General features: G+C 67.2%; 84 protein-coding genes. 55 read left to right on the forward strand and 29 right to left on the reverse strand.

From position 1 onward, the window contains the following. Window positions 1-271: 271 nt before the first annotated feature. Window positions 272-958 carry an adenylyl-sulfate kinase gene (gene cysC / locus ACS5PK_RS19600; protein WP_439441952.1) on the forward strand — a complete coding sequence of 229 codons (687 nt, stop codon included), beginning with the start codon at window positions 272-274 and terminating at the stop codon, window positions 956-958. 42 nt (window positions 959-1000) lie between these two features. Here the strand turns inward: cysC and ACS5PK_RS19605 are convergent, their stop codons facing one another. From ACS5PK_RS19605 to ACS5PK_RS19645, 9 genes are read right to left on the reverse strand one after another with little or no spacing between them, the layout of a single operon-like run. Next, window positions 1001-1798 (reverse strand): class I SAM-dependent methyltransferase, encoded by a 798-nt coding sequence (locus ACS5PK_RS19605; RefSeq protein WP_439441953.1) that lies wholly within the window; start codon window positions 1796-1798, stop codon window positions 1001-1003. Between the two features lie 18 nt (window positions 1799-1816). Further along, complete coding sequence (locus ACS5PK_RS19610) at window positions 1817-3199, reverse strand: FAD/NAD(P)-binding protein (protein WP_439441954.1); 1383 nt, start codon at window positions 3197-3199, stop codon at window positions 1817-1819. Between the two features lie 7 nt (window positions 3200-3206). Beyond that, window positions 3207-3950 (reverse strand): class I SAM-dependent methyltransferase, encoded by a 744-nt coding sequence (locus tag ACS5PK_RS19615; protein WP_439441955.1) that lies wholly within the window; start codon window positions 3948-3950, stop codon window positions 3207-3209. A 9-nt stretch (window positions 3951-3959) separates the two neighbouring features. Next, the gene (locus ACS5PK_RS19620; RefSeq protein WP_439441956.1) at window positions 3960-4406 is read right to left on the reverse strand and encodes a GNAT family N-acetyltransferase; all 447 of its coding nucleotides are present in this window, start codon (window positions 4404-4406) and stop codon (window positions 3960-3962) included. Continuing rightward, a complete protein-coding gene (locus ACS5PK_RS19625) occupies window positions 4403-5362 on the reverse strand; it encodes a hypothetical protein (RefSeq protein WP_439441957.1) in 960 nt (319 codons plus the stop codon). The genes ACS5PK_RS19620 and ACS5PK_RS19625 overlap by 4 nt, the downstream gene beginning before the upstream one ends. A gap of 31 nt (window positions 5363-5393) precedes the next feature. After that, the gene (locus tag ACS5PK_RS19630; protein WP_439441958.1) at window positions 5394-6353 is read right to left on the reverse strand and encodes a hypothetical protein; all 960 of its coding nucleotides are present in this window, start codon (window positions 6351-6353) and stop codon (window positions 5394-5396) included. Between the two features lie 6 nt (window positions 6354-6359). Beyond that, complete coding sequence (locus ACS5PK_RS19635; protein ID WP_439441959.1) at window positions 6360-7079, reverse strand: WbqC family protein; 720 nt, start codon at window positions 7077-7079, stop codon at window positions 6360-6362. 1 nt (window position 7080) lies between these two features. Beyond that, on the reverse strand, window positions 7081-8190 hold the full coding sequence (locus ACS5PK_RS19640; RefSeq protein ID WP_439441960.1) for a DegT/DnrJ/EryC1/StrS family aminotransferase: 1110 nt from the start codon (window positions 8188-8190) through the stop codon (window positions 7081-7083). A gap of 27 nt (window positions 8191-8217) precedes the next feature. Further along, window positions 8218-10110, reverse strand: coding sequence for a hypothetical protein (locus ACS5PK_RS19645; protein ID WP_439441961.1), 1893 nt, complete (start codon window positions 10108-10110; stop codon window positions 8218-8220). 511 nt (window positions 10111-10621) lie between these two features. Between ACS5PK_RS19645 and ACS5PK_RS19650 the strand changes: the two genes are divergently transcribed. From ACS5PK_RS19650 to ACS5PK_RS19705, 12 genes are all read left to right on the forward strand, one after another. Beyond that, the gene (locus ACS5PK_RS19650) at window positions 10622-12007 is read left to right on the forward strand and encodes a hypothetical protein (RefSeq protein ID WP_439441962.1); all 1386 of its coding nucleotides are present in this window, start codon (window positions 10622-10624) and stop codon (window positions 12005-12007) included. Window positions 12008-12174: 167 nt separating this feature from the next. Continuing rightward, entirely contained in the window at window positions 12175-12636 is a 462-nt protein-coding gene (gene gspG, locus ACS5PK_RS19655; protein WP_439441963.1) for a type II secretion system major pseudopilin GspG, read from the forward strand. A gap of 11 nt (window positions 12637-12647) precedes the next feature. Then, the gene (locus tag ACS5PK_RS19660) at window positions 12648-13037 is read left to right on the forward strand and encodes a prepilin-type N-terminal cleavage/methylation domain-containing protein (RefSeq protein ID WP_439441964.1); all 390 of its coding nucleotides are present in this window, start codon (window positions 12648-12650) and stop codon (window positions 13035-13037) included. After that, on the forward strand, window positions 13034-13483 hold the full coding sequence (locus ACS5PK_RS19665; protein ID WP_439441965.1) for a type II secretion system protein: 450 nt from the start codon (window positions 13034-13036) through the stop codon (window positions 13481-13483). The genes ACS5PK_RS19660 and ACS5PK_RS19665 overlap by 4 nt, the downstream gene beginning before the upstream one ends. After that, window positions 13480-14106: a type II secretion system protein gene (locus ACS5PK_RS19670; RefSeq protein ID WP_439441966.1), complete on the forward strand. Its 627-nt coding sequence runs from the start codon at window positions 13480-13482 to the stop codon at window positions 14104-14106. Before ACS5PK_RS19665 ends, ACS5PK_RS19670 begins: the two co-directional genes overlap by 4 nt. Next, window positions 14103-15074 carry a general secretion pathway protein GspK gene (locus ACS5PK_RS19675; RefSeq protein ID WP_439441967.1) on the forward strand — a complete coding sequence of 324 codons (972 nt, stop codon included), beginning with the start codon at window positions 14103-14105 and terminating at the stop codon, window positions 15072-15074. Before ACS5PK_RS19670 ends, ACS5PK_RS19675 begins: the two co-directional genes overlap by 4 nt. Before the next feature lie 103 nt (window positions 15075-15177). After that, window positions 15178-16380, forward strand: coding sequence for a hypothetical protein (locus tag ACS5PK_RS19680; protein ID WP_439441968.1), 1203 nt, complete (start codon window positions 15178-15180; stop codon window positions 16378-16380). Then, window positions 16377-16991 (forward strand): hypothetical protein, encoded by a 615-nt coding sequence (locus ACS5PK_RS19685; protein WP_439441969.1) that lies wholly within the window; start codon window positions 16377-16379, stop codon window positions 16989-16991. Before ACS5PK_RS19680 ends, ACS5PK_RS19685 begins: the two co-directional genes overlap by 4 nt. An 11-nt stretch (window positions 16992-17002) precedes the next feature. Continuing rightward, the gene (locus tag ACS5PK_RS19690) at window positions 17003-17428 is read left to right on the forward strand and encodes a hypothetical protein (protein WP_439441970.1); all 426 of its coding nucleotides are present in this window, start codon (window positions 17003-17005) and stop codon (window positions 17426-17428) included. Then, window positions 17421-19622, forward strand: coding sequence for a secretin N-terminal domain-containing protein (locus ACS5PK_RS19695; protein ID WP_439441971.1), 2202 nt, complete (start codon window positions 17421-17423; stop codon window positions 19620-19622). Before ACS5PK_RS19690 ends, ACS5PK_RS19695 begins: the two co-directional genes overlap by 8 nt. Before the next feature lie 2 nt (window positions 19623-19624). Continuing rightward, window positions 19625-21364 (forward strand): GspE/PulE family protein, encoded by a 1740-nt coding sequence (locus ACS5PK_RS19700; RefSeq protein WP_439441972.1) that lies wholly within the window; start codon window positions 19625-19627, stop codon window positions 21362-21364. Next, window positions 21364-22560, forward strand: a complete 1197-nt coding sequence (locus tag ACS5PK_RS19705) for a type II secretion system F family protein (RefSeq protein ID WP_439441973.1) — start codon at window positions 21364-21366, stop codon at window positions 22558-22560. The genes ACS5PK_RS19700 and ACS5PK_RS19705 overlap by 1 nt, the downstream gene beginning before the upstream one ends. Window positions 22561-22598: 38 nt before the next feature. On the opposite strand, the gene ACS5PK_RS19710 is transcribed toward ACS5PK_RS19705, so the two are convergent. The 3 genes from ACS5PK_RS19710 to ACS5PK_RS19720 are packed head-to-tail and all read right to left on the reverse strand — an operon-like array spanning window position 22599 to window position 25889. Further along, the gene (locus ACS5PK_RS19710; protein WP_439441974.1) at window positions 22599-23699 is read right to left on the reverse strand and encodes a sulfotransferase; all 1101 of its coding nucleotides are present in this window, start codon (window positions 23697-23699) and stop codon (window positions 22599-22601) included. A gap of 10 nt (window positions 23700-23709) precedes the next feature. Next, window positions 23710-25662 carry a sulfatase gene (locus ACS5PK_RS19715; RefSeq protein WP_439441975.1) on the reverse strand — a complete coding sequence of 651 codons (1953 nt, stop codon included), beginning with the start codon at window positions 25660-25662 and terminating at the stop codon, window positions 23710-23712. Further along, on the reverse strand, window positions 25659-25889 hold the full coding sequence (locus ACS5PK_RS19720; protein WP_439441976.1) for a hypothetical protein: 231 nt from the start codon (window positions 25887-25889) through the stop codon (window positions 25659-25661). The genes ACS5PK_RS19715 and ACS5PK_RS19720 overlap by 4 nt, the downstream gene beginning before the upstream one ends. Window positions 25890-26011: 122 nt before the next feature. Here ACS5PK_RS19720 and ACS5PK_RS19725 point away from each other — a divergent pair, with 122 nt between their 5' ends. The 13 genes from ACS5PK_RS19725 (at window position 26012) to ACS5PK_RS19785 (ending at window position 41883) form a co-directional block, all read left to right on the forward strand. Next, window positions 26012-27439, forward strand: coding sequence for a flippase (locus ACS5PK_RS19725; protein WP_439441977.1), 1428 nt, complete (start codon window positions 26012-26014; stop codon window positions 27437-27439). A gap of 84 nt (window positions 27440-27523) precedes the next feature. Further along, window positions 27524-28444, forward strand: coding sequence for a glycosyltransferase family 2 protein (locus ACS5PK_RS19730; RefSeq protein ID WP_439441978.1), 921 nt, complete (start codon window positions 27524-27526; stop codon window positions 28442-28444). 2 nt (window positions 28445-28446) lie between these two features. Beyond that, on the forward strand, window positions 28447-29829 hold the full coding sequence (locus tag ACS5PK_RS19735; RefSeq protein ID WP_439441979.1) for a hypothetical protein: 1383 nt from the start codon (window positions 28447-28449) through the stop codon (window positions 29827-29829). Between the two features lie 36 nt (window positions 29830-29865). Then, window positions 29866-30711 (forward strand): 2OG-Fe(II) oxygenase, encoded by an 846-nt coding sequence (locus tag ACS5PK_RS19740; RefSeq protein WP_439441980.1) that lies wholly within the window; start codon window positions 29866-29868, stop codon window positions 30709-30711. Continuing rightward, window positions 30708-31772, forward strand: a complete 1065-nt coding sequence (locus ACS5PK_RS19745; RefSeq protein WP_439441981.1) for a glycosyltransferase — start codon at window positions 30708-30710, stop codon at window positions 31770-31772. The genes ACS5PK_RS19740 and ACS5PK_RS19745 overlap by 4 nt, the downstream gene beginning before the upstream one ends. Next, window positions 31769-33001 (forward strand): glycosyltransferase family 4 protein, encoded by a 1233-nt coding sequence (locus ACS5PK_RS19750; protein WP_439441982.1) that lies wholly within the window; start codon window positions 31769-31771, stop codon window positions 32999-33001. Before ACS5PK_RS19745 ends, ACS5PK_RS19750 begins: the two co-directional genes overlap by 4 nt. A 5-nt stretch (window positions 33002-33006) precedes the next feature. Beyond that, on the forward strand, window positions 33007-33891 hold the full coding sequence (locus ACS5PK_RS19755; RefSeq protein WP_439441983.1) for a dTDP-4-dehydrorhamnose reductase family protein: 885 nt from the start codon (window positions 33007-33009) through the stop codon (window positions 33889-33891). A gap of 26 nt (window positions 33892-33917) precedes the next feature. Further along, window positions 33918-34928 (forward strand): polysaccharide biosynthesis protein, encoded by a 1011-nt coding sequence (locus ACS5PK_RS19760; protein WP_439441984.1) that lies wholly within the window; start codon window positions 33918-33920, stop codon window positions 34926-34928. A gap of 4 nt (window positions 34929-34932) precedes the next feature. Continuing rightward, window positions 34933-36054, forward strand: coding sequence for a non-hydrolyzing UDP-N-acetylglucosamine 2-epimerase (wecB, locus tag ACS5PK_RS19765; protein ID WP_439442028.1), 1122 nt, complete (start codon window positions 34933-34935; stop codon window positions 36052-36054). Between the two features lie 131 nt (window positions 36055-36185). After that, entirely contained in the window at window positions 36186-38075 is a 1890-nt protein-coding gene (locus ACS5PK_RS19770) for an SLBB domain-containing protein (protein WP_439441985.1), read from the forward strand. Between the two features lie 8 nt (window positions 38076-38083). Beyond that, complete coding sequence (locus ACS5PK_RS19775) at window positions 38084-39250, forward strand: Wzz/FepE/Etk N-terminal domain-containing protein (RefSeq protein ID WP_439441986.1); 1167 nt, start codon at window positions 38084-38086, stop codon at window positions 39248-39250. A gap of 7 nt (window positions 39251-39257) precedes the next feature. Beyond that, on the forward strand, window positions 39258-40352 hold the full coding sequence (locus ACS5PK_RS19780) for an MraY family glycosyltransferase (protein WP_439441987.1): 1095 nt from the start codon (window positions 39258-39260) through the stop codon (window positions 40350-40352). Between the two features lie 73 nt (window positions 40353-40425). Next, complete coding sequence (locus ACS5PK_RS19785; protein ID WP_439441988.1) at window positions 40426-41883, forward strand: DEAD/DEAH box helicase; 1458 nt, start codon at window positions 40426-40428, stop codon at window positions 41881-41883. 67 nt (window positions 41884-41950) lie between these two features. Here the strand turns inward: ACS5PK_RS19785 and ACS5PK_RS19790 are convergent, their stop codons facing one another. Together ACS5PK_RS19790 and ACS5PK_RS19795 are read right to left on the reverse strand one after the other, a co-directional pair. Next, window positions 41951-42730 (reverse strand): SAM-dependent methyltransferase, encoded by a 780-nt coding sequence (locus tag ACS5PK_RS19790; protein ID WP_439441989.1) that lies wholly within the window; start codon window positions 42728-42730, stop codon window positions 41951-41953. After that, window positions 42727-43350 carry a Maf family nucleotide pyrophosphatase gene (locus ACS5PK_RS19795; RefSeq protein WP_439441990.1) on the reverse strand — a complete coding sequence of 208 codons (624 nt, stop codon included), beginning with the start codon at window positions 43348-43350 and terminating at the stop codon, window positions 42727-42729. Before ACS5PK_RS19795 ends, ACS5PK_RS19790 begins: the two co-directional genes overlap by 4 nt. A 60-nt stretch (window positions 43351-43410) precedes the next feature. On the opposite strand from ACS5PK_RS19795, the gene ACS5PK_RS19800 reads away from it, so the two are divergent. The 19 genes from ACS5PK_RS19800 (at window position 43411) to nagZ (ending at window position 61283) form a co-directional block, all read left to right on the forward strand. Next, a complete protein-coding gene (locus tag ACS5PK_RS19800) occupies window positions 43411-43968 on the forward strand; it encodes a YceD family protein (protein WP_439441991.1) in 558 nt (185 codons plus the stop codon). A 398-nt stretch (window positions 43969-44366) separates the two neighbouring features. Further along, complete coding sequence (gene rpmF / locus ACS5PK_RS19805; protein ID WP_183103007.1) at window positions 44367-44549, forward strand: 50S ribosomal protein L32; 183 nt, start codon at window positions 44367-44369, stop codon at window positions 44547-44549. A gap of 274 nt (window positions 44550-44823) precedes the next feature. Then, window positions 44824-45924: a phosphate acyltransferase PlsX gene (gene plsX / locus ACS5PK_RS19810; protein ID WP_439442029.1), complete on the forward strand. Its 1101-nt coding sequence runs from the start codon at window positions 44824-44826 to the stop codon at window positions 45922-45924. Further along, window positions 45921-46922, forward strand: coding sequence for a beta-ketoacyl-ACP synthase III (locus ACS5PK_RS19815; RefSeq protein ID WP_439441992.1), 1002 nt, complete (start codon window positions 45921-45923; stop codon window positions 46920-46922). Before plsX ends, ACS5PK_RS19815 begins: the two co-directional genes overlap by 4 nt. Window positions 46923-46957: 35 nt before the next feature. After that, window positions 46958-47899 (forward strand): ACP S-malonyltransferase, encoded by a 942-nt coding sequence (gene fabD, locus ACS5PK_RS19820; protein WP_439441993.1) that lies wholly within the window; start codon window positions 46958-46960, stop codon window positions 47897-47899. 29 nt (window positions 47900-47928) lie between these two features. Continuing rightward, window positions 47929-48672 carry a 3-oxoacyl-ACP reductase FabG gene (gene fabG, locus ACS5PK_RS19825; protein ID WP_439441994.1) on the forward strand — a complete coding sequence of 248 codons (744 nt, stop codon included), beginning with the start codon at window positions 47929-47931 and terminating at the stop codon, window positions 48670-48672. A gap of 206 nt (window positions 48673-48878) precedes the next feature. Further along, window positions 48879-49118, forward strand: coding sequence for an acyl carrier protein (acpP, locus tag ACS5PK_RS19830; RefSeq protein WP_183103012.1), 240 nt, complete (start codon window positions 48879-48881; stop codon window positions 49116-49118). Window positions 49119-49196: 78 nt separating this feature from the next. After that, window positions 49197-50441 (forward strand): beta-ketoacyl-ACP synthase II, encoded by a 1245-nt coding sequence (gene fabF, locus ACS5PK_RS19835; RefSeq protein ID WP_439441995.1) that lies wholly within the window; start codon window positions 49197-49199, stop codon window positions 50439-50441. Between the two features lie 147 nt (window positions 50442-50588). Continuing rightward, window positions 50589-50975, forward strand: coding sequence for a hypothetical protein (locus ACS5PK_RS19840; RefSeq protein WP_439441996.1), 387 nt, complete (start codon window positions 50589-50591; stop codon window positions 50973-50975). Window positions 50976-51154: 179 nt separating this feature from the next. Continuing rightward, the gene (locus ACS5PK_RS19845; RefSeq protein ID WP_439441997.1) at window positions 51155-52612 is read left to right on the forward strand and encodes a DegQ family serine endoprotease; all 1458 of its coding nucleotides are present in this window, start codon (window positions 51155-51157) and stop codon (window positions 52610-52612) included. A 549-nt stretch (window positions 52613-53161) separates the two neighbouring features. Next, window positions 53162-54970 (forward strand): translation elongation factor 4, encoded by a 1809-nt coding sequence (lepA, locus tag ACS5PK_RS19850; protein WP_439441998.1) that lies wholly within the window; start codon window positions 53162-53164, stop codon window positions 54968-54970. Between the two features lie 11 nt (window positions 54971-54981). Further along, the gene (lepB, locus tag ACS5PK_RS19855) at window positions 54982-55956 is read left to right on the forward strand and encodes a signal peptidase I (RefSeq protein ID WP_439441999.1); all 975 of its coding nucleotides are present in this window, start codon (window positions 54982-54984) and stop codon (window positions 55954-55956) included. A gap of 46 nt (window positions 55957-56002) precedes the next feature. Next, window positions 56003-56362 (forward strand): DUF4845 domain-containing protein, encoded by a 360-nt coding sequence (locus tag ACS5PK_RS19860; protein ID WP_439442000.1) that lies wholly within the window; start codon window positions 56003-56005, stop codon window positions 56360-56362. 28 nt (window positions 56363-56390) lie between these two features. After that, complete coding sequence (gene rnc / locus ACS5PK_RS19865; RefSeq protein WP_439442001.1) at window positions 56391-57083, forward strand: ribonuclease III; 693 nt, start codon at window positions 56391-56393, stop codon at window positions 57081-57083. A gap of 121 nt (window positions 57084-57204) precedes the next feature. Beyond that, on the forward strand, window positions 57205-58113 hold the full coding sequence (gene era, locus ACS5PK_RS19870; protein ID WP_439442002.1) for a GTPase Era: 909 nt from the start codon (window positions 57205-57207) through the stop codon (window positions 58111-58113). Between the two features lie 19 nt (window positions 58114-58132). Beyond that, the gene (gene recO / locus ACS5PK_RS19875) at window positions 58133-58912 is read left to right on the forward strand and encodes a DNA repair protein RecO (protein WP_439442003.1); all 780 of its coding nucleotides are present in this window, start codon (window positions 58133-58135) and stop codon (window positions 58910-58912) included. 4 nt (window positions 58913-58916) lie between these two features. After that, entirely contained in the window at window positions 58917-59699 is a 783-nt protein-coding gene (locus ACS5PK_RS19880; RefSeq protein ID WP_439442004.1) for a pyridoxine 5'-phosphate synthase, read from the forward strand. A gap of 95 nt (window positions 59700-59794) precedes the next feature. Then, window positions 59795-60208: a holo-ACP synthase gene (gene acpS / locus ACS5PK_RS19885; RefSeq protein WP_439442005.1), complete on the forward strand. Its 414-nt coding sequence runs from the start codon at window positions 59795-59797 to the stop codon at window positions 60206-60208. A gap of 10 nt (window positions 60209-60218) precedes the next feature. After that, entirely contained in the window at window positions 60219-61283 is a 1065-nt protein-coding gene (gene nagZ, locus ACS5PK_RS19890; RefSeq protein WP_439442030.1) for a beta-N-acetylhexosaminidase, read from the forward strand. A gap of 43 nt (window positions 61284-61326) precedes the next feature. Here the strand turns inward: nagZ and ACS5PK_RS19895 are convergent, their stop codons facing one another. The 3 genes from ACS5PK_RS19895 to ACS5PK_RS19905 all read right to left on the reverse strand — a co-directional run bounded on the left by ACS5PK_RS19895 (window position 61327) and on the right by ACS5PK_RS19905 (window position 67233). Beyond that, window positions 61327-62355, reverse strand: coding sequence for a hypothetical protein (locus tag ACS5PK_RS19895; RefSeq protein ID WP_439442006.1), 1029 nt, complete (start codon window positions 62353-62355; stop codon window positions 61327-61329). Between the two features lie 104 nt (window positions 62356-62459). Further along, on the reverse strand, window positions 62460-63962 hold the full coding sequence (locus ACS5PK_RS19900; RefSeq protein WP_439442031.1) for a POT-type proton-dependent oligopeptide transporter: 1503 nt from the start codon (window positions 63960-63962) through the stop codon (window positions 62460-62462). A gap of 310 nt (window positions 63963-64272) precedes the next feature. Then, complete coding sequence (locus ACS5PK_RS19905; protein WP_439442007.1) at window positions 64273-67233, reverse strand: Rne/Rng family ribonuclease; 2961 nt, start codon at window positions 67231-67233, stop codon at window positions 64273-64275. A gap of 917 nt (window positions 67234-68150) precedes the next feature. Here ACS5PK_RS19905 and ACS5PK_RS19910 point away from each other — a divergent pair. From ACS5PK_RS19910 to ACS5PK_RS19925, 4 genes are all read left to right on the forward strand, one after another. Next, window positions 68151-69128, forward strand: a complete 978-nt coding sequence (locus tag ACS5PK_RS19910) for an RluA family pseudouridine synthase (RefSeq protein ID WP_439442008.1) — start codon at window positions 68151-68153, stop codon at window positions 69126-69128. Beyond that, window positions 69128-69796 (forward strand): HAD family hydrolase, encoded by a 669-nt coding sequence (locus ACS5PK_RS19915; protein WP_439442009.1) that lies wholly within the window; start codon window positions 69128-69130, stop codon window positions 69794-69796. Before ACS5PK_RS19910 ends, ACS5PK_RS19915 begins: the two co-directional genes overlap by 1 nt. 17 nt (window positions 69797-69813) lie before the next feature. Then, entirely contained in the window at window positions 69814-70209 is a 396-nt protein-coding gene (locus ACS5PK_RS19920; RefSeq protein WP_439442010.1) for a Rieske (2Fe-2S) protein, read from the forward strand. Between the two features lie 140 nt (window positions 70210-70349). Then, window positions 70350-71417: a S49 family peptidase gene (locus tag ACS5PK_RS19925; protein ID WP_439442032.1), complete on the forward strand. Its 1068-nt coding sequence runs from the start codon at window positions 70350-70352 to the stop codon at window positions 71415-71417. Window positions 71418-71484: 67 nt separating this feature from the next. Here the strand turns inward: ACS5PK_RS19925 and ACS5PK_RS19930 are convergent, their stop codons facing one another. From ACS5PK_RS19930 to hemP, 4 genes are all read right to left on the reverse strand, one after another. Beyond that, window positions 71485-72501: a collagen-binding domain-containing protein gene (locus tag ACS5PK_RS19930; protein WP_439442011.1), complete on the reverse strand. Its 1017-nt coding sequence runs from the start codon at window positions 72499-72501 to the stop codon at window positions 71485-71487. Window positions 72502-72731: 230 nt separating this feature from the next. Beyond that, on the reverse strand, window positions 72732-74174 hold the full coding sequence (locus ACS5PK_RS19935) for an aldehyde dehydrogenase family protein (protein WP_439442012.1): 1443 nt from the start codon (window positions 74172-74174) through the stop codon (window positions 72732-72734). 155 nt (window positions 74175-74329) lie between these two features. Next, window positions 74330-75697: a DUF2325 domain-containing protein gene (locus tag ACS5PK_RS19940; protein WP_439442013.1), complete on the reverse strand. Its 1368-nt coding sequence runs from the start codon at window positions 75695-75697 to the stop codon at window positions 74330-74332. Between the two features lie 195 nt (window positions 75698-75892). Then, window positions 75893-76102 (reverse strand): hemin uptake protein HemP, encoded by a 210-nt coding sequence (gene hemP / locus ACS5PK_RS19945; protein ID WP_439442014.1) that lies wholly within the window; start codon window positions 76100-76102, stop codon window positions 75893-75895. A gap of 149 nt (window positions 76103-76251) precedes the next feature. Here hemP and bfr point away from each other — a divergent pair, with 149 nt between their 5' ends. Next, window positions 76252-76719 (forward strand): bacterioferritin, encoded by a 468-nt coding sequence (gene bfr / locus ACS5PK_RS19950; RefSeq protein ID WP_183103034.1) that lies wholly within the window; start codon window positions 76252-76254, stop codon window positions 76717-76719. 133 nt (window positions 76720-76852) lie between these two features. Then, entirely contained in the window at window positions 76853-77098 is a 246-nt protein-coding gene (locus ACS5PK_RS19955; RefSeq protein ID WP_439442015.1) for a (2Fe-2S)-binding protein, read from the forward strand. A gap of 107 nt (window positions 77099-77205) precedes the next feature. Here the strand turns inward: ACS5PK_RS19955 and ACS5PK_RS19960 are convergent, their stop codons facing one another. The 7 genes from ACS5PK_RS19960 to ACS5PK_RS19990 all read right to left on the reverse strand — a co-directional run bounded on the left by ACS5PK_RS19960 (window position 77206) and on the right by ACS5PK_RS19990 (window position 82843). Next, a complete protein-coding gene (locus ACS5PK_RS19960) occupies window positions 77206-78450 on the reverse strand; it encodes a hypothetical protein (protein ID WP_439442016.1) in 1245 nt (414 codons plus the stop codon). A 5-nt stretch (window positions 78451-78455) separates the two neighbouring features. Then, window positions 78456-79196, reverse strand: coding sequence for an outer membrane lipoprotein-sorting protein (locus ACS5PK_RS19965; protein ID WP_439442017.1), 741 nt, complete (start codon window positions 79194-79196; stop codon window positions 78456-78458). 22 nt (window positions 79197-79218) lie between these two features. Next, window positions 79219-80439 (reverse strand): ABC transporter permease, encoded by a 1221-nt coding sequence (locus tag ACS5PK_RS19970; protein WP_439442018.1) that lies wholly within the window; start codon window positions 80437-80439, stop codon window positions 79219-79221. Then, window positions 80436-81158, reverse strand: a complete 723-nt coding sequence (locus ACS5PK_RS19975; protein ID WP_439442019.1) for an ABC transporter ATP-binding protein — start codon at window positions 81156-81158, stop codon at window positions 80436-80438. The genes ACS5PK_RS19970 and ACS5PK_RS19975 overlap by 4 nt, the downstream gene beginning before the upstream one ends. Continuing rightward, entirely contained in the window at window positions 81155-81796 is a 642-nt protein-coding gene (locus ACS5PK_RS19980) for a hypothetical protein (RefSeq protein ID WP_439442020.1), read from the reverse strand. Before ACS5PK_RS19980 ends, ACS5PK_RS19975 begins: the two co-directional genes overlap by 4 nt. 202 nt (window positions 81797-81998) lie before the next feature. Continuing rightward, window positions 81999-82439: a hypothetical protein gene (locus ACS5PK_RS19985; protein ID WP_439442021.1), complete on the reverse strand. Its 441-nt coding sequence runs from the start codon at window positions 82437-82439 to the stop codon at window positions 81999-82001. Window positions 82440-82495: 56 nt separating this feature from the next. After that, on the reverse strand, window positions 82496-82843 hold the full coding sequence (locus tag ACS5PK_RS19990) for a hypothetical protein (RefSeq protein ID WP_439442022.1): 348 nt from the start codon (window positions 82841-82843) through the stop codon (window positions 82496-82498). Window positions 82844-83050: 207 nt separating this feature from the next. Between ACS5PK_RS19990 and ACS5PK_RS19995 the strand changes: the two genes are divergently transcribed. From ACS5PK_RS19995 to ACS5PK_RS20005, 3 genes are all read left to right on the forward strand, one after another. Beyond that, window positions 83051-84676 (forward strand): gamma-glutamyltransferase family protein, encoded by a 1626-nt coding sequence (locus tag ACS5PK_RS19995; protein ID WP_439442023.1) that lies wholly within the window; start codon window positions 83051-83053, stop codon window positions 84674-84676. 340 nt (window positions 84677-85016) lie between these two features. After that, window positions 85017-86387, forward strand: coding sequence for an MFS transporter (locus tag ACS5PK_RS20000; protein ID WP_439442024.1), 1371 nt, complete (start codon window positions 85017-85019; stop codon window positions 86385-86387). Further along, on the forward strand, window positions 86384-86980 hold the full coding sequence (locus tag ACS5PK_RS20005) for a GNAT family N-acetyltransferase (RefSeq protein WP_439442025.1): 597 nt from the start codon (window positions 86384-86386) through the stop codon (window positions 86978-86980). The genes ACS5PK_RS20000 and ACS5PK_RS20005 overlap by 4 nt, the downstream gene beginning before the upstream one ends. A gap of 3 nt (window positions 86981-86983) precedes the next feature. Here the strand turns inward: ACS5PK_RS20005 and ugpQ are convergent, their stop codons facing one another. Continuing rightward, window positions 86984-87733: a glycerophosphodiester phosphodiesterase gene (ugpQ, locus tag ACS5PK_RS20010; RefSeq protein ID WP_439442026.1), complete on the reverse strand. Its 750-nt coding sequence runs from the start codon at window positions 87731-87733 to the stop codon at window positions 86984-86986. A gap of 360 nt (window positions 87734-88093) precedes the next feature. On the opposite strand from ugpQ, the gene ACS5PK_RS20015 reads away from it, so the two are divergent. Next, entirely contained in the window at window positions 88094-92008 is a 3915-nt protein-coding gene (locus tag ACS5PK_RS20015; protein ID WP_439442027.1) for a DUF3683 domain-containing protein, read from the forward strand. The last annotated feature ends 247 nt before the right edge of the window (window positions 92009-92255 follow it).

Below are 92255 nucleotides of genomic sequence, written 5' to 3' on the forward strand. Positions count from 1 at the left end.
GTCGTGGTCGAGCTGCAGGCCCCGCTGCCCCTGGCGGCCTATGCCCAGAACCGCGTGGCCGGCGCGCTGATCGTCGTCGACCCCACCAGCAACCGCACCTCGGGTGCGCTGCTGGTGCGCTGAAGCCACTGATACAGGTGAAGATCAAGACCTGACCCCGAGGAGCAGGGCTGACCGCTGCTGGAACAGTGAGGCACCTGGGCTCGCAGAGGGCTCTTTTGGTGGGGGCCGGACTTGGCTATGCACACACCGGAGCCGGCGGCCGGCGCCCATGCCCGTCAGGGCGGCTTCCCCATCACAGCGATTACGATGTCGCCTGGGGGCTGCTCCAGTGCACAGGCATGCGTCTGCGCTCAAAGCCCTGCACGCCCACCCTGACAAACGCACGATGATCGATCAAGCCCTCTCTGGAGAACTGCCTGGCCAGCCCAAGCCGCTGCCGCTGACGATCTGGCTGACCGGTCTGTCCGGTGCTGGCAAGTCGACGCTGTCTCGGCTGTTGCACGAGGCCCTGCGCCTGCAGGGCCGGGCGAGCTGTGTGCTGGACGGTGATGCGCTGCGCAGCGGCTTGTGCCGTGATCTGGGATTCAGCGAGGCCGACCGGCACGAGAACATCCGGCGGGTGGCCGAGGTGGCGCGCCTGATGAATGGCGCCGGGGTCACTGTCATCGGTGCCCTGATCTCTCCGCTGGCCCGCGACCGGGCGATGGCGCGGGAGATCATCGGCGCCCATCAGTTCCTGGAGGTGCATGTGGCCACCTCGCTGGCTGTTTGCGAGGCGCGAGATCCCAAGGGGCTCTACCGCAAGGCCCGGGCGGGCCAATTGCCAGGCTTCACCGGCATTGACAGCAGCTACGAGGCGCCCGCGACCCCGGACCTGCGCCTGGACACCGGCCTGCTGGACGAGCCGTCCTGCCTGGCGCAATTGCTCGCGCTGGTGGACACGCGTGGCCTCTGAGGTGGCTGCGGCCGGCCGCTGAGGCGGGCCCCCGGGGGCTCCTCAGCGGGCCAGCTCGTTCCAGGCCTTTTGAAGCTCCGGCGGGAGCCGGTTGTCGTAGTACCCCTGACGAGGCGCCTGGAATGCACGTGGCGTGCCAGGCGTCCGGTAGAGGCAGATCAGGCCGGAATAGGACGACAGCTGCTTGCCCACGGCGAGCCGCACGTAGTCGGCCTGGCTTGCCAGCTGACGCATCTGGTGCGGAATCTGGCTGCAGTCCACATAGATCAGCGCCAGGATCTCGTAGCCATTGGCGACGGCCAGGTCGTAGAAGAAGGTCGGGTGGTAGTTGAAGAAGCCGTGATCAAAGCAGCCCTGGTTGGGCAGGGAATGCAGGATCAGGCCTCCGGGCTTGACGAGCTGGTGCAGGGACTTGAAGGCCTGGTACTGGTTGAACACGTGCTCGGTCGTGCCGATATTGGTCACGACATCCCAGGCATGCTCGGGCAAGCCCAGCGGCTCGTTCAGGTCCAGCTTCAAGGCGCTTTCGGAACCATGCAGGTCGATGGCGGTGTAGTCGCTGTAGTTGAACACCAGCTTGTAGAACACCTTGCTGAGGTCGAAAGGCTCCGTTGCTGGACGCGTCTGCAGCAGGGCGTTCATTTCGGCCAGCAGCGCGGCCCGTCGTTCCTCTGGGATGTCCTGGAACTGCCCGATCAGCACGGGAAGCTCTTCGGGCCTGACGTCGTAGAACCAGTTCTGCTCGCCGAACTCGAGCAGGCGTACGGCCGGACCGGCACCGATGAACTGCTGGCGGCGCAGCGAGAGCATGAACTGGATCAGGGAATGAGACAGGGCCATGGTCGGTGCGCGTCGAGATCAGACAGTGGAAAGTATGCCTTGCTGCAGCACATCGGCCAGCTGCTGCGCATGCACGCGCAACTCTGGCACGGCGGTGGCCTCCCAGTGCTGGGCGCGCAGCAGCGGGCCCAGGTAGTACAGCCCTTGCTGCGGATGACCTTCGGCATCCAGCAGCTGGTAGTCGGGCGCGGTATGGACCCCCAGCCCCAGCGGGCAGGGCTGCAGGCGTCCCTGCGATGCCAGTGCCTGGAAAAGGCCGCTGGGATCTCGCTCGATGCGGCTGCTGGGGCCGGTGCAGTTGAAGACACGTTGCACTTGAACGGCTTGCAGGGCCGCATGGCCTCGCGCTGTCCAATGCAGTGATACCCGCCCATCGGCCAGGATCTCGGCACCCGCCAGGCGTCCGGCATGCAAGGTCAGCCGGCCCTCACGGAGCAGTCGCTCCAGCAGGGCCACGACCGTGGGCGCTGCCCGGTGGCGGTGCACGTCCCAGTACACCTGCAGATGACGCAGGAACTGCCGGCGCTGGGCAAGGTCCAGTCCTTGCCACAGCGCGGGCGTCCGGGCTCGCAGGGCCACCCAGAGGTCCCGCCAGTCTTCGGGCGGGCGCAGCCGGCGCGCCGTGTCTCGCATCTGGCGCACACAGGCACGGAGTCGATGGCCGTCGATCCAGCCCTGCGGTGCCTGGAAGGCGGGCGGGGGCAGTTCGTTGTCCCTGTGGGCCAGCGGGGCGATGCCGCGGCGGGACAGGCACAGCACCGGCCCGCGATGCCCCGCATGGTCCAGGCTGGTCAGCAGGTCCAGCATGGTCAGCCCGGCGCCCACGATGGCCACTGGCGCATCGGGTGCCAGGTCTTGCGTGGCGCCGGGCTGCCAGGGATCACGGATGTAGCGAGGTGCCTCCAGCGCTTGCAGCGAGGGGTGTGGATCCTGGGGGGTGAAGTGCCCCAGCGCGAGGACCAGGCGGCGTGTCTGAAGTACGCCGCCTGCATCGTCCCTCAGCGCCCAGCCACCCTCGCAGGGGTGGCAGTCGCGGATGCGACGCACTTCATGCGTCCAGCGGATGTCCGGGCGACACCGCAGGGCCTCCTGCAGGCGGGCCGCCAGGTATTCGCCGTACCACGCGCGGGGCACGAAGGACTTGCCGCTGGCCGCACGGCCACGCTCGCCCAGCCAGGTGATGAAGTCATCCGGCCGGTCGGGGCGCCAGGCCATGCGCCCGGCCGGCACGTTCAGCAGGTGCAGCGGCGACTGCGTACCGTAGGCCAGGCCCCGGCCAAGCGGCGCTCCGGCGTTGATCAGCGTCAGCCGGCTTCCCGCGGGCATGCGCTCCAGGAGATGAAGGGCCAGGGCCGTCCCCGTGAAGCCTCCGCCAACAATGGCGCAATCCTGCATGTGCATGGTTCGTTCAGCGGCCGGGTTCGCAGACGAGGTAGATCGTCGAGCACAGGTCCGGGTACTGCTGGCCCAGTGCGTAGCAGCCATCGAGATAGGCCGGTGAAATGATGTCGGTCTGCAGCAGCCGGTCCCACTGGAAGTTGGCCAGGGCCTTGAAGAAGATGCCCGAGCGGTGCACCACCTTCAGGCCGGCGGCGACGGCATCACGCTCCAGCGTATCCAGGGCGTAGGTGCAACGATGGCCATGCTCGGCCTCGGCCGGGGTGACGGCGCTGTTGTGGCTGATCAAGCCCATCTTCACGGCGATCTGGCGCGAGGGCGCATTGGCATTCGGGCAGGCGAGGAAGAAGCGGCCGCCGGGTGCCAGCCACTCCTCGTTCACGCGGCGCAGCACCTGGACCGGGTCGTCGAGGTGTTCCAGTACGTGGGTCATGACGATGTTGTCGTAACGGCCCGGCAGTTGCGCCTGCTCGAACAGGGCGTTGTGGAACTGGACGCGGTCGCCCAGCCGGGCCTGCGCTTCGGCCATGGCCTGGTCGGAGGCCTCGACGCAGCTGACGTCGTCGAAATGTGCCAGCAGACGGCGGGTGAAGTCCCCCTTGAAACTGCCCAGTTCCAGCATGTTGCCTGGCCGGAAGAACGGCTGGAAGGACTGGATCATGTAGGGATGCATGACGTCGAAGTCGAAGCCGTAGGCGTACTTGCGTTCTTCGGAGTCGATGATCTCGGCGTTGTAGTTGCGCTTGTCGTTCATGGCGTGGTCTCAGAGGGGGCGACGCATCAGCAGGTTCTGCGCGTGTCGGTCGCCGGGAACGAAGTGGTGGCGTTCGTAGAGGCGGATGGCGGAGGCATTGTCGCAGTGCACCTCGAGGCTGACGCCGGCCAGGCCGGCGGCTCGGGCCTGCTCGCAGGCGGCGTCCAGCAGACGGTCGGCCCAGCCCTGGCCGCGCCAGGCAGGCTCCAGGCTGACGCTCGTCACGAAGGCCTCAGTGCCCGGTTCGCCATTGGCGTAGATGGCGACCAGGCCGACCAGCAGGGAGCCGTGCCAGAGTTCCGCGCGCTGGGCCCGCTGCACCAGCTTGGAGGCGTAGGCGTGCAGATCCAGCCGGCTGCTCAAGGGGGGCATGAAGTCCGCGTCGCAGCGCTGCAGATGCGTCAGCACGTCGGTGTCGCGGCTGGCGTTCAGGCTCTGCCGCAGGGCAGGGCTCATGGCTCGAGCACGGCCAGCCCGAAGCCCTCGCGCCCAAACTGGTTGCCGTTGTAGAGAAGATAGATGCGGCCGTCCACCTCGCAGACATGCGGGTAGCAGTTCATGTCGCTGTCCCACTGCCCTGGTGTCGTCTCCAGGAGGGGCTCGTCATCGCAGCGTTGCCAGGTCTTGAGGTCATCGGACCAGGCGTGGCCGATGCGGTAGCCGCGGGTCGGGTCGGTGCGAAAGCCGTAGGCATGCCGGTAGCAGAAGGCCATCAGCCAGCGCTCGCCGACACGGATGACGCTGGGCAGCGCCTGGCACTCATCGGCACCGAGCCGGTCGCCGATGATGCGCTGCCCTTCGTCCTTGGTCCAGTGAACGCCGTCCGGGGATTGCGCATGGCCGATCTTGTAGACGCGGTCCGGTGCCTCGCCCTCGGCATAACGCGTCCAGTGCGTGCCAAAGATGTACCACATGTGGAAGGTGCCGCCTACCTTCTGCACGAAGCCGTCGCCCACGAGAAAGGGCTCCTGCGGGGAGGGGCCGAGCACAGGGCCAGGGCCTGTGCGCTCGAAGCTCAGGCCGCCATCCCTGGAGATGGCGAGGCCGATGGCCGTCTCCACGGAGACGGAGGAGCGGCGGCTCCAGCCGCAGGTGTAGCCCCAGACTTCGTCACCGACCGGCAGCACCTGCATGGGGAAGATGCCGTGTTCGTCGAAGGTGCCGAGCTCGCCCAGCGGGATGACCGGCTCGGCGTTCACGCGAAGCACGCGCGAGAAGTCCCGGCTGAACTCCGCAAAGGCGATGTGGCTCAGGAACTTGCCCGTCGCCTCGTCACGTTCGCGGGTCGAGAAATACACGCGGATGGCGTCGGGCAGCACCAGCACCTGCGGGGATTGCGCGAACTCGACACAGCGGTTGGCGAGCTGATGGTCGCGGGGGTCGAAGATCTTGCCTAGCTTGCGCCACTTCATGGGAACGCTTTCGAAAGTATCCGGGGGTGAATCAGAGCTGGCCCTGCAGCTCGGCGATGCCGAAGCCGTGGCGCCCCACCTGGTTGCCCAGATAGGCCATGTAGACCTTGCCATCCAGCTCGAAGACATGGGGGTAGGCGACCATCTCGTTGTCGAAGCCGTCGTCGGAAATGGCCAGGCCCGCCTGCGCATCGTCCCGTGTCCAATGCAGGCCGTCTGCGCTGTGGGCGTAGCCGATGCGGTAGCCGCCGTCCTTGCCGCGGTAGTTCGCACTGTGGCGGTAGCAGAAGAACATGTGGTAGCGGCCGCCGCTGAAGATGACGTCCGGGCTGGCCTGGGCTTCATCTTCCTCGATGCGGCTTTCGATCAGGTCCCGGTGCTGGCGCTGCCAGTGGATGCCGTCTTCGGAGATGGCCATGCGGATCTTGTAGACCGGCTCGGCCCGACCGTCGACCATCTTCCACTTGCGGCCGGCGATGTAGTAGAGCCACCACTGCCCGTTGAAGCGGCGGATCTTCGGTCCGCTGATCACGAAGGGCTCATCGGGCGTGTAGGCCAGCACGGGGCCGGGGCCGGTCTTCTGAAAGGTGCGCCCGCCGTCAGTGCTCACGGCGCGCCCGATGGCGACGTTGAAGGGCACGGACTCGCACCGCGTCCAGCCGGCGTAATAAGCCACATGCGCAGCGCCTGCCTGCGTCACGCTCACCGGGTAGGTGCCGAACTCATCGAAGCAGCCGGTGTCACCGAGTGGGAGGATGGGCTGCTCGGCAAAGTCCAGCACGTTCAGCAGTTGGCCACGGTCCAGGTCCACGTAGGCCGAGAAGCTGGTGTACTGACCGCGTTCGTCGGGCTTGGGGCGGCAGGAGAAGTAGACACGGACGCGGTCATCCAGGATCAGAGTGGCCGGTGCCTGCGCGAACTCGGCCAGCCAGGGGCGGCCCTGCACCTCTTGTGGAATGAAGGGACGGCCGAGTTTTTTCCAGTGATACATGGTGAATCAGACGTAGTCGAACTGCGTGCGCACCCAGTCCTGGACGATTTCCAGAGGGTTGAAGGCCAGCAGATCAACGATGGACAGCCAGGGCACGAAGGGCGCGCCCCACTGCGGGTACTCGATGGGCCGCGCCTTGAGGAACTTCAGGGCGATGCCGTGGCGCGCGAAGGTTTCGGCATCGTAGAGTTCGGTGCCCCCGATGGGGTTGATGTAGGTGTGGGCCTGCACGGCCTGGCACAGGGCCAGCACCTTGTCTTGTGCACGCAGCTCATGGTGGATGGCCACCTCCGACGACGTGAGGATCCGCGTTGTCAGGCCCAGGTGCTGGCACACCGCGTCGACCGAATGCCGCACATGGCGATAGAGGTTCTGCTCGGGGCAGTTGATCACCGAGGCCAGCAGCGGCCGCAGGGCTTCGTAGTGCGGCGCCTTGGCGTAGGCGCCATCGAACTGGGCCAGCAGCTTGCGCCGGTCGTGGCCCGGCGCAAGCTCTCGTTGCACGACGTCCAGGCTGTCCGACCCGGCGGCCACCGGCAGCGAGAAGGTCACGGCCTCACCGTTGCGCAGCATCCGGTTGCGGTTGATCCAGCCCTTCTTCGTGTACTTGATGTTGTCGTAGATGATGAAGGTATCGACGGCGGCGATCAGCTGCCAGTACCCGATGTACGGCAGGAAATAGGGCTGCATGATCGCCAGCGTCGTGCCGCGCGTGCTCTCGTCCACGTCAGTCGGCCTGCATGATGGCCACGATGCGATCGATGATGTCCACGTCCAGGTCCGGATAGATGGGCAGGCACAGAACCTGCTCAGCCGCCATCGTGGCCACCGGCAGGTGGTCGCGGTGGGCGGAGGGGAGGCCGCGGTACATGGGGAAGCTGGAGACCAGCGGGTAGAAGTAGCGCCGCGGATGGATGCCCTGCGCCTTCAGCTTGGTGTACAGGCCGTCACGGCTGCACCGATGCTCCGGGCGCACGAGGATGGGGAAGTAGGAGAAGTTGGTCTGGGCGTCCGGGTCATGGGCCAGGCAGTGGATGCCAGGCACCGCCGCGAGCTTCTCTCGGTACAGCTGGTCCAGCTGACGCCGCCTGGCGATCGCCTCTTCCACATGCTGCAGCTGCAGCAGGCCCAGGGCTGCATTGAACTCGCTCATCTTGCCGTTGATGCCAGGGGCAATGACGGTGGTCTCGTCCACGAAGCCGAAATTCTTCAGGTGGTCGATGCGCTTCTTGGTCTTGGCATCCGGGCAGATGATGGCGCCGCCCTCGAAGGTGTTGAACACCTTGGTGGCATGGAAGCTGAGCACGGAGAGATCGCCGTGGTTGAGCACGCTCTGGCCCTGGTGGCGCACGCCGAAGGCATGGGCGGCGTCATAGATCACCCGGAGGTTGTAGGTGTCGGCGATGCGCTGGATCTCCGCCACGTTGCAGGGGCGGCCGTAACAGTGGATCGGCATGATGGCCGTCGTCTGTGGCGTGATGGCGGCCTCGATCTGAGCCGGGTCGAGGTTGAGGCTGTCCGGCTCCACGTCGACGAAGACGGGCTTGATGCCATTCCACAGCAGCGAATGGGCGGTGGCCACGAAGGTGTAGGGCGTGGTGATCACCTCGCCCGTGACCCGCAGCGCCTGCAGCGCTGACACCAGGGCAATGGTGGCATTGGTGAACAGCGAAATGTGGGGCACGCCCAGGTATTCGCACAGGGCCGCTTCCAGCCGCTGGTGAAAGGGGCCGCAGTTGGTGAGGGTCTTGCTGTCCCAGATCTGCTTGAGGAGGGGCATGAACTCTTCCAGCGGCGGCAGGAAGGGTTGGGTGACGTAGACGGGCTTGTTGCTCATGGGGATCGCTCTAGGAGAGTCCCGCCTTCAGGACGGGATGGCTTCGCCGACCTTCAGCAGGTGTGCACTGCTGCGCTGCAGGGCCTCGTGGTTCTCGTACATCCACCAGACGGCGTCCACAAACTCGGTCTTGTCCTCCGGACGGGGCGGGGCGAACAGCCGGCCTGCCACGTCGATGGTCCGCAGCTGCTCGGCCAGGCTGTGACGTGTGTCGTCCTCCTGGATCAGCTTCATCGCCACTTGGAAATAGCCGTCGTCCGTGGTGCTCACGAGCCAGTCCGGCATGCCCACCATGCGCAGCACGTCGCGGTCCCCGATGCTCAGCACCTCGTTGGCCACGTAAGCCACGGTGGGGATGCCCAGCAGGCAGGTGTCGACCGTGCTGTTGGTATTGCCAAAGGGGAAGGCCGCCAGCGCCAGATCGCAGCGCGCCAGTTGCTCCAGGAACTGGCCGTAGGGGCGCGGCGGGTGCAGGGTCATGTGGCGGAAGCGCGGCAGCAGCAGGGCTTCGACCTGGTCATAGGAGATGCCGCTGGCGCTGGCGAAGAAGTGGAAATGCAGAGGGCGTGGACTTTCCCTTTCCAGCCGCTCGACCAGGGCCAGGAAGCGCGGGGACAGCTTCATCTGCGAGCTGTTGATGGCGACGTGCAGCTTTCCGTCGTCCGGATGTCCGCGCTGGATCTTGCTCACGTCCAGTTCCTCATGGGCGACAAAGCTGCCCCATGCTTTGCGTTCCAGGACCTTCATGCCGAACTCATGGGCCGCTTCGCCATGGCCGGCCTGGACCAGGCTGTAGTCGATGGTGTCCATCATGGCCGGGGCTGGATGTCCCAGGGTCATGAACTGGATAGGCGCGAAGCGCAGGGCAGCCAGCGGGGGCGTCCATTCCGACATGCCGAGGCTTGGGTAGTAGATCAAGTCAGGCTGCAGGCGGACCAACTGCCCGGCCATGCTTGCCAGCGAATTGATGCCCTTGAAGGTCACCACATCGTCAAACAGGGAGGCGGTGTCAGGCGAGTAGTACTGCTCATGGACCACGCAGACCACGCGGAAGCGTGGCCGCAACTGCTCTATGCAGGCGGCATAGCTGCGGTGCATGGCGTGGCCGCTGCGCATGCGCTCGGCGACCACCACCAGCAGCGGCTGCTCCGTCTTCCGGTACGCCCGGCTGCGGGCTTTCACGCCATTGACCTCGTCGACGCGCCGCCAGACGCTGTTGAGCGAGGCCTTGAGTGCATGCTTGAGCGGACTGTCTGCGTAGCTGCAGTGCATCCAGGCCGAGGACAGCCCCAGCAGCGCCGTGGCATGCGGTGCCATGGTCGACTGGCGCAGCCGTTCGTGGGCCGCAAACAGGGCGCTGCGATTGGCCTCGCCCACGGCGGAGTGCACAAAGGGCGAGGTGAGCCAGCCCATGGTCAGCATCAGTTGCCAGTCCGGCGGCAGCTGGACAATGGCCTGCACGAGTTCCGGCGGCAACTGGTCCAGCGAATAGAACAGCGACAGGAAGAAAGCCTGCTGTCCGGTCATGGACAGCGAACCGTCGGCATTCTTCTTGGCGTGGAAGCGCATCAGGTGCGCCGGGCCGTCGAAGCCACTGAGATCGAAGATGGCTTCCAGGGTGGCCTTGCGGCCGCACAGGGCGGCGAACTGGGATTCGGTCAGCCGGAAGGCGGGCGCATTGACCAGGCAGGTGATGGCCGCGGCGATGCGTGTATAGAAAGCACGCAGGCCTGCAGGCGAAGGGCGAGGGGAGAGCACGCCGCTGCCACCCCGGATGCCGCCGAGGAAATCCACCAACCGCACAAACAGCTCTGCGCCTTCGGACCACTGCTGGGTGTAGGCAGCCCGCTCTAGGTGAGCGAGTAGTGTCAGGCCGTCGATGTGGGCTTGGGGCTGGTCCGAATCGGGCTGCGAAGACATGTGATGAGGGCGATGAGTACAGACAATCTGCGATCGGGTGATCGAGTCGAAGGTGCGGAGTTTGCCAGAGGCGCCGCCCTACTTTGGCCCGGAGACCGGCCAAGGAGACATGGATGTGGACGTGGGGATGGGGGCCCTAGTGACAGGATGCGAGACTTTAGGGAAACTCCGGGGCCTCGCAGCACAGGGCCGATGGCGGCTGGCTTCGCGTTGTTTTTGAGCGTCAGCGTCGATGGAAAGAGCAGGTGAGTCTTGCTCTGGTCTCAAGATTGACGCAGAGCGTCTGCTATGCTGCTCGCAACCTATCGAGTCTTGTCGCAATGACGACCAGCGCGGACAAGGTGGGGGACGCGATCGCCAGCATCGCAGTGGGAGTTTGAGGTTTGGCAACTGCCCCGGGCTTTCACTTCGTTGACGCACCCTTGTGTTTCGGCATAATGGCGCGGCGCTGATCTGCGCTAGTTCGCGAATCTAAGTTCGTGTTGCAATATTCTTCGGAGAAATCATCAATATGAAAAGCTTCACCATCAAGGCGCTGGCTGTTGCTGCTGCTTCGGTGTGCGGGTCGGCTGCATTCGCAGGTACGGCTACCGTGCCCGCTGGCGTGACCACTTACGCCGTTGAGGCCCTGACCAGCACCACCGCTGTCACCCTGCCCGCACTGTCGTACAAGATGGGCGTCGCTCGTACCAGCGCTCAAGACTTCACTGTGGTGATCAAGCCTGTCGGCGGCAGCACCTTTGATGGTACCGTCTGCAACAGCGCCAAGCCCGCTACCGTGGCTGCCGCTGCCGTGAACGACATCACCGTCAGCCTGAAGCGTGCCTCGTCTACCGAGTGCGCCTACGAGGTGGACATCACCAACGCCGCTGGTTCGGACACCAACCTGGTCATGAACTTCACCGGCCTGAAGCTGACGGCTCACAGCCTGGCTTCTGGCGGCACCGAGAAGGTGACCGTGGGTCTGTGGGACCTGGGCGAAACCGCTCGCATCGACAACAGCGCTGACCTGACCGTCACCGTTGCCAACGCTGGCCAAGCCGTGACCATCCTGTCGGGCACCGACACCGGCACCACCGCCAACGTTGATGACACCAACGGCCCGCTGTTCGGCTTCGTTGCTCAGAACAACGACAGCGCCACCACCGCGGCGGCTGCCTTCGTGGTGTCGAACAACCCGAACGGCTACAAGATCGCTGACGGCGTGACCGCCTACGATCTGGCTAACGTCAACCACGCCACCAAGGTGTCGGTGACCATGACGGGCGACTTCGACGGCGCTACCCTGACCAACGGTGCTGTGACCGGCGTGTCCGTGGCTCCGATGAACGGCGCTGCTGCCGTGACCGTGACCGGCACGACCTCTGCCAAGTTCGACCTGCTGCCTGCCAACTTCAACGCTTCCACGGTTAACCAAGTCGTGAACGTGAGCTTCGTGGCCTCTGGCGCCAAGTCGCTGGGCACCGCTCGTTTCTTCGGCGTCTCCGCCGTGGTGGACAGCGTGGTCGGCGCTGACGAAACCGTCGCCAACAGCAACTTCTGGACCTGGGATGCCAACGCAATCGAACTGCGTTCGGCCTTCTTCAACAACGCTGACGACTTCGTCCGCTTCTTCTTCCAGAACGTTGGCTCGGCTGCTGGTTACTCGGCAACCTGCCAAGCTGAAGCTGGCCAAACCGTGACCTACGGTACCGCCAAGACCGGCACCCTGATCAACGGCATGACCATGGTTCTGGCCAAGGACATCTGCTCGTTCTCCGGCGGCAAGCGCGGCGCGATCACCTTCGTGATCAACGCCCCCGCCAAGAACGTCAAGGGCGTGTTCCAGCAAGCCGTCAACGGCCTGTCTGCTGGCTACATCCCCCTGGAGCGTCCGTACGCTGGCAAGACCTACTAATCACAGGTCTTCAGACTCAGGTCTGGCAAAAGGGCACCTTCGGGTGCCCTTTTTTTTGCCCCGCCCTTTGATAGGGCAGGGGCGGCGTGGCTGGCCTAAGCGCCGCCTCAGGTGGTGGCTTGTAGGGGGGTGTCATAATGCGCGCGTCCTGAATCCCTGAGCCCGCCATGCCACGCCTTGCCGCCTTCTCCTGCCGTCCCCCCGCCCAACGCGGTTTCACCTTGCTTGAGATGCTGGTGGTGCTGGTGATCGTGGGCATGCTCATGGGTCTGGTGGGGCCGCGTGTCTACAAGATGCTGGACCGCGGCAGCTCGACGACGGCCAATGCCCAGATCCGGCTCCTGAGGGGGCAGGTGGAGAACCTGCGCATGGACATCGGACGCTATCCCACGGCCGAAGAGGGGCTGGCGGTGCTGCTGAAGGCGCCTGCCGACCCGGCGACCGCGGCCCGCTGGCGGGGGCCGTACCTGGACGACACGGCCGTGCCCCTGGATCCCTGGGGAACGCCTTATCAGTACAGCGTGCCGGGCCGCGATGGCCATCCTTACGCGCTTTATTCCTTTGGCGCTGACCGCAAGGCAGGGGGCAGTGGGGATGATGCAGACCTGGGTCTGCTGCCACCCCAATAACCGCCGAGGTCATGAGCCGCTCGGGGCGAGGCTTCACCCTTCTTGAGGTGCTGGTGGTTCTGGCCCTCCTGGGTCTGGCCGCTGGCGTGGCGGCGCCACGGGTCCTGCAGGCCTTGGCGTCGGCGCAGGAGCGGGGCTGGCGCAATGACATGAAGGCTCGCATCGAGGCCCTCCCTGCGCGGGCTTTCCTGTCCGGCGAAGCGCTCAGCCTCAGTGCGCCGCAGCTCTTGCGCGAGCAGCCGCCGCCACGTGAGGGCATTGAGTTGTCTTTGAAGGAGCCCTTGCGCTACACGCCGCTGGGTCTCGCCGCCGGCGGGGAGCTGATGCTGTCCTTCGACGCGCGCCCACCGGAGCGCTGGCGGGTCGAGCCAATGACCGGGCGGGTGACCGTGCTCCCATGAATCGCTCCACCACTCCCACCATCGCGGCCCAGCGCGGGTTCAGTCTGTTGGAGGCCATTGTGGCCCTGACGATTCTGGGCTCCAGCGCGGTGGCCCTCATGGCCTGGCTGCAGCAGAGTCGTGACACGCTGTTGCGCGTCGAGCGGGTACGGGCGGAGGCCCAACTGCAGCTGGACGCGCAGGCCTGGCTGGCGACCTTGAATCCCTCGCTGAACCGCGAGGGTGACGCCGACCTGGGCGGCCTGCAGGTGCGCTGGACCAGCGAACTGATCGGCGCGGAGCACGATGAAAACGACTTTGGCGGCGTGCTTCAGCCAGTCTGGCGTATCGGGCTGTACCGTGTGCAGGCCCAGGCACGTCGCGGCGACGTGAATGCCCAATGGACGCAGACACTGGCCGGCTGGCGCATGCGCGAAGGTGCGAGCCTGCCCGCGAGGTCGCCATGAGCAGGCGCCGAGCGCTCAGGGGTCTCACCCTGCTCGAGCTGATGGTGACGCTGCTGATCGTCTCCATGGCCGTGGGCCTGCTGGGGCAGCTGATGCACCAGATGGCACAGGTGGAGCGCCGGCTGGAGGAGGAGGGGATGGTGGCCTCCGTGCAGTGGGCGCCCCGGGCGGCCCTGCGCGGCCTGGTGGAGGCGACCCTGCCGGAGTATGTGGAGCGCCCGAACCTCTTCACCGGGGATGCCCGCCAGGTTCGTTTCTCCAGTGCCGAGGCCATGAGCCTGCCTGGCAGTGCCCATGGCCGCGTGCAACTGCGCTTTGAGGGATCGAGCCAGTCCTCCGGTGAGCAGCGCCTGGTCCTGCAGCTGGAGGACCCCTCCCTGGACGAAGCGCAGGCGGCCCGTCCTGCCGTGCTGCTGGCTTGGCACGGAGAGCCGGGCCGTATCGACTACCTGGACGAGCAGGGCCGCTGGCAGTCGCAGTGGCCTTATGACCGCGAGGTCCTGCGCCGTCCGCCGCGCATCTTGCGCTTGCATCTGCCGGCCTCGCAGGGGGGGGATCTCTTGTTGGGCATCGCGGCAACGCAGGGGCCTCGGCCTAGCCTGGCCTACTGGATGCTCCAATGAAGAATCGTCGAACTCAACAAGGCTATGTGCTGCTGCTGGTGATGGGCACGCTGGCCGTGGCGTCCTTCGTCGCCCTGCGTTTCGCCGAGCGCATGGACCTGCGCCGCCAGGAAGCCCTGGGCCTGCGCCAGTACGTGCAGGCGCGCACCCTGGCACTGGATGCGCAGGCAATGGCCCTGTACTGGATGGGAACACGCGGCCTCATGCCCATGGGGCACGGCCGTCCCGGCGAAGGGGTGCTGCGGGAAGATGGCAGCTGGCACGCCATGCCGGGCGGCGCCTTCCTCAATGTGCAGGACCATCGCGGTCTGCTTTCGGTGAATGCCTTGGACCGTCCGGCCGTCGGGCGGCTTCTGCGTGATGCGGGGATGAGCCCGCAACTGTCGGACGCCGCCCTGGATGTCCTCGAAGACTATGTGGACGTGGACAACCTCAAGCGGCTCAACGGCGCAGAGGCGGAGGACTATCGCCGCCTGGGCCTGCCGCCGCCGCGCAATGACTGGCTGATGAGCGTGGAGGAGTTGGGCAAGCTGCCTCACTGGGGCAGTGAGCCCGCCCGGCTGAAGGTGCTGCGCGAGCTGCTGCATACGGACGTCGATCGCCAGTTCAATCCGAACACCGCGCCGGTGGCGGTGCTGCGGGCCCGTTTCCCTCAGGCGGACGAGGCGCAGCTGGCGCGCCTGGAGGTGCTCCGACGCCAGGACGGCCTGCCCAACGGTCGCATGGCCACCGCCGCCATCGGGCTGCCCATGGACCAGGACGACTACATTTATGCGCCGGGATTCAGCTCCCGCATCCGCGCCTGGGCCCCCGGCTTGCCCAGGGCCCTTGAGTACAATGTCCGGCTTGTTCCGGCCGGGGCCGCGCCCTGGATCATTCTTGATCAGCAGACCGCCCCAGCCCCCCAAAGCCCTGATGAGCTCCGTGCCGTCCCGAACTTTCCTCTCTCGCTGGCGCAGCGCCCCTGAGGGGAATAATGCCCCTGCCGTACTGGCGCTGGGCGGCCTTCGCGGCTTGCCTCAGCGCCGTGTCGGGCGCATCCCCATTGTCATTGCGCGCAGTCGCTGCCGCTTGCGCTGGTTCAGGCTGTCGACCCTGCCCGCCCATGAGCGCCTTGCAGCCTTGCGCATGCAGGCCCTGGCCTGGCAACCCTTCGAGGACAAGGGCTGTGCCCTGGCCTTGCTCGGGGATCAGGGACTGGCGGTGTGCTGGGACCGCCGGGCTGCCCGTGAGGCACTGGAGGCGGCGGGCATCGAGGAGGGGCGTGTCCTGTGGCAGCCGGAACCGCTGTTCGTCACGCCCATGGATGAGGGCGTGCGCCTGGTCCAAGGCCTGGACGGGGTGGAGGCCCAGTGCTGGGAGTCGGGGCAACTGCGCAGCAGCCAGTGGTGGGCGAAGGCTCCCGACGCACAATCCTGGTCCCACTTCCTGCATGCCAGCGCCCAGTCTGCCCAGGACATGCCGGCGCTGGAAGCAGCCGCGGTCCGTGCCCGCTCCTGGATCCCGGTGATCGACCCCCAAGGCAATGCCGGGCAGAGGGACACCGAACGCCGCCTGGTGCTCGTCTGTGGCATGGCGCTGGCCCTGTGCTTTGGCCTGGCCGGACGGCAATGGATCGACCTGCACCTGGCAGAGCGGAAGCTGGACGAGCGCTTTGCCGGCCTCAGCCAGCGGGCCGACCAGCAAGCGCAGTCGAGGAGGCAGGCGCTGGACACCGCTCAGCAACTGCGGACCTACGAGCGCTGGCTGTCCAGCCCCCTGCCCATCGACGTGATGGAACACCTGAGAGACTCCCTGGCGGGCACGGGTGCCATCGTCAAGATGGTCGACCTGCATGACCAGCGTTTGCGGGTCGGGCTGCAGGCAGGCCCCACTGTGCAGCGCGCGGCCCTGATCCGTGCCCTGGGTGCCGGGGCCTGGTTCCGGGACGTGACCGAGGCGCGTGCCGAGGACGCCGTGGGTCTGGTGGTCCTGGACATCCGCCTGGACGGACTGCGCGCGCCGGTGGCCGCGAGTCTGGCCGATGCCGCGGCTGCGGCCGCCGCACCCGCACCCCTGCTTGGCGCCACGGGTGCGGCAGTGCCGCCCCCGGCCACGCCTTCGCCTTCCCCGGTGCAGCTCAACCCGCTGCCGGGCGGCGCGCAGTCTGTCGCCGCCCGGCCAGCCGCACTCCCCGCCAGCACGGCCGCCAGGCCGCCAGCCAAGCAGGCGCCGGGCACGCCGGCAGACTTCCCGCCCAGTTCCGTCTTCGACGCCATCCCGACTTCGAAATGAGTGCCTTCTCAACGACCCTACAGACGCAGTGGGCCCAGGCGCGCGCCGAGTGGGAGGCATCAGCCCGTCTGCGCGTCGGCCTGTGGGCCGTGCTGGGCATTGGCCTGCTCTGGTTGCTCCTGCTCCTGCTCGATGCCTGTGACGCGGGCGTGCAGCGCCTCCAGACTCGCGAGGCCGAACTGCAGCGCCTCACCAGTGCGGCCAAGGGCGACCTGTGGGGCCAGCGGCTGGCGCAGGGGCAAGACCATCTGGCCGCGGTCCAGGGCATGGTCTGGTCCGAGCCGGAGCTGGGCCTGAGTGAGGCGGCCTTCCAGGATTGGCTCCGCGAGGTGAGTTCCCGTCTCGGCCTGAAGGCCAGGGAGCTGCAGGTCTCCCGGATTGAGGCCGGCAAGCTGGACCAGAAGGATCCCTTGCCCACCGATACGACCTTGCTGCGTGCGCGCATGGTGGTCGATCTCCAGCGCGGCCCGCTGTTCAGCTTCCTGGCCGAGGTGGCGCGCAATGAGCGCAGCATCGTGGTCGAGCGCCTGGTGATGCGGGCCCAGTCCCAGCCCGCGACCGCAGAAATTGAACTGCGCGCCTTGGCGCGACGCCCGGGAGCCACGCCTTGAAGCTGCGAAACATGACCCCGGTCCTCCTGGTGTTGGGAGCAGGCGCTCTGGGTGCCTTGCTGTCGCCGGCCTACCGTCCTGAGCAAGGCCTGGTCGGCGGGCGCCGGGATGTCTGGGAGCTGCCCGACTTGCCACGCCATCCGGATGCCGTCGGGAAGGCGCTGGCCTTGAGCAGTGCCCCTATTTTTGACCCGGAAAAGCCCCTGACGACCCCGCCGCCTGCAGAGGATCCCGGCTGGCGCATCGCTGCCTTCTTCAAGCGTGGCAAGGCCAGCAGCGTGCTGATCCAGTTCAATGCAGCGGGCAAGGCGCCGGTGCAGCTGAAGGCGGGCGACAAGCTGCCCAATGGCGAGCGCATCGTGGCCATCGAGGACAGCGAGGTGCTGGTCCGCAAGGGCCGGCAGACAACGAGATATGGAGTGGAACGCCGTGAATGAACGCCTGATGACCCGGCCTGCCGGCATGAGTACCGCTGCCGGCATGGTGGCGGCAGCGTTGCTTGGGGCCTGCGCTCCGATCGCCCCCCGGGTTCCGAGCCCCATGGCCGCCGACACCTCGGTGAAGTCGCAGACCGCGCAGATGCTGGCGGACACGCGCTCGAGCAGCCTGAGCGTCAGTGATGCGCCGCGCCCCCCTGCTACTGCCGCCAGCGTGCCCCTGGGCCCGGTGGTGGAGACGCCGCGCCTGAACGACCCCGTGCTGGCGGCGGCCAACATCCAGCAACTGCCGCTGCCGTCCTTTGTCCAGCTGATCTACTCGGAGGTCTTGAAGAAGTCGGTGACCGTCCATCCGTCGGTGCTGCAGCGCCAGGACCTGGTGACCTTCCGCACCGGCGAAGGTCAGACGGCTTCGCAGATCGAGCAGGCGGTCCGTGTGCTGCTCAAGAACTACGGCCTGTCCGTGGTGGACATCGGCGGTCTCGTGCGCGTGCTGCCGGACAACGCTTCGCTGGGCGACCTGCCGGTGATCCAGTACGGCGGCGCGACGCCTGACGTGCCGCAACCGCTGCGCCCCGTCTTTCACCTGGTGACCCTGCAGGCCGTGCGCCAGGTGGATGTCGTCAGCTGGCTGCGCACCATGTTCGGCGATCGCGTCTCCGTCTCCGATGACGCTGGCCGCAATGCCGTGCTGCTCAAGGGCAATCCAGACAATGTGAAAGCCGCGCTCGAGGCCATCTCTGCGCTTGACCAGCCCGCCATGAAGGGGCGGTCCAGCCTGGCCCTGAACCCTGCCTACTGGTCGGCCGAGGAACTGGCACGGCGGCTTTCGGAAGTGCTGAGTGCCGAAGGCTATGCCGTGCATCCCGTCGGCACGGCGGTCACGCCGGGCGCGGCCCGCTATCCCATCATCCTGCTGCCCATCTCGGCGCTGAATGTGGTCTATGTGTTCGGCAACTCCGACGCGGTGGCCTCGCATGTGGCCGAATGGGCGCGGACACTGGACCGTCCGAACGAGCGCGGCATCGGCAAGTCCTTCTTCACCTATGCCGTGAAGCACAAGGATGCCGAACTGCTGGCGCAGACGCTGGACCGCATCCTCTCCGGGAGTGCCCGCAGCACATCGACGGGCTCTTCCGCCCAGGGCGGCAATGGCAGCACCGGCAGCGCCCCCGGGGCTTCGGCGGAATCCAACCGGCTGAGTTCGGTGGTCGTGGACAAGTCCACCAACGTCCTGATCTTCCAGGCGCGTCCGGAGGAATATGGACAGATCTCCACGCTGCTGCAGACCCTGGACCGGCCCACCAAGGCCGCGCTGATCGAGGTCACGGTGGCGGAGCTGTCGACGGACGATTCCAAGGACCTGGGCTTTGACTGGTTGTCCGACACCATCAGCCTCGGCGGCGGCGGCAAGGCCGTGATCAGCAACAACGCCTCGAGCCTGGCGCCCGGTGCGGGCCTGGCGGGCAGCGGCAATCTGCGCATCTTCAATGGTGCCGGGGCGATGCGTCTGGCCGTGACGGCCATGGCCTCCACCAACCGGGCCACCATCCTTTCCAGCCCGCGACTGATGGCACGCAATGGCGAGACGGCCACCATCCAGGTCGGGCAGGAGGTGCCCATCATCACTTCGCAGCAGTCCACGGCCGTCGGGGGCACCGCGCAGCCGGGCCTGCTGCAGACGGTGCAGTACCGCAGCACGGGGGTGATCCTCAAGATCAAGCCCGTCATCCATTCCGGTGACCAGGTCGATCTGGACGTGACACAGGAGGTCAGCGAGTCGGCCAAGACGGACAACGGCGTCACCACGACCCCCACCTTCAAGACGCGCAAGATCGACACCAAGCTCACCCTGCGCAATGGCGCCACGGTCCTGCTGGGCGGCCTGATCTCGGAGAATGGCTCGCAGACCTCCAGCGGCATCCCTTTCCTCAAGGACGTGCCGGTGCTGGGCAGCCTGTTCGGCAAGCAGTCCCGCGGCGGTGACCGCCGTGAGCTGATCGTGCTGATCACGCCTTACATCGCCAATGACGCGCACGACGCCGAAGTCATCACCGATGCCTTCCGCAAGTCGCTGGGCAGCTGGGCCAATCAGACCAAGCCGCTGGCGCCGCTGCCCCCTGGCGAGGAGAGCACGCCCCGCCCGCCGGCAGCCGCCTCGGCACCGGCCAGCGGTGCCGGCGCCGGACGTTGACCATGGCGCAAGACCTGACCCCACCGCAAGCGCAGATGCGCCTGGGCGAGCTGCTGCTGCGTGGCGAGGCCCTGCGGGAGCCTGAGCTGCAGGCGGCCCTGGCCTACCAGGCCTCGCATGGCGGCCGCCTGGGCGCCGTGCTGCTGCGCATGGGGGCGCTCACCACCGACAGCCTCATGCCTGTGCTGTCTGCCCAGCTCGGGCTGCCCTGGGTGCGCGGCGCGCAGTTGGTCGAGTCCGAACTGCGCGCTGGCATGGCTGAGCTCGGTAGCCAGGGCAGCCGCCTGCTGGCAGCCGGCCTGCTCGCCTGGCGGGATGCCGAAGGCGGCTGGCAGTTGGCCAGCGCCGATCCCCTGCGGGCCGACCTGCTGGAGGAGGTGGCGCAGATGCCGGCCCTCGAGACGGCCCGCTGGCAGTTGATGGCCGATGGCGAGTTCGAGCAGTGGGCCCAGCGTCTGCGCATGAATGCGCTGAGCCTCCATGCGCAGGACGAGCGCACCTTGCGCGAGCTCGCCGAGGACGCCCCTGTCATCGCCTTTGTCAACAACCTCGTGGCGCAGGCTGTGGAGGCGCGGGCGTCGGACATCCACCTCGAGCCCGGTGAGCGCGAGTTCGAGGTCCGGCTGCGCATTGACGGCGTCCTGCATCGCCGCCAGCAGGTGGACATGGGGCGCTATCCGGCCGTGGTGTCGCGCATCAAGCTGGTCGGCGGCCTGGACATTGCCGAGCGTCGGCTTCCGCAGGATGGCCGCATCTCCACCCGGGCGGCCGGTGTGGAGATCGATATCCGCGTCTCCACCATACCGGCGGTCCACGGCGAGTCCGTGGTGATGCGTCTGCTGCCCAAGCAGGTGGCGGACCTCTCTCTCGAACGCCTGGGCCTGCGCCCGACGCAGCTGCAGCTGTTCCGCCGCTGGCTCAACATCCCCAACGGCCTGGTGCTGGTCACGGGTCCGACGGGCTCAGGCAAGAGCACCACCCTCTATTCGGCACTGGCTGCGACCAATGACTTCACCCGCAAGATCGTGACGGTGGAGGATCCGGTGGAGTTCCGCCTGCCCCATGTGATCCAGGTGCAGGCGCAGCCCGAGATCGGCTACACCTTTGCCCGGGCCCTGCGTGCCTTCCTGCGCCATGATCCGGACGTCATCATGGTGGGCGAGATCCGTGATCGCGAGACCGCGGAAATCGCCATCCAGTCCGCATTGACGGGTCACCTGGTGCTCGCCACGCTGCACACGAATGACGCGCCCTCCGCCATCACGCGGCTGATCGACATGGGCGTGGAACCCTTTCTGGTCGGGGCTGCCCTGCGGGCCGTGATGGCTCAGCGCCTGGTGCGTCGCCTGTGCGCCCAGTGTGCGGTCGACGGCGAGCGGCCGGCCCTGCTCAGTGACGCTGACTGGGCCCACGCGCATGCCGACGCCCTTGCCGACGCTGCCGCGCTGGCCAGTGCCGGCGCGGGCCCCATGGCGGTGGAGGCCCGTTGGCGCCAGCCTGTGGGTTGCCCGGCCTGTGGCCATACCGGCTTCTCGGGCCGGATCGGCCTGTACGAGATGATGGATGTGGGGCCGGCAATGCAGCACGGCATCGCACAAGGTCTGGGCATGGGCGAGTTGGAGCGCATGGCCAATGAGGCTGGGCGCCGCAGCCTGGCCCAGGAAGGCGCACTGAAGGTCATGCAGGGTCTCAGCACCATGGACGAGGTCTACCGGTCCACCGGCGCAGGAGTGCCTGCCTGATGCAGTTCGATTACCGGGCCCGCGATGCCGACGGGCGCGAGACCCGTGGCCGCCTGGACGCGCCAGACGAGGCGGCGGCCGTGCGGGCGCTCGCGGAGCAGGGGCTCACGGTCGTCCAGTTGCAGGAGCGCCAGGAGACTCCCGTGGCGGCCCGGCGTCGCGGCTCCATCAGCCGGGCCGATCAGGTCATGTTGCTGCAGGAGCTGGCGACACTGCTCAAGGCTGGGGTCTCGCTCGGAGACACGCTGCCCAGCCTGACGCAAGCCTATGCCAGCCATCCGCTGGGGCCTGCGCTGGCCGAGATGCATGCCCATGTGCGCGGGGGCGGGCGCCTGTCCACGGCGCTGGAGATGCCGGCGCTGAAGCTGCCGGGATATGTGCATGCCTTGACGCAGGCGGGCGAGGCCAGCGGCCAGCTGGCGCGTGCTCTGTCGGATGCGGCAGCCCAGATGGAGCTGGACCGGAAGTCCAGCGAGGCGCTGCGCAGCGCCCTGGTCTATCCAAGTCTTCTTGTCACCGTGGGGATCGCCGCGGTGTTCTACATCTTCGTTTTCGTGGTTCCCAAGTTTGCGCCGATGCTGCGCAATGCGCGCGCAGAGGTGCCAGAGATCTCGCGCCTGATGATTGAGTCAGGGGTCTACGTCAAGACGCATCTGGAGGCCGTGCTGATCGCGGGTGCTGCGGGGCTCGCCCTGCTGGCTGCTCTCCTGGCCCAGCCGCGGGTGCGGCACTGGCTGTTCCAGCAGCTCTCTCGCCTGCCGGGGGTGGGGCCCTGGCTGCACCAGATGGAGATCGGGCGCTGGGCCACGGTGCTGGGCACGCTGCTGGACAACCGGGTGGCCATCGTGCCGGCCATGACCCTGGCCTTGGGTGCCTTGCGCATCGACGCCATGCGCGCCGGGCTGGAACGCACGGCGCGCGCGCTCCAGCAGGGGGATGCCCTGGCGGATGCCCTGTCGACGCAAACATGGTTTCCGGCGACCCGCATCAACCTGATCCGCGTCGGTGAGCGCTCGGGCGAACTGCCGCGCATGCTCCTGGCCCTGGGTGAATCGCAGACTGACAGCGCCCGCACCACGCAGACCCGGCTGCTGGGCTTGATCGAGCCGGCCGCCATCCTGGTGATCGGCGGGGTGATCGGCTTCATCATGACCGCGGTGATGCTGACGGTCACCAGCCTGAACTCGTCCATCTGAGCCAGGCAGCGGCGCTGCGGGCGCCGGCTGTGCGTCCTTCAGTCCTGGGTCACGTCCGGGGGCATCGGACCCCGCGCCTGCTGCCGCGCAGACTGAACGCGCCAGGCCTCCTCCTGTGCCGCTTGCAGCGCCAGGACGGCGTCATGGGCCACGGCGGGCACGGCGGCGTGGTACTGCTCCACCCGGCCGGTGCCGGTGCGAAGCAAGGCCTGCCTGAACTGGGTCTCATCAACAGCCAGCCCGGGCTCCAGCATCTGCAACTGCCGCAACACGGCCTGCCGGGGCTGGGCCAGCAGCTCTGCATGGGTGCAGAGGCTCCAGTCCTGATCGGGCTGCTGCAACAGCCAGCGCAACTGGTCGGCACAGGCATGGATGGCCTTGGCCAGGAAGGCGTCCAGAACGTCGTCGCTGACGGGGTCGGTGCCGGGAAGATGGTGGGCGTCAAACATCTGGCGCCACATCTTGCGGTTGGAATGGAAGACGGCGGCCGCGTCCCGCATCATCCAGACTACTTTGGCCTGCGGCCAGCGCCGCCGCAGGGCCTGCAGTCTGAAGGTGTGGTTGGGGGACTTGAGCAGCATAGGACGTCCGGTCGCGGACAGGCTCAGTCGGCACAGGGCAAGAAAGTCTGCCAGGCTGTCCAGCCAGTCGTTGCTGGCCAGCCAGTGCCGGGCCTCCAGGGTGTCGGTCAGCTCGGGCAGCCGCGCGGGTGCCAGGAAGGCCCGGTAGGCCGAGTCCACGCCCATGGAGAGCAGGGCGAACTCGTCCTCCTGCGGGGATCGTGGACCCACTTCCAGTCCATCCATGGGGCGGGCGATGGGGCTGCTCGGCGGCGGTGCGCCCAGCAAGGCAAAGCTGCAGGCACTCATGCACTGCCAGGTCTCGGGCGTGGGCAGTCCGGTGGCGGCAGCCAGCAGCTCGTGCATCACGGTCGTGCCGCTGCGCCAGCAGCCCAGGATGAGCCATGGCGCAGGTTCGGCCACCCGCGTTGCAGGCAGGCGCGCGCGGCTGAGCTTGAGATTCAGGCTGTTCCAGTGGCTGCTCCAGCGCAGGCGGGCGCGGGTGCGCAGCGGCATGGCCTGCCATTGCGCTGCGGGCTGCTGCAGCCACTTGAGGAGGTTCTGACTGAGGGGCAGCATGGGGAGGCTCTCAGCGCGGGAACAGGCGCTGACGGCGGGCTTCCGCTTCACGGAGACGTTCGTCCAGCACTTGCCCCAGGCGCGCGGTGTCCTGAGGGCGTGCGGCCGACAGGTCGTGAAGTTCGTCGGGGTCGCTGCCGAGTTCAAACAGCTGCGTGCTCCCCTTGCCCTTGTCCAGCACCAGTTTCAGCAGGCCGTCCACAACCACGTAACGACCGCGCTGCAGGGGCGCGAAACGGCTCTGGCGCTCCATCGCCATGGCAAACACAGGCTGGGGTGGGAAAGGTTCGCCGAACAGGGCCGGGCGCAGGCTGCGGCCGTCCTGGTAGGGCAGAGGCGGCGCCCCGCCCAGGTCGGCAATGGTCGGGGCGACGTCAGCGAGGCTGACGGGCTGGTCCACCACGCGGGCCTGGCGCTGTCTGGGCAGCTTGATGAGCAAGGGCACGCGCAGGACATCGTCCGTCAGGATGTCGCCCGCATGGCCCATGTAGCCGTGTGCAAAGGACTCGCCGTGGTCCGAGGTCACGATCACCAGGGCGTCATCCAGCCGCCCGGCCTGCTCCAGCTGGGTGAGGAACTGGCCCAGTGCTTCGTCGGCGCCCATGATGCCTTCGCGATACCGGAGCCGATGCTTGTTGACGAGGCCCTGTTGCGCCTCGGTGAATGCCGTCATGCCCAGTTGCTGGGACCATTTGCCCAGCTCGTCGCCGGGCAGCAGCCGGCCTTTGGTGGACGCTGGTGGCAGGAAGGGATCATGGGGCGGCAGCGTGTGCACCCAGGCAAAGCTGGAGCCGCGCTCGCCGATGGCAGCCAGTGCCGGCTCATAGGTGAGCTGAGGCGGGTAGGGGTGGGTGGCCCCGTGCAGGTAGACATCCAGGGTGTCCAGGAAGGGCACCAGGCTGGACAGCCAGAAGGGCAGGGTGGTGTCGGGGAAGCGCGTCAGCAGGACGCGCGGCTGGCTGCCCAGGGCGGTGCTGCCCAGGATGCGCTGGTCGTCGTAGCCCGGGTCCGTGCCGTGGTGGCGAGGACTGGCCAGGATGTTGGCGCTGAAGGACAGCGTCCGGTAGCCGGCCTGACGCAATGCCGGCGCCAGCGAGCCCTGCTGCAGCGGTGTCGCCGCCTTGGCCACGATCTGCACACCCCAGTGATGCCAGGGCAAGGCCCCCGTTTCCAGGGTGATGGTGCTGGGTGTGGTGAAGTTGGCGCTGCTGTAGGCACGGCTGAAGCAGGTGGCCTGCGCGGCGAACTTCCTGAGATGCGGCATCAGCGTGTCACCGCTTGCGCAGACCTGGGCATCCCGCTCGGCCAGCGTGTCTATCGTGATCAGGAAGATGTCCTTGACCGCCGTGGGCGTCGACGCGGGGCGCACAGGGCTGGCAGGCTGCAGCAGGCGCGGCGGGTGCCAGGCCGTCGCGCCCGCGGCCGTCACCAGCAGGATCAGAGCCAGGGAGCGAATGGACTGCAGCATGTTCAGCAGCGGCCCTGCGATGCGGTGCGCCATGCCCTTCCACATGCCCCAGCCCAGCACCAGCAGCAACAGCAGGGTGACGGTGATGCGGGCATGCGGGGTGAGGCTGACATCGGCACCGGCGGTCAGCTTGAACCAGGCCCAGCTGCTGCCACCGAGCTGCCACAGGCAGACCCATGCGCAGGGGATCAGTACCAGGGCCCAGGCGGCCGGATCGGCCCATCGCCGTCCGGCCGGGACGAGCGCCAGCAGCCCCCGCAGCGTCAGGCCCAGCACGGCGAGCAGCAGGCACTGCAGGCCGATGAGCACGGCAGCCAGCGCCAGGTCCGAACCGAGTTCAGACGCAGTCCTGAAGGCGATGAAGGCGTCGAGCTGGCGCAGCAAGGCAAAGGGCAGCCATAACAGCAGCAACGCGCTCAGCGCATGGCTGAAGAGCTGCCACAGCGAGGCCCGGGGCCATGCGATGCCGCGGTCGGTGTGAGGGCCGCGCCTCATTGAGAATCTTGCGGACCCTTGCGTCGCAGCAGGCGCCTGACCGTGTCGACCAGCCAGCGGCGCGCCACCATCCAGACGCCGACGATGGCCGCAATGACGGGCGCGAGCAACTGGAACAGCAGGCCGCCCGCATTGGGATCGATGTAGGCAAAGGCGCCGGAACTCGCAAAAAGGCAGACCAGCCCGACGAGCAATGGTCGGCAAATGGAAGGCAGCACCTTGGACATGGGCAGGCGGGTCAGATGAAAGTGCTGCATTTTAGCTGTGCACTATAGAATCCGCCGCCGATCAGGTGCGCGTTCATGGGCGCTGCGCCCCGGCGCCTTTGTCACCCAGTGTTTCCCGTACTTTGAAGCTCGCACGCGATACGCTGCTCAACCTCGTCGGTCTCGGCACTCCCCTGCTGCTGGCCCTGGTCCTCATGCCCCAGCTGGTGCTGGGCCTGGGCGCCGAGCGATTCGGTCTGCTGACCCTCGTCTGGGCGGTGACCAGCTATTTCGGCTTGTTCGACCTGGGCCTGTCGCGGGCGCTGACGCAACGCCTGGCCCAGGTGCTGGCGCTGAAGCAGCAAGAGGATGTCGGTCCGCTGGTGAGCACTGCCCTGGCGATGATGGGGCTGATGGGTTTGCTCGGCGGTCTGCTGATGCTGGTGATGGCGCCCTTTGCCACGCACTGGATTCGCCAGCTCACGCTGCCCGACGAGGCAGTCTCCGCCACGGTGGTGATGGGCCTCACGCTGCCCTTCATCGTGGTCACGGCCGGACTGCGAGGCATGCTGGAAGCCTGCCATGCCTTCCGGGCCTTGAATGCCATCCGCCTGCCCATGGGGCTCTGGACCTTTGCCGGACCCTGGCTGCTGATGCGCCTGAACGGCCCGGATCTGCTGGGTCTCACGCTGGCACTGGCCGCAGGCAGGCTCGTAGGCTTCGTCGCCCACCTGGTCTGTGCCTGGCACCTGCTCCCGGACTGGCGGGGGCGCCTGCGCTGGCAATGGCGCTGGGTTCGGCCCATGCTGGTGTCCGGCGGCTGGCTGACCCTGAGCAATGTGGTGAGCCCCTTCATGGGCTATGTGGACCGCTTCGTCATCGGGGCGACGGTCTCCGCGGCGGCTGTGGCGGCCTATGCCACGCCACAGGAGCTGATCACCAAGCTGTGGATCATCCCGGGCGCCCTGACCGCGGTCCTGTTCCCGGCCTTTGCAGCGCGCGCCCATGGGCGCGCTGCTGATGCCTGGCGCATGTTCCATGAGGCTGTGGGCCTTCTGTTCTGGGTGTTGTGGCCGATCACGCTGGGTTTGGCACTGTTCGCGCATGAGCTGCTGGCACGCTGGATCGACGCCGACTTTGCCGCGCGCAGCGGGCCTGTCCTGCAGGTGTTCTGCATCGGCATCCTGGTCAACTGTCTTGCCCACGTCCCGCTGACCTGGCTGCAGGGGCGGGGTGCCTTCAGGGCGCCGGCCCTGCTGCATCTGGCCGAGCTGCCGCTGTTCCTCGTCCTGCTGTGGGGCCTGTGCTCGCGCTGGGGGCTGATGGGCGCCGCGCTGGCCTGGCTCCTGCGCATGGTGGTCGACGCCGCGGGCATGTTCTGGCTGGCCTGCCGCGACGGGGGGACGTTGCCGGTCCGTCGCGTGGGCGGGCTGGCCCTGTCCTTGCTGCCCTTTGCTGCCTGCCTGGTCGCCAGCCTGCCTGCGCGGGGGGCGCTCTGGGTGCTGGTCGCGGCTGTGTCGGCCTGGGCTGCCCGGCGAAGCTTGCAGCGCTGGCGCCAGGATGTCGCCTGAGCGCTGGGCGCTGAAGGCGCCGCCAGGCCAGTGACTACAATGCCGGCGCCAAGCTTTCTGGCCCAAGGCCGCACACTGGGTTTCATGTCTCCCCTACTCGTCAGCATCGTCACTCCCGCCTTCAATCAGGGCGAGTTCCTCGAGGCGACCATGCTCAGCGTGCTGACGCAGGACTATCCGGCGCTCGAATACATCGTCATCAACGATGGCTCCACGGACCAGTCTCTGGCCGTTGCGCAGTCGGTGGCGGCGCGCTTTCCCGGGCGGGTCCGCGTCATTGACCAGCCCAATGCCGGCCAGGCCGCCACCCTCAACAGGGGATGGCAGGAATCCCGCGGTGACATCCTCGCCTACCTGAGCTCGGACGACTGTCTGGTGCCCGATGCGGTGAGCCGCATGGTCCAAGCCCTGGAGGCCCAGCCCCAGGCCGCCGTGGCCTATTGCGATTTCTGGCTGATTGACGCCGAGGGGCGCCGGTTGCGCGAGTCGTACACCGAAGCCTTTGACCATGATCGGCTGCGTGCCTCCCTGGTCTGTCAGCCCGGCCCGGGCGCCTTCTTCCGCCGACGGGTGTTCGAGCGCCAGGGCGGCTGGCGCCCTGAGCTCAGGCAGGTGCCGGACTTCGAGTTCTGGCTGCGCGCCTCGCGGGAAGGGGGCTTCGTGCGGGTGCCGCAACTGCTGGCGGAATACCGCATCCACGAGGGATCGGCCTCGTTTCGCGCCATGCCGCCGGAGCGCGCCGAGGAAATCGTGAAGGTCGTGCAGGCCTACTGGTCCGATCAGCCGGGCACGGCCCTGGCGCGGCGGGCGCTGGCCAGGGCCCATGCCATCGCAGCCAAGAATCACGGACAGTCGGGTCGCCCGGGCGAAGCCCTGCGCGCCTTCTTCAGGGCCTTGCGTCTCCAGCCCTCCATGGCGGGTGAGCTTGGCATCTGGCGTCAGCTGCTGGTGGGCATGCTGCGCCGTCGCTGGTATCAATGGCGCGCTGCCCTGGGAGGGTCCTGAGCATGCGCGGTCGTCTGTTCTGGTGGGGACTGATGCCCGCCATGCTGCTGCTGGCCTTGGCGGCCCAGTCCAGCGCGGGTCACGGCTGGCGGCTGTGGGCTCTCACGGCTGTCAGCATGGGCCTGCTGATCCTGATGCGGACGACCCTCGTGTCCTGGTTCTACAGCTTCATGTCCGTGTTCTACGTGCTGGGCTGCTGGTTCAAGGTCATGGCCCACAGCGCCTCCGATCTGCCCTACGTCGAGCCTGCTGGCAATTTCTCTGGCTCGCTCGCCGAGTGGGGCGAGTACTACGACTTCGCCATCGTCATCGGGCTGGCCCTGCTGATCGGCCGGGTGCTCAGCCTGATGGTCTGGGACCGCCGACCGCCTCATGAGCGGCGATGGGAGTTCCGCGCCGGAGGCGTCACGGGCGGACAGTGGGCCGTGCTGATCGGCGTGGCGGCGGTCTTCTATCTCATCAACAACGTGGCAGCCTTCTTCGTCACCGGGGTCAATGCGCGGGTGACGCTGCCCTTCGCGCTGAATGCGCCGCTGGCCTTCATGGCGCTGATCGGCTTCGCCATGGTGCTGGCCACCTTTGTGGCGCGTGACGTGGCGGCCCGGCAGCAGATGACGCCTGCGGCGGCCTTTGCCATCCTGATGGTGGCCTCCATGGCCTCGGTCTCCATGGCCAGCCGAGCAGCTGTCGTGATGCAGGCCATTCCCATCCTGCTGGCCGCTCACTACCTCCAGTCGCGCTGGGGCAAGCACCAGTTCGGCAAGCTGCCGGTGCTGATGCTGGGCGGCTTTGTTTCGCTGGTGCTGGTGGCGGTGTCCATCTACCGCGTGAAGGTCTTTTCGGGCGTCAGCGGAGGCGACGGCGAAATGCTGGGTTTCTTCCTCCTCGAGAGCGGCCTGCTGGTGGTGGACCGCTGGGTGGGTGCCGAGGCCATCATGGTCGCCGTGGCCGAGCCGGTGCGCTCCATGGACCTGTTCTGGCGCTTGATGGCGGAAGACCCGGCGATGGGCGTGGACTCGATCTATCAACAGCTCTCCGGCGGCAAGTACGAACTGCTCAAGGGGCTGACATTCCTGACGCTGCCGGGCTATTTCGGCGTTGTCAGCCTGTGCGGTGAGCTCTTCTGGGTGTTCGCCCTCGTGCTGGTCATGACGCTCATGGGTCTGGCCTTCGAGGCGCTGGTGAGGCGGCTTTTATGCCACCAGATGGTCCCGGTGGCCCTGATCTGCGGTGCCGTTGCCAATGCGTTGACGCAGCTGAGCTTCCCGCGCCTGCTGGGCCCTTTTCTGCTGCAGATGCTCGTGCTGGCCTTCATCCTCGGCCTGGTGCTGCGCGGCCCCTTCGGCCTGGTGGAGCAGCGCCGCCCCGTGCCGGACTCCGTCTGAGTGCCGGCCTTCCTTCGCACGGACCCTACTTTCCCCATGACACAACAGTACCAACACATGCCCAGCCGTGAGCAACTGGTGCAAGCCATCCTGGACCGCCTGGAAGCTGACGCCGACCGCGCCCAGGCTGCCTTCCAGGCCTCGGCGGGCGAGGTGGGCGTGCGCTACGTCGCCATTGACGACCTGCTGCCGCAGGAATGGGCACGGCAGGTTTCCGAGGCCTTTCCGGCGCCGCAGTCCATGCGCCTGATGGACAGCTTCCGGGAGAGGAAGTACACGACCAAGGACTTCGACCGATTCAGTCCGCTGATGGCCGACATCACCTTCGCGGTGCAGGACCCGCGTGTTGTCGCGGTGGTCGAGCGCATCACCGGCATCCAGGATCAGCAGCCCGATGCGCAGCTCTATGCCGGTGGGCTCAGCGCCATGGTCCAGGGGCATTTCCTGGGCCCGCACATCGACAACTCCCATGAAGCAAGCCGGCAGCGCTACCGCACGTTGAACCTGCTGTACTACGTGTCGCCGGATTGGTCGCACGAGAAGGGGGGCAACCTTGAGCTGTGGGACCGCCGTGTCCGCACGCGCACGACCATCGTCAGCCGCTTCAACCGCCTGGCGCTGATGGAGACGACACCGACCTCCTGGCATTCAGTGAGCCCTGTCGTCGCCAATGAGGTGCGGCGCTGTGTCTCGAACTACTACTTTTCGCCCACATCGCCCACGGGCACCCCCTATTTCAACGTGACCTCGTTCAGCGCTTGGCCGCACCAACCCTTCAAGCGCCTGCTGGCCAGCTTGGATGGGCATCTGCGTCAGGGGCTGCGCAAGCTCGTGCCGCAGGGTCTGGGCCGCAAGGACGTGTACGAAGGAACGCGCAAGTGAAGGCTGCAGGCGGGCGCTTGCTGCTGTATGCGCCCAATGTGCACACCGGCGGCGGGCTGGTGCTGCTGAAGTCGCTGTTGGCCGCCTGGCCTGCAGACAGGCCGCTGCGCGCCTGGCTGGACGCCCGTGCACGCGAGGCGCTGGCCCTGCCTGCGTCCGCGCAGGTGAGCTGGGTGATGCCCGCGCCGGTCTCGCGCCTGAAGGCGCAATGGAGCGCCGTTCGCGAGGGCCGGCCCGAGGACCGCCTGTTGTGTTTCCACGGTCTGCCGTTGCTGTGGCCCACGGCTGCTTGCGTCGAGGTCTTTCTGCAGAATCGCAACTACCTCGGCGAAGTGGATCTCGGCAGCTACCGCTTGCGTACCCGGCTGCGCCTGCATCTCGAGCAGGGGCTGTTCAGACGCGGACGCGGACGCGTGCATCGATACTGGGTGCAGACGCCATCCATGGCGGCGGCGCTGACCCGCTGGTGGGGCGGCGGCGGGGCGGGCATGCCGCCGGTGCAGGTGTTGCCCTTTCTTCCCCCCATGCCTGCATGCACGGCGCCCGCGGCGCACGACGCTCAGGCGCCCGAGCTCGACTTCCTCTACGTCGCTGACGGCGAGGCGCACAAGAACCACCGCCGCCTCATAGAGGCCTGGTGCCTGCTGGCGGCACAGGGATGGCGCCCGTCACTGGGCCTGACTCTGGGGGCCAAGGACCAGGCCTTGCGCGATTGGGTCGACCAACAGGCGCAGGCCAATGGCCTGCGGATCCGCCAGTTGGGCGTGCTGCAGCATGAGGAACTGCTGAGTTGGTACAGGCGCTGCCGGGCGCTGGTGTTCCCGTCCTTGAGCGAGTCCTTTGGGCTGCCACTGATGGAGGCGCGCCAGGCCGGCTGCCCGGTGCTGGCCAGCGAGCTGGACTATGTACGGGATGTCTGCGTGCCGGTTCAGACCTTCGACCCGCTGTCTGCGGTGTCCATGGCCCGCGCTGTGTGTCGCTTTGACGGCCGCCTGCAGTCGCCGCTGGAACCTGCGGGTGCTGAGGCCTTCCTGGCCGCGCTGATGACGGAGCCGCAGTGAAGGTGCTGGTGCTCAGCCAGCATTTCTGGCCTGAATCCTTCCGCATCAACGAGGTCGCGCAGTCCCTGGTCGAGCAGGGTTGCGAGGTGACTGTCTTGACGGGCAAGCCCAACTACCCGGAGGGCCGGCTGTACCCTGGCTATCGCGTGGGCGGCGTGCAGACCGAGCGCCACGAGGGCTACGAGATCGTGCGTGTGCCACTGTGCCCGCGCGGGTCGGGCGGGGCGTTTCGCCTGGTGCTGAACTATCTGTCCTTCATCTTCAGCACTGCGCTGCTGGGCCCCTGGGCCCTGCGCGGGCGGCGCTTCGATCTGATCTTTGTCTACGGCACCTCGCCCATTCTTCAGGCCATAGGCGCCATCGTGCTGAAGTGGATCAAGGGCGCCGCCCTGGTCACCTGGGTCCAGGACCAGTGGCCGCAGAGCCTGGAGGTGACGGGCTTTGTCCGCAACCGCAGCGCGCTGGCTGCCGTGGCCGTGGTGGTGCGCTGGATCTACCGGCGTTGCGACCTGCTGCTGGTGCAGTCCCAGGCTTTCTTGGCGCCGGTGAGCCGCATGGCAGGCTCTACGCCAGTGGCGGTGCACCTGAACCCGGGCGACCGTGAACAGCCGCAGCCGGCGCCGCTGCCGCCGGTCCTGGCGGCTCTGCCCTGGGGTCAGGTCTTTCACATCGTCTTCGCCGGCAACCTGGGCACGGCCCAGGCCCTGGACTGCGTGCTGGACGCGGCCGAACTCGTGGGTAAGGAGGTCGGGGTGCGCTGGGTGCTCGTGGGCAGCGGGGCGCGCAGCGCCTGGCTGCGGGAGCAGGTGCACGCCCGCAGCCTGGATCAAGTGCTGCTGCCCGGGCGCTTTGACCCGGTCTGCATGCCGGCGCTTTTCGAGCGTGCCGATGCCTTGCTGGTCAGCCTGAACCGCGGCGAGGCGCTGGCCCAGACCGTTCCGAGCAAAATACAGGCCTATCTGGCGGCAGGCCGGCCCATCCTGGCCAGCCTGGATGGTGAAGGGGCCCGAGTCCTGGCCGAAGCCGGGGCCGGCCTCAGCGCACCCGCCGAGGACGCCCAGGGCCTGGCCGACGCGGTGCGGGCGCTGCTGCAGCGCAGCCCGGCCGAGCGGGCGGAGATGGGCGAGGCCGGTCGCCGCTACTACCGTGCACATTTCGATCCTGCGCAGTTGGCGCGGGATCTTGTTGGACATTTCGAGCGCGCCTGTGCGCTGCTTCGAGGAAAGTGAGAGCGATGAACTTGCAAGATACCGCCGGCCGCTGCCGGGTGCTGGTCCTGGGTGCCAGCGGCATGCTGGGCAATGCCGTGCTGCGCTGGTTTGCGCAAGATCCGGCCTATGAGGTCATCGGGTCTGTTCGAGGCAGCGCCTCGGCCCAGCGCCTGCAGGCCATGGCGCCGGCGGCGCGGCTGATGGTCGGCGTGGATGTCGAGAACCTCGATGGCCTGACGCGGCTGTTCGCCGAGACGCGGCCCCAGGTGGTGATCAACTGCGTGGGCGTGGTCAAGCAACTGGCCGAAGCCGACGACCCCCTGACGGCCATCCCGCTGAATGCCCTGCTGCCCCACCGCCTGGCGCGGTTGGCGCAGGTGGCCGGGGCGCGACTGGTCCATGTCAGCACCGACTGCGTGTTCGACGGGCGCCGCGGGCTCTACAAGGAATCCGACGTGCCCGATGCCACGGACCTCTACGGGCGCAGCAAGCTCATGGGCGAGGTGGACTACCCCAATGCCGTGACCCTGCGCACCTCCATCATTGGCCACGAGCTCAACAGCCACCATGGCCTGGTGGGCTGGTTCCTGGCCCAGTCCGGCGCCGTGCGGGGCTTCACCAAGGCGGTGTTCTCGGGCCTGCCCACCGTGGAGCTGGCCCGCGTGATCCAGGCGCATGTGCTGCCGCGTCCGGAACTGCGCGGCACCTACCACGTGTCCGCCGCGCCTATCGACAAGCACGCGCTGCTGAGCCTGGTGGCCCAGGTCTATGGCCGGGAGACGCGCATCGATCCTGACGAGCGCCTGGTCATCGACCGGTCCCTGGACTCCAGCCGCTTCCGCGAACTCACCGGCTACCAGCCGCCGGCCTGGCCGGAACTGGTGCGTCGCATGCACGACTTCGCCTGAACCGCCATCGAATCCCGAGACCCGCCATGTTCAAAGACAAAGTCCTCCTCATCACCGGTGGCACCGGCAGCTTCGGCAATGCCGTGCTGAGCCGCTTTCTCAAGTCTGATTTCGCCGAGATCCGCATCTTCAGCCGCGACGAGAAGAAGCAGGAAGACATGCGCATTGCGCTGAAGAGCGACAAGGTGAAGTTCTACATCGGCGATGTGCGCGACTACGACAGCGTGCACGACGCCCTGAACGGCGTGGACTATGTCTTTCACGCCGCTGCGCTCAAGCAGGTGCCTTCCTGCGAGTTCTATCCCATGGAGGCTGTCAAGACCAATGTGGTCGGCGCCGAGAACGTGATGCGTGCCGCCATCGCCCAGGGCGTACGCCGCGTCGTGGTGCTGTCCACCGACAAGGCGGTGTACCCCATCAATGCCATGGGCATGTCCAAGGCCATGATGGAGAAGGTGATGGTGGCCAAGAGCCGCCTGTGCGACCCCAGCAAGACTGTGCTGTCAGCCACTCGCTATGGCAATGTGATGGCCTCGCGTGGTTCGGTGATCCCGCTGTTCCTGCAGCAGCTGCAGGAGGGCCGGCCGCTGACCATCACCGATCCCAGCATGACGCGCTTCCTGATGTCGCTTGAGGAGTCCGTGGACCTGGTGCTGTATGCCTTCGAGCACGCCAGGCCTGGCGACATCTTCGTGCAGAAGGCGCCAGCTTCCACCGTCGGTGACCTGGCCGAGGCCATGCGACAGCTGCTGAAGAAGGACAACGAGATCAAGATCATCGGCACCCGCCATGGCGAGAAGCTGTACGAGTCCCTGGTTTCGCGCGAGGAGATGGCGCGCTCCGAGGACCTGGGTGGCTACTACCGCATCCCGGCCGACTCGCGCGACCTCAACTACGCCAAATACTTCGTCGAGGGAGAGACTGCCATCTCCGAGATCGACGACTACACCTCGCACAACACCCAGCGTCTGAGCGTGGACGAAGTGAAGCAGGTGCTGATGCAACTCGAGCTGATCCAGGAGGCTGTCCGTGCTTAAGGTCATGACCGTGGTCGGGACACGACCGGAAATCATCCGCCTCTCGCGCGTGATGGCGCAGCTGGACCGCCACTGCCGCCATGTGATCGTGCACACGGGCCAGAACTACGACTACGAACTCAACGAAGTGTTCTTCAGCGACCTCGGCATCCGCAGGCCTGACCACTTTCTGGAGGCCGCCGGGAGCACGGCGGCAGAGACCATCGCCCAGGTGATCGCCCATGTCGACCGGGTGCTGGAGCAGGAACAGCCCGACGCGCTGCTGATCCTCGGAGACACCAACAGCTGCCTGGCCGCGATCGCGGCCAAGCGCCGCAAGGTGCCCATCTTCCACATGGAGGCGGGCAATCGCTGCTTCGACTTCCGCGTGCCCGAGGAGATCAACCGCCGCATCGTCGACCACACCTCGGACATCAACCTCACCTACAGCCAGATCGCGCGCGATTACCTGTTGCGCGAGAACCTGCCGCCCGACCAGATCATCTGCACCGGCAGCCCGATGCGCGAGGTGATCGAGCATTACAGGCCGGGCATCGAGGCCTCGGACGTGCTGGCGCGCCAGGGCCTGGCCGCTGGCCGCTACTTCGTCGTCTCCTCGCACCGCGAGGAGAACGTCGATTCGCCCGAGAACCTGCGCAAGCTGCTGGGCATCCTCAATGCCCTGGCCAGGGAGTACGGTGAGCCAGTGATCGTTTCGACGCACCCGCGGACCCGCAAGCGCCTGGAAACCCTGCTGGCTGAGCAGGCGATGGATCCCCTGGTGCAGTTCATGAAGCCCTTTGGCTTTCTCGACTACATCCAGCTGCAGCGCCATGCCCGCGCCGTGCTCTCGGACAGCGGCACCATCACCGAGGAGTCCTCCATCCTCAACTTCCCCGCCCTGAACCTGCGCGAGGTGCACGAGCGGCCGGAAGGCGTGGAGGAGGGCGCCGTGATGATGGTGGGCCTGGACCTGGACCGCGTGCGCGATGGCCTGGCCATCCTGGCCTCCCAGCCGCGTGGCGACGAACGGCTGCTGCGCCTGGTGCAGGACTATGCCCCCGCCAATGTGTCGGACAAGGTGCTGCGCATCATCATCAGCTACACCGGCTTCGTGAATCGCAAGGTCTGGCGCAAGCCGGCCTGATCGCGCCGCTAGAATCCCGCCGCATTCGGTCGCCTGGCTGCTTGCCGCTCGACCCTCCCACTTCTACTGGCCGCCGACCCATGATTCGATTCGCAGCCCTTCGCCATCTTTGCACCGCTGCCCTGGTGTCGATGGCATTCCTGAGCGCCGGTGCTGTCTGGGCTCAAGCCACGACGGGCAGTGGCGACAACGTGCAGTCCGTGGGCGGTCCGGTGAGGCTCAACCTGCCCACCAATACCAAGGACGAGCGCGAGCGCGAGCGCGAGCAGCTCATGCGACTGAAGCAGGCGCAGCAGGGGGTCGACAACTCCGACCTGTTCCTGACCCCACGCATGGCCTACCGGCCCAGCGACTTCGAACTCTTCGTGCGTCAGCAGGCCGGCATCACGCGGGCACAAGGCGACCGAGCCGACGCCGACTGGCTGGACACCCTGCGCCGCTTCGGTGCCGACCTGATGGTGCCCCAGGCCCGCACGCCCGAAGGCCTGAGCCTGGATCTGCCGACCTCGGTGCCGGACGACTACCAGCTCTCCGCAGGTGATGAAGTGCAGGTCAACCTCTGGGGCAGCGTGGATGCCAACCTCCGCCTGGTGGTGGACCGCAGCGGCCAACTGACCATCCCGCGCGTGGGCACGATCTCGGTCAATGGCGTGCGCTTCGGCGATCTGCGCAGCGCGATCCAGCGGCGAGCCTCGCAGCAGTTCAAGAACTTCGACGTGTCCGTGTCGATGGGCCGTGTGCGCACCATTCGCGTCTACATGACGGGCTTCGTCAGCTCGCCCGGTGCGCAGTCGCTCAGCGGGCTGTCTACCGTGCTGCAGGCCTTGGTCTCCGCTGGCGGGCCCAGCGCCGTCGGCAGTTTCCGCAACATCCAGTTGCGCCGCCAAGGACAGGCACCTGTGCTGCTGGATCTCTACGATCTGCTGCTCAAGGGTGACCGCAGCGGGGACCGCACCCTGCGCAATGAGGATGTGATCCACGTGATGCCCATCGGTCCGCAGGTCGGCGTGATAGGCAGTGTCAACCGCCAGGCCATCTACGAGCTCAAGGGCGGCGAAAGCCTGGCCGACGTGCTCGCCATGGCGGGCGGTCCCGCAGCGCTGGCCAACCGCCAGCAGGCGGTGATCCACCGCATCGACGCGCAGGGCCAGACCCAGATGCGCACCGTCGACCTCGTCAAGGAAGCCTCCCAGCCGGCCCAGAACGGCGACGTGCTGCGCCTGCAGGGCTTTGGCGACGTGGCCCAGCCCAGCGCGCGGCAGATGAAGCGCGTGCGGGTGGATGGCGAGGTCCAGCGCCCCGGTGACTACATCCTGCCGGCCGGAAGCACCCTGCGCGACGCGCTGCGGGCCGCTGGCGGTCTCACGACGGAGGCTTTCCTCTTCGGCGCAGAGCTGAGCCGCGAGTCGGTTCGTCTGTCCCAGGCCGAGAACTACGAGCGGGCCATGCGCGACCTCGAGGTCGAGCTGACCCGCGGCATGGTCAAGGGCAAGGAGAAGACCATTCCGCCCAATGACGAGGTCTATGCCCGCAACACGGCCCTGGCCCGTTACGTCGAGCGTCTGCGCAAGGCGCGTCCCAGCGGTCGCGTGGTGCTGGGCCTGGCCCTGGATGCCCGCGAACTGCCCGACATGACGCTCGAAGACGGTGACCGCCTCACGGTGCCCATCAGGCCCTCGTCGGTGAGCGTGTATGGCAGTGTGATGAACAGCGGCAGCTATGCCTTCGCCAATGGCCGCTCGCTGTCGCAGTATGTGGCCATGGCCGGCGGCGCGGCGCGCAGCGGTGATACCGGCAGCCTGTTCGTCATCCGCGCGGATGGCAGCGTGGTCAGCAATCGCAGCAGCAGTGGCTGGTTCGTCGGCGGTGGCGCTGTGGAAGCGCTGCAGGCCCAGCCGGGCGACACGGTCTTCGTCCCAGAGAACCTGTTCCACGCCGGCAACTCCGCGGAGCTGAAGGACTGGTCGACCATCCTGTACCAGTTCGGCCTGGGTGCCCTGGCGCTGAAGAACCTGAAATGAGCGAGCCGATGAGCATGACCGCAAGGCCCCCGGAGCAGGACCCCGTCGACACGCTGCTGGCTGTGGCGCGGCAGGGGCGCAGGATCGTTGGCGTTTCACTGCTGTGCGGCCTGCTGGCCCTGGGCGCCAGCTACCTGGTGGCGCCGACCTTCACGGCCGCCACGGTGGTGCTGCCTCCGCAACAGCAGCAGTCGCTGGCCGCCAGTGCCTTGTCCTCGCTGGGCGGCTTGGCCGGGCTGGCTGGCGCAGCGGCGGGCGGCATCAAGAGTCCGTTGGACCAGCATGTGGCGCTGCTCCAGAGCACTTCGGTGGCCGATCGCATGATGGACCGCTTCAAGCTGGCCGAGGTCTACGACAAGGAGCTGCGCTCCGATGTGCGCAAGAAGTTCTGGGCCAATCTGCGCGTGGCCGCCGGACGGCGCGACGGCCTGCTGACCATCGAGGTGGATGACCACGATCCCCAGCGTGCCGCCGCGATGGCCAACGCGATGGTCGACGAGTTCCGCCGTATCACGTCGGAGATCGCCACCACGGAGGCCCAGCAGCGCAAGGTGTTCTTCGAGAAGCATCTGCTGGACACGAAGGACAAGCTGACGCGAGCCCAGCTCGCGCTGCAGCAGGCCGGGCTGTCCAGCGGCGCCATCAAGGCCGAGCCCAAGGCCGCCGCCGAGGCCTACGCCAAGCTGCGCGCGGAATACACCGCCGCCGAGGTCCGCCTGCAGGCCATGTCCACCAACCTGACGGCCTCTGCGCCGGAGGTGATGCAGCAACGTGGCCTGGTCTCCGGGCTGAAATCGCAGCTGGACCGCGTGGAGCGGGACATGGGCCAGTCCGCCGATGGCAAGGACAAGGAGTCCGGGGCCAACTACATCAGCCGCTACCGTGAGTACAAGTACCAGGAGACCTTGTTCGAACTGTTTGCCAAGCAGTTCGAAATGGCCAAGGTGGACGAAGGACGGGAAGGCGGGCTGATCCAGGTGGTGGACGTCGCGCAGGTGCCGGATCGCAAGAGCAAACCCAAGCGGGCCTTCATCGCGGCGGGCGTGTCTGTGGCGGTCGGACTCTTCATGCTGCTCATGGCCTGGATGCAGGCCAGTGCACCGCGGGATCCCGCGAGCGTGGAGCGCCGACGCAAGCTCAAGGGTCTGCTGCCGGCGCTGCTGGGTCGCGGCTGAATCCATCATGCTGTCCACCCTGGCCCTGAGTTTCGGGCTGTCCCTGACCGTCACCCTCGTGCTGGTGAGGACCTTGCGCGCCAATGGCGGGGCGGCTGCAGACCATGACTTCAGCAGTCCCCAGAAGTTCCATGCCCGTGCCGTCCCCCGCATCGGCGGATTGGGCATCTTCGCCGGTGTGGCCCTGGCCCTGCTGGTGGGGGCCTGGCGCTATCCGTCCAGCCAAGAGGGCTCGCTGCTGCTGTTGGCCGCGTCCCTGCCCGCGTTCGCGGCGGGCCTGATGGAGGACGTCACCAAGCGCATCACGCCGTCCTGGCGCATGCTGGCCTTGGCCGTCTCGGGCGTGCTGGGGGCGGAGCTGCTCGGTGCCCGTATCAGCCACACGGCGATTCCTGGCCTGGACGAGCTGGCGCGCTTGCCCTTGGGTAGCCTGCTGCTGGCGGTCTTCGTGGTGGCCGGCGTTGGCAATTCCATCAACATCATTGACGGCTTCAACGGCCTGGCCTCCATGTGCAGCATCATCATGCTGACAGGGGTGGCGGCCGTGGCCTTTACCGTGGGGGATCCCTGGATCGGTGGCGTGGCCCTCACGGTGGTCGCTGCGGTGGTGGGCTTCTTCATCTGGAACTACCCGATGGGGCTGATCTTCCTCGGGGATGGGGGCGCCTATTTCCTGGGCTTCGTGCTGGCGGAGCTGAGCATCCTGCTGCTGGTCCGCAATCCTGCCGTCTCACCCCTGTTCCCCCTGTTGCTGTGCGGCTACCCCGTGGTGGAAACCGTGTTCTCCATGTATCGACGCAAGGTGGTGCGGGGCCGGCCCGTGGGCATGCCGGACGGCGTGCACTTGCACAGCCTGATCTACAGGCGGCTGATGCGCTGGGCCATCGGCAGTCGTGATGCCCAGGTGCTCACCCGGCGCAATTCCATGACCGCACCGTATCTGTGGGTGGTTTGCTCGCTGTCAGCCATCCCGGCCGTGGTCTGGTGGGATGACACCCGCATGCTCGCGTTGTGCCTGGCGCTTTTTGCGGCCGGCTATGTCAGCATGTACTGGCGCATCGTGAAGTTCCGCACCCCGCGCTGGATGGTGCTGCGACGCTGAGCTTGAGCAGGCGGCCGGGTCCCAATTCGATCCGGGAAGGGCTTGTCAGGCATTCCGGCGATAATGGCAGGCTATGACCGACACCACCGTGACTGCTGAAGCCGCACCGGCGCGCTTCGATACGCTGCCCCTGGACGCCAAGCTGCTGCGCGCCGTGGCCGACCAGGGCTATGCGACGATGACGCCCATCCAGGCCAAGGCCATCCCGGTCGTGCTGGCCGGGCGCGACGTGATGGGCGCAGCCCAGACGGGCACGGGCAAGACGGCCGCCTTCTCGATTCCACTGTTGCAGCGCATGCTGCGCCACGAGAACGCCAGCGCCTCCCCTGCCCGCCATCCTGTGCGTGCCCTGGTGCTGGCCCCCACCCGCGAGCTGGCCGACCAGGTGGCCAACAACGTCAAGGCCTATGCCAAGCACAGCCAGCTGCGCGTGGCCTGCGTCTTCGGTGGCATCGACATCAAGCCCCAGATGGAGGAACTGCGCCGCGGCGTCGAGGTGCTGATTGCCACGCCGGGTCGCCTGCTGGACCACATCGAGGCCAAGACGGCCGTGCTGAACCAGGTCGAGTACGTGGTGCTGGACGAGGCGGACCGCATGCTGGACATCGGCTTCCTGCCCGATCTGCAGCGCATCCTCAGCTACCTGCCCAAGCAGCGCCAGACCCTGCTGTTCTCGGCGACCTTCTCAACCGAGATCAAGCGCCTGGCTCAGAGCTATCTGCAGAGCCCGGAGCTGATCGAGGTGGCCCGACCCAATGCCACGGCCTCCACGGTGGAGCAGCGCTTCTACAGCGTCGAGGACGAGGACAAGCGGCGTACCGTCTGCCAGATCCTGCGTCAGCGCGAGATCAAGCAGGCCATCGTCTTCGTGAACTCCAAGCTGGGTGCTGCGCGACTGGCCCGCTCCTTCGAGCGTGACGGCCTGCGCACCGCGGCCCTGCACGGCGACAAGTCCCAGGACGAGCGCCTGAAGTCCCTGGATGCCTTCAAGCGTGGCGACGTGGACCTGCTGGTCGCCACCGACGTGGCCGCTCGCGGCCTGGACATCGCCGACCTCCCGGCGGTCTTCAATTTCGACGTGCCCTTCAATGCCGAGGACTATGTCCACCGCATCGGCCGCACCGGCCGCGCCGGCGCCTCGGGCATCGCCGTCACCCTGGTGGCCCGCTCGGATGCCCGCTTGGTGGCTGACATCGAGAAGCTCATCAAGCGCAAGCTGGACCTGGAACCCTACGAGCTGGAAGACGACCGCCCGCGCCGCCCGCGCCGCGAGTGGGAGGACCGCTCGGAGGCTGGTGCCAGCAGCGCTCCTGCTGCACCTCGCCATGCGCCGCGGTCGGCGCCCTCCGCGCCGCGCGACGCCTTCTTCGAGAAGCCCTATGAGCCCCAGTCCAACGAGGAACCGCCCGCCTGGGAGCGTGGGACCTCTGCCGCCACCCCAGTCAAGGGTCTGAGCAGCTACATCAAGCCCAAGAAGAAGGTGGCGGCGCTGTTCGGCGCCAAGCCGGCCACGGCGTCCAGCGAGTCCTGATCCTGGCTGCCAAGCCCGGGTGCCCCGCCAGCAAAGGCCCGCAGTTGCGGGCCTTTTTCATGGCCGTTCAGGCCAGCAGTCCGAACACGGCCGGCACCTTGTCCGGCAGGGCTGGCCGCTTCTTGCGCCACTGGGCCACCGTCCCGCTGCAGCTGAAGCCTCGGGCCAGGGTCAGGCCGCAACTGATCGTCAGGCGTGTGTCCGGGCGCAGCGTCGCCAGCAGGGCGTCCAGCAGGGCCTCGTTGCGGTAGGGTGTCTCGATCATCAGCTGGGTCTGCTGGAAGCGCTGCGAGAGCTGCTCCAGCTCCTTCAGGCGCGCACTGCGTGAGCTGCCATCCACCGGCAGATAGCCTACGAAGGCGAAGCTCTGGCCGTTGAGGCCGCTGGCTGCCAACGCCATCAGCAGGGAAGAAGGGCCGCTCAGCGGTAGGACCTCGATGCCGGCCTGGTGGGCCAGGGCGACCAACCGGGCGCCAGGATCGGCCACGGCAGGAAGGCCTGCCTCGGAGATCAGCCCCAGGTCGTGGCCGGCGAATGCCGGTGCCAGCAGCGCCTGCCAGGCGGCCTCGTCGCCAGCGGCGGGCTTGCCGCCCTTGGGTGGGCGGGGCAGTTCCTGGATCTGCATTTCCTGCAGCGGCCTGGCCAAGGGATGCAGGGCGTCGACCCGCTTGAGAAAAGCCCGTGTGGTCTTGGCGTTCTCGGCAGCCCAGTGCTGCAGGCCGGCGGCGCAGCGCAGGACTTCGTCGGGGATGAGTTGGCGCAGGTCCACGGCTTCGCCCTCGAGACCGAAGTCCAGCGTATTGGGCATCAGGATCAGTCGACCCTTGCGACCGGCAGTCGCCGTCATGCGGCCTCCAGCGGGTTCAGTCCGCCTTCGCGCAGCATGCGGGCCACGCGGATCAGCGGCAGGCCGATGAGCGCGGTGGGGTCGTCGGAGGCGATGGCGTCCAGCAAGGCAATGCCCAGGCCTTCGGATTTGGCGCTGCCCGCGCAGTCGTAGGGCTGCTCGGTGCGGAGGTAGTGCTCGATCTCTGCGTCGCCGAGATCCCTGAATCGCACCGAGACCGGGGCCAGGTCTTGCGCCTCGTAGCCGCTGGCCTGGCAGACCACTGCCAGCGCCGTCTGGAACACCACGGTCTTGCCGCGCATGGACCGCAGCTGTTCGACGGCGCGCTCATGCGTGCCGGGCTTGCCGATGGGCTGTCCATCGAGGTCGGCCACCTGATCAGAGCCGATCACCAGCGCCTGCGGGAAGCGGGCGGCCACCTCGCGTGCTTTGGCCAGGGCCAGGCGGCGTGCGAGCGCGGCCGGCGCCTCACCGGGCAGGGGGGTTTCGTCAACTGCCGGGGCGCAGACCGCAAAGGGCAGGTGAAGGCGCTGCAGCAGCTCGCGCCGGTAGCGGGAGGTGGATCCCAGGATCAGGCGGGCGTCGCGGGCATCCTGGAGGGGGGGCAGGGTGGTGCTCATGCGGCGGATTGTCCCATCGCTGCGGTGCCGCCCATGAGGGGCGCTCGTACACTTGCGGGCATGAAACAGCGTCAATTCGATCCCCTGAAGCTTGATGTCGAGGCCTTTGCGCGCGATGCGGGGCAGTTGGAAGGGGAGTGGTCCATGGTCGACCTGCCACGTCTGGCAGAGTCGGCTTCCGAGGAATCGCCGGCTGCCAGCTGGCCGCCATTGCGCTGGTCTGTGCACGGCGAGCGCCTGAACCCGCGAGCCGCCGAGCCGCAGACCTGGCTGCACCTTGAGGCTGAAGCGACCGTGTCGCTGGTCTGCCAGCGCTGTCTGCAGTCCTATGCCCAAGCGCTGGCGGTCCAGCGCAGCCTGCGCTTCGTGCGCGACGAGGACATGGCTGCGCAGTTGGACGCCGACAGTGACGAGGACGTGCTGGCCATGAGTCGATCGCTGAACCTGCGCGAGCTCATCGAGGACGAGCTCCTGCTCGAGATGCCTCTTGTGCCGCGCCATGAGGAATGCCCGCAGCCGCTGGCGCATGTCGATGAGGACTTGCCCGAGTCGGTCACGGAGGACAAACCCCATCCCTTTGCCGCCCTGGCGGCACTCAAAGGCAAGGGCCGGCCCTAGGAGGCCTCGCGCCCCTGGCCTGTCCAAGGCTGCAACGGGTCTCACGGGCCTGGCTGCATCCTGGCAGGTGCTGTGCGCAGGGGTGTTGCTCATGGAGGTTTCTGCGGCCGGCCCAGGCGTTTTGCATGGCACACATTTCCAATGCTGGCCAAGCCGTGCTAGAATCGCAGGCTTTCCCCGCTTTGCTATTGAGAAACGCTGACCCGTGAATGTGATTTTCGGGTGAGCTGGACCAGGAGCAGAGGACGGGATGCCGAGGCGTCGGTAGCGGGTACGCGCACGATTCACGCGATGGCAGCGCAGGGCAGCAGTGCCCTGGCAGATGCCGCGATTCGTGCTGGTGAGTGCCTGGACCCGCCGAGCAAGCCTCAATCACCGAAGCCCCAGGAGAATTCACCATGGCCGTTCAGCAAAACAAGAAGTCGCCTTCCAAGCGTGGTATGCACCGTTCGCACAATGCCCTGACCAATCCGGGCACCGCCGTCGAGCCCACCACCGGTGAAGTGCATCTGCGTCACCACATCAGCCCCAACGGCTTCTATCGTGGTCGCAAGGTCCTGAAGACCAAGGCAGACGCCTGATTGATCTGTCTGGCACCCGCCGCGGTGCCTCAGTCAATGACAAGTCTGTGAAAAAGCCCGGCTCGCTGCTTGATGCGTCGCCGGGCTTTTGTGCTTGAGCTCTCGCAATGAGGCTTGCTACAGGGTGTGTCCGCTTGCTCCCTCACGGGGGCTCGCGTAAGGTGCGCGGCTTGCGCAAGCAATGCCGACCGTGCGGTCGGCGATGTGCCCAGTTCCGGTCCGAATCCTGATGTCCTCTGCTGAATCGAATGCGCCCGTGTCCGCGGCTCCCGGCCTGATCCGCCTGGCGGTGGATTGCATGGGCGGGGACCATGGCCCCAGCATCACGCTGCCGGCCTGCCGTGCCTTCCTTGCGGCCCATCCCGAGGCCGGTCTGCTGCTTGTCGGGCAGCCCGAGGCCCTGAAGGAGGCGCAATCCTGGCCGCGCTGCGAGATCGTGCCCGCCAGTGAGATCGTCACCATGGACGACCCTGTCGAGGTGGCCTTGCGGCGCAAGAAGGATTCCTCCATGCGCGTGGCCATTCAGCAGCTCAAGGCGGCCGACGGCGAGCAGCCGCGGGCCCAGGCCTGCGTCTCAGCCGGCAACACCGGGGCGCTGATGGCGGTCTCGCGCTATCTGCTCAAGACGCTGGAAGGCATTGATCGCCCGGCCATTGCCAGTGTGATGCCCAACCAGACCGGTGGCTTCACCACCATGCTGGACCTGGGTGCCAATGTGGATTGCAGCGCCGAGCACCTGCTGCAGTTCGCCGTCATGGGCAGCGCCCTGGTGAGTGCCGTGGAAGGCAAGCCTGAGCCGCGCGTGGGCCTGCTGAACATCGGCGAGGAGATGATCAAGGGCAACGAGACCATCAAGCGCGCCGGCGAACTGCTGCGCGCCGCCCATGCGGCCGGTCAGATCAATTTCCACGGCAACGTGGAAGGCAATGACATCTTCAAGGCCACGGCGGACGTGGTCGTCTGCGACGGCTTCGTGGGCAATGTGGCGCTCAAGACCGCCGAAGGCCTGGCCTCGATGATCTCCACATTCATCCGCATCGAGTTCAGCCGCAATCTGTTGACCAAGCTGGTGGCATTGCTGGCTCTGCCCATTCTGCAGCGCTTCAAGAGCCGGGTGGATCATCGCCGGCTCAATGGCGCAGCACTGCTGGGGCTCAAGGGCCTGGTCTTCAAGAGCCACGGCTCGGCCGATGCTGTCGCCTTCGAGACAGCCCTGAACAGGGCGTATGATGCCGCCCGCAACCGGCTGCTCGACCGGGTTCACGACCGCATCATCGCCACGCTGCAGGCCATGCCCGCCACCGCGGACGGCAGCCTGCCGGGTGACTCAGGTGGTGCAGGAGACAAGGCGACTTCGGCCGCCCATGCTGCATGACTACAAGTTCCACTCTGACTGCGCCCCGTTACTCCCGCATCCTGGGAACCGGGAGCTACCTTCCCGCACAGCGCCTGACCAATGCCGAACTGGCCGCCCAACTGGCCCGTGACGGTGTCGAGACCTCCGACGACTGGATCGTCGAGCGCACCGGCATCCGCGCCCGTCATTTCGCTGCACCAGACCAGACCTCCAGTGACCTGGCTCTGCCGGCCGCCCGCGCGGCCCTGGAGGCGGCCGGCGTGGCTGCCGAGGAAATCGACCTGATCATCGTGGCCACGTCCACCCCGGACATGGTCTTCCCCTCCACCGCCTGCCTGCTGCAGCAGAAGCTGGGCATCGCCGGTTGCGCCGCCTTCGATTTGCAGGCGGTCTGCTCCGGTTTTGTCTACGGCCTGACCGTGGCGGATGCCATGATCAAGAGCGGTGCCGCAAGCAAGGCCTTGGTCATCGGTGCCGAGACCTTCTCGCGCATCCTCGATTTCAAGGACCGCACCACCTGCGTACTGTTTGGTGATGGTGCCGGTGCTGTGGTGCTGGGGGCCAGCGAAACTCCGGGCATCCTGGCCAGCCAGCTGCATGCTGACGGCCGGCATGTGGACATCCTCTGTACGCCTGGCACGGTCTCCGGCGGCCAGGTGCTGGGTCACCCGCTGCTGAAGATGGATGGCCAGGCCGTGTTCAAGCTGGCCGTGGGCGTGCTGGAGAAGGTGGCGCGCGCCGTGCTCGACAAAGCCGGCAAGACCGACGCCGACATCGACTGGCTGATCCCCCACCAAGCCAATATCCGCATCATGCAGGGGACTGCCAAGAAACTGAAACTGCCGCTTGAGAAACTGGTGGTGACAGTGGATCAGCATGGCAACACCTCGGCCGCGTCGATTCCGCTGGCCCTGGATGCCGCGGTCCGTTCGGGCCAGATCAAGAAGGGCGAGACCGTCATGCTGGAAGGCGTGGGCGGCGGCTTCACCTGGGGGGCGGTCCTGCTGGACCTCTGATCCCCCTTCCTGCTGCACAAGAAAGAGACGAGAAGATGAGCGCGAGCTTTGCATTCGTGTTTCCCGGCCAGGGTTCGCAGACCGTGGGCATGCTGGACGCCTGGGGCGATCACCCTGAGGTGCGCCGCACCCTGGAGGAAGCTTCCGTTGCCCTGGGTGAGGACGTGGGCGCCCTGATCAAGAACGGTCCCAAGGAACAGCTGGACCTGACCACCAACACCCAGCCCGTGATGCTGACCGCAGGCATTGCCTGCTACCGCGCCTGGCTGGCGGAGACCGGCCTGAAGCCCGCCGTGGCTGCAGGCCATTCACTGGGCGAGTACACCGCCCTGGTCGCCGCCGATGCTCTGAGTCTGGCTGAGGCCCTGCCCCTGGTGCGCTTCCGGGCTCAGGCCATGCAGGAAGCCGTGCCCGTGGGCGTGGGGGCCATGGCCGCCATCCTGGGGCTGGACGCCGCCGCAGTGCGCGAGGTGTGCGCCGCTGCTGCGCAGGCCGTGGGCGAGGCTGTCGAGGCCGTCAACTTCAATGATCCCAAGCAGACCGTCATCGCCGGCACCAAGGCCGGCGTGGACAAGGCCTGCGAAATGCTGAAGGCTGCCGGCGCCAAGCGCGCGTTGCCCCTGGCCGTGTCGGCACCTTTCCACTCCAGCCTGATGAAGCCGGCCGCCGAGCGTTTGCGCGAGCGCCTGGTCGCCGTGGACTTCAAGCCCATGGCCATTCCGGTCATCAACAACATCGACGTGGGCATCAGTGCTGATGCTGACGCCCTGCGCGATGCCCTGTACCGTCAGGCCTTCGGCCCTGTGCGCTGGGTGGAAATCGTGCAGGCCATCAAGGCCCGCGGCATCAGTCATGTGATTGAATGCGGTCCGGGCAAGGTGCTGGCCGGCCTGGCCAAGCGCGTCGATGCCGAGATCCAGAGCGCCACAGTGTTCGACCCGGCCAGCCTGGCCGAGGCTCGGACCCTGCTGGGCTGAACATAACAAGACTGACGAGACACACCACCATGAGCGACACCATCAAGGGCCAGGTGGCCCTGGTCACCGGAGCCAGCCGAGGCATCGGCCGCGCCATCGCCTTGGCCCTGGCCGAGAAGGGCTATACCGTCATCGGCTCGGCTACCAGTGAATCCGGCGCCGCCGGCATCAGCGAGGCCCTGGCAGCCCTGGGCGGCCGCGGCATCGTCCTGAATGTCAACGACGCCGCTGCCTGCGATGCTGCGGTGGATGACATCGTCAAGACGCATGGCGGCCTGCAGGTGCTGGTCAACAATGCCGGCATCACCCGCGATACCCTCGCCATGCGCATGAAGGACGACGACTGGGATGCGGTGATGGACACCAACCTCAAGGCTGTGTTCCGCATGAGCCGCGCCGTGATGCGCACCATGATGAAGGCTCGCTTCGGTCGCATCATCAACATCACCTCGGTGGTGGGGGCGTCGGGCAACCCGGGACAGTCCAACTATGCTGCCGCCAAGGCGGGCGTGGCCGGCATGACCCGTTCCCTGGCGCGAGAGCTGGGCAGCCGCGGCATCACTGTGAACTGCGTGGCCCCCGGCTTCATCGCTACTGACATGACCGAAGTCCTGCCCGAGGCCCAGAAGGCCGCGCTGCTGGGCCAGATTCCTGCCGGGCGCCTGGGTGAACCCCGGGAGATCGCCCATGCCGTCGCCTTCCTGGCGTCACCCGAGGCCGCGTACATCACCGGCACGGAGTTGCACGTCAACGGCGGCATGTTCATGAATTGAATGATTGAAGTGAAGGCGCCTGCGGGCGCCTGGATTGCGCCCCCTTGTGGCTGGGGACCTGCGGGTCGACGGCCCACCGGATTCCCCCGGCCGGTGAAGGATCTTCTGAGTGCCCGGACACGCTCGTTCGGGGCCCCGCTAGGGGTGTCACTCTAGAAGCCTTAGAATCCCGGGTTGTTCCTTTGCAAACCCCTCTTGGAGGAGTCATGAGCGATATCGAAGCACGTGTCAAGAAAATCATCGCCGAGCAACTCGGCGTGCCCGAAGCCGATGTGAGCAACGAGAAGGCCTTTGTCGCCGATCTGGGCGCTGATTCTCTGGACACCGTGGAACTGGTGATGGCACTCGAAGACGAGTTCGGCATCGAGATCCCCGACGAAGAAGCCGAGAAGATCACCACCGTCCAGTTGGCGATCGACTACGCTGTCAAGAACCAGAAGGCCTAAGGGCCACGGGGCCTCGCGCCCTCTGGACCACGGGGCCATCGTGCCCCGCGGTGTGTCTTCAAAGAATCTGCTGATCGCATGAGCCGTCGTCGCGTTGTCGTCACCGGTCTTGGCCTGATCAGCCCCGTGGGCAACACGGTGGCTGAGGGTTGGACCAACATCCTCGCCGGTCAATCCGGCATTGATCGCATCACCCGTTTCGATGCCAGCAACTTCGCCTGCCAGTTCGCGGGTGAGGTCAAGGGCTTCGAGGTTGGCGACTACATGTCGACCAAGGAAGCGCGGACCATGGACCGCTTCATCCACTTCGGCCTGGCGGCGTCCATCCAGGCTGTGCAGGATGCCGGCCTTGCGACCAATGATCAGCTGACTGAAGAGCAGGCCGAGCGTGTCGGCGTGCTCGTGGGCTCGGGAATCGGTGGCCTACCGATGATCGAGGAAACCCATGCTGAGCTGACGGCGCGCGGACCGCGCCGCATCTCACCCTTCTTCGTGCCTGCCTCGATCATCAACATGATCTCGGGGCACGTCTCCATCAAGTACGGTTTCCAGGGTCCGAACCTGGGGATCGTGACCGCCTGCACCACCGGCCTGCACAGCATCGGGGAGGCCGGCCGCCTGATCGAGTACGGCGATGCCGACGTCATGATCGCCGGCGGTGCCGAGTCCACCGTCTCGCCCCTGGGCGTGGGCGGCTTTGCAGCAGCCCGTGCACTGTCCACTCGCAATGACGACCCCAAGACTGCGTCCCGCCCCTGGGACAAGGACCGCGACGGCTTCGTGCTGGGCGAGGGGGCCGGCGTGCTGGTGCTGGAAGAGTACGAGCACGCCAAGAAGCGCGGCGCCAAGATCTACTGCGAGCTGGCCGGTTTTGGCATGGGCGCCGACGCCTATCACATGACCGCCCCGAACGTGGACGGCCCCAAGCGCTCCATGCGCGCGGCCCTGCGCAATGCCGGTATCAACCCGGACCAGGTCCAGTACATGAACGCGCACGGCACCTCGACGCCGCTGGGTGATGTCAACGAGACCAATGCCACGAAGCTGGCTTTTGGTGACCACGCCAAGCAGCTGGTCATCTCCTCGACCAAGTCCATGACCGGCCATCTGCTGGGTGGTGCTGGCGGCATCGAGTCGGTGTTCACCGTGCTGGCGGTTCACAACCAGGTCGCGCCCCCGACCATCAACATCTTCAACCAGGACCCCGAGTGTGACCTGGACTACTGCGCCAATGTGGCCCGTGAAATGAAGATCGAGTACGCCGCCAAGAACAACTTCGGTTTCGGTGGCACCAATGGCACGCTGATCTTCAAGCGCGCCTGAAGTCTGCGCGGCCCTCACCACGCCGCAATGAACGCTCGTCAACGTCAGGCGCCCGCCTTCCAGCTGGAAGTGCGGGCGCCTTTTCTTTGGCGCGCAAGCGCCGCAGCGCTGTGGGCTCTGGCCTTATGCGCCAGTGGAGCGGCCGTCATGGCCCAGCTCGGCCAGCGGCAGGGGCCGACGGCAGTGGCAGCCTGCGGGCTGCTGACGCTGCTGCTGCTTCCCTTTGCATGCAGGCGGGCCTGGCGCATCGAGGCAGACAAGGTCTGGCAGTTGGTGTGGGACGGCCAGTGCTGGGCCCTGCGCTCTGGTGATGCCCGGACGGCGGCCGACGCGGATGCCGCCCGGCAGGCCGTCGAGCTGCAGGTGTCGATGGACCTGGGCAACTTCCTTCTGCTGCGCTGTCGCCCAGCCGAGGATGCGGGGCGCCCGGCCGTGGCCTTCCTGCCCTTGTCGAAGCGGCAGCATCCTGGGCTCTGGCTGCCTTTGCGATGGGCGCTGTTCTCGGCACGAGGATTGCCTCCTGGGTCGGGTTGATCGGCGGACTGGCGCCATGACCTTGGGCTGCTGGACCGTGCACATGCTTTGATACATGTCTGGCGCGCAAAGATAGTCGGGCGCAGTCTATGGCCCCTGCAGGCCTGCCAGAAGGCATTGCACAATGACGTCGGCCCGGAAGTGCTTCCCTTGGGCCTGAACCTGAGCCGAACCCAACCATGAACAAAGCTTCTTCGCGACACGCTGCCCAACACCGGCCGCTCCCCGGCGTCATCAGCGCCCTGGCCTTGTGTCTTGGCCTGGGTCTCTCCCTGGCGCCGGCCCTGAGTCAGGCGCAGGCGCGGGAGCTGCCGGATTTCACCGAACTCGTGGAGCGGGTGGGGCCGGCGGTGGTCAACATCAAGACCTCCGAAAAGGCCAAGCCCGCCGAGAACCCGGTCATGGACGAGCAGATGCAGGAATTCCTGCGTCGCTTTGGCATCCCCGTGCCGCGCCGTGGTGCGCCGCGCAATGGCGACGAGGACGCTCCCACGCGGCGAGGCCTGGGTTCGGGCTTCATCCTCAGTGCGGATGGCTTCGTGATGACCAACGCTCACGTCGTCGATGGCGCCGACGAGGTGCTGGTGACGCTGACCGACAAGCGTGAATTCAAGGCCAAGGTGATCGGCCTGGACAAGCGCACGGACGTGGCCGTGGTGAAGATCGAGGCCAGCGGCCTGCCGCAGGTGAAGATCGGTGACAGCGCGCGGCTCAAGGTGGGCGAATGGGTCATGGCCATTGGCTCGCCCTTCGGCTTCGACAACAGCGTGACGGCCGGCATCGTCAGTGCCAAGCAGCGGGATACCGGCGACTTCCTCACCTTCATCCAGACCGATGTGGCCATCAACCCGGGCAACTCAGGCGGCCCGCTGCTCAATATGCGCGGGGAGGTGGTGGGCATCAATTCGCAGATCTACAGCCAGTCCGGCGGCTTCATGGGCATCTCTTTCGCGATCCCCATCGACGAGGCCATTCGTGTGTCCGAGCAACTGCGTGCGGGTGGCCGGGTGCAGCGGGGCCGCATCGGTGTGGGCATCGTGGATCTGTCCAAGGACGTGGCCGAGGCCATCGGCCTGGGCAAGCCCGTCGGCGCGCTGGTGCAGCGCGTGGAAGGTGGCTCTCCGGCCGAGAAGGCGGGCATCGAAGGAGGTGATGTCATCACCAAGGTCGAGGGCAAGGCCATCCAGAACGCGGCCGAGCTGCGGCGCTCCATCGCGGCCATCAAGCCGGGCAGCAAGGCCACGGTGCAGGTCTTCCGTCGCGGGGCCACCAAGGACCTGACCCTGACGGTGGCCGAGCTGGAGGCCGACAAGCCGGCCAAGAGTGCTGAGCCGGAGGCCAAGCCGGCTCCTGGCGCCGCCGCAGCCCTGGGCCTGAGCCTGGCCGAGATCAGCGATGCCCAGCGCAAGGAACTGAAGCTGCGTGGCGGCGTGCTGGTCGAGAGCGCCGAAGGCGCAGCGGCACGCGCCGGCCTGCGCGAAGGAGACATCATCCTGTCGGTGGACAACGTCGAGGTGGCCAGCATCAAGCAACTGCAAGCCCAACTGGCCAAGCTGGACAAGGCCAAGCTCATCAACCTCCTGGTGCGCCGGGGTGATGCTGTGAGCTTCGTGCTGGTCAAGCCGGGCAATCGCTGAGAGGGGGGCGCTGCTTGCCCGGAGAGGGTGGGGCTCGTCTGGCAGCGTTGGCGCTGCAGGCTCCATCCCGGATGCTTCCGTGGGTCTTTTCGGCAGATGAAATGTCCCCTGACGAGTCTGCAGGCGAGCAGCGAGGTTTGCGCTCGCTCACATAGGGCGCTGGGGCGGGGATTGCGATGCTTGTAGGATAGAATGCACGCCATCAAACGTTTGTTTGAGCGTGCTGTCCGCATGAGTGGCGAGGTCGCCCAAGCTGTCCCCAGGATGCTCACAGGAGCCTGTTGATAACTTGTGCATAAAAATCCTTGTTGGCGGGTCGCAACGGCCGGAAAGCCAATGACGGTGCGGTTTCCAGGCGGGCGCTCGGCTACAATGGAAGCCCAACAAGCAGTTGCCATACGTTTTTGTTGGAAGGCGCGTCACCGTTTCGACGTGCCTTTTTTTTATGTCCGGCACCGCCTCAGAAGAGGCCTTCACATCGCTGCGTGACACAAGCTTCTTTTGCGACGGCCCATGCCGTGGCAGCCGGCGAGTGACGCACGACAGAGCATGAATCACATCCGCAATTTCTCCATCATCGCCCACATCGACCACGGCAAGAGCACGCTGGCAGACCGCATCATCCAGCGCTGCGGCGGCCTGTCGGACCGGGAGATGGAGGCGCAGGTCCTGGACTCGATGGACATCGAGCGCGAGCGTGGCATCACCATCAAGGCGCAGACCGCGGCGCTGCAATACAAGGCGCGTGATGGCCAGGTCTACAACCTGAACCTCATCGACACCCCGGGGCATGTGGACTTCTCCTATGAGGTGAGCCGCTCGCTGTCCGCCTGCGAGGGCGCATTGCTGGTGGTCGATGCTTCGCAGGGCGTGGAAGCTCAGACCGTGGCCAACTGCTACACCGCCCTGGAACTGGGCGTGGAGGTGGTGCCCGTCCTGAACAAGATGGATCTGCCGCAGGCCGACCCGGATCGTGCCAAGGCCGAGATCGAGGACGTGATCGGCATCGATGCCACCGACGGCATCCCTTGCTCGGCCAAGACAGGCATGGGCATTGACGACATCCTGGAGGCCGTGATCACCCGCATGCCGCCGCCCAAGGGCATCGTGCAAGCCCCGTTGCGCGCCATGATCATCGATTCCTGGTTCGACAACTACGTCGGCGTGGTGATGCTGGTCCGCGTGGTGGACGGTACGCTCAAGAAGGGCGAGCGCATCCGCATGATGGCCACCAACGCCGTCTATCCGGCAGATCAGCTCGGCGTGTTCACGCCCAAGAGCGAGTCGCGCGAGCAGCTCAATGCAGGCGAGGTGGGCTTCATCATCGCAGGCATCAAGGAGCTGGCTGCCGCCAAGGTGGGCGACACCATCACCCTGGAAAAGAAGCTGCCCAACAACCTGGGCCCTGCCGAGCAGGCCCTGCCGGGCTTCAAGGAGATTCAGCCCCAGGTCTTCGCCGGCCTCTACCCGACGGAAGCCAGCGAGTACGACCAACTGCGCGACGCCCTGGAGAAGCTCAAGTTGAACGACTCCTCGCTGCGCTTCGAGCCGGAAGTCTCGCAGGCCTTGGGCTTCGGCTTCCGCTGCGGCTTCCTGGGCCTGCTGCACATGGAGATCGTCCAGGAGCGACTGGAGCGCGAGTTCGACCAGGACCTGATCACCACGGCTCCCAGCGTGGTCTACGAGGTGCAGTTGGGCGACGGCGAGGTCATCGAGGTGGAGAACCCCTCCAAGATGCCCGAGATCGGCAAGATCCAGGAGATCCGCGAGCCCATCGTGACCGTGCATCTCTACATGCCGCAGGAATACGTGGGCCCGGTGATGACGCTGGCCAACGTGAAGCGCGGCGTGCAGATCAACATGGCTTACCACGGCCGGCAGGTCATGCTCACCTACGAGATCCCCTTGGCCGAGATCGTGCTGGACTTCTTCGACAAGCTGAAGTCGGTGTCGCGGGGCTACGCTTCCATGGACTACGAGTTCAAGGAGTACCGTGCCTCCGATGTCGTCAAGGTGGATATGCTGATCAACAGCGACCGCATCGACGCGCTCTCGCTGATCGTGCACCGCAGCCAGAGCCAGTACCGCGGCCGCCAGGTCTGCGCGAAGATGCGCGAGATCATCCCGCGCCAGATGTATGACGTGTCGCTGCAGGCCGCCATCGGCGCCAAGATCATCGCCCGCGAAGACATCAAGGCCCTGCGCAAGAACGTGCTGGCAAAATGCTACGGCGGTGACATCACCCGCAAGCGCAAGCTGCTGGAAAAGCAGAAGGCGGGCAAGAAGCGCATGAAACAGATCGGCAGTGTGGAGGTGCCGCAAGAGGCCTTCCTGGCCATCCTCCAAGTCGAAGACTGAACCACACCTACATGAGTGCACTGACCGGGATTCTCTTCGCGGCGCTGATCGTCTATGGCGGCGGCTGGTATGCGGGGCAATGGACGGGGAATTTCGCCCTGCTGCTGCTGATCCTCACCTCGGTAACCGGCCTGTACTGGCTGGCCGAGCGTTTTCATTTCCGTCCGGCCCGGGAGAAGGCGGCCGCCGACCTGGAAGCCGCCGACCTGAAGCGCCGCGAGGCGCTGGCAGCGCAGGGCATTGCCCGGGTGGACGGCGATATCGTCAGCGCCAAGGAGGAGGTGCTGCGCCAGCCCTGGTGGCTGGACTGGACGGCCGGCCTGTTCCCGGTGATCCTCATCGTCTTCGTGCTGCGTTCCTTCCTGTTCGAACCCTTCAAGATCCCTTCCGGGTCCATGGTTCCGACGTTGCTGGTGGGTGACCTCATCCTGGTCAACAAGTTCCATTACGGCATCCGGCTGCCGGTGATCAACAAGAAGATCATCAGCAATCACGAGGTGCAGCGGGGTGACGTCATGGTCTTCCGCTACCCGGAGGATCCGCGCATGGACTTCATCAAGCGCGTGGTGGGACTGCCTGGCGACGAGATCAGCTACCGCAACCAGCACCTCTACCTCAATGGCCAGTTGGTGGATGTGAAGCCGGTGGACGCCTACTACGACGAAGACAGCATGCAGATGCGCAACCGCTTCGAGGAAAAGCTGGGGGAGAGACCGCACAAGCTGCTGGTCGACCTGAACCGACAGCAGTTCTTCCGGCCGGATCGCAAGGACGGGCCTTTTCCCTACCAGGATCACTGCACCTACAACGCCGAGGGCTTGACTTGCAAGGTGCCGGCGGGACACTACTTCATGCTGGGGGACAACCGGGACAATTCCCGCGACTCGCGTTTCTGGGGTTTCGTGCCGGATGAGAACATCGTCGGCAAGGCCTTTGCCGTCTGGATGAACTTCAGCAATCCCAAACGCATTGGTTTCTTTGACTGAGCCGTTCGCGGATACTGCGGGGCTTTCTGTTCTGCGAGGAGAGGCAATGAGGCGTGCGCACCGTCACCAGTCTGGCGTGAGCTTGATGGGCCTGCTGTTCTGGGCCGTGGTACTGTCCTTCACGGGCCTGATTGCAGCCCGCACCATCCCGACCGTGATGGAGTACTACACGATCCAGCACGCGGTGGACAAGATCGCGCGCGGCAATCCGGCCACCGTGCCTCTGGCCCGGGCGGAGTTCGAACGCATCAAGCAGGTCGAATACTCCATCACCAGCATCGGTCCTGAGGACCTGGTGATCACCAAGGAAGACGAGAAGGTCCGCATCAGCTTCGCCTACGACAAGCAGGTGGAACTGTTCGGCTCGGTGTCCCTGCTGATCAAGTACGAGGGGCGGTCTCGCTGAGTCCGCTGCCAGCGTCATGAGCCATCCCATGGATGCCCTGCAGTCGAGGCTGGGCTACCAATTCAAGGACAGCGGTCTGCTGCAGCGGGCCGTGACCCACCGCAGCTTCGGCACCGACCACAACGAACGCCTGGAGTTCCTGGGTGACGCGGTGCTGAGCCTGGCCGTGTCCAGCCTGCTTTACGAGCGCTATGCCGGCTCGGACGAGGGCGACCTCACTCGCATCCGTGCCCACCTGGTGCGCGAGGAGAGCCTGCACAAGCTGGCGCTGGGCCTGGAGCTGCCCCAGGTGCTGCGCATGAGCGAGGGCGAGGCCCGGGGCGGCGGTGCACAGCGTGCTTCCATCCTTGCCGATGCCACCGAGGCCATCATCGGCGCGGCCTTCGTGGACGGCGGCTATGCAGCGGCCCGGGAAATCGTGCGTCGCCTGTTGGGTGAGCTGATCAACACCTCGGCCAGCGATACCTGGGCCAAGGACGCCAAGACGGCGCTGCAGGAGTGGCTGCAGGCGCGTCGCCTGGCCGTACCCAGCTACCGCATCATCGAGACCCGCGGCCAGGCGCACAACCAGACCTTCGAAGTCGAGTGTGCCGTGCCTGCCCTGGGTCTGGCCAAGCGCGGTGAAGGTCGCTCGCGCCGTACTGCCGAACAGGACGCTGCCAAGCGTATGCTTGCGGAACTGGTGGCGCGAGACAAGCCCGGGTCCGCGCTGTCATCCTGAGGGCTCAGAGCCTTGACGCACCGACACCGCGTGCCGCAGCCATCCACCACCAGTCCCCAAGCGGGCCACGGCCCGCGACATTCCCATGCGCCGCCCAGCGGGCGCACCAAAGGTCATTGACATGAACGACACCGCGCCTGAGTCCGGGCTGCCGCAACGCTGCGGCCTCATCGCCATCGTGGGCCGCCCCAATGTGGGCAAGTCCACCCTTCTGAATGCGCTCGTGGGCCAGAAGGTCAGCATCACCTCGGACAAGGCCCAGACCACACGCCATCGCATCACCGGCGTACGCACGCTGGATGAAGCGCAGTTCGTGTTCGTGGACACCCCAGGTTTCCAGACCAAGCACAACGCGGCGCTGAACCGCAACCTGAACCGCACGGTCCATGGTGTGCTGGCCGATGTGGACCTGGTGCTCTTTGTCGTCGAAGCCGGTCGCTTCGGCCTGGATGATGCCAAGGTCCTGGCCCTGCTGCCCGAGAACAAGCCGGTGGTGCTGATCGCCAACAAGCTGGATGCCGTGCACCGCCGCGCCGAGCTGGCGCCCTGGCTCAAGAGCATGGCCGAGCGCCGCAATTTTGCGGAGTTCGTGCCCCTGTCGGCCCGCAAGGAAGCCGACGTCACGCGCCTGTTCAAGATCCTCAAGCCCTACCTGCCGGAGCAGGGCTGGTTCTATGACGAGGACGCGCTGACCGACCGCTCGGAGCGCTTCCTGGCCACCGAGATCATCCGCGAGAAGCTCTTCCGCCTGACCGGCGATGAACTGCCCTACACCTCCACCGTCGTCATCGACAAGTGGGAAGACGAGGGTGAGTTGCGCCGGATCTCGGCCTCCATCGTGGTCGAGCGCGACGCGCACAAGGGCATGATCATCGGCCAGGGCGGTGAGCGTCTGAAGCGCATAGGTTCCGAGGCCCGCCAGGAGCTGGAGCACCTGATGGATGGCCGGGTCTTCCTGGAGCTGTGGGTCAAGGTCCGCTCTGGTTGGGCGGACAACGAAGAGCACCTGCGCACCTATGGCTACGAGTGAGCGGCTGCGGCGGCCCTGAATGGTCATCCGCGCTCCTCGACAGGCCAGCACGCAGCCAGCTTTCGTGCTGCATCACTACGACTGGAGCGAGACCAGTCTCATCCTGGACCTCTTCACCCGTGAGCAGGGGCGGCTGGCCGTGGTCGCCAAGGGTGCGAAGCGGCCTTATTCCCAGCTCCGATCCGTGCTGCTGCCATTCCAGCGCCTGCTGGTGGGTCTCGGCAAGGCCGCGCGGGACGAGCGCAGCGAGACTGAGGTCCAGACCTTGCGCAGTGCCGAATGGGCTGGGGGCCATACGCTGCCGGGCGGTGCGGCCCTGTTCGCCGGCTATTACCTCAACGAGTTGCTGCTGAAGCTGATGGCCCGGCAGGACCCGCATCCGCGGATCTTCGACGCCTACGCGGCCACCCTGCCGCTGCTGCGCGAGGACGAGGACCAGCGCAGCCAGGCCGCCCTGCGTGCCTTTGAGCTGCGATTGCTGGCCGACCTGGGCCTGCTGCCCGACTTGAGCATGGTCACGCAGACACAGCGCGCGCTGGAGCCGGAGCGGCTCTACATGCTGAGCGCCGAGATGGGCGTCTGCAGCCTGAGCCACGAGGCCCCGGCCTTCGGTGCGATGCAGCTGGTGCAGCTGCAAGCGGCCTTGCTGCATGGTTCGCAGGCCGCCCTGCAGCAGGCCTGCTTCGACTGCCTGCCCTCGCTCAAGGCCTGCCTGCGCGGCCTGCTTCACTATCATCTGGGCCACAAGCCGCTGCGAACGCGGGCGGTGATGCTGGATCTGCAAAAACTGCTGGACTGATGTCATGAATCCCCTGGTCGCTCCCGAAGCCCTGCGCCACGACGGCCGTTGCGCCCTGTCCGTCAACGTCAACAAGGTGGCGCTGCTGCGCAACACCCGGCACCTGGGCATTCCCAGCGTGACCCGTGCCGCCGAGCTGTGCCTGCAGGCCGGCGCCCAGGGCATCACCGTGCATCCCCGGCCGGATGGTCGCCACATCCGCACCGAAGACGTCCACGAGCTGGCTGCCCTGATGAAGGGCTGGCCCCAGGCCGAGTACAACATCGAGGGCAACCCCACCCAGAACCTGATGGACTTCGTGCGCCAGCTGCGGCCGGACCAGGTCACCTTCGTCCCTGACGCCGAGGATCAGTTCACCTCGGACCATGGCTGGAACCTGCCGGCCGACATGGATCGCCTGCGCCCACTGATTGCCGAATGCAAGGCCCTGGGCGTGCGGGTGAGCCTCTTCATGGACCCGATCCCGGCGGCCATGGCCCATGTCGCGGCGCTTGGCGCTGACCGCATCGAGCTCTACACCGAGACCTTCGCCAGCGCCTTCGGCACGGCACGGGAGGCCGAGGTGCTGGCCGGGTTCACCGCAACCGCCGAAGCCGCGCTGGCCGTGGGCCTGGGCATCAATGCCGGCCATGACCTCAATCGCCCCAATCTGACCGCCTTCCTCAAGGCCGTGCCGGGCGTGATGGAAGTTTCCATCGGCCATGCCCTGATCGCCGATGCCCTGGAGCTGGGCTATGCCGAGACCGTGCGCGACTACCAGCGCAGCATCCAGCGCGCCTATGCCTGAGCTTCGCGAGGCGCGGGCGGCAGACCTGGCGACGCACTCGCAGCGGGTCGGTCGCGCGTTGCCTTGGGCCCGAACCTGGACGAGGGAGCCTCGACATGATCTACGGCATCGGTACTGACGTCTGCGACATCCGTCGCATCGCCGACACCCTGCAGCGCCGCGGCCCGCGCTTCGCTGAGAAAGTGCTGGGGCCGCATGAGATCGAGGTCTTCCGCGATCGCAGCGCCCGTGTCGAGGCCCGCGGCATCGCCTATCTGGCCACCCGCTTTTCCGCCAAGGAGGCCTTCTCCAAGGCGATTGGCCTGGGCATGCGCATGCCCATGAACTGGCGCGACTGCGAAATCGTCAAGGCCGCCAGCGGCAAGCCCGAGATCCGCCTGCATGGCGCCCTCAAGGGCTGGTTCGAGGCGCGCGGCCTGCAGGCCCATGTGAGCGTCAGCGACGAATCGGACTACGCCACCTCCTTCGTCGTCGTTGAGACGCGCCCCGAGTCTTCTTCCAGGAGCTGAACCGATGGACATGCTGCATCACGCCCCCCTCATGCTGGACATCGCCGGCACCGCCTTGAGCCCGCATGAGCGTGAGCGCCTGAGCCACCCGCTGGTGGGTGGGCTCATCCTCTTCGCCCGCAACTTCGAGAGCCGGGCTCAGCTGACGGCCTTGTGTGGCGAGCTCAAGTCCCTGCGGCCCGACCTGCTCATTGCAGTGGATCAGGAGGGCGGCCGTGTCCAGCGCTTGCGCAGCGATGGCTTCACGCCCTTGCCGGCCATGCGTGCTCTGGGCGAGTTGTGGATGAAGGACGCCCTGCGTGCCACGCAGGTCGCCACGGCCCTGGGCTATGTCATGGCCATGGAGCTGCGGGCCTGCGGCGTGGACCTGAGCTTCGCGCCGGTGCTGGACCTCGACTACGGCGAGAGCTCCGTGATCGGTGATCGCAGCTTCCATCGTGACCCGCGTGTGGTCGCGATGCTGGCCAAGAGCGTCGCCCAGGGCCAGCTGATCGCCGGCATGGGTGCCTGCGGCAAGCACTTTCCCGGCCATGGCTTCGTGAAGGCCGATTCGCACGTGGACGTGCCCGTTGACAAGCGAAGCCTCAGAGCCATCCTCGCCGAGGACGCCAAGCCCTTCGAATGGCTGCACCTGAGTCTGGCCGCGGTGATGCCGGCCCATGTGATCTATCCCAAGGTCGATGCAAGGCCGGCGGGCTTCTCCTCACGCTGGCTGCAGGAGATCTTGCGCGAGCGCCTGGGCTTCGCCGGCCTCGTCTTCAGCGACGACCTGGGCATGCGTGGCGCACGCGTACTGGAAGGCCGCGAGATTGGCTTTGCCGAAGCTGCCATCACGGCCCTGCATGCAGGCTGTGACATCGCCCTGCTGTGCAACCAGTCAATGGAGGAGGGCGGTCGCGTGCTGGACGAGGTGCTGCAGTCCCTGGAGGATGCTGCCCTGCAGGGGCGCTGGCAGCCCAGCATGGAAAGCGAGGGGCGGCGCCAGCGCCTGCTCTCGCAGCACGCCCCGCTCAGCTGGGACGAACTGATGCATGAGCCGGGCTATCACCTGGCCTTGCAGCAGTTGAACTTCTAGGCGGCCGGCGCGCAATGGCCGTGCAGCGCGCGCCAGCCTGACCTCAGGCCGCGGCCTTGCCCGTCTTGGTTGGCGTGGCCGGCTTGGCCTTGGGGCCCGCCCCCTTGGCCCGGGCGGCGGGCTCCGAGCGGCCCTCGGAGTTCACCTGGACCTGCATGTCCATGTCCATGCGATGACCTTCGGGCAGGGGCATCTGCATCTGCACGCTCATGTCCAGGTCATTGCGCAGCGGGAGGCGGTCGGCCAGGCGCAGATGCAGGCGGCCGGAGCCGGTGCCGTTGAGCACCATGCTCAGCGAGCGTGGGGCCTGCGCGCCATCGGCGCTGGCGGCGGCGCTGGCGGCGGACGGCGGCAGTGGCAAATCCATCTTGAAGTCCATCGCGGCAGCGATGTCGAAGAAGGCCACGCCGGACTCGACCTTGACCAGGGTGTAGCGCGCGTTCACCTTGCCCGCATTGCTGCCGGCAGGGGTGTTGGGCAGCGGCAGGTTCAGCTCCAGCGGCATCTCCAGCGACTCGCCCACGCGGAGCTGGGCGCCTTCGAACTTGGCGAGAGCGTCGAAGGTCTTGCGGAAGGCCTTCTCCAGCAAGTCCGGGGGCATCTTGATCTCGGCGGCGCCCGACCAGCGAATGTTCTCGTAGCGGCCGTCGACGAGCAGGGCGCTGAACTGCATCTCGGGCATGCCTTTGGCCGGAGCCCCGGGCAGTAGGTCGCCATCGCTATTGCGCAGCTCCATCTTCGAAGACTCGATCCGCGCAGTCACGGGGATGCGCTGCTGGGCATCGGCGGCACCCGTCTGCAGGCGTTGGTGCAGCTGCATGCTGACAGTCAAGGGCATCTTGATGGCCCCCAGCTTGCCGCGCAGTTGCTGCACCTCTTCGTCGCTGGCGCCTGGCCGGGGCTTGAGCTTCATGTCGGTGACCATCTTCACGCGGACATCCTGCACCTGCTGCGACTGGGCCAGCGGCAGCAGCGACAAGGTGATGGGGCTCTCCTCCGCCAGGCTGAGCCCGGGGGCTGTGGCGAGGCCGATGACAGCCAGCGGCAGCAGCCGGCGCAAGATCTTGGACATGAATCCCTCCCTGTTGAATCTGTAGGTAAAACAAAACCGGCCTGCCCCTCTGGGGGGGGCAGGCCGGTGGCATCTTAGGTGAAGTCGTCAGGGAGGCTGGCCGTCTACTTGCGGTAGTTGTCCAGCATCCGATAGCCCCGTGCATACAGCCCGAACAGCAGGGCCGCCAGCAACGCGAAGCCAGCGAAGAAGAACATCTGGAAGGCGGTGACGCTGGTGCCTGTGGACTTGATGTAGCTGGTCACCCCTTCGCTCTTGACGCTGCTGTTGGCCAGCAGCACCCAGAGGTTGCCGACGGTAACCGAGAGGTTCCAGAAGCTGGTGATCACGCCCTTCATGGGCAGGGGCGCCTGGCTGTACGCGAACTCCAGGCCGGTGGCAGAGACCAGCACCTCGCCCAGGGTCAGGATGGCGTAGGGCAGGATCTGCCAGACGATGCTCACGGTGTGGCCGTCATCCAGCCACAGCTGCAGGCCACCCACCACGATCCAGGCCACGCCCGACAGCGCGATGCCCGCACCCATGCGGCGCAAGGCCGTGATGCGCAGGCCCATGCGCTCGAGCATGGGGTAGAGCACCAGGTTGTTGAAGGGGATGAGGATCATCACCAGGGCGGGATTCAGCGCCTGCATCATGGAGGACTGGAACCACTCGGGCTTGCTCATCTGGTCGGCCTGCAGAATCCAGGTCGAGGCCTTCTGGTCGAAGAGGGACCAGAAGGGGGTCACCAGTGCAAACAGCACCAGCAGGCGCAGCACGGCACGCACGCCCTCAACGGCCTCGGGCGGGTGCACATTCGAGGCCTTGCCCAGCTGCAATGCCGCCCCCGCGCCGCCAAATCCCATCAGCAGCACCAGGGCCAGGCAGAAGCTGGCCACGAAGCCGATCTGCTTCATCAGCAGGAAGCTGCCCACGGCGCCGGCCAGGCCGATGAGCGCCACGACGAGGCCAGGACCGCCGGTCTTCAGCGCGCTGATCACGACCTTGAGGAAGCTGTGAGGGTCATGCGCCACGGGCGGCGTGTGGACGTACTTCTTGCGGCCGCTCCAGAAGATCAGCGTGGCGATGGCCATCAGGATGCCGGGAATGCCAAAGGCCACGCTGGCGCCGAACTGCTTCAGGAAGATGGGCATCAGCAGCGAGGCGAAGAAGGAGCCGAAGTTGATGATCCAGTAGAAGGCGTCATAGACCTTCTGGGCCAGGCTGCGGTTGCTGCTGTCGAACTGGTCGCCCACGAAGGAGCTCACCAGCGGCTTGATGCCGCCCGAGCCGAGCGAGATGAGGAAGAGGCCGGTGTAGAAGCCGGTGATGTTCTTCTCGAAGATGGCCAGGCAGGCATGGCCGCAGCAGTACAGCAGGCTCAGCCAGAAGATGGTGTTGTACTTGCCGAAGAAGCGGTCTGCGATCCAGCCGCCCAGCAGCGGAAAGAAATAGACACCGATCACGAAGGTGTGGAAGACCTCCTTGGCCTCGGCCTTGCGCAGGTCTTCCGGGATGGCCATCAGCAGGCTGGTCATCAGGAAGACCGTCAGGATGTTGCGCATGCCGTAGAAGCTGAAGCGCTCGCATCCTTCGTTGCCAATGATGTAGGGGATCTGCGGCGGCATCTTGGGCGCCGCGGTGCTGGCTGTCTGGGTCACGGTAAGTCCTTGTGTCGGAGCGCAGGCGGGTTGCCCACGGCGGCGGCAATGCTGGGTGAAGCAGGGCTGCCACTGTAGGCGAAAAGGCGTGCCGGGAAAGGGTGCCAACCCTAGGCAGCGGGCCTGTCCATTCGATGCGCCGGTGGAGGCATCGCCGCAGGCCGGGGGTGTGCTGGCCGCCTCCATGCCGAGAGGAGCGAGCCGGAAATGAATCACGCCGCCGGGCGCGAGCCACGGCGGCGTGATCGGGGCCGGCTCAGGGCCGGCGCTCAGGGTTTCAGCCCTGCAGCTCGAAGGGCAGCTTGACCTGGGCCAGGTCCTTGCGGGTCTCGACCAGCACCAGCGGGCCTTCGTCCAGTTGCAGCACGGGCGGGCGCTCGCGCGGCATGCGCACAGGCTTGGGCTCGGCGGCGATGGCGGCCTGGGCGGCGGCCACCTTGTCGGCGTCCGAGTTCACCCATTGCAGACCAGCGGCTTCGGCAATGCCGTGAAGGTCGCTCATGGGCAGGCTGTAGGCCGGCACCACGACGGCAGGGGATTGCACCGGCGCTTCGGCCACCACCGGAGCGGCCGGAACCTGGGCGGGGGCAGCCGGCTCCTGGACGACCGGGGCGACAGCGGCGGATTCGGCGGGCTCACCCACCAGCTCCAGCTGCTGCGGAGCCGCCGGCTCGGCGCCTTCGCTGCCTTCTGTGCCCTCGCCAGACTGGCCTTCGCGGCGGTCGCGGCGGTAACGGTCACGGCTGCGGCGGCGACGGCCATCCCGGCCTTCCTCGCCCTGGGACGCGTCGCTCGGCGCTTCGCCTTGAGTGTCGGCTGCAGTGAGCTCCTGGGCAGGGGCCTCGGCGGCCTCGGCTTCGGCGGACGGCTCAGCGTCAGCGCCATTCAGCGTGTCGCTGCCGGCTTCGGGGGCGCGGTCCTCACGGTCACGGCCACCACGGCGGCGGCGGCGGCGGCCCTGGCGCTCTTCACCGGCGGCCTCGGGGGGCATGCCATCAGGGATGGTGTCCTGGAAGGCGGTCGGGGACTCGGCGCCCGTGGTTTCGGCCAAGGCCTGGACCTCGGCGGCCGGGCGTTCCTGGCGCTCGCCACGCTCACCGCGATTGCGGCGTCCTTCGCCGCGCTCGGCTCGCTCACCGCGCTCACTGCGTTCAGGGCGACCACCTTCCGGCGTGGCGGCCTCATTGCGCTCGCTGCGCTCATTGCGGCGGCCACGCTCCTGACGCTCGCCGCGTTCGCCACGTTCGGCACGTTCGCCATTGCGATCAGTACGTTCGCTGCGCTCGCCGCGTTCAGCACGGTCGCCGCGCTCCGCACGCTGGCCGTCCTTGCCTTCGCCGCGGCCCTTGCCGTCCTTGCGCTCGCCACGGTCGCCACGGTCGCCACGGTCGCCACGGTCGCGGCGGCGGCCGTCACGGCTACCGTCGCGGCCTTCACGCTTGGCGCTGTCCTTGCGTTCGGTTTCAGCGGGCTTGGCTTCCTCGGCCGGCGTCTCGCCATTGCCGAAGATCTTCTTGAGCCAGCCGAAGAATCCGGTGCTGGTGGCGGCCGAGGCAGCAGCCGTCGCAGGTGCGGCGGCGGCCGGCGCCGCGGGCGCAGCCACGGGCTTGGGCGGCACCACGGGGGCGGGCTGCTCGGGCAGGATGCCCTTGATCACCGGTTCCTGCTTGCTCTTGCCCTTGTCGTCGCCGCCGCGGCGGGTGATGCCCACCTCGTCCTGCGGCTCCTCGATCATGGTGTAGCTGGCCTGCAGATTCTCCAGGCGCGGATCGTCGTGGCGCAGGCGCTCCAGCTTGTAGTTGGGTGTCTCCAGGTGCTTGTTGGGCACCAGCAGAACGGTCACGCGCTGCTTGAGCTCGATCTTGGTGATCTCGGTGCGCTTCTCGTTCAGCAGGAAGCTGGTCACCTCCACCGGCACCTGCACGTGCACGGCGGCGGTGTTGTCCTTCATGGACTCTTCCTGGACCATGCGCAGGATCTGCAGGGCCGAGCTTTCCGTGTCACGGATGTGACCGGTGCCATTGCAGCGCGGGCAGGTGATGTGGCTGCCTTCGCTCAGCGCCGGGCGCAGGCGCTGGCGGCTCAGTTCCAGCAGGCCGAACTTGCTGATGGAGCTGAACTGCACGCGGGCGCGGTCCTGGCGCAGGGCGTCGCGCAGGCGCTGCTCGACCTCGCGGCGGTTCTTGGACTCCTCCATGTCGATGAAGTCCACGACGATCAGGCCGCCCAGGTCGCGCAGGCGCATCTGGCGGGCGATCTCGTCGGCCGCTTCCAGATTGGTGCGGGTCGCGGTTTCCTCGATGTCACCGCCGCGGGTGGCGCGGGCGGAGTTGACGTCCACCGAGACCAGAGCCTCGGTGTGGTCGATCACGATGGCGCCGCCCGAGGGCAGGTTCACCGTGCGGCTGAAGGCCGTCTCGATCTGGTGCTCGATCTGGAAGCGGCTGAACAGCGGCGCGTCGTCACGGTAACGCTTCACGCGATGCGCGTTGTCCGGCATCACGTGGTTCATGAACTGGTGAGCCTGCTCGTAGATGTCGTCCGTGTCGATCAGGATCTCACCGATGTCGGCGGTGAAGTAGTCGCGGATCGCTCGGATGACCAGGGAGCTTTCCTGGTAGATCAGGTAGGCGCCCTTGCCGCCCCGGGAGGCGTCGTCGATCGCCGTCCAGAGCTTGAGCATGTAGTTGAGGTCCCACTGCAGCTCGGCGGCGGTGCGGCCGATGCCGGCGGTGCGGGCGATCAGGGACATACCCTTGGGGTAGTCGAGCTGGTCGAGGTTCTCCTTGAGCTCCTCGCGATCCTCGCCCTCGATGCGGCGCGAGACGCCACCGCCGCGGGGGTTGTTCGGCATCAGCACGAGGTAGCGGCCGGCCAGGGAGATGAAGGTGGTCAGGGCAGCGCCCTTGTTGCCGCGCTCTTCCTTCTCGACCTGGACCAGCAGTTCCTGGCCCTCCTTGATGGCGTCCTGGATCTTGGCCGAGCGGACGTCCGTGCCTTCACGGAAGTACTGGCGGGAGATTTCCTTGAACGGGAGGAAGCCGTGGCGGTCTTCGCCGTAGTCCACGAAGCAGGCTTCGAGCGAGGGCTCGACCCGCGTCACGACGGCCTTGTAGATATTGCCCTTGCGCTGTTCGCGCCCTTCGATTTCGGTTTCGAAGTCCAGCAGTTTCTGGCCATCGACGATTGCGAGGCGCCGCTCTTCCGGCTGCGTCGCATTGATCAGCATGCGTTTCATCGTTTCTCCTTACACGCCGTTCACACTGGCCAAGACCAGGCTGCACGGCGCGCAGCACCACATCGCACGGGGCGTGAACCCGCGGGCGACCGACATCAGCACGAGAAACGCGGTGGAACCGAGGAAGGAATCGCCCTGGACTGCTGGAGATCGCGAAACTCGCGATCAAGCCGGCAGCGTTGGCGCGTGCGCTTCAACAGGGGGCGCGGAGCCTCCCTCCCGTGAACGCGCCACCATCGTTGGCGCGACCCGGCCGCGGCTGATGCGGGGCAGGCAGCCGGTCAGCGACCGGGGCTGCGCGCGCATGCGGCGGGGGGTGGGGGGATTGCTGGGATTCATCCGCGGGGAACTGCTGGGCGCTGGCATGAGGCCTCCGGCTCTTGACCGGGCGGCCTCACACGATGAAAAACCTTATTCGTGCCGATCGTGGGGTGATAGCCCCTCGATCAGGCGTGGTCCGTACTGCGTCGCTCTTCCGTGCCCGCTTTCCGACCGCCGCTGTCACTTGGGGACAGGGCCCGCCGGGCAGGCAGACACGTTGCTTCACCAAATTGTGAGGGCCTTGAACGGGGACGCGGCTTGCGCCGCAGACCACCTGTTCCAGGCCCTACCACCCCTGCGTTCTTTGCATCCCCGCGGCTCACCCGCAGGTAAAATCAGAAAAATCAAATACTTAGAACGCAATCGTGGTACGGAAGATTATAGGGGCTAAAGGTCGCAGCCCGAGTTCGGGAAGCGACCACAGCGCCAGGCGCCCGGCAGCGCCCGCCCAGCCCGGCCGCAAGAAGGCGTCCACCACGATGAAACGGGGCGAAACGCCTCGTTCGGCGGCCGCGCCGGCTGCGTCCGGCCCGGGTGTGGCCCGCCCGCCGTCCCAGGCGCAGGGGACAGCCGTCCCTCCCAGGGCAGCACCGGCGGTGCAACTGCTCACCATTGACGAAGGCTCCGCCGGCCAGCGCCTGGACAACTTTCTGCTGAAAGTACTCAAGGGCGTGCCCAAGACCCACGTCTACCGGGTGATCCGGGCTGGTGAGGTGCGCGTCAACAAGGGCCGGGCCCAGGCCGACACCCGCCTGGAGCTGGGGGATCTCGTACGCGTGCCACCGGTGCGCCTGCCCGAGCGCAGCACGGCGGCCCAGGCTCCCGTGCCTGCACGTGAGTTTCCCGTGGTCTTCGAGGACGAGCACCTGATGGCCATCAACAAGCCAGCCGGCGTGGCTGTGCACGGCGGTTCGGGCGTGAGCTTCGGGGTGATAGAGCAGCTGCGCCAGGCCCGCCCGCAGGCCAAGTTCCTGGAGCTGGTGCATCGCCTGGACAAGGAAACCTCCGGCCTGCTGCTGATTGCCAAGAAGCGCAGCGCCCTCAACGCCCTGCAGGACCAGTTCCGTGACCGCGAGACCGGCAAGACCTACGCTGCCCTGGTATGGGGCGCCTGGCCCAAGGGGCAGACCGTGATCGACGTGCCCCTGCTGAAGTTCGTCGGCAGCGACGGCGAACGCTGGGTGCGCGCGGTGACGTCCTCGCACGACCCGAGTGCCGAGCACGCCAAGCGCTCCATCAGCCTGGTGAAGCTGGCGGAAGGGCTGCCGGGCTTCAGTCTGGTTGATGTGACCATCAAGACCGGCCGCACCCACCAGATCCGCGTGCACCTGGCCCAGGCGGGCCATGCCATCGTCGGTGATCCGAAGTACGGGGACTTCGAAGCCAACAAGGCCCTGGCTCGCGGCGAGACCGTGCCGGGGCTGCGCTTCGACCGCATGTTCCTGCACGCCCGCCGGCTGCGTTTCATCCACCCTGCCGGCGGCCAGGAGATCGAATTGACGGCACCCTTGCCCGACGAATGTGATTCCCTGTTGCGTCAACTGCGCCACCCGCCGCGCCAAGGCCACGTTTGATGAACGCCACTCGACCCCAACGCTACGACCTCATCGTCTTCGACTGGGATGGCACCCTGTTCGACTCCACCGCCCTCATCGTGCAGGCCATCCAGGGCGCTGCCGCCGACCTGGGCCTGCCCGTGCCGCCGCGCGAACGCGCCGCGCACGTGATCGGCCTGGGGCTCTACGAGGCCCTGGCCATTGCCACGCCCGAGCTACCGCGCGAGCGCTACGCCGAGATGGGCCAGGCCTACCGCAAGCACTACTTCGCCCAGCACGAGGCCCTGTGCCTGTTCGGCGGCGTCGAGCCCCTGCTGCAGGCGCTCAAGGCGCGGCACCACTGGCTGGCCATCGCCACGGGGAAAAGCCGCAGCGGCCTGGACGAGGCGCTGCGCCATGTCGCCCTGCATGGCGTCTTCGATGCCAGCCGCACGGCCGACGAGACCCAGAGCAAGCCGCATCCCCTCATGCTGGAGGAGCTGATGCGCGAGTTCGCTGTGGAGCCTGAGCGCACGCTGATGATCGGGGACACCACGCATGATCTGCAGCTGGCCCGCAACGCCGGCTGCGCGGCGCTGGGCGTCAGCTATGGCGCCCACGATCCCGAGCATTTCGAGGCCTTCGAGCCGGTGCATATCGCCCATTCAGTGCCCGATCTTCACGACTGGCTGCTCAAGCACGCCTGACAAGACCTGACCCTGCCATGAATGCCAACGACACGATCCCCCAAGGTGATGGCCTGCTCCTGTGCGAGTCGGCCGAGCTGCAGGAGCGCGGCAAGGCGCACTGCTTCGAGGTGCTTCAGTACGGCCAGCCGGCTGGCGCCTTTGCCCTGCGCTTCGAGGGCCAGGCGGTGGCCTATCTGAACCGCTGCGCCCATGTGCCCACCGAGATGGACTGGCAGGAAGGCGAGTTCCTGGACAGCGACAAGCGCTACATCATCTGCTCCATCCATGGCGCCGTCTACGACCCGCTGAGCGGCCGCTGCATGACCGGCATGTGCGGCCGCACCGGTCTGCACAAGATCGAGGTGCAGGAGCGCGAGGGCAGGGTGTATTGGTATCCTAGCCGCGACACCAAGCCTGCTTTCGAGGACTGAGCCCGCCCTCCACACCCCCCCCCGGGGCCGGCAGCCTGCCCAGGCCCTTGCAGCAAACACCCGACATGAATCCCAACGACGAACAGCCGCGCATCCTGCCGGACGCCACGGCCCGCCCCGAAGACATGCTCAAGGCCGCCATGCCGGAGCCGGACCCCCTTGCACCCTCTGCGCCGTCTGCACCATCTGCACCATCTGCACCATCTGCACCATCTGCACCATCTGCGCCATCTGCACCATCTGCACCATCTGCACCATCTGCACCATCTGCACCATCTGCGCCGGCCGCCGGCTACGAACCGCTGCTGGCCCAGTTCGCCCAGGACTTTCTGCGTGACCGCCGGGCCGAGCGCCGCTGGCGCTCCTTCTTCCGGCTGCTGTGGCTGGGCCTGGTTTTCTTCCTGGTCTGGGCCTTGTTCTACCAGCCCCATCATGTGACCGCGCCCAATACGCCGCACACGGCCCTGGTCGAGGTGCGCGGCGAGATCGCGGCCGATACCGAAGCCAGCGCCGAGCTGATGCTCTCCGCCCTGCGCAGTGCCTTCGAGGACCAGGGCGCACAAGCCGTGGTGCTGCGCATCAACTCGCCCGGTGGCAGCCCGGTGCAGGCGGGCATCGTCTATGACGAGATCCGGCGCCTCAAGGCCAAGCACGGCAAGAAGGTCTATGCGGTGGTCGAGGAGATCTGCGCGTCGGGGGCCTACTACATCGCTGCTGCGGCCGACGAGATTTTCGTGGACAAGGCCAGCATCGTCGGCTCCATCGGCGTGCTGATGGACGGCTTTGGCTTCACCGGACTGATGGACAAGCTGGGCATCGAGCGTCGCCTGCTCACCGCTGGCGAGAACAAGGGCATGCTGGACCCCTACAGCAAGGAGAACCCGCGCCAGAAGGCCTATGCCCAGGCCATGCTGGACCAGATCCATCGCCAGTTCATCGCCGTGGTGCGCGAGGGCCGCGGCCAGCGCCTCAAGGAAACACCCGAGATGTTCTCCGGCCTGTTCTGGAACGGCGAGGAAGCCGTCAAGCTGGGCCTGGCGGACGGACTGGGCAACCTGGATTTTGTGGCGCGAGAGGTGGTGAAGGCCGAGGAGGTCATCGACTACACCCCGCGGGACAACGTCGCCGAACGCCTGGCCAAGCGCTTCGGCGCAGCCCTGGGCGAGGGCGCTGTGAAGGCGATGCGGCAGCTGCCCGCCATCCACTGAGGCGTCGTGACGCCTCCATCGAAAAGGCCCTCCAGCGGAGGGCCTTCGCGTTTGCGGGGACCTGGGGTCAGGTCTTGCTGCGACGGCGCGAGGCCAGTGCTGCAGCGGCCAGGGCCAGTCCGGCAAGCCAGCCGATCTGCGGCTCGGGCACCTGGCTGGTCTCGGGCGGCCGCGGGGTGGGAGTCAAGGGCTCCCAGCCGATCTCGAAAGCCTGCGAGATCGAGGCGCCGATCACCGTGCCTTCCACATGGCCCTGGCCGTAGAGGTCAGCCTTGGGGGCCAGCACGCTGCCATCCACCCAGCCCAGCTTCACACGGTTGGCATTGGCCAGGTTGAACAGCACCTTGCCCTGGGCCTCCTGCACGGGCTTGAAGCCGCTGAAGGCGCCGGTCAGCTGCACATCGCCCGCGTTGAGGATGTTGACCACCACCCAGGCGTCTGCCGCCACATTGCTGAGGGTGAGGCTGGGCATCACCCAGCTGCCGCCCAGCTTGTTCTTGCTGCCCAGCAGAATGTCGAAAACTTCCACCGCGCCAGCCTTGCCGCTGCCGCTCAGCTTGATATCGCTCCAGGGCTGGGTCACGGTGCCGGTGCTGGCCAGGGCGGCCAGCGAGCCGGACAGTGTCGTCAGCTGGTTCTGGGCGGCCTTGAAGTCCACCAGGCCGCTGATCTTGGGTTCGGTGCGCAGGTCCAGGTAGCTGGAGGAACCCTTGTTCTGGCCGCCGAAGACGCCATAGCTGTTGCCATAGTGGGCGAGGGCCGGGTCCCAGGGAACCAGATTGCCTTCACCGGCGCTGCTGTCCTTCACCGAAGCCGGCGCCGCGGAATAGATGCGGCCGTTGGTGAAGCTCACGTCACCGCCTACCACCAGGGCCGGGCCGCTGCTGCCGGCCGGCGCACGGTAGCCCACGCTGAGACCGTTGGCTGTCAGTGAGCCTCCGACCGCCAGCCGGCCTTCCACGTCATTGGCCGCCTTGACGTCGCCGAAGATGAAGGCGCTGTACTGGGCGGCCACGCCCAGGTCGATGAGCGGTGCGGCGCCTGCCGCCTGTGCCAATGCCAGACCAGTCAGGCCGGCGGCCAAGGCCCCAATCCTGCGCGGCAGCGCTGCTCTTCCTTGCTTGCTGTGCATGTTTTTCCCAGACGTCCTTGGCATTCAATGCCTTGTGAATTGCGGCGGATTCTAGGAAGCAGGCTGTTACCTACCACCCCCGCGATTGAGGTGGTATGCAATTGGTTTGTGCTTTTTGCACGGTTCACGGCTTCAGCAGCCGGGATGCATCGCGCGCCCGGCCTGTGTTTCAGCGGCGTCCCTCAGGGCTGCACATAGGCCGTCTTCACGGTGGTGTAGAACTCCGCCGCGTAGCTGCCCTGCTCGCGCGGGCCCATGCTGGAACCCTTGCGGCCCCCGAAGGGCACGTGGTAGTCCACGCCTGCCGTCGGCACATTGACCATGACCATGCCGGCCTGGGCGTGGCGCTTGAAGTGGCTGGCGTACTTCAACGAGGTGGTGCAGATGCCCGCCGCCAGACCGAAGGGGGTGTCGTTGGCCAGGGCCAGGGCGTGCTCGTAGCTGTCTGCCGGCAGCACGCTGGCTACGGGGCCGAAGATCTCCTCGCGGCAGTGCTGCATGCTGTTGTCGCAGTCGGCGAAGAGCGCGGGCTGGAGGTAGAAGCCGGGCTTGTCCAGTTGCAGGCGTTCGCCGCCGCAGACCAGTCGCGCGCCCTCGGCCTTGGCAATGTCGATGTACTTCAGGTCCTGCGCCAGTTGGGCTTCGTCGACCACCGGGCCGATCTGGGTCTGCGGGTCCAGGGCGTCGCCCACGCGCAAGGCGCGGGCGGCCTCGCCCAGGGCCTGCACGAAGCGGGGGTAGATGCCCTTCTGCACGATGATGCGTGAGGAGGCCGTGCAGCGCTGGCCCGTCGAGAAGAAAGCGCTCTGCAGCACCGAGTTCACGGCCACGTCCAGGTCTGCATCGTCCAGCACGATGCAGGGGTTCTTGCCGCCCATTTCCAGCTGGAAGCGGGCACCGCGCGCCACCGCGGCCTGCGCCACGCGCTGGCCCGTGCCCACCGAGCCGGTGAAGCTGATGGCAGCCACGCGGCGGTCGTCCAGCAGGGCCTGGCCTACCTGCGAGCCCGGACCCATCACCAGGTTGAAGACACCGGCGGGCAGCCCGGCGCGGCTGATGATCTCGGCCAGCGCCCAGGCAGAACCGGGGACCAGGTCGGCAGGCTTGAGCACCACCGTGTTGCCGAAGGCCAGTGCCGGCGCGAGCTTCCAGGCCGGGATGGCGGCGGGAAAGTTCCAGGGCGTGATCAGGCCCACCACGCCCACGGGCTCGCGGGTGATCTCAACCTCGACGCCGGGGCGCACCGAGGCCAGCTTCTCACCGCGCAGGCGCAAGGCCTCCTGGGCGAAGAACTTGAAGATGGCGCCGGCCCGCGCCACCTCGCCAATGCCCTCGGGCCGGGTCTTACCTTCCTCGCGGGACAGCAGGGTGCCCAGCTCCTCCTTGCGGGCCAGGATCTCGCCGCCGATGCGGTCCAGGGCATCCGCACGGACCTGCGGGCTGGAGAGGCCCCAGGCCGGCGCGGCTTCAGCTGCGGCGGCGATGGCGCGCTCGGCCAGGGTGGCATCGGCCTGCGCGTAACGGCCGATCACGTCGCGGGTGTCCGAGGGGTTGAGGTTGTCACGCAGGCGTGGGCCGTCCAGCCATTCGCCGCCGATGTAAAGAGGGTGCAGGGGAGCGCTCATGGGTTTGTCTCGCAAGGTCTGGGTGCGGATATTGTAGATATATCTATTGGAGCACGGAGTCTCCCATCATGCAGATCCTGGCTTGTGAACGCCAGCTCGCCGGATCAAGCCCTGCGCAGATCTCATGGGCGCTGGCGCTGCAGGCCCTCAGGCCCTCAGGACTGGGCGGGGCTGAGCGGCTGCTTGGCCTTGGAGGCTGCCGACCCGGCGAGTTCGGACAGGGCGCGCACCAGCCCGCTGCGGCTGGGCTGGTCCACGAAGATGCAGCGCTTGCCATGGCGCTTGCAGTGCTCCTTGACCCTCCAATAGGCATCGTGGCTGATGCAGGCGGTCTGGCAGATCACCAGGTCTGCCGCTGCCAGCGTGGCGTCGAGCTGGGTGACGGCATGTTCCTCGCCGCCGTCGTGATGCAGGAAGCGGGCGCCGCGCGCCTCGATCAGGCGACGGTAGACCGGCACGGTGGCCGCACGCCCGCCGACGCAAAGAACGGACTGATCCTCCAGGGGGACAGGCACGGCGGCCGAGGCGGCGCCGGGGGACTCCGGGCCGCCCTGGGCCGGATCGGCCGGGGCAGGGGGAGGCAGGCGGGCGGGGGCCTGCTGCGCCTGGCGCAGTTCGCGGCGCAGGCCTTGCACGGTCTGCTCCAGCTGATGGATGCGGGCCTGGCCCTCCAGCAGTTGGCGTTCGCGGACCAGTGCCTGGCGCAGGGCGGGTTGCGTCGCGTGCAGGGTGTCCAACTCAGCCTGCACGGCGGCGAGGCGGCTGTCGCGCAGGACCAGCTCGGCCCGGTGCCGCATCTGCTGGGCCAGCAGCTCCTCGATCCGACGGTCCCGCTCGGCGATCAGCTGGGTGCTGCGCTGCTGGGCTCGGCCCAGCTCGGCCGCGAGTACGCCGTTCTCATGGGTCAGGGCCTGGATGCGCTGCAGGTCTGCCCGGTGCGAGCTGCCCACCTGGTGCTGGATCATGTGGATGTCCTGCAGCACCTCATCCTGCAGCAGGCTGTCGCAGCGCGGATGGCTGAGCGTGGCCCACAGGGCGCCGGCCACTTCCGCGCTCGCCGAGGCTTCGCGCCACCAGTCGCGCAGCTGCAGTGTGGTCTTGAGCCGGCTGGCCTGGCGTACGGCGAGGGCATAACGCTGGTCCAGCTCGCGGTGCAGCAGCTCGGCGATCCGACCGCGCTGGCGGCATTCGTGGATGGCTCCGCAGTGCAGTTCGTAGTCCTGCACCATGGCCTCTCCTCCCAAGGCCTTGCCGACGCGCTTGCGCAGCACCGCCAGGGGCAGGCAGGCGCCGATCACGGGGCACAGGGCCTGCGAAGGCAGCTCCCAGAGGCGCCGGCGTCGCGAGCCCAACAGATGGCTGGGCACGGCCAGTTCGGGAGGGGCGGCGGCCAGCGTTGCCGTGGCCTCGGCGCCACCATCTGTACCGGGCGCTTGGGGTCGTGGTTGAGGGCTGCTTCCGTGGGGCGCGATCTGCGGCTCGGTGGCCGTTGCCAGCCTGTGCTCGCTACGGTGTTCACACATGGCAGTCCTCCCAGGTGGGGGCCAGGTAAGGCGGGAGCAGGCCATCAGTGGCCAGGCGTTCAGGCGTCGGCATGCGAGGCTCCAGTCGGGGCGCACCATTCGGGCTGTGGCCGCAGAGGTGCGAAAGGGAGACAGGCTGGCGGCAGCTGGCGGCGAAGGGCGGGGTCGGCGGGGCCGACCGCAGGGTTCAGTGCTTCACTTGGTCAGGATCAGCTTGCCCAACTGCGTGAGGCGCAGCCGGTAGAGCTGGCCGGCATGCTCGATCTCGAGCTCGCGGTCCTGCCCCAGCAGGTCCCGGCTCTGCAGGCGGCGGGGGGCCGAGCCTGGCGTGGCCCGGGGGGCGCAGGCTTGGGGCGGCAGCGGGGGCGTCACCAGGGACGATGGGGTGGGGGATGGCTTGTCCATGCGAGCATGATAAATGCGAATAATTCGCAATTGCAAGCTGTCAAGGTTTGCAGGAAGCCGCATGCGCCAGCCCGCTACTGGGGCCACAATCGGCCTTCGCGTCGGTCTCCAGGGCCGGCTGCCCCAGAACACTTGCACAGGAGTCCGCCATGAAAGGTGATGCCAAGGTCATCGAGTACCTCAACGCCCAGCTGAAGAACGAGCTGACCGCCATCAACCAGTACTTCCTGCATTACCGCATGCTGAAGAACTGGGGCCTGGAGCGCCTGGCCAAGCACGAGTACGAGGAGTCCATTGAGGAGATGAAGCATGCCGACAAGCTGATGGACCGCATCCTGACGCTGGAAGGCCTGCCCAATCTGCAGGACCTGGGCAAGCTCTACATCGGCGAGAACGCCGTGGAGGTGCTGCACTGTGACCTCAAGATAGAGACCGGCTCCCACCCCTTGCTGAAAGAAGCCATCGCCTACTGCGAGAGCGTGCGCGACTATGTTTCGCGCCAGGTGCTGGAGGAGATCCTGGCCGATACCGAAGGCCATATCGACCATTTGGAAACGCAGATCGAGCTTGTCGCCCAGCTGGGCGAGCAGAACTGGCTGCAGTCGCAGATGGGTTGAGGCGACGTGCTCTCCGGGGCAGGGCGGGGCAGGCAGGGAAAGGCCCCAGGCCGCTTGGTGGTTTGTAATTGAGAAACGTTCGCGTTTGCGTTACGATGCTTCCAACGCTTCGCCACTGCCCTGCCGAGCCACCATGATCGTCTGTCTCTGCCACCGAGTCTCTGACCGCGATATCCGCCGTGCCGTGGCTGAAGGCACCCGCAACTTCGAGGTGCTGCAGGACGAAACCCGGGCGGCCTCCGCCTGCGGAGCCTGCCATGACTGCGCCCGTGAGGTCTTCAACGAAGCCGTGTCCACTCACCTTGCGCTGCCGGTGCAGATGATGGAACCGCTGGCCCAGACCCGCCGGGTGATCCAGTTGGCCAGCGTGGCCGCCTGAGCCCCGGGACTTCGTCTCGTGCACGAGGAAGCCGGACCCTGGTCCGGCTTTTTTGTTTCGCGCCCTGCTGGCCGGGGCGCCGGGGGCCGGGCACGCCCCGCCAGGGTTCAGAACGCCCAGGCTGCGGCTGCATAGGCCAGGCGCCGCGTGGGCAACTGGGCGATGACGCTGTCCCCCGGCCCCGACCACTGACGCAGGCCCGCCTGCAGGTTCCAGCGGTCTCCTTGCCAGGCAACGGAGCCGGTGATGATGCGCCCGCCGTCCTGTGGTGACCACAGCGTGTCGGCGGCCCAGGTCCAGGCGCCCTGCGTCCAGCTGAGGCGCGCGAAGACGTTGTGCTGCTGCAGGCTGCTGTTGGCAAATCCCTGGGCCTGCCAGGCCAGGTTGCCGGCCAGGGCCGGGCGCAGCGCTGCTGGCGCCGCGAGGGCTCGCTGCGCCAGTTGCGCGCCGCGCTCACGCCAGCCCGCCCAGTCCGCGCGCGACAGGGCCTGCGAGTCCCACCAGTACTCCAGCAGCAGGCTCAGCTGCGCCTCAGTCGTCCAGGTGCCGCCCAGCAGCAGCTGGCTGCTGCCCTTGCGCAGCTCGCGCTGCCAGGGGAGGGTGGCGCTGGGCAGCGTAGCCTGAGGATCGGCCCGCCAGACCCGGCTGCGCTGGTTGATGCGGGCCGAGGCGTGCAGCTCCAGTGCATCGCTGGCAACGACGGAAAAGGCCGCCCCCAGGCTGGCATGCTGCTCGCGGCCGAGGCGTGCGAAGCCATGCCAGTCCCAGGCGCCTGCGCGCTGGTAGAGCCGCAGGGCCAGCGCTTCCTCGTCGCCGCCCTGGCCGTCCTTGCGGGCCGGGTTGACCCACACAAGGCTCCAGGCCGTCTCGGCGCTGAAGTGCTCCAACTGCAGCAGCGGGCGACCCCGGTTGTAACTGCCCACCAGGGTGCGGCGTTCCTCCTGCGCCACCATGTCGTTGGGACGGAAGGCATAGCCCACGTCCCAGCTGACGAGCTTGCGGCCCAGGCTGTACTGCAGGCCCGCCGCGCCGCCCCAGTCGCCCGAGGCATAGAGCTCGTTGACCGCGGCGTGGCTGCTGGCCGCTGCATGGTCCCGCTGCAGGTGCTGGGCATACAGCGAGGCATTGACGGGTCCGCTGCGGGCCTTCCATTCAGCCTCCAGCAGCAGGCTCTGCCGGGCGGCGCCATCGAGGCCGGGCTGCAGGGCATCGGCCTGGGCCAGCGGGCCCTGCGTGCTGCGCTGCTGGGATTGGACCTGGCTGCGCAGTTGCAGGCTGCTCTCGTCCAGCGCCTGGGCCTGGGTACCGGACGCGGCCAGGGCCAGCGTCCAAAGAAGGCGGCGAAGCTGCATGCGCATCACTCCAGGCTGGGGCTGCGCGCCAGGAACATGGGGTTGAACCAGGCTTGCGGTGCTTCCCGGTTCTTGCGGGCGAGGTAGCGCACCTGGGTCAGCTTGCGCTGCGAGAGCGCGTCCTGCAGCAGCATCTCGCTGATGAGCTGGCCGTTCTTCTCGTAGCGGAACTCGGCGGTCTTGGCGAGTTTGTCGGACTGCACGTAGAGCTCGGCCCGCAGCGGCTCGTGCCGGGTCTTGCCCACCCACAGCAGGATGCGCTGGTAGCTCACGCCCTTGCGCAGGGCCTGCAGTGCCAGCTTGAGGCAAGGCTGGTCGCCGCAGCGCTCCTCGCCCTGCAGCTCGCCGCTGTAGTCCTCGCTCCAGGACAGCGTGGCCACGTCGCCCGTGGAGGCATCGCCCAGCAGCTTCTGCAACGGCGTGATGCGCAGGGGGCGCTGGCTGGAGGGCATCAGCAGCCAGAAATCGTCCCCCAGCATCAGCACCTTCTGGCCCTTCTCGGCCGGGCTCTGCATGAGCACCAGGGAGCGGTGATCGGTCTGGGTCAGCACGGTGTAGCGGCGTTCCTTGTCCAGGGTGCCGTCGGCGTTCAGGACGCGGACCTCGGTGTCGACCTGCTGCTGCTTGGCGCCGCCGCTGCGGAAGGCATCAGCAGTCTTCAGAACGCTGGCGGCGTCCAGTGCTTGGGCCAGGGGCGTGATGAGCAGGGTGCCCAGCACGACGGCGATCAGGGCCGGTGTCTTCATGGCGGATTCCTTTGCTGTTGGTTCAGACATGGGCCAGGGCCTGGACCACGGGCTGGTGCACCGTCCGGCGTGCGACGAGGGCCGCGCTGAGGCCGGTCAGCAGCAGCATGGCCAGCAGGGTCCAGGCATAGAGAGAGCCATCGATGGCGATGTTCAGCGGATAGCCCTTGGTGGAGCCGGGCGGGGGCGGCATGTTCACCGGCACGACCAGCAACAGGACGCTGATCCCCAGGGCCAGCAGGGCGCCGAGCAGCGCACCTCCACCGCCCAGCACCAGGCCCTCCAGGGACAGTGTGGTCAGCAGTTGGCGCGGTGTGGTGCCCAGCGCACGCAGCGTGCCGATCTCGCGGGTGCGCTCGATGATGGCCATGGCCATGGCATTGGCCACGACGAAGAGCACGATCAGCGCAATGATCAGCCCCAGGGCGCCGAAGATGCGGTTGTAGAGGTCGCGCACGGCCTTGTAGAAGGTGGCCAGGTCCAGCCAGGTCTTGATCTGCAGCGATGAGTGTGCCGACTGCAGGCGCTGCTGCAGCGGCCCGGTGCTGGCCATGTCCTTGAGGAAGACACCCAGCGTGGAGACGCGCTCGGTGGCCAGCAGAGCCTGGGCGCTGGGCAGGTCCACGTAGACCAGGCGCTTGTCCAGCTCGGCGATGCCGGTGGACACCACGCCGCGCACGGTGACGTCCACCGCATTGAGCGCGCCTGCCGTGGTGCTGGCCAGGAGGGTCAGGTTGCTGCCGGGCTCGGCCTTGAGACTCTTGGCCAGTCCTTCACCCAGCATCACCACCAGGCGTTCGCGGCTCATGATGACCTCGCCGGACTTCAGCTGCAGGAAGGGGCCCTTGACGGCGAACTCCGCGTCGGCGTCGATGCCGTTGGCCACCATCACCGTGGACTTCTCGCCGTTGGAGATCAGCCCCGTGAACTCCACGCGCGGCAGCACCTGGCGGACCTCGGGCTCCAGCAGCACGGTCTTGCGCAGCGCCTGCCAGTCGTCCAGGCCATGCTGCAGCGGCGTGTCCTCGTCCTGGCTGAACTGGGCCGGCGTGCCCAGGACCAGATGGCCGGTGCTGCGCGCGGCGGACTGTGCCAGGCTCTCATAGGTGAAGAGGGCAAAGCCCCCGGCCAGCAGCAGCCCGGCCGTGCCCAGGGCGGCGATGGCCAGGGTCACGGCGGAGCGCCGCTTGTTGCGCAGGGCGTTGAGCCAGGCGAAGTGCATCCATTTCATCAGCGCGCTCATGCGGCAAGCTCCTCGGAAGTCAGGGCCTCGACCGGGGCCGAGGGGACGATGCGGCCGTCCAGCAGGCTGATCACGCGGTCGCAGCGCCGCGTCAGCCTTTCGTCGTGTGTGGCGATGAGAAAGGCCGCGCCAGCCTCATGCGCCAGGCTGCGCATCAGGCCCAGCACCTGCTCGGCAGTGTGCGAGTCCAGGCTGGCCGTGGGCTCATCGGCGATCACCAGGCTGGGGCGCTTGACCAGGGCCCGCGCCATGGCCACGCGCTGGCGCTGTCCACCGGACAGCGCATCCGGCCGGTGCGCGGCGTGCTCGCTCAGCCCCACCTGCACGAGCGCTTCGGCGACGCGGTGTTGTCGCTCTGCCACCGGGACGCCGGCCAGGAACAGGGGATAGTCGACGTTCTCGGCCACCGTCATCACCGGCACCAGGTTGAAGCTCTGGAACACAAAGCCGATGGCATCGCGGCGCAGCAGCGTGGAGGCCAGCTCCTGGCGGGCATCGACCGCCTTGCCATGCAGCAAGACCTGACCCTCATCCGGACTGTCGATCAGGCCGCAGAGGTTGAGGATGGTGCTCTTGCCGCTGCCCGAGGGCCCGGTCAAGGCCAGCAGTTCGCCGGCTCGCACCTCCAGGTCCACGCCCTGCAGGGCCGGCACCACGTGCTCGCCGAGCCGGTAGGTCTTGCGAACGCCACGAAGGGCCATGACGGAGGTGGGCATCATTGCCCGCCCTTCAGTGCAGCCTGCGCCTCAGCGGCCTGGGGCAGTTGGCGGCTGACGACCTGCTGAAACAGGGTGCGGGCCCGCTCGCCCTGCTTGGCTTGTTCGGCCTCGCGAGCCGCACGCATCAGCACCGCGCCCTGGAAGCCCGCGGGAGCCTTTGCGAAGAGCGGGCTGGCCTGGATCTCTTCCAGCAACTGCCTGCCCCGCGGGCCCCGGTTGAACATGTCGGGCAGGCCCAGGAAGGTGTTGGCCGCAACAAAGCGTGTCTGCAAGCTCACCGCAGTGCCCTGGTACAGCGCTTCATCATGCGACGGTGCCAGCAGGCCCAGGGCCTTGTCGATCTGGGCGAGGCCGTCCTCTGCATGGCTCATCTTCTTCCATGGCGCCCAGGCGTCGCGGGCCTTGAGCGTCGTGGCGGCGCCCAGATAGCTCATCAACAGGGGATGGCCGGGTTCAGCCTTGAGCATCGCCTGGAACTGCTCGATGGCTGGATCAGTCGCCTCGGACTTCCCCTTGGTGGCAGCGACAAACTGCCCGACGGCGGCCTGCATGGCCGGTTCCGGCAGCGCGTGGGCCGAGTTCAGGCAAAAGCCGGCAAGGCAGAGGCTCAGTGCGGTACGGATCAGGGTGGGTTTCATGGCGTCCTCATGTCAGTGTTTGAACATGGGACGCAGCGTAGGCAGACGTCAGCCCTGGCGCGATGGTGCCGCGACGGATGTGCATGGCACGCCGCGAAATGCAGGCCAGGCGGCGCGAGATGCACAAGAAAAAAGCCGGCACAGGGGCCGGCTGAAGGCGGCGCGAGCCGCCGGGACATTTCGCAGGGTTCAGGGATGAGGCTTACTTCTTGGCAGCCTCGGTCTTGTTGTCGGTCTTGGCTTCAGCCTTGGCAGCGGTTGCCGGCGCGGCGGTCGGAGCCGGCGTGGCGGCGGGCTTGGCTTCCGCGGCAGGGGCGGCTTCCTTGGCGCCGTCCTTGTGGCTCATCTTGTGCCCATCCTTGTGGCTTGCCTTGTGCCCTTCCTTTTGTCCGTCCTTGTGCCCGTCCTTGTGCATGGGCTTCGCTTCGGGGGCCTTCTCGGCTGCCGCCGTGGCGGGCGTCGCGGCGCTGGCGGTGGCGACGGGCTTGGTCATCGGAGCTGCCGTGGCCGGCGCGGCGGCGGGGCTGGTGGCGGCAGGCTTCGTGGCCGGAGCTGCCGGTGCCGCGCTGGTGGCGGGAGCCTGGGCGAAAGCGGCACCGCTCAGGGCCAGCAGGGAAGCGATCAGGGTGGTCTTGGTGTTCATGGTCAGGTCCTTGTCGTGAGTGAGAGAGCGTGGGTGTCAGGGGCTGTGTGTCAGATTCAGGCCTGGGGCTTGGTCGGAGCAGGCTGGGTCGGCGTGGCCGCCGTCGGTGCGGGGCTGGCCGTGGGGCTTGCCTGCGTGCTCGTGGGCTTGGTGGGCAGGGCCTGCGCGGCGGGAGCCGGCGTCGGCGTCACGGCAGTTGCGGCAGTCGCGGCGGGGGTGCTCGCCGTCGCGGTGCCGACCTTGCCAGAGGCCGTGGGGGCCTTGCTTTCTGGCTGCGCCATTTTGGTGTTATTGCTGCTGTTGGCAGCCGTTGCTGCGCTCGTCCCTGGTGCTTGCTGGGCCGTCGCGACGGCGGCGATCAGGGCCAGCATCGAGGGGATCAGTGCAGTCTTCAGTGCTTTCATCTGGGGGCTCCAGGGTTGGTGAACTTGTGCCTCCACAACGAGGCCTGGACGGAGGCAGTTGACCTGCCTCGGTGCAATTTCAAAGCGTTACAACTCTGTTGCGAGTTCGCTGCAGGGCGATCTGAGACGGTGCAACAAGGGTCAGGTCTTGCCTTTTCCCGGCCTCGGCCATGGATGCCAGAATCGTCTCCAGCACAGGAGACCGGCATGACGCATTCCTTCGATTGGCACAACCCCTACGCCAGCACCCGCAGCCCCGTGTTTGCGCGCAATGTGGTGTCGACTTCCCATCCGCTGGCTGCACAGGCCGGCCTGCGCATGCTGGCGGCCGGAGGCAATGCGGTGGATGCCGCCGTGGCCTGCGCCGCGGTGATGACCCTGGTGGAGCCCTGCAGCAACGGCCTGGGCTCGGATGCCTTCTGCATCCTCTGGGACGGCCAGCGCCTTCACGGACTCAACGCCTCGGGGCCTGCACCTCAGGCCTGGACGCCCGAACACATCAGGCGCAAGTACGGCCGCACCGATGACAGCATGCCCAAGCGCGGCTGGGGCGGCGTGACCGTGCCCGGTGCGGTGGGCGCCTGGATGGCGCTGAGCGAGCGCTTCGGCCGCCTGCCTTTCGAGGACCTGATGGCGCCGGCCATCGACATCGCCGAGCGCGGCTATGCCGTGCCCGTGATCGTGCAGGGCAAGTGGGCCTTGGCCGCGGCCCTGGAGGAACTGACGACGCAGCCCGGCTTTGCCGACGCCTTCCTGCCGCGTGGCCGAGCGCCGACGGTGGGCGAGCTGTTTCGCTTTCCCGACGCCGCCCGCAGCCTGCGCCTGATCGCCCAGACGAAGGGCGAGGCCTTCTACCGCGGAGAGATCGCCGCCGCACTCGCCGCCTTCGCGCGCCGGACCGGGGGCGATCTGAGCGAGGCGGATCTCGCCGCCTACCGGCCGCAGTGGGTCGACCCGATCCAGCAGCGGCATGCCGGCCACGAACTGCACGAGATCCCGCCCAACGGCCAGGGCATCGCGGCCCTGATCGCGCTGGGCATCCTGCGCCACACCGGCTATCGCGACCATGGCCCCGACGACGCCGCCGGCCTGCATCTGCAGATCGAGGCCATGAAGCTGGCCTTCGCCGACGTCTACCGCTACGTGGCCGAGCCCGCGGCCATGGACCGCAGCGTCGAGGCCCTGCTGGATGATCGCTACCTCGCCGGCCGCGCGGCGCAGATCGACCCGAAGCAGGCCCAGGACTTCAAGCCGGGCAATCCGGTCAAGGGCGGCACCATCTACCTGACCGCGGCCGACGAGCGCGGCCTGATGGTCAGCTTCATCCAGAGCAACTACATGGGCTTCGGCTCGGGGCTGGTGCTGCCGGGCTATGGCGTCTCGCTGCAGAACCGCGGGCATTGCTTCACCCTGGCGGGCGGCCATCCCAATCAGGTGGCGCCAGGCAAGCGCCCTTTTCACACCATCATTCCTGCCTTCCTGACCCGCGAGGGGCAGGCGCAGATGAGCTTCGGCGTCATGGGCGGGAACATGCAGCCCCAGGGCCATCTGCAGACCCTGGTCCGCATGCTGGACCACGGCCAGCAGCCGCAGACCGCCTGCGACGCACCGCGCTGGCGCTTCAATGCCGGCCGCTCCATCAACGTGGAGGCGCACATGCCGGCCGCCACCATCGCCGCGCTGGCCGGGCGCGGCCATGAGATCGGCGACATCCACGACAGCTACCAGGACTTCGGGGCCGGCCAGTTCATCTGGCGTCTGGGCGATCCTGCTGTGGAGGGCTATGCGGCCGCCAGTGACCCGCGGCGTGACGGCGCGGCGGTTGGCTTCTGAAGCGCTCGGCACCTGCGGCCTGTCTGCAGGCCCCTGACCATCGGCACTGCAGGAACAGGGGACATTGTGCGAAGCTTGGCGCCGCCACGCTTGTGGCGGGCCGAAGGCCGCTGCTAGCATCCAGGGACTCTTCACACCTCCAGCAGGACGCCCCATGACCAAGCTGCTCGATCGCACCAGACGCTGCACCCGCCGTGCCGTCCTGGCGCGTCCGTGCGCGCCGGGGCGAGGTTGCGCGCCGGTCTGACTCGGCCTTTCGCGCACCCGCTTTCCTTTCCTGCAAGCCCGCCTGTCCGTGGGCAGACGCCGCCTCCTCAAGAGCCGGCATTCGGAGATTTTCATGCAAGCCCAAGCCACTGGCTGGCTGGACCGGATCAAGCAAGCCCTGACCCTCCCCGAGGGTGACCTGCTGCGCGACCGGGTGTACCGCCGGCTCTGGACCTCGATTCTCATCAGCTCGCTCGGCGGGCAGATCACCCTGCTGGCCTTGCCGCTGACGGCGGCCGTGATGCTCGATGCCACGCCCACGCAGATGGGGCTGCTGACCTCCATGGAGATCGTGCCCTTCGTGCTCTTCTCGTTGCCGGGCGGCGTTTGGCTGGACCGGGTGCGCAAGCTGCCGGTCTACATCGTCGGCGAGGCCGTGCTGGGCCTGGCTGTGGGCACCGTGCCCGTGGCCGCCTGGATGGGCTGGCTCACCATGGGCTGGCTGTACGTGGTCGGCTTCATCCTCGGGACGATCTACACCATCGCCGGCAGCGCGGCGCAGATTGTGCTGACCCAGGTCGTCACCCGCGACCGACTCGTGGAGGCCCATGCCAAGAACGCACTGGCCTCGTCCGGCGCCGAGGTGGTGGGGCCGGGCATCGCGGGGGCGCTGATCAAGCTGCTGGGCGCGCCCATGGCGCTGGCGGCGGATGCCTGCCTGCTGATGGTCTCGACCCTGATCCTGCGCGGCATCCGTGTGCGCGAGGAGTTGCACCATGTCTCGGGAGCTGATTTCTGGCGCGACCTCAAGGCCGGCGTGCGCTTCGTGAGCCACCAGCAGCTGTTGGTGGCCCTGGCCTGCGCGGTGGGCGGCTGGCAGTTCTTCTACAACGCGGCCCTGGTGGTGCAGATCCTCTTTGCCACCCGCACCCTGGCCCTGTCCGGCGAGACGGTGGGCCTGTGCTACGTGGCCCTGGGCGCGGGTACGGTGATCACCAGCGTGCTGGGCCACCGCATCAGCAAGCGCCTGGGCCCCGGCCCCAGCCTCATCGGTGGCTTCGCGGTCTGCGGCCTGGGCTGGCTGACCCTGGGCCTGGCACCGGTCGGGCCGCTGGGCGTGGCGGCCTTCGCGGCCATGCTCTTCGCCTTTGGCGTCGGTGCTGTGCTCATCTTCATCAATTTCCTCTCGCTGCGTCAGGCGGTCACGCCCGCACCGCTGCTGGGCCGCATGACCAGCACCATGCGCTGGCTGATCCTCATCCCCGCCGGCCCGGGCGCCATGCTGGGCGGCTGGCTGGGCGAGCATGTGGACCTGCGTGCATCGCTGCTGTTCGCCGGCGCGGGTGCCTTGCTGCTGAGCGCCGTGGTCTGGCGCCTGGGCACCATCCGCGGCGTTGCCGTGCTGCCGGTGCTGCAGGATCTGGGCACCGAGTCCACCCTCGGCGCCGAGGCCCAGCCGGGCCTGCTGCCTGAGGTCGGTGCGCAAGGTGTCTCGGCCAAATGAGCGCTCCCGCTGTTCCGCCAGTGCCGCCCCGCGTCTTGCTCAAGGTGCCCGAGGAGCTCAGCAGCGAGCGCCTGGTCCTGCTGTCCGCCCGTGCGGGCTTTGGTCAGGCGGTGTGTGCCGCGGTGTCGGAGTCCTTCGAGCAGCTCAGACCCTGGATGCCCTGGTGCCAGGAGATGCCCACCGTCGAGGGCACGGAAGCGGTGATGCGGCAGATGCAGGCCCGTTTCATCCTGCGCGAGGACCTCTGCTACTACTTCTTCCGCCGCGGCGAGGACGGCCGCCATGGACGGCTGCTCGGCGGTTGTGGCCTGCACCGCATGGACTGGGACCTGCGCCGCTTCGAGATCGGCTACTGGGTGCGCAGCTCGGCCCAGGGGCAGGGCTATGTCAGCGAGATGGTGCAGCTGCTGAGCCGCCTGGCCTTCGAGCAGCTGCGGGCGCGGCGCCTGGAGATCCGCTGCGACGCCCGCAATGCCCGCAGCCGGGCCGTGGCCGAGCGCAACGGCTTCGCGCTGGAGGCGGTGCTGCGACACGCCATGCTGGGTGTGGACGGCGAGCCGGCCGACCAGTGCCTCTACACGCGCTGGCCCTGAGCTTCAGCGGGCCGGGTCCAGCCGGTCCACCGCGTCGGTGATCAGTCCGTCCAGTCCTTCGCTGCGCAGGCGCGCGGCCGTGGCTTCGTCGTTGACCGTGTAGACCAGGGCCCGCATGCCGGCGGCATGGATGGCCTCGATGCGGGCCCGGTCCATCAACCGGTAGTTGGTGATGGCGGCGCAGCAGCCCAGGGCCTTGGCCTCTTCCAGCCAGCTGTCGCGGTGCTTGTCCAGCAGCAGGGCGCGGCGCTCGTCAGGCGCGCTGGTTCGCACGCCCTCGAGGGCCTCGGGCTGGAAGGAACTGAAGACAGGCCGCAGGCGCTGGCCGGCCCACAGCCGCGTCACTTCGCGGCCCAGCACCTCGCCGGTCTCGCGGGCCTGGCCGGGATTGGGCTTGAGCTCGATGTTGAGGGCGAGCTGGTTGGCGATCAGGAAGGCCGCGATGCCCTCCAGCGAGGCGATGGGCTCGCCCGCATGGTGCAGGCTGTGCCAGCCGCCGGCGTCCAGCCTGGAGAGCTGGCTCCAATCGAGCGCCCTGGCGGGCCCGCGGCCGTTGCTGGTGCGGTCCAAGTCATCGTCATGCAGCAAGAAGGGCACGCCGTCCCGCGAAAGCTTGAGGTCGCACTCGAAGGCCCGGTAGCCGAAGCCGGCGCCGGCCCGGAAGGCGGCCAGGGTGTTTTCCGGAGCCAGGCGACCGGCACCGCGGTGGGCAATCCAGAAGGGCAGGGGCCAGGGGGTCGAGGCAGGAGTCATGATGGCGTGGGCTTGATGGGCTAGCCCATTCTGCAGGCGCATCGCTGCGGCTGAACAGCCCCGTGTCTCCTGGGGCGATGCCTCCAGAGGCCGCTGCGCGCATGGTGCACTGCGGTAGGATTCAGGCCCGATGCCAAGTCAGGACGCGCGGCTCCCATGCGGAGCGGCCGCCCCTGCACCGGCGCCGGGCTGCCGGGCGTGATCCGCCCGGGGCCTCGGCGGGGTGGGTCGGGAAGGGGCGCAGGCCCCGGCAGGCGTCGGCAACGGCACCTGGCCAGGCCTGACTCCCAAGTTCCAGCCACGCCCGGGGCGGCCCGCAGCCGCCGCGGACAACCCAGGGCCCCCGGGGGCCCGGACGCCATGAATGCACCGCATCCGCTGATGCCCCAGATCCTGGACCCTGTGACCACGCACGAGGCCGCGCACGAGGCGCCCCGTCTGCGTGAGATTCCCTACAACTACACCTCCTTCTCCGACCGCGAGATCGTGATCCGCATCCTGGGCGCCCGCGCCTGGGAGCTGTTGAACTCGCTGCGCGAGGAGCGCCAGACGGGCCGCTCCGCCCGCATGCTCTACGAAGTGCTGGGTGACGTCTGGGTGGTGCAGCGCAATCCCTACCTGCAGGACGACCTGCTGGACAACCCCAGGCGCCGCGGCCAGCTGATCGAGGCCCTGCACCACCGCCTGCATGAGGTCGAACGCCGACGCAAGCCCGAGGCCGACCCCCAGCGCGATGCCTCCGTGGGCGAGCTGCTGCAACTGGCTGGCCAGGCCGTGCGCCAGTTCTCGGACCAGTTCGAGGAGGTGGCCGAGTTGCGCCGCCGCGCGACCAAGACCCTGGGCCGCCACACCGCGAAGGACAACATCAAGTTCGACGGCCTCTCCCGCGTGGCCCATGTGACGGACGCGACCGACTGGCGCGTCGAGTACCCCTTTGTCGTGCTGACGCCGGACACCGAGGCCGAGATGGCCCGCCTGGTCAAGGCCTGCATCGAGCTGGGCCTGACCATCATTCCGCGCGGAGGCGGCACCGGCTACACCGGCGGCGCCGTGCCCCTGGTCTGGAAGAGCGCGGTCATCAACACCGAGAAGCTGGAGGCCTTGCGCGGCGTCGAGATGGTCCAGCTGCCGGGCCTGGACCGGCCGGTGGCCACCATCTTCAGCGAGGCCGGCGTGGTCACCCAGCGCGTGTCCGACCTCGCCGAGCAGCACGGCTTCGTCTTTGCCGTGGACCCCACCAGCGCCGAGGCCTCCTGCGTGGGCGGCAATATCGCGATGAATGCCGGCGGCAAGAAGGCCGTGCTGTGGGGCACCGCGCTGGACAACCTCGCCAGCTGGAAGATGGTGACGCCCGAGGCCAAGTGGCTGGAGGTGATCCGCCTCAAGCACAACCTGGGCAAGATCCATGACGTCGAGACCGCCAGTTTCGAGCTGCGCTACTACGACGCCTCGGGCAAGAAGCTGGAGCGTACCGAGCGCCTGGACATCCCCGGCCGTACCTTCCGCAAGGAGGGCCTGGGCAAGGACGTCACCGACAAGTTCCTGGCCGGCCTGCCTGGCGTCCAGAAGGAAGGCTGCGACGGCCTGATCACCAGCTGCCGCTGGGTGGTGCACCGCATGCCCAAGCATGTGCGCACGGTCTGCCTGGAGTTCTTCGGCAACCCCAAGGACTGTGTGCCCTCCATCGTGGACATCAAGGACTTCATGTTCACTGAGGCCCGGAACGAAGGCGGCGCCATCCTCGCGGGCCTTGAACACCTGGATGACCGCTATCTCAAGGCCGTGGGCTACTCGACCAAGAGCAAGCGCGGCGGCCTGCCCAAGATGGTGCTGATCGGCGACATCGTTGGCGACGACGAGGACCGCGTGGCCCGCGCCACCAGCGAGGTCGTGCGCCTGGCCAACGGCCGTTCGGGCGAGGGCTTCGTGGCCGTGTCGGCCGATGCGCGCAAGAAGTTCTGGCTGGACCGCAAGCGCACCGCCGCCATCTCCAAGCACACCAATGCCTTCAAGGTGAACGAGGACGTGGTGATCCCGCTGCCCCGCATGGGCGAGTACACCCTGGGCATCGAGCGCATCAACATCGAGCTCTCGCTGCGCAACAAGCTGGCCCTGGTCGAGCGGCTGAAGGCCTTCTTCCGCCAGGAGCGTCTGCCCCTGGGCAAGACCGATGACGCCAGCGAGATCCCCAGCGCCGAGCTGCTGGAGGACCGCGTGCAGCAGGCCCTGGCCCTGCTGGACGAGGTCGGCGCGCTGTGGCAGGGCTGGAAGGACGGCCTGGACATCGTCCAGCCGGACACCGGCCGCAGCTTCTTCGACCAGCTCCAGGACAAGAGCCTGCGCGCCTCCTGGAAGGCACAGATCTTCAAGCCCCTCCAGTCCGTCTTTGCCGGTGCGGCCTTTGCCGACATCCTGGCCGAGTGCAAGCGCATCCACCAGGAAGTGCTCAAGGGCCGCGTCTGGGTGGCCCTGCACATGCACGCCGGCGACGGCAATGTGCACACCAACATCCCGGTGAACTCCGACAACTACGAGATGCTGCAGACCGCGCACGAGGCGGTGGGCCGCATCATGAAGCTGGCGCGCTCGCTGGATGGCGTGATCTCTGGCGAGCACGGCATTGGCATCACCAAGCTGGAGTTCCTCACCGACGAGGAGCTGGCCGACTTCGCCCAGTACAAGGCCGATGTCGACCCCGAGGGTCGCTTCAACAAGGGCAAGCTGCTGAGGCCCAATGCCAGCACGCATGGCACCTTCGCGGACCTGACCAACGCCTACACGCCCAGCTTCGGGCTGATGGGGCATGAGTCGCTGATCATGCAGCAGAGCGACATCGGCGCCATCAGCGAGAGCGTCAAGGACTGCCTGCGCTGCGGCAAGTGCAAGCCCGTGTGCGCCACGCATGTGCCGCGCGCCAATCTGCTCTACAGCCCGCGCAACAAGATCCTGGCCACTTCGCTGCTGGTCGAGGCCTTCCTGTACGAGGAGCAGACCCGCCGCGGTGTCTCCATCAAGCACTGGGAGGAGTTCGAGGACGTGGCCGACCACTGCACGGTCTGCCACAAGTGCGCCACGCCCTGCCCGGTGAAGATCGACTTCGGCGACGTCACCATGAACATGCGCAACCTGCTGCGCAAGATGGGCCAGAAGAGCTTCCGCCCCGGCAATGCTGCGGCCATGTTCATGCTCAACGCCACCAACCCCGAGACCATCAAGATGGCCCGCACGGCCATGGTGGGCGTGGGCTTCAAGGCGCAGCGCTTCGCGCACGACCTGCTCAAGGGCCTGGCCCGCAAGCAGACCGAGGCGCCGCGCGCGACCGTGGGCGCAGCGCCGATGAAGGAGCAGGTGATCCACTTCATCAACAAGAAGCTGCCCGGCGGCCTGCCCAAGAAGACCGCCCGGGCCCTGCTGGACATCGAGGACAAGGCCTACGTGCCCATCATCCGGGACCCGGCCAAGACCACGGTCGACTCGGAGGCGGTCTTCTACTTCCCCGGCTGCGGATCCGAGCGCCTCTTCAGCCAGGTGGGCCTGGCCACGCAGGCCATGCTGTGGCATGCGGGGGTGCAGACCGTGCTGCCGCCGGGCTATCTGTGCTGCGGCTACCCGCAGCGCGGCTCCGGCCAGTTCGACAAGGCCGACAAGATGATCACCGACAACCGGGTGCTGTTCCATCGCGTCGCCAACACGCTGAACTACCTGGACATCAAGACCGTGGTCGTGTCCTGCGGCACCTGCTTCGACCAGCTGCAGGGCTACAAGTTCGAGGACATCTTCCCAGGCTGCCGCATCGTGGACATCCACGAGTATTTGCTGGAGCGCGGCATCACCCTCGATTCCAAGAAGGCCTACCTCTACCACGACCCCTGCCACTCGCCCATGAAGCAGCAGGACCCGATGAAGACGGTGCAGGCCCTGGTGGGCCCCGAGGTGGTCAAGAGCGAGCGCTGCTGCGGCGAGTCCGGTACCCTGGGCGTGACCCGGCCGGACATCTCCACCCAGATCCGCTTCCGCAAGGAGGAGGAGCTGCGCAAGGTCGAGACGCAGCTGCGCGATGCCGGCAAGGTCGGCACCCAGGAGGACCTCAAGATCCTCACCAGCTGCCCCAGCTGCCTGCAGGGCCTGAGCCGCTACGGCAATGATCTGCAGAACGGCCTGCTGGAGGCCGACTACATCGTCGTCGAGATGGCCCGCCAGATCCTGGGCGAGCAGTGGATGCCGGACTACGTCGCGCAGGCGAACGCCGGTGGCATCGAAAGAGTGCTGGTCTGACCCCCCCCTACTGGCTTCGCCAGCCCCCCCAGGGGGGCGAGGGCGGCTGACCGGCAAAGCCGGATCAGCGCCCTCCGTGCGGGACGAAAAGGCCCGGCTGCTGCGCAGCGGGCCTTTTCTTTTTGGCTCTTTGCGCATTGCTTCGTGATGGCTCATCTGGTGAGCCACGCGAAGGAGATATTGGCTCGTAAGCCCCTGCGGTGGGGCGCAAGGAGCCAGAGATGCGCAGCCGGGAACTCAAGAAGAT

The sequence above is a fragment of the Roseateles sp. DB2 genome (genome assembly GCF_051857535.1).
Classification (GTDB): Bacteria; Pseudomonadota; Gammaproteobacteria; order Burkholderiales; family Burkholderiaceae_C; genus Roseateles_B.

Coding starts and splice junctions, on each gene's coding strand:
- cysC (WP_439441952.1), top strand. CDS start 272: ATGCCCGTCAGGGCGGCTTCCCCATCACAGCGATTACGATGTCGCCTG.
- ACS5PK_RS19605 (WP_439441953.1), bottom strand. CDS start 1,798: ATGGCCCTGTCTCATTCCCTGATCCAGTTCATGCTCTCGCTGCGCCGC.
- ACS5PK_RS19610 (WP_439441954.1), bottom strand. CDS start 3,199: ATGCACATGCAGGATTGCGCCATTGTTGGCGGAGGCTTCACGGGGACG.
- ACS5PK_RS19615 (WP_439441955.1), bottom strand. CDS start 3,950: ATGAACGACAAGCGCAACTACAACGCCGAGATCATCGACTCCGAAGAA.
- ACS5PK_RS19620 (WP_439441956.1), bottom strand. CDS start 4,406: ATGAGCCCTGCCCTGCGGCAGAGCCTGAACGCCAGCCGCGACACCGAC.
- ACS5PK_RS19625 (WP_439441957.1), bottom strand. CDS start 5,362: ATGAAGTGGCGCAAGCTAGGCAAGATCTTCGACCCCCGCGACCATCAG.
- ACS5PK_RS19630 (WP_439441958.1), bottom strand. CDS start 6,353: ATGTATCACTGGAAAAAACTCGGCCGTCCCTTCATTCCACAAGAGGTG.
- ACS5PK_RS19640 (WP_439441960.1), bottom strand. CDS start 8,190: ATGAGCAACAAGCCCGTCTACGTCACCCAACCCTTCCTGCCGCCGCTG.
- ACS5PK_RS19645 (WP_439441961.1), bottom strand. CDS start 10,110: ATGTCTTCGCAGCCCGATTCGGACCAGCCCCAAGCCCACATCGACGGC.
- ACS5PK_RS19650 (WP_439441962.1), top strand. CDS start 10,622: ATGAAAAGCTTCACCATCAAGGCGCTGGCTGTTGCTGCTGCTTCGGTG.
- gspG (WP_439441963.1), top strand. CDS start 12,175: ATGCCACGCCTTGCCGCCTTCTCCTGCCGTCCCCCCGCCCAACGCGGT.
- ACS5PK_RS19660 (WP_439441964.1), top strand. CDS start 12,648: ATGAGCCGCTCGGGGCGAGGCTTCACCCTTCTTGAGGTGCTGGTGGTT.
- ACS5PK_RS19665 (WP_439441965.1), top strand. CDS start 13,034: ATGAATCGCTCCACCACTCCCACCATCGCGGCCCAGCGCGGGTTCAGT.
- ACS5PK_RS19670 (WP_439441966.1), top strand. CDS start 13,480: ATGAGCAGGCGCCGAGCGCTCAGGGGTCTCACCCTGCTCGAGCTGATG.
- ACS5PK_RS19675 (WP_439441967.1), top strand. CDS start 14,103: ATGAAGAATCGTCGAACTCAACAAGGCTATGTGCTGCTGCTGGTGATG.
- ACS5PK_RS19685 (WP_439441969.1), top strand. CDS start 16,377: ATGAGTGCCTTCTCAACGACCCTACAGACGCAGTGGGCCCAGGCGCGC.
- ACS5PK_RS19690 (WP_439441970.1), top strand. CDS start 17,003: ATGACCCCGGTCCTCCTGGTGTTGGGAGCAGGCGCTCTGGGTGCCTTG.
- ACS5PK_RS19700 (WP_439441972.1), top strand. CDS start 19,625: ATGGCGCAAGACCTGACCCCACCGCAAGCGCAGATGCGCCTGGGCGAG.
- ACS5PK_RS19705 (WP_439441973.1), top strand. CDS start 21,364: ATGCAGTTCGATTACCGGGCCCGCGATGCCGACGGGCGCGAGACCCGT.
- ACS5PK_RS19710 (WP_439441974.1), bottom strand. CDS start 23,699: ATGCTGCCCCTCAGTCAGAACCTCCTCAAGTGGCTGCAGCAGCCCGCA.
- ACS5PK_RS19715 (WP_439441975.1), bottom strand. CDS start 25,662: ATGAGGCGCGGCCCTCACACCGACCGCGGCATCGCATGGCCCCGGGCC.
- ACS5PK_RS19720 (WP_439441976.1), bottom strand. CDS start 25,889: ATGTCCAAGGTGCTGCCTTCCATTTGCCGACCATTGCTCGTCGGGCTG.
- ACS5PK_RS19730 (WP_439441978.1), top strand. CDS start 27,524: ATGTCTCCCCTACTCGTCAGCATCGTCACTCCCGCCTTCAATCAGGGC.
- ACS5PK_RS19735 (WP_439441979.1), top strand. CDS start 28,447: ATGCGCGGTCGTCTGTTCTGGTGGGGACTGATGCCCGCCATGCTGCTG.
- ACS5PK_RS19740 (WP_439441980.1), top strand. CDS start 29,866: ATGACACAACAGTACCAACACATGCCCAGCCGTGAGCAACTGGTGCAA.
- ACS5PK_RS19755 (WP_439441983.1), top strand. CDS start 33,007: ATGAACTTGCAAGATACCGCCGGCCGCTGCCGGGTGCTGGTCCTGGGT.
- ACS5PK_RS19760 (WP_439441984.1), top strand. CDS start 33,918: ATGTTCAAAGACAAAGTCCTCCTCATCACCGGTGGCACCGGCAGCTTC.
- wecB (WP_439442028.1), top strand. CDS start 34,933: ATGACCGTGGTCGGGACACGACCGGAAATCATCCGCCTCTCGCGCGTG.
- ACS5PK_RS19770 (WP_439441985.1), top strand. CDS start 36,186: ATGGCATTCCTGAGCGCCGGTGCTGTCTGGGCTCAAGCCACGACGGGC.
- ACS5PK_RS19775 (WP_439441986.1), top strand. CDS start 38,084: ATGAGCATGACCGCAAGGCCCCCGGAGCAGGACCCCGTCGACACGCTG.
- ACS5PK_RS19780 (WP_439441987.1), top strand. CDS start 39,258: ATGCTGTCCACCCTGGCCCTGAGTTTCGGGCTGTCCCTGACCGTCACC.
- ACS5PK_RS19785 (WP_439441988.1), top strand. CDS start 40,426: ATGACCGACACCACCGTGACTGCTGAAGCCGCACCGGCGCGCTTCGAT.
- ACS5PK_RS19790 (WP_439441989.1), bottom strand. CDS start 42,730: ATGACGGCGACTGCCGGTCGCAAGGGTCGACTGATCCTGATGCCCAAT.
- ACS5PK_RS19795 (WP_439441990.1), bottom strand. CDS start 43,350: ATGAGCACCACCCTGCCCCCCCTCCAGGATGCCCGCGACGCCCGCCTG.
- ACS5PK_RS19800 (WP_439441991.1), top strand. CDS start 43,411: ATGAAACAGCGTCAATTCGATCCCCTGAAGCTTGATGTCGAGGCCTTT.
- rpmF (WP_183103007.1), top strand. CDS start 44,367: ATGGCCGTTCAGCAAAACAAGAAGTCGCCTTCCAAGCGTGGTATGCAC.
- ACS5PK_RS19815 (WP_439441992.1), top strand. CDS start 45,921: ATGACTACAAGTTCCACTCTGACTGCGCCCCGTTACTCCCGCATCCTG.
- fabD (WP_439441993.1), top strand. CDS start 46,958: ATGAGCGCGAGCTTTGCATTCGTGTTTCCCGGCCAGGGTTCGCAGACC.
- fabG (WP_439441994.1), top strand. CDS start 47,929: ATGAGCGACACCATCAAGGGCCAGGTGGCCCTGGTCACCGGAGCCAGC.
- acpP (WP_183103012.1), top strand. CDS start 48,879: ATGAGCGATATCGAAGCACGTGTCAAGAAAATCATCGCCGAGCAACTC.
- fabF (WP_439441995.1), top strand. CDS start 49,197: ATGAGCCGTCGTCGCGTTGTCGTCACCGGTCTTGGCCTGATCAGCCCC.
- ACS5PK_RS19840 (WP_439441996.1), top strand. CDS start 50,589: ATGGCCCAGCTCGGCCAGCGGCAGGGGCCGACGGCAGTGGCAGCCTGC.
- ACS5PK_RS19845 (WP_439441997.1), top strand. CDS start 51,155: ATGAACAAAGCTTCTTCGCGACACGCTGCCCAACACCGGCCGCTCCCC.
- lepA (WP_439441998.1), top strand. CDS start 53,162: ATGAATCACATCCGCAATTTCTCCATCATCGCCCACATCGACCACGGC.
- lepB (WP_439441999.1), top strand. CDS start 54,982: ATGAGTGCACTGACCGGGATTCTCTTCGCGGCGCTGATCGTCTATGGC.
- ACS5PK_RS19860 (WP_439442000.1), top strand. CDS start 56,003: ATGAGGCGTGCGCACCGTCACCAGTCTGGCGTGAGCTTGATGGGCCTG.
- rnc (WP_439442001.1), top strand. CDS start 56,391: ATGGATGCCCTGCAGTCGAGGCTGGGCTACCAATTCAAGGACAGCGGT.
- era (WP_439442002.1), top strand. CDS start 57,205: ATGAACGACACCGCGCCTGAGTCCGGGCTGCCGCAACGCTGCGGCCTC.
- recO (WP_439442003.1), top strand. CDS start 58,133: ATGGTCATCCGCGCTCCTCGACAGGCCAGCACGCAGCCAGCTTTCGTG.
- ACS5PK_RS19880 (WP_439442004.1), top strand. CDS start 58,917: ATGAATCCCCTGGTCGCTCCCGAAGCCCTGCGCCACGACGGCCGTTGC.
- acpS (WP_439442005.1), top strand. CDS start 59,795: ATGATCTACGGCATCGGTACTGACGTCTGCGACATCCGTCGCATCGCC.
- nagZ (WP_439442030.1), top strand. CDS start 60,219: ATGCTGCATCACGCCCCCCTCATGCTGGACATCGCCGGCACCGCCTTG.
- ACS5PK_RS19895 (WP_439442006.1), bottom strand. CDS start 62,355: ATGTCCAAGATCTTGCGCCGGCTGCTGCCGCTGGCTGTCATCGGCCTC.
- ACS5PK_RS19900 (WP_439442031.1), bottom strand. CDS start 63,962: ATGCCGCCGCAGATCCCCTACATCATTGGCAACGAAGGATGCGAGCGC.
- ACS5PK_RS19905 (WP_439442007.1), bottom strand. CDS start 67,233: ATGAAACGCATGCTGATCAATGCGACGCAGCCGGAAGAGCGGCGCCTC.
- ACS5PK_RS19915 (WP_439442009.1), top strand. CDS start 69,128: ATGAACGCCACTCGACCCCAACGCTACGACCTCATCGTCTTCGACTGG.
- ACS5PK_RS19920 (WP_439442010.1), top strand. CDS start 69,814: ATGAATGCCAACGACACGATCCCCCAAGGTGATGGCCTGCTCCTGTGC.
- ACS5PK_RS19925 (WP_439442032.1), top strand. CDS start 70,350: ATGCCGGAGCCGGACCCCCTTGCACCCTCTGCGCCGTCTGCACCATCT.
- ACS5PK_RS19935 (WP_439442012.1), bottom strand. CDS start 74,174: ATGAGCGCTCCCCTGCACCCTCTTTACATCGGCGGCGAATGGCTGGAC.
- ACS5PK_RS19940 (WP_439442013.1), bottom strand. CDS start 75,697: ATGTGTGAACACCGTAGCGAGCACAGGCTGGCAACGGCCACCGAGCCG.
- hemP (WP_439442014.1), bottom strand. CDS start 76,102: ATGGACAAGCCATCCCCCACCCCATCGTCCCTGGTGACGCCCCCGCTG.
- bfr (WP_183103034.1), top strand. CDS start 76,252: ATGAAAGGTGATGCCAAGGTCATCGAGTACCTCAACGCCCAGCTGAAG.
- ACS5PK_RS19955 (WP_439442015.1), top strand. CDS start 76,853: ATGATCGTCTGTCTCTGCCACCGAGTCTCTGACCGCGATATCCGCCGT.
- ACS5PK_RS19960 (WP_439442016.1), bottom strand. CDS start 78,450: ATGCAGCTTCGCCGCCTTCTTTGGACGCTGGCCCTGGCCGCGTCCGGT.
- ACS5PK_RS19965 (WP_439442017.1), bottom strand. CDS start 79,196: ATGAAGACACCGGCCCTGATCGCCGTCGTGCTGGGCACCCTGCTCATC.
- ACS5PK_RS19970 (WP_439442018.1), bottom strand. CDS start 80,439: ATGAGCGCGCTGATGAAATGGATGCACTTCGCCTGGCTCAACGCCCTG.
- ACS5PK_RS19975 (WP_439442019.1), bottom strand. CDS start 81,158: ATGATGCCCACCTCCGTCATGGCCCTTCGTGGCGTTCGCAAGACCTAC.
- ACS5PK_RS19980 (WP_439442020.1), bottom strand. CDS start 81,796: ATGAAACCCACCCTGATCCGTACCGCACTGAGCCTCTGCCTTGCCGGC.
- ACS5PK_RS19985 (WP_439442021.1), bottom strand. CDS start 82,439: ATGAACACCAAGACCACCCTGATCGCTTCCCTGCTGGCCCTGAGCGGT.
- ACS5PK_RS19990 (WP_439442022.1), bottom strand. CDS start 82,843: ATGAAAGCACTGAAGACTGCACTGATCCCCTCGATGCTGGCCCTGATC.
- ACS5PK_RS19995 (WP_439442023.1), top strand. CDS start 83,051: ATGACGCATTCCTTCGATTGGCACAACCCCTACGCCAGCACCCGCAGC.
- ACS5PK_RS20000 (WP_439442024.1), top strand. CDS start 85,017: ATGCAAGCCCAAGCCACTGGCTGGCTGGACCGGATCAAGCAAGCCCTG.
- ACS5PK_RS20005 (WP_439442025.1), top strand. CDS start 86,384: ATGAGCGCTCCCGCTGTTCCGCCAGTGCCGCCCCGCGTCTTGCTCAAG.
- ugpQ (WP_439442026.1), bottom strand. CDS start 87,733: ATGACTCCTGCCTCGACCCCCTGGCCCCTGCCCTTCTGGATTGCCCAC.
- ACS5PK_RS20015 (WP_439442027.1), top strand. CDS start 88,094: ATGAATGCACCGCATCCGCTGATGCCCCAGATCCTGGACCCTGTGACC.